The organism is Burkholderia ubonensis (assembly GCF_001718695.1).
Taxonomy (GTDB): domain Bacteria; phylum Pseudomonadota; class Gammaproteobacteria; order Burkholderiales; family Burkholderiaceae; genus Burkholderia; species Burkholderia ubonensis_B.
The window spans coordinates 1,197,808-1,311,688 of record NZ_CP013420.1 but is presented as its reverse complement, the minus strand read 5'-3'; the positions used below and the strand labels follow the sequence as shown (position 1 = coordinate 1,311,688).

Sequence of the window (113,881 nt, the reverse complement as noted above, 5' to 3'; positions counted from 1 at the left end):
GGTCCTCGAAGCCCATATCGAGCAGTGGGAAAAGGCCCACGCCGACGTCGCACGCGCGTATGCGGATCTGCTCGAGCGCCAGAACGCGAAGACCGCCGGTAAGGCCGGCTCGAAGGCATTGTCGAGCCAGGAGCAAGCAAACCTGAAGAACGCGCCGCAGCAGCTGAAGGGCATCGAAGCCGAGCTCGAGAAGGCGCGCAAGAAGATCGCGGACGCCCGCGCAGGGAAGTGAAATGGCCTACCTCCAGGCCCAGCAGATCGTCGCGCGCGCCTGCGCGATCGCGAAGGCGCCGGGATGGCTGTCGCAGGGCGGCATCTATCTGAACATGGTCCTGGAGGACCTCTGGCTGCATCGTGACCTGAAGATCAACCGGGTCACCGAATTCATTAACGTGCAGGCCAACAACTACGGTCCGTTCATGTTGCCGCTCAATTACCTGCGCCCGTACGACCTGTTTTTCCAGCAGAACAACCTGCCGTACTTCCTGCACCCGATTTCGCCAGAAGAGTGGGACCAGGAATTCAAGGATCCGTCGATCGCGAACTATCCGTACGAGTTCATGACGCTGCTGTACGACGAAACAACTGCGCAGGCGAAGCAGTCGGCCGGGCAGCTCTTCATCTATCCGCAATCGTCCGGGCAGATCACCTTGACGCACCGTTATATGGTGAAGCAGCCGGACATTGCCGCGCCGGAAACGTCGTCGATCATTCCGTGGTTCCCGGATCAGCAGTACCTCATCAAGGCAACGGCCGTCGAGCTGATGGGGGAGACGGACGATACCCGTCAGGAATCGTGGCGCGCGCAGTGCGAGGCAATGCTGCGCACCCACCTGATCATGGAAGGCGACGAGCAGCAGGTGGTCAAGTCGGTGCGGCTCGATCCGCGGCGCTTCCACACGAACCGCACGCTGAAGCCGACGAAGATCACGGATTGAGAGGCGCGACATGGCGATCCGCAATGCGAAGCCGGTCCGCTTCACCCCGAAGGGGCTATGCGATGCGTTCGACGCAACGGACGCGTTCCCGGGCGCCTGCCAGCTGCTGACCAATCTCGTATTCGACCAGGGCAACCCGGAAATCGTCGTGGCACGCCCGGGCGTCGGCAGCGCTGCTACGTCGTTCGGCAGCTTCACCACGCCGACGTTCGTGTCGGTGTTCATTGTCATCGGAACGATCGCGTATGGAATGGTGTCGACCGCGCGCAATCCGGGGTTCGACGAGCCGTTCGCATACAACCTGCTGACGAATTCGTTTGTCACGATCACTGGCGTCACGGCGGGGAACGTCCCGTCGTCGCCCTCGACCAGCGGGCCGTGGACACCCCCTACGATGGCGGTCGTCAGCACAAAGATCCTCGTGACTCACCCGGGATTCAGCGGGGTGGGGTCGAACTTCTTCGGGGTTCTCGACATCTCGAACCCGGCCGCGCCGGCTTGGTCGTCGGCGAACCTGGCCACGAACCCCCTCACGGGAGTGCCGACGTCGGTCGCGAACTTCAACAACCGCGCCTGGTTCGCCGTCGGGAACACGCTCAATTTCAGCGATACGCTCGCGCCGACCACGCGTACGAACGCGACGCAGGCGGTAACCGTCGGCGATACGACACCGGTCACTGCGCAGTCGGGCCTGCCAATCCAGACCACGTCGGGCGGCGTGATCGGGGCGCTGGTGGTGTTCAAGCAATCCCAGGTCTGGCAGGTGACGGGCGATCCGACCACGAACAATCTGGCGCTCAATTACATCTCGCTCACGACCGGGTGCATCGCGCCGCGCAGCGTCGTGCAGGGACCGTTCGGGATCTTCTTCGCAGGCCCCGATGCGCCTTACATCCTGAACTTTCTCGGCATGCTGGTGCCGCTGTCGAGTCGGCCGGGAACGGATTTCCCCGCCGATCTCCAGGTGCCGTTCCAGAACGCCACCCAGCCGTCGCGCATCAGTGCTTCGTTCTCGGGGAACATCTACCGGGTCTGCGTACCGACGTTGATCCAGGGGCAGGCGCAGACGAACGACTACTGGTACGACATCCGCCGGAAGCGTTGGACTGGTCCGCACAGCTTTCCGTACGACTGCGCCGCTCAGTACGGGAACGTCTTCGTGCTGTCGAGTGCCGCGCGCGGTGCCGCGCTGTTCATCAGTACGACGATCCCCACCTCGAGCAGCTCCTACGCGGACGCCGGCGTCGCGCTGACCGCGCATCTGCGCTCCGCCAGCTTCCCGAAGACTGGCCACATGCAACAGATCCAGGTGGTCGAGTCGACGATCGAGCTTTCGTCGACCGGCAACGGCGTGAATTTCAATCTCACGGCCCTGGACGATCAGGACAGCACGCTCGGCACGACGTTCGTGACGACGCAGCCGAGCGGATCGGTTTGGGGGGCCTTCACGTGGGGGCTGGCGAACTGGTCGAGCGACACGTCCATTCCGCACGTGTACACGATCCCGTGGCCGATCGCTCTCGTCTTCCAGAAGATGGCCATCGACGTGCTGGTGACACCGGTCAACGAGATCCAGATCGGAACCTTCTTCGCCCGGTACCAGGACGCCGGCTATACGAACCAGAGGTGAGCTATGCCCATTATCGGCAACCTGCCTAACAACCTGCAGAACGGGACGACCGCCGACGCGTCGCAGGTGATGGCCGACTTCAATTTCATCGTGAATCAGGTCAATGCGAACGCGAACCCTACCGGTACGTTGACCGCGCCGAGCGGCACGACGATGGCATTTCAGCAGGCGTCCGCGCCGCTCGGTTGGACGGCACAGACGAACGCGATCTACCTCGACGCGTTCATGCGTAGCGTGACGCCCTCCGCGTTCTCGGGGTCGGGCGGCACGGTCGGTGCGGGGAATCTGATTCTCGGGCCGATTTCCGGAGACGGACACGTGCTGTCTGTCGCCGAGATGCCGGCGCACGCACACACGGATTCGGGGCACGTGCACGGTACGACGGAGAACCCCCACACGCATCCGGGGCCGGGTGGCGCGTCGTTCTATACGAATGCGGCGAGCGGAGCGAACTATGGTGGCGGCGGGACATCGTTCGCAATTGCCGCGGCGACCGGCGGCGCGACCACGAGCCTGACGGTCAATTCCAGCACGGCGAACCTGCAGAACACCGGCGGTGGTGGGGCGCACAGCCACACGCTGACGGCGAACTGCAAATACGTCGACCAGATCGTGGCGGTGAAATCGTGAAGAAAAAGGAACCAGTTTGCCCACTGCTCGGCAAGCCGTGCGTCGGCGACGCATGCATGTTCTGGGTGCACATGCTCGGGCAGAACCCGCAGACCGGCCACTCGGTGGATCAGTGGGATTGCTCGGTGCGCTGGCTGCCGATGCTGCTCGTCGAGAACGCGCGGCAAGCGCGCGGCGCTCAGGCCGCGGTCGAGTCGATGCGAAACGAAGTGGTGGGCCGGCAGGACACGTTGAACAACCTGATTTCGCAGGCAGCACGGCGCCCGCAGCAGATCCGGGACGTCGAAACGCCGCCGTCGGACCAGATTTCCGACGGGCGGGAAACAAAACCACAATCTCACCAGTAAATCGGGGAAACCATGGGAAACCGGACTCTCACCGAAGACGACGTCAAGGCGATCGCCGAGCAGATCGAAAGCGGCATCACCCAGCGTTTCCAGCTCAACGTCGGCCGGGGTGTCCTCGGACTGGCGTGGCGCGTTTTCATGTACGCCCTGGTCGCGCTCGCCGCTTACGGCGCGGGCGGCGGCTTCAAGAAGTTCCTCTAGGAGATGGACATGCTCGAATCGATCAAATCCGCCATCGAGGCGCGTTTCCAGGCGCTGGCGAATGACGGCCGCGCCTTCGTCGACAAGGTCGAGGAAATCGTTGGCCTCGGCAACGCGGCGAAGGAACTCACTGACCTGGAGTCGAATTTGACGTCGATCGTCACCGACGTACTCGCCACCCCGGAGCAGAAGGTCGAGCAGATCCTGCATGCGGTGGGCAAGCTGTGAGCAGCTTCGACGACGCCTTCGCGTCCCTGATGGGCAACGAGGGCGGGTATTCGAACAACTCGGCCGACCCTGGCGGCGAAACGATGTGGGGCGTCACTGCTCGCGTCGCGCGTGCGCATGGGTACGGCGGTGATATGCGCCAGCTTCCGCAGGCTACGGCGAGGTTGATCGCGAAAACGGTCTACTGGGATCCGTACTACTGCGACCAGTTCGATCCGCGCGTGGCGTTCCAGGTCTTCGATGCCGCGTATAACGGCGGGCTACCGGTGACCTGGTTGCAGAAGGCTGCGGGCGTGGAAGTTGACGGCCGGATCGGACCGGTGACGATCGCCGCGGTGAACGCAGCGGACCCGCTGCGCATCGTCGCGCGGTTCCTCGCATACCGGCTGAAATATCTGGCCGACCTGCACAACTGGCCGTCGTTCAGCCACGGGTGGGCGAACCGCATCGCCAACAACCTTTTGAAGGGGGCCGCGTGATGGGATTCCTCGACCCGATTTCCGCAGTTTCCGACGTTGTCGGGAAGGTCATCGATCGCGTATGGCCGGATCCGGCGCAGGCGGCCGCAGCAAAGTTGCAGTTGCTCCAGCTGCAGCAGACGGGCGAGCTCGCGCAGATCACTGGCCAAATGCAGATCAACCAGGCCGAGGCGCAGAGCAGCGACCCGTTGCAGCACTGGCGTGGCGGCATGGGGTGGGTGTGCGTGACCGGGTACGCCTGGAACTTCGTACTCCGGCCGGCGATGAGCGACATCTCCGCGCTTTTCGGGCACCACATCGTCTTGACGGAAATGGATCTCACGCAACTCGCGACGATCACGATCGGCATGCTCGGGCTCGGCGGGATGCACGTCTATCAACAGGTCAAAGGCAAATGAACAACCTGATCCGAATCGGTGGTGGTATTGACACGGCCCCACTGCTGCTCGCGATTGCGCGGCAACCGGGGCTGTGGAATCGGCATACCGCGCGCACCGACCCGGAAGGCGGCCCGCACGCCGACGTGTCGGATATCTGGCTTCGGTACAACGACGAGAAGCCGTACAAGGCGGCCGGAGACTACACCGGGTTCAACGACGCCCATGACGCCGTCTTCTATCCGGAGTGGTACGCGCTACCGCAGGTTCGCCCGATCGTGTTTGGCCTGATGGCGCGCGTCGAGGGAACGCGGCTGGGCGGCATCCTCATCACGAAGGTCCCCGCCGGCAAGCGCGTCTTGCCGCACGCCGACGACAACTGGCACGTACGGCACTACAACACGAAGCTGTACGTCCCGCTGCAGTCGAACCCGAAGTGCTGGAACCGCGTCGAGAACGAGACGGTTGCGATGGCGCCGGGGGAGGTCTGGTACTTCGATAACACGAAGGAGCATGAAGTGGTCAACGAAGGCGACGACGATCGGATCACGCTGATCGTGTCGATCAGGTGCGAGAAATGACCATCAAGCACCACTTCTCCGCCGGCGGCGTGTACGCGCGCGAGCAGACGCTGCATGCCGGCGAGGAAGTGCAGAAGCACGTGCACGACTACGACCACCTCAGCTATCTGGCGCACGGCACCGCGATGCTCGACGTCGACGGGGAGCTGAGCGTGCTGCACGGTCCGTGCATGCTCGAAGTGAAGGCTGGCCGCGTGCATCGCATTACCGCGCTGACAAACCTGACATGGCTCTGTATCCACGCCGAAAGCGTGGCGGATCCGGAAACGTTGATGAAGGGGTAAGCCATGCCGTGGGGAGCAGTCGCTGGGGTAGTCGGGAGCGTCGCCGGCTCCGCAATTTCGGGAGCCATGTCGCCCAGCACGAGCGGGGGCGGCGCGTCCTATTACACCCCGACCGGGCTCGGCACCGCCGACACCACCTGGCAGAACCTGCTGTCGAACATCAACCAGATCTATAGCGGGAACGACCTGGGGCAATACGGTCTGCAGTCGCTGTATGGCGGTCTGAACGCGAACAACGCGTACGGCGGTGCATACCAGAATGCCGCGAACGTCGCCGGCAACCAGTACGGCTATCTCGGTTCCTTGATGAACTACGAGGGCACCCAGAACCTGAACACGCAGAACGATCTGCTTGGTGCCGGGAAGCAGGTGTTCGGCATGGGCCTTGATCCGCAGAGCGCGCTGTATGCTCGGACGCAGCAGCAGGTGCAGGATCAAGTCAACGCGAACAATTCGATGTACGGGCTCGGCTCGTCGGCAGCCGGTGCAGGAGTCGCGAACCAGGCCATGTCGAACTTCAACATCGACTGGCAGAACAACCAGCTGTCGCGCGCGCTTCAGGGTCTGCAGGGCTATACGGGAGCAGCCGGCACCGCTGGACGATACGGCGAGCTCGGCACGTCGCAGCTGCAGGCAGCGCCCGGGTACACACTGGCGGCCGGCTCAACGCCATACAACACTGCGCAGACGATCGCCGGCGTGCCGGGATCGTTGGCGAATACGTACGGTTCGTTCCTGAACTCGAACGTGTACGGCCCCGCCGAAGGGATCATGAGCGGAATCATCCCGTACATGAACTACGGCGCTGGCGCTCAGTCGGTGCCGTTCCAGAGCCAGGCGCAGGGCGCCGGCGCGCTGGGCAGCAGTGTGGCTCAGGGAATTTCGGGCCTTGGGAACGCCGTGCAAAACGCAGGCGGTTTCGGCAATTTCTTCAACGGCACCACGGGATCGTTCGGCGGGGGCGACTTCAGCGGCGCGTTCACGTCCAGTCCGTACTACTCGGGCGGCGGGAACCAGTACGGTTTCACGATGGGGTAAGCCATGGCCGGACTCGCGGGACTTCCTTACTTCCTCCAGTATCAGCAGGCTGCCGAGCAGCAAGCTGCGCAGCGTCAGCTGCGTGCGCTGCAGCTCGCTCAGTTTCAGCAGGAACAGCAGGACCGCCAGCGCAAACAGGCTGCGCTCGAGGCGGCCGGCAACGCTTTGCCGCAGCTTCTGGCTGGCCAGCCGGCGCAAATGCCGCCCCCGCCGCAGGCACCGAATCCGGGTCAGCCGTCGGTACCGACGCAACAGCCAGCGGCAGGCATGCTTCAACCCCCGCCGATGGCCGGAAACACGCCCCCGTTGCCGCCTGGGATGCCCGCAGGTATGTCGGGGAAGCCGCCCATCGCCCCGTTTCGGCCGCTGCCGACTGCGGGCTCGCCGGCGCAGGCGACACCTGCACAAATTCCAGCGCCGCCTTCGAATACCCCCGGCCCGATGCAGCAATCAGCCGGACCGCTTTCGCTCGATGGCGCGATCAAGGTTCTGAAGGATCAGGGCCTGTCCGGTGCCGACCTGATGGCCGGCCTGCAGCAACTGACGCCAATCCTCGACTCGCAGGCGAAGCAGCAGGCCGCGCAGATTCAGCAGCAGTTCCAGCATCAGCTGCAGATCGCACAGCTGCAGGAGCGCTATGACGCGCTGCGCCAACGCGCGGAAGACAATGCGCTGAACCGCGAAGACCGTCGGCAAGCCCGCGCCGAATCGAATCAGCTGCGTGCTGAATCGATCGCGCTTCGCCGGCAGGCGATCGCGATGGCAAACGGTGACGACGCGAAATTCTCGCCGGAAGACCTGAAGTTTCTGGCAGAACAGGCGCGCGCGGGCGATACGTCGGTCTACCAGAACCTCGGCCGTGGCGCACAGGGCGCGAAGAACATCATCGCGCTGCGTCGCGAGGTGATGCGTCAGGAGCGCGAAGCAGGCGGCACGGGGGCGGACATCGCCGCCGCCAATGCCGGGTTCCAGGGCGAGAAGGCAGCCGCCCGGACAGGCGCCACTCGCGCGGCGAACATCGGCATGGCCGTCGCCGAAGCACAGAAGACTTTCCCGCTCGTACGTGAAGCCTCGGCCGCGCTGCCGCGCACCGAGTTCCCTGGCGTGAACCGTGCGATGCAGGCTGCTCAAACGGGTACTGGCGATCCGCGCGTCGTTGCGCTCGGCACGGCGCTGAACACGTCGGTGAACGCCTACGCTCGTGCGATCAGTCCGACCGGTGTGCCGACGGTGTCCGACAAAGAGCACGCGCGCGAACTGCTGTCCACCGCCAGTACGCCTGAGCAGCTGAACGCGGTCCTTTCGATGATGGAAAAGGAGATGGCCGCGGCGCGCCAAGCCCCCGCCGAAGTCCAATCTCAGCAGAAAGCCCGCATTTCAGGGCGCGGTGAAGGCGCGCCGGCGGTCGGCACAGTTGAAGGCGGGTACCGGTTCAAGGGCGGCGACCCGTCGAAGCAAAGCAACTGGGAGAAGATGTAATGGCCGGCCCGTGGGAGAAATACGCGCAGGATACCGCCGCGTCCACGACGGGACCGTGGGACAAGTATGGCAGTTCGGCGCCGGTTGCGGCAGAGCCGCGCGGCCCTGTTGCGCCTCTCGATCGCTTGCCGCCTGATGAACCGACGCCGGCTCCGGCGTCGAAGCACGCCGATACCATAGCGGAGCGCCTGCTCGGATTGGGCAAGAGCGCGGTCGGGCTCGGTGAAGCCGGCCTGTCGGCTGCAACCGGCGCGCTGGCCGCGCCCGTAGGCGCCGCATACGGTATCGGCAAGACGCTCACGAGTGGCAAGTACGGCACGCAGCAGGGTATCGACGAAGGCGAACGCGCCGGCGCTGCGTTGGCCGACAAGCTGACGTACCAGCCGCGCACCGAGGCCGGCCGGGCCGACGTCGAGGCGCTCGGCAATTCTGGGCTGATGCACGCGCTGCAAGGGCTGCCGGTTGAATCACCGATGCTCGCTCGGATCCCGGAAGTGCCGCGCGGCGTGCTGGCGACTGGTGAAGGCGCGGCCGGCGCCGCCCGAGCTGGTGCGAACGCCGTCGGCCGCGGCGCCGTGCGCGCCGCTGCTCGCGCACTTCCGGAAGTCGATCCGGAGACACTACGGCTCGCGCGCGAAGCGCATGAGATGGGCTTCCGCTTCCGGCCGGACCAGATGTACGAGAACAAATTCGGGCGCATCGCCGGGCAGCTGTCGTCGGACGTGCCGTTCTCCGGCGAGACGTCGGGTGCGAATCAGCGCGTGTTCAACCAGCGCTTGATCCAGTCGATTGGGGGCGAAGGCGACAAGCTCACGCGCCAGGTGTACGCCAACGCGATGAAGAAGTCGGGGACCGAGATCGACGCGATCACGGCCGCGCACAGCATTCCGATCGACAACGCGTTCCTCAATCGCCTGCAGCGCGCGAAGGGCAACCAGCTGCCGGAAGTGCAGGGTGTCGTGCAGGGGTACATCAACGATCTGGAAGCGCTCGCCGGCCCGCGCCAGACGCTCGCAGGTGGTGGCGCGACGTCATCCGCCCGGCAACTCGATGGCGCGAAGCTGCGGCCGTTTCTGACGAAGCTGAAGTCGACGATCCGCAGCACGTCTAACGGGGACCTACGGCATGCGCTGAGCGACCTGCAGGGCGAAATCGAAGATTCGTTCCTGCCGCAGCTATCGCCAGACGAAGCCGCTCGGTACGCGGCTGCGCGCCGGCAGTATGCGATCGGGAAGACGATCGAGCCGCTCGTGGCGAAGTCGCCGGGCGGCAACATCAGCCCGAGGGCGCTGATGGGAGCGGTTACGTCGAACGCGTATGGCAAGCGCGCGATGGCGATGGGCCAGGGCGGGGAGCTGGGCAAGCTGGCGGACATTGGTTCGTTGTTCCTGCGCGAGCCGGGCACGTCGAACACGGCCGAACGCGGCATCGTGGCCGGCGTGCTTGGGGGTGCAGGCCTGGGAGTCAATCCGGCTGCCGCCGTGGCTCCGTGGGTCGCCGCGAACTTATATAACCGCGCCGGCCCCGCCGTAACCGAACAACTCCTTCAGCGACCGCCTACTCCATGAGAATCCTCGCGATTGACGTCGGTTCGAACTGCCTCGACTGGCTGATGCGGTGCCAGGAGTGGGGGCATCAGGTGCTCTGGTACGACAAGCCACGCCCGGACGGGACCGACCGTCATGCTGGCGAAGGGATTGTGCCGAAGATCCGCAATTACGACGAACTGCGACGGAAGTGGCTGGGGTGGGCCGACCTGATCTACACGCCCGACAACGTCAGCTATCTCGAGATGCTCGAGCCGTACCGTCGGATCGGATATCCGATTTACGGCTGCAATCTGGCGGCTGTCGAATGGGAGCTCGATCGCGAAGCCGGCCAGAAGGTCATGGAAGAGTGTGGGATGCGCATCATCCCCGGCAAGACCTTCCATGACTACGATTCTGCGATCGCCTACGTGAAGAAGCAGGGCAAGGCGTTCGTGTCGAAGCCGTCCGGCGACGGCGAGCGCGCGATGTCCTACGTCGCCGACAGTGCGGCCGACATGGTCTATATGCTCGGGCGCTGGAACAAGATCGACAAGTACCGGTCGGCGGCGCGCAAGGACGGCTTCATCCTGCAGGAGAAGATCAGCGGCATCGAGATGGCCGTGGGCGGATTCTTCGGTCCGGACGGCTGGTCGCGTGGCTGGGTCGAGAACTGGGAAAACAAGAAGCTGATGAACGGCGACTTGGGCGTCAACACTGGCGAGATGGGCACCACGGTGCGCGTCGTCCGACAGTCGAAGCTCGCCGATGAGGTGCTGAAGCCCGCTACCGAGCACCTGAAGCGGATCGGCTACGTCGGCTACGTCGACGTCAACTGCATGATCCCGACCGACGGTAAGGGCCCGTATCCGCTCGAATGGACGATGCGCGATGGCTGGCCGATCCGCCACAACCTGACCGCGCTGATCGAGGGTGACCCGGCGCAGTGGATGGCCGACAAGATCCAGGGCCGCGACACGCTGAAGATTCGCATGGACGAGGTCTGCATCTCGGTGCTCATGGCGCTGCCCGACTTCCCCTACTCAAAGATCACGAACAAGGAGCTGTGCGGCATCCCGATCTACGGCGCCGAGGACATGGAGCACCTGCACTTCTCCGAAGTCATGATGGGCACCGCGCCGCGAGAGGTGAACGGCAAGGTGGTCGACCTGCCGGGTCCTGTGACGGCCGGCGACTACGTGCTGATCGCGACGGGCACCGGCGAGACGATTACCGGCGCGCGCCGGTCGGCGTACAGCGCGATCAAGAAGGTGAAGATCCCGAACAGCCCGTTCTACCGGACGGATATCGGTGTCGGCCGACTGAAGAAGCAGCTGCCCGACCTGCAGCAGATGGGCTATGCAAAGGGCCTGAGCTACTGAAATGAGACGATCCATGCGCGCCGGTCTGATTTCCGAGGAATCGATCAAGACCGCCCTGACCGAAGCCAAGGGGGACATCTTCCTGGCTTCGTCCACGCTCGACTGCACCGCGCACGAGTTGGACGGATACATTCGTGCATCGGCCGAACTTCAGGGATTCGCCGCGGCGATCGAGAAGGTCAAGGTCGATCCGTCGTACTCTCGCATGAGCAGCGAGCAATTCGACGCCCGAGTATCGGATCTCACCCGCGCATACAAAGTGGTCGGCCTCGAGGAACTTCACGGTCTGGCGACGATGGACCACAAGGACAGTGCGGCGATGGCGAAGGTCAAGCTGCAGGCTGCGATCGCTCTGCGCGGTGGCGAACAGCGCGCCGTTGGTGATCGAGAGATCGAACATGCTCTATCCGAGCTCAACCAGCTGTATCACGCCAACGCCCCGCGCATCAAAGAGATTCGCCAGACCGTCGTCAAGCTTGAAGATGGTCGGGAAGCGACTCAACGAGTGATCGAACTTCAGCAAGATTAGCAATAGCCTGCAGGCGCTTTCGTTCGAGCAGGTCCCAATCGGGTTCATCGCTGCTATACACCTGCCACTTCGTCAAGGAGATGTGCCCGAGGCGCGCCATTTGCTTGATGGCGGCCTTGTGACCTTCCTCGCGTGCAACCTTCTTCGACTCAGTGCGTCCGGACCCGATCCAATCCCAAGCGGGTACCAATCCGGGCGCGTCAGGTGCCAACCGCGGGCGCAGTTCCCATTCCTCGACTGGCTTCAGACTCTTGCGCATGTATGTCACGCGCTGGCGAGGAATGCCGGTCTCGACCTCGAGTTGCTCGTCCGTCAATCGTTGGCCGCGGCATGCGCTCCAAATCGCGCGAAGATCTTCGACGCGCGGTGTGCGCAGGTCAATGCATTCCTCGTGTACGCGCCAGGTGTGGGGGACCGGGATCACGGTGTACTCGGACGTATTGACGTGCGAGCGGGTCAGCCGGTCCATCGTCATCGGGCATTCCACGAATACGAGGACGTCCGCCGGCCCGGCCCGGTCGGAATACGTGTAGCGATCCAGCAGCACGCCACCCCTGTCTCGCCACTTCCCCAACTGTCCATCGCTCGCACGGTCCCACCATGCCCACACGTAGACCGGGAGATCTGCGATCGACGCGCTCTTGAAGAACACGGGCTTGATCGTCGTGTATCCTCGATTCACGAGGATATGGGTGTAGCCGCCAAACGCTTTTCGGATCGATTGGCCGACGTCGGTGGTCGTGAAATACCGCACGGGCGATCCTCAAATCGGCTCGCGCTGCAGGCTGCGGACAAGCATGGCAGCGTCACGACGGACCTCGATCGGGATTCGCGGATTTGCGACCACATCTCGCACGAACTTCCCGAGGAGAATGACGGCCGAGACGTCATTTCGAATCGGCTCGACGCTACATGTCGGTTCGCCGCCACATTGCTTCATGTTCTTCATATGCCGTCCCCGCCGGTTGTGCCGGATCACTGTCCCAAATTGCAGTCAAAATGTCCGGGGGCATATGCGGGGGCACCAAGTAAATTCGAATTCGCACAATGCCACGTGCAGAAAGGCAAATCGCCTTTAATGTGGTTCTGGTCCCCGGCACCAAATATCTCCGCGAGACGCCGAACGTAGCCTGAGTGCCGATCTCCAGTGATCGCGTCCGTGCCCTTGCGGGGTTCCGGATTGCCGCGTGCGTGCAAGCGTCCAGCAGTTGCGGCCTGCCTTCGACATCGGCTCATCTCCAATTGGGACCCGCTGATCTCCGTCAGGTCTCGATCAAACTCCAAACACTCCTCGGGTCGCATGACCTGATAGCGCACGCAGTCGACCGACAATGGTGTCTTGTTGTCAGACCGGTACAGCACCTTCTGTTGCCGGCCGCGCGAGCCCAGCCTTCCAGCGGTTGTTTCAGGGCGAGCTCTCTTTGCCACGACTTTGCCTGGGTTCGGCACCGACATACGCCATTGTCTGAACGAGACGCATGAGCGAAGTGCGCCGATGCGGAAATTCATCGACGGAGCGGCCGTAGCTGGCCGGGCTCAGGAAGGTGATATGTGATTCAAGAAATCCGGCTCACCAAGCAATCGGAAAGTTTTTCCTGAAAGAATGTGAAAATCCGGTAATTTTCACGCGTGAACGTCAGATTGCCAATTCATTCGAAATAGGCCGGTATGCAAGGCGCGCTATCGTCTTGTTCAGAAAGGCATTTATAATCAGCCCTCGGCAGAAACCCCACCTGAATACCAACCAAGGGAATGCTGCATGGGCCACACCGCACTTTATAAGACGCTGCGTCTCGGCGACGCGCAATACAATCGTCTTGTCAAACTCGATACGCCGCTTGGGGTTGACTGGTTATTGCCGCTTTATGTAAAAGGAACGGCTCGACTCGGTCGCGATTACGAATTCGAGATTGATGCCGTTTCGCCACGCGGCAGCCAGATTGAGCTGAGTGCGCTACTCGCCAAGCCCGTCACGCTCTGGATCCAGCAGACGGACGGCTCGTACATGCCGATCCATGGCTACGTCCACCGTTTCAGCCGGCTGGGTGCGGATGGCCCGTTGACTTTTTACAAGCTGGCGTTCTCGTCCTGGCTTTACTTCTTGCGCCTGCGCCGCGACATGCGCGACTGGCAGGAGCAGAACGGCGAGCAGATACTGGTGGACGTCTTCAATGAGCACCCGCAAGCGCGGGGCGCGTTCCGCATCGATCTGCACAAGCCGCTGCCGTCCTATTCGAATCGCGTGCAGTGGGAATACGACCTGAATTTCGTCTATCGCAGCATGGAGGAGGTCGGCGTATTTCCGTACTTCGAGCAAGCCGAAAATGGCCGATCGCACACGATGGTTGTGACGGACGACGTTTATTTCGTCCCTCAACTGAAACAGCCGGTTGTCGAGTTCGGTCCCACCGAAATCAGTGGGGAACTGGATGGATTCGCGCAGTGGAAAGAGCAGCTTCAGATCGACAGTGCGCAACTGACGACGCGGTCGTTCGACTACAAGCGCCCCGATCTCCCTCGCCAGGTACAGGGCGTGACGGACGTGAACGGCGAGTTGCCGACCGATGGGGAAATCTACGACTACCCTGGCGCGTACATGTGGTCGGACCGCGAGCAGGGTGAGCGTCTTGCGCAGATTCGGCTTGAAGAGCGCAAATCGCGGATGAAGCGTTTTCACGGAATAGGCGGCTTGCGCTGCGCGATGCCGGGGCGGCGCTTCGAACTTCGCGGTCATCCGGTGCATGATGCGGGCAGCCAACCGGATCGCGAATTTGTTCTGCTCGGAGTCGACTGGCTGATCTGCAATAACCTGCCTGGTCTGGACGAGGCGGATCAGTTTCCCGACGGGCTGGCTGCAGAAGTTGCGCAAGCAAAGGCTGGCGCAACGGTCCGCCACGCAGACGGCAGCGAAGGTTTCTTTCAGGTGGTGGTGGAGGCGCAACCGCGCAACGTCCCGTTCCGTAGCCCGTTCGAACACAAGAAACCGGTCATGCAGTTGCAGAATGCAATCGTCGCCGGGCCGAGCGGGGAAGAGGTGTACACCGATTCACTGAACCGGGTGAAGGTGTGGTTCCACTGGAATCGCCGCAATGGCCAGGATGAACGCGCATCGTGTTGGGTACGCCCGACGTTCCTTGATGCAGGCTCCAATCGTGGGGGAATTCAGCCGCTGCGCAAGGGTGATGAAGTGGTGGTCGGTTTCATGGAAGGTGACTGTGACCGGCCCGTGATCATTGCGAGAATGTACGGGGGTGCTACGCAGCCGGTGTGGCACACGAACGGCTTGCTGTCGGGTCAGCGCTCGCGTGAATACGGCGGCACTGGCTACAACCAGCTCGTAATGGACGACTCGACGCAGCAGAATCGGGTGCACCTTTACTCGAGCAGCTATCAGTCCCACTTGCATCTGGGGTACCTGATCCAGCAGACCGACAATACGCGCGGCGCTTTCCTTGGAAGTGGGTTCGACCTTAAATCCGACGCCTACGGCGCCATTCGGGCGGGACAGGGCTTGTTCGTATCGACCCACCCGACCGCGACGAACCAGCCGTTGAACGTGACCGCAGCGTCCGAGCAGTTGGCCAGTGCGGAGACCGTTATCGATCTGACGTCGCAGGCGAGCTCGTCGAATCAGGCTGAAAGTTTGCAGGAAGGGCAGGACGCACTCAAGAAGTTCACCGACGCGACGCACTATAGCGTGAGCGGTGGGGCTGGCAGCGGCGGCCGGACCGGTGGCGGCGGCACGGGTAACGCGAACGGCTTTTCGACGCCGATCATGCTGATGGCGAGTCCTGCGGGTCTGGGGCTGTCGACTCAGGATTCAGCGCAACTGACGGCCAACCAGCAAGTCAATATCGTGAGCGGCAAGAGCACGCACGTGGCGGCCGGCAAATCGCTGATAGCGAGCGTGATGGAGAAGATCAGCCTGTTCGCGCAGAATGCAGGGATCAAGTTGTTTGCGGCGAAGGGCAAGGTGGAAATTCAGGCGCAGAGCGACGAGATGAAGCTCGCGGCGCTCAACGACGTGACGATCACGAGTTCGAACGGGAGAGTCGTGATTTCGGCAGAGAAGGAGATCTGGATCGGTGCGGGTGGATCGTACATAAAGATAACGCCTGATCTGATCGAGAACGGGACGAGCGGGCAGATTCTCGAGAAGTGTTCGAGCTGGGATAAGCCGGGGGCGTCGTCAATGCGCCTGCCTTCACCGATTGCGAGCGTGCCGAAGGGGTGTGCCTGGAAGACGGCTTCGGCGGCCGCAGATAGCGCTTCGAGCGTTGTGCTGGAGTAGTGAATATGGAAAACTCAGACGCGCTCGGTATGGACGACTCGCCGGAGGTCATCGCGATAGACGCGGCCGTCAGCAGCTTGCGCACATACTTCAGCAAGCGGCCGGAGATGCACTGCTATCTTGTCGTCGATCCGAGTCAGCGAGATTTCACGAATGACGACGAGGAAGCCCAGCGGTTCCGCCAATTGAAGCGTGCGATCGTGGAGGTGATGCACGATGCGTTTCCTGACAATCACCGGCCATATCTCGTTGAGTTGGACCTTAATACTCCGGAAGGGGCTGGAGCATTTGCGGAGAGTGTGAGGATTGCCTTCGAGGACCGTCGTCCTATGTCAATGGCCGAAGGACTGGGGCAGCGCGTCGGTGGGTGGCTCGCCAGTGACGCATCGTTGGACGAGGTCGCGGAGCATTGGGGCCGCCACGTTTTGCAGTACAACGAGGAAGGGCTGCCGTGTGTGCTGCGCTTCTACGACACGCGAGCCCTTAGTCTGATCTGGCCAGTGCTCTCCCAAGAACAACAGCAGACGCTACTAGGGCCCGTAAAGGTATGGCATGCGCTTGACGCGAGCGCTAAACCTCGCACGTACAGTGTGTTGGCCGGGTCACGTGCCGATCTGTCGTTGACGACCGAGCAGTGGCAGCAGATTCATCGTCACGGATCGGTCAATAGAGCGCTTGCGTTGTATGCCATGAAGGTTGATCGCCAACCGGAACCCTCCGAAATTGCTGCAGCAGTCGCTGCCGCGGAGCGTGCAGAGCACTATGGACTGTTCGACCGGGACGATCGCGTGGCATTTGTCGAGAGTGCTCTAGCATGGCACCCGCAGTTCGACCTACATCCGAAGGTGCTGCAGCTTTTGGGTGCTAGAGCGCCAGACAAGTTTTATACGGCAGCAGTTAGTGTATTGACGGAACAAGACATTGTAGAAATTAGAGACGGTGCTTGGTACGAGCGATTGAGCGCTTCGTCGCCCCGTTGATTGGTGTTGGCAAAATTGCCTGAATTCGATACGAAGAGAGCGTATGGCAGCAAATAACCAGAAATGTGCCAACTGTGAGAAGACGGGGTTGCCGATCTTGCCGGTGCGGTACGCAGTCTTGCCCAACACGATCAAGGCCAAGATGCCCGCCGGCATCGTCGGCGACCGTGTCACCAATGTTAGCCTCTCCGAGCATCAGTATGGTTTGCGGACCTTGCGCGACGGGTGGCTCTATCTTTTCTACGAAGTAGGTGCACGTGGTCCTAATTACTGGGAAGTGTACAAGGTGACTGAAGACGGTCGGTTATGGAAGCAGTCGCGACCGCTCCCGTCCGTTCCGACGACCCATCCGAACTGTGCATTGTGTGCCATAGCCGTACCGATGGATGTCATCGCGATCGAGCAGCCCGAACTCTGTACGGGCAAGGTCTATATCGCATTCTCGCAACTTGCATGGCATCCACGAACATTCGATAAATACGAGATTTACGCAGACTTGCGTGAACAACGCATGCAATGGATCGAGCCGTCAAAATGGATCGCTACCGGAAAGGATGGGACAGGTCACGCGGTCGTTGCAACTGAGTCGTCAGTTAACGATGTACTCGAGTACATGCCGGGCCTAGACGCAAAACAGTTGCGCCCGTTTGACGACAAGGAGCGCTTTACTGCAGACGATGGTAGCTATCGAGAAGATCTGCTTGCCCGTGAGGTGTCGCGTTATCCTTTGAACATCCGACAGGCATCGCCACTGTCGGCGAGCCAGTCGCTTGTGAAAATGATGGTCCACGTTGGACAAACGGATTCTGGTGGAGGCCGGGCTACTCCGTCGAACTATCCCCCAATGTTGTTCGCTTTGTGGGATGCGGTCGGCAACGTTCACGAACTGAACGGCTTTCGCAACGACCCGGTGTCCTGGCTCGACCGATACGGATCGCAGCAGGAAGTCGGCATGAAAGTGATGGCCCTGAATGACATCGACACGGCCAAACGTATCGTCGATTCGCGTACGAAACAGAGTCTCGCGAACCAGGAGGCCATGGCGAAAGAGGCGCATGCCATGACTCCGCTCGGCTCGGCGACAGCCCGAGCTGGTTTGGCGGCGCAACGCACCAGAGCACTGGCGGGCGCCGATGCTGCGCGTGCCAAGGAGGTCAATGCGTATTATGACGATCTCGACTGGATGGCTGCCAACAACATCCCGGGAAGCTATCAGACGCGTCTTATCCAGATTGGCCGATTTAGCCGCGCGGGCAGCGCGAGTTCAAGCGCGCCTTACCTTGGCAAGTACCGCGACGAAATCATGAACGAAGCGCGTGAATATGCGAAAGCGCAACCCGGCTTCCATGATCGGAATCTGGACGGAATGCAGAAGTTCGAATGGTCTCGATACGAAGCTCGACTTCAGCGCAAGCGCATCGAGGATTTCCGCAAGCCATACAAGAAATTGCAAGACGCGGTGTTTAAATTGCAGGAAACGCGTAGCGACGATGTCGGGAAATGGTTGCGGGCAAAACTTCTTGTGGACACGCTTGAGGACTATTACTGCGACGATCTTAGTGACAGCTTCGAGTTCGAGGTTGCGGTAGCAATGGCAATCGACGGGTTGGGGTCCACACCCAAAGGACTTACGATTCTCGATGATCTGGTGGGGCGTTGGAAGCCGACGGACAAGGAAAGCATAGTGTGGCGAGCGGTCGCCATGAATCATCCCGCAGGCCGCGAGGAACTTGGGAAATTGCTGGCGAGCGCGCTGGAGCACAAGGATAAGCCATTAGAGGACGATGGTGTCAAATATGTCGTAACGGCGGTGAAGTATATTGGAAAACTGACTGACTACTATAAGAAATATTCAAAGTTGGCGCTCGAAACAAACTCGGCGAAGATCTCATACTTGGGGGCAATGTACAAAGAGCAAGGGCGTGACGTTTTGCTCATGACTATCGGTGACCGTGTTTTCGACAAACTCCGAATCAATAAGTTGGGGGATTTTGTCGGGGAGAAGATTGTTCAGACGCTGTTTCTCCAGCGAGCGGGCTTACCGGTCGAGGATGCGCTGGCACTCGTCCGCAAGCAGGCGCTGTATGACAAAGTGAGCCGAAGCGAAATTTTGCAACGCTTTCGTACGGCGCGAACCGTGTTAGTGGCGTCGACAAAGGCGGGGCCGAACCCAACCACCGAGCTGTATGAAGTGTGGGAAAAGTTGAAGGCCGACAATGATGCGAACGCGATGAAGGAGCTTCGTCTGGGTCGTATTGCGGTGGTTGCTGCGCTATGTGAGCTGGTGAACTTCTGGCATCTGTTGTCGGAGGCCAAGGACGAAGATACCACCACCAAATTGATCAAGTCGGGCGCATCGCTCAGTGCGTCGATCATCACAATCACGATGACTCCGTACTACGGGACGCTGAAGAAGGCTGTTCGGACGATGAGTTGGAAGATGGTGGGGGGCTTTTTGTCCGGAGCTGGGGCATTTGCTGCAGCGTGGTTGGACTATGGGGCAACTCAAAAAAAGCTGAAGAGTGGCCAGTATGACGTAATGTGGGTTTTGGTCGCCAAAACGTTGCTGGGCGTCGCCTCCGGCACGGCCTTCGTCATCGACGCCATCAGTACTGCTGCACCGTTATTCAAGAAGTTGGCTGCCCGCTCAGGGAATAGAGTGGTCATCATGGCGGTCGAGACTGTTGCCTCGCGGGTGGCAATGGTTGCATCGCTCCGAGTGGTAAGCATGCTGATTACGTGGGAGGCGACGATTGCGGTGTTTGCACTTCAAGCGCTTGCCGATGTCCTGACCCCGAACGAGTTGGAATCGTGGTGTTCTCGCTGTGCATTTGGCACCGGGCAAGAGGCTATTCTTCGTGTGAAAGATCACAGTGTCGAAAAGTACGCGGATATGGTAGAGCAGGAAAAAGCCTTCGATAAGGCAATGACGGAGATGGCATGAGCTTAGAGCGTGAATACCCAGTTCAGGTATTGCGAGGCACGATCAGCAGGTTGAAGTGCCGACGGCGTCAGCAGGACTTTGTCTTGAATGATACCGAGCATGCTTATATGCAGGCAACGGCCGCAGGTGCTGCGTTGGCCGGCATGGGGGCATTTGCGATCGGATTGGTCCAATCGTCGGCGAATTCCGAGGAGGAAGCTGACTGGGTGGAATTTGAACTCGACGGCAAGCAGATCGAGGGATGGCTCTGGAAGATGCCGATGACAGATGGTGACGAGGTTGAAATTGTTGCGGAACCGAGGCCGCGTGACCGGTACTTTGCGTATTCGGTCCGGAGAGTCGGGGACGATACGGTTGCGGTGTACCCGCATGCGACGAGGGGCAGGACTGCCCTTTATCGATGGCTGATGAAGATCATGCTGTGGTTTTTTGTGCCGATCTACGCCCTAATGTGCTTCATGCTGTCACGTGATGCAGGTGGTATCGACAGGACGACTCTCGTGATAGTGCTCGGCGGGGCAGGTGCCTTTTCTCTATTGATATTCTGGATCTTATTTTATCGCGCTTATCTGAAGATGAAGCGCTTTGCCAAATTGGCTGAAGTCATTTTCTCGTGCTACGGCTGGAGCGACGTACGTAGGATTAATCTGGTGCGTTCGTCGAAGCAGATGAGGTCGGAGAATCCGGATCTCGAATATGGTATTCACTATTTTCGCTATCGTTCGTAAGGTATTCTACGATGATGAATTTCATCCGCGTCGGTGATGATACAGACCACGGCGGCAAGGTGATCACGGGTTCATCGACGATGCGTTTCGACGGCCGTTTCGTTGCTCGCAAGGGGGACGAGGTAACCTGCCCCCAACACCCAGACGTCAAACCGAATTTGATCGAAGAGGGCGATGAATCAATGACGGATAACGGTGTTCCGATTGCCCGGCACGGTCACCGGGCGACCTGCGGGTGTCACCTGATTTCGAGCCTTACCTGAGCGGCACGCGCTACCGAGTGACTTGATCTTCACGGTTTGGTGATAGAGAAATCAGGCGAGCATGACTGTGCCTGGTCGTGGCGCACAACGTCGAATTTCGCCGCCAGTGTTCGCCGACATCACGACAAGCTGAACAAAGCTGGTCGCCGGCGCATGCACAGCGAAGAAGTGGTCCATCACGCCGATGAACGCGTTCAAGCTGATGGCCGCAAACGCTTGTTCGTCGATCGTCAACGTCACTTCCAGACCGCGTACGAAGCTCGGCATCGGTTTTCCTGGAAGCCAGAGTTGTTTGGCCCGATGGCTCAGGTTCGTCAGTCCATCGAGCAGTTTTGCGTGCCCCGCTGAATGAGCAGTGAATTGGCGGAGCAGGCGTTTCAGCTCGGCAAGCCCGGTGCGAGTCAATTCGATCGAGTGTGGGGCAAACTGCGTGATGAGCCGCCAAGCCGCGTCGCCTTGGCTCGACAATCGCGCGACTTCGGTCGGGGCGTCCAGCATAACGATGCGTGAAACCATCGTTCCCTGCTCGTTCACCAGATCACCATTTTCGGCGCCGGCCCGCATCGTGTGCGGGAAACTGCCATTCGAACAGGTAACGTCGGCCGTTATTTGTTCGATTCCGGTGTCGGTTGCCGGTCGGCCGTCGGGGCCGACCAAGCTGACCGCAGTTTCCTTCTTTCCCGATGGCGAGGCCGCGTTATGGTGCGCGAGAATCCAATAGGGGCCGGCCGGCTTGGCGGAACTGCCGTGCATGAGCGACACGAACGGATGGATGATGCTCGCTCTGGAGCTAGCCGTCGTGGCACGGACCGAGTCGACAGACCAAACTTCAACACCCGCAACGTCCGTATTCTGGGATTGCACGGGATACGTGTTCGTGATCGGATTCCGCTTGAGTGGTAGCGACGTAAGCCGAAACAGGTTGACGATCGGCGTGCAAAAGAGCTTCAGATTGTCCGCCGACAGATTTTTTAGTTGCTGTGCCGTCCACGACTCTGAATGAACGCCGCAAATGGCGAGATGCAAAGTGAGCTGCTGGCTGGAGCCCGCCGTATGCGCGAGCGCGGCGAGATCGAGGTCAACGAAATCGAATTTCTTCGGAAACGCAAAATATTCGCTCAGTAGCCGCAGCGCGGGCGGGCCGTCGTCTTCGTCGACAAGCTTCTCGGCCTGATCGTCGCCGGCGGCGCCGAGCGGCGGTGTGGCCAGCGTTGACCAGCGACGTTCGGCGTTTTCGACGAAGGCGGCCGCCGTGCGCATCGTCATCGTATCCATTGCCGCACCGACGATTTCGCGAGGGCCGTTGACATGGATGCGCAACGGGCTTGGAACGGCTTCGAAGCGAAAGTCGGGGCGCGCAGCCTCAAAGGTGATGGAGAGCAGACCGGTTGTGCCGGTGGGCAGCACGACGTTGGAGGGAACTGCGGTTGCAGACGCGTAGCGCGCCGCCGAGATTCGCACGGGAGCTAACGTTACGTCATATACGGTTCGGAACAGGCAGTCGTCCGTTTTGCTCGCCAGTTCCGTGCCGCGGGCAATAAGCGACGGCTCAGTGAGCTTGTCGAACATGTCTGAGACATCGAACTGGGCAATTGCGCACGCGGGAATGGTTCGAAGAAACTGGGGATACAGCATCCCGAGGAGCGCCTCGGCGAATTCCGGATAGTTGTCGTCGAGCCGGCTGCCTATATCCGCGGCGAGGAGAGCGAACGACTGCAGCATCCGTTCAACGTGGGGATCCTCGGAGTGGTCCCCGGAAATCCCGAGGCGAACGGCAATTTTGGGATAGCGCGTTGCAAAGATTGCAACTGATCGGCGCAGTAGTGAAAGTTCTCGTTCGTAATGCGGAAGCAGATGATCCATCGCGCGAAATTATGAACCGGCCGGACAGTAAAACGCCATGTCTCCGTCTGATGCTATTGCGCTGAACAGTGTCGGGCGCGCCAACGATTGACGTCGCTATGATAACCGCTTAACCGAACGAAACCCGCCGATTACGTCGATTGCCTCGGAGCCTTGCTGGACACGGCGATCAGCGCGCCCCGAACATTTGTACTGCAGACAACGCATTTTTGTCGCATATACCCGTTCAACGAGACGAATCGCGCCCAATGCCGGGTCCCGGTCGAGTCTTGCGAAATGCAGCGTAAAAGCATGGGCTGGTTTGTCTGGATTCGACCTGCCGAGGGTTGAAGAAAAAACACCGGCTCGTGCGAATATGGTCACGTAACCCGTATCAGTCCGCGCAACCTGATTCGTCAGCGGGCACTCGATTGCGGAACGCGCGCAGATTGACGCCACGGCCCGCATGGGGCAGCCCGCGCAGATGGCGGATTCAATTTGCCCGAACGCAAGATGGCGAGCTGAACGGGCCAGAGTTTCATAGATGGGCCGCTCAGCGCGTAGCGCCGTTCAAACTCGACGGGTAACAGGTCGTCCGCGAGACCGTGTTGACGATCGGGCTTATAAAACACGTCCGTGGCGACCATTGCACGCCCTTCGCGCTTCCTGCCGCTCGCATCGCCCGCCCACCACGCACATCGTTTGGCATCGTCGCACACGCACTTCGCCACCCGCTATCCCCCATTCGCACCGCCAACCCCCCCCGCTAACCCATTTCCCTCCCCCCAAAACACCCTCGATTCTGCACAGCACCTTTGCAACGCCGGTCACTAACAGCGGAAAAACGGCTCATTACACTGCGCCCGTCGCATCGCGGGGAAGCATCGATGCGACGCGAATTCGCAGCGCGTAAGCAAAGCGACCGGAAAACGAATGACTTGGGGGGTAAATCATCATGAACAAGCGTTGGGGGATCATCGTGCCCGCCGCATTGCTTGCCACGGCCGCGCATGCGCAAAGCAGCGTTACGCTGTACGGCAAGATCGAGGACGGCATCAACTACACGAGCAACGCACGCGGCCACGGGACCGTGCAGTTGCAAAGCGGCTACGACTACGGCAGCCGCTGGGGCATCAAGGGCACCGAAGACCTCGGCGGCGGCTATCAGGCCATCTTCCAGCTCGAGAGCGGCTTCGACGTCAACACCGGCAAGATGAGCCAGGGCGGCCGCGAATTCGGCCGCCAGGCGTTCGTCGGCATCGCGTCGGACCGTTACGGCACCTTGACGTTCGGCCGCCAGTATGACCCGAGCGTCGACATCTTCTCGCCGCTCACGGCCAACGGCAACTGGACCGGCTATCTGTTCGCGCACCCGTTCGACAACGACAACACCGACTACTCGTTCCGCGTCAATAACGCCGTCAAGTACGTGTCGCCGGTGTGGCACGGCATCACCGCGGAAGCGATGTACGGGTTCAGCAACCAGCCCGGCTTTGCGAACAACCGTCTGTACGGCGCCGCGCTGCAATACCAGCAGGGCGGGCTGACGGTCGGCGCGTCATACCTGAAGATCAACAACGCACACAACGGCGATTCGAACGGCGCGATCACCGGCGACAACACGTTCGACGCGTCGTCGCAACAGAACATCGGCATCGGCGTGAACTATGCGTTCGCGAACGCGCTGATCGGCTTCACGTACTCGCACGTCGACGTCTACGACCCGACCGCCAACGCATACTTCACCGGCACGACGCAGCCGGCCGGCGGCAGCTGGAACGCGTGGAAATTCGACAACTTCGAAGTGAACGGCCTCTATCACTTCACGCCCGCGCTGTACCTCGGCGCGGCCTACACGTACACGCAGGCGCGCGTGTCGTCGACGGTCGGCTCGTTCAATCCGAAGTGGCACCAGCTGAGCACGAAGCTCAACTACGACATGTCGAAGCGCACGTCGGTGTTCGTCGAAGGCGTCTACCAGCATGCGATGAACGCCCACACCGGCACCGACTTCGACTACGCGTACGTTCCGGGCGCAGCCGACATCTCGTCGGGCCCGAACCAGTACGTCGTGCGCGTCGCGCTGCTGCATCACTTCTGACCGACCGCTCACCCGCGGACACCGCCCGGCAAACAGCCGGGCGGCGTGCAGCCGGCGGCTGCATCGGCCAGGCTCCGGCGCCGCAACCGGTGCAGCGAATGCAGGCTCGTGTGATACTGGGCGCCGCCCGCCGCGCCGCTCGCATGTGCTTCACGCGGCCATGCGCAGCGGGCGATCGCCTTCCACGCACCTTGTCCGCTGCCCGAGCTCCGTCATGACGCACCCGACCTACCACTATTACGAACCCTCGCAAGGCCACGGCCTGCCGCACGATCCGCTGAACGCAATCGTGGGCCCGCGCCCGATCGGCTGGATTTCCTCTCGCGGCAGCGACGGCACGGTCAATCTCGCACCGTACAGCTTCTTCAACGCGTTCAACTATCATCCGCCGATCATCGGCTTTTCGAGCACCACGGCGAAGGACAGCCTGCGCAACGTGCGGGAAACCGGCGAGTTCGTCTGGAACCTCGCGACGCGCGATCTCGCCGAGCGGATGAACCGGACCTGCGCCGCGGTGCCGTACGGCGTGAACGAATTCGAACTCGGCGGGCTGACCGCGATTGCGTCGCGTCTCGTCGACGTGCCGCGCGTCGCGGAAAGCGGCGTCAACTTCGAATGCAAGGTCACCGACGTGGTCCCGCTGCGCGATCACCGCGGCGGCGAGACGTCGGCCACGCTGGTGCTCGGTGAAGTCGTCGCCGTCCACATTCGCGACGATCTGCTGAAGGACGGCATCTTCGACACGTTCGGCGCGGGCATCATCCTGCGCGCGGGCGGGCCGACCGCCTACGTGCACGTCACGCCGGACAGCCGTTTCGACCTCGCGCGTCCGGACGCGTGACCAAGGCGGCCTGAGCCGTCCGGCGCGCGGCCGCCCGCACCCGCAACGCCCCGCCTGACTCGACGAGCGCGCGGGGCGGTTCGCTCGATGCGTGCCGGCACGACCGCCTGCGTCGAATCGCGGATCGACATCGCGACGCGCCGTTCATCCGGCCGGTGCAGCGAGCGACGCGCTTCGAGCCGCACGGCCCGCCTCGCTCCGGCCGAAATCGCACAGCCGCGGGATGCAGGCTGACCTACGATGGAAGCATCGCATCCGTCGTCCGTCGAACCATGTGCACCCACTACCGTGCTCCCGGCGAAGACCCGGGCATCAGCGAGTTGCGAATCGGCATCGGCGACCTGTTTCGCCGCGATCCGTGGGAGCCCGACGTGTATCCGGACTACGCGGCGCCGATCGTGTGCGCCGACGGCGACGGCGTCGCGGCCGTGAAGGCGGTGTTCGGCTTCTGGCCGAAGTTCATGCAGCCGGAGCGCGTCGACGACGACGGCCGGAAACAGAAGAAGCTCGACACGATGAACGCGCGCGCCGAGACGGTCGGGACGTCGCGGCTGTACGGCAACGCATGGCGCGACGGCCAGCGCTGCCTGATCCCGGCGCGCTGGGTCTGCGAGCCGTGCTATGAGACGGGCCGCAACGTCTGGCACCGGATCGGCCTCGCCGGCTGGCAGGCGTACTGTGTCGCCGGCATCTGGCGGCGCTATGCGCGCGACGACGGCCAGCCGGTGATCGGCATGGCGATGCTGACGGTCAATGCCGACGGTCACCCGGTGTTCGCGCGGATGCACCGGCCCGGCGACGAGAAGCGGGGCGTCGTGATCCTGCGCGGCGGCGACTACGACGAATGGCTGCATGCGCGCGACGTCGAAGCCGTGCGGCTCATGCTGGCGCTGCTGCCCGCCGACGAGATGGACGCCGCGCCGGAACCGCCTCTGCCGCCGCCCGCCGGCGCTTGATCTTTCATCTTTCATACGGATCGCTGACGGTCCGGAAAGGCTGATACGCGCGGCGTGCGCGCACCATCCCGACCGCACCGAGCGCCTCGGGTAATCACCTATATCGTCCTAGTTGTATATACAACAATATCCGCTGACCAATGTCGGCGCCCGTCGTTCGAACGGCGGACGGAAGCCGGAGAAGCAGAAGCACTTCGAGAAATTGAAACAGGGCGGCCCGACCCGGCGATCGTGTCGGCGACACCCTCCGTGATCCTCAGCATTCTGGAGATTTTCCGTGTCGACGAATTCCAGCGAAAGAGCCGGCGGTCTGATCGAGGTGCGCTCGATCGATTTCATCCCCGACGCCGAGCGCCACGGCGGGCTGCTCAGCCAGTTCACGCTCTGGCTGTCCGCCAACATGCAGATCACGGCGATCGTGACGGGCGCACTGGCGGTCGTGCTCGGCGGCGACGTGTTCTGGTCCCTGGTCGCGCTGCTGCTCGGGCAGCTGATCGGCGGCGCGGTGATGGCGCTGCACGGCGCGCAGGGGCCGCAGCTCGGCCTGCCGCAGATGATCTCGAGCCGCGTGCAGTTCGGCGTGTATGGCGCGATGATCCCGATCGTGCTCGTGTGCCTGATGTACGTCGGCTTTTCCGCGAGCGGCTCGGTGCTGGCGGGGCAGGCGGTCGCGCAGCTGCTGCACGTCGACGACGCGACCGGCATCCTGCTGTTCGCCGCCGTGATCGTCTGCCTGACCGTGTGCGGCTATCGGGCGATCCACTTCGTCGGCCGCATCGCGAGCGTGATCGGCATCGTCGCGTTCGTGTACATGTTCGCGCAGCTGTTCGCGAATCACGACATCGGCGCGCTGCTCGCGAACCGGCATTTCTCGCTCGCGAGCTTCCTGCTGTCGATGTCGTTGTCCGCGTCGTGGCAGATCGCGTTCGGGCCGTACGTCGCCGACTATTCGCGCTATCTGCCGCGCTCGACGTCGTCGGTGCGCACGTTCCTCGCGGTGGGCCTCGGGTCGGTGCTCGGCGCGCAGGCGGCGATGGTGTTCGGCGTGTTCGCCGCGGCGCTGGCCGGCAGCCGGTTCGCGCATCACGAGGTCGCCTATATCGTCGGGCTCGGCTCGACGGGCGCCGTCGCGGCGCTGCTGTACCTCAGCATCGCGTTCGGCAAGGTGACCGTGACGGCGCTCAACGCGTACGGCAGCTTCATGTCGATGGCGACGATCGTCAGCGGCTTTCGCGGCAAGGGCGCGGTGTCGTCGAAGAGCCGCCTCGCGTACATCTTCGGGATGATCTGCGTGTCGACGCTGCTCGCGCTCGCGGGCCGCCACTCGTTCCTGAAGGAATTCACCGCGTTCATCCTGTTCCTGCTCGCGTTCTTCACGCCGTGGAGCGCGATCAACCTCGTCGACTACTACTGCTTCACGAAGTCGCGCTACGACGTGCCCGCGCTGTCCGATCCGGACGGCCGCTACGGGCGCTGGAACGCGATGGCGATCACGATCTACGTGGTCGGCGTGCTCGTGCAGCTGCCGTTCATGTCGACGCACATCTACACGGGCCCGCTGGTCGATGCGCTGGGCGGCACCGACATCTCGTGGATCCTCGGGCTGCTGGTGCCTGCCGTGCTGTATTACATCGGTGCGCGCGCGTCGCGGCGCAGCATCCCGGAGCATCTGATCCTGCCGCTCGAACACGGCGGAATTCCGCACTGACGTCACGCGCCCCGCGCAGCGTTCGCGCCGCCGCATCGCGCGGCGCCGCACCCACGGCCCGGTGCGCGCGTGCCTACGCGCCGAGCCGTTCCGCGAGCGAATGGCGCTGCATGCAGCGCTCCATCGCGTCGAGAAACGCCTGCTCGGCCGCGTTCATCCTGCGCTCGCGATGCCACAGCAGGAATACGTCGACGTCGATCAGCCCGTCGTCGGGCGGCAGGCGCCACAGGCGCTGCTGCGCGACGTCGTCGCGCACGATGTGCTCGGGCAGGCAGCCGATCCCGTAGCCGGCGAAGATCAGCCGCCGCACTTCATCGAGGCTCGGCGACGACGCGACGATGCGTCCGGTGAAGCCTTTCTGATCGCGGAACACGGTGAGCGGCGACAGGCTGTCGCCGATCTGGTCGCTGGTGAACGACACGAAGTTCTCCGCGAGCAGGTCTTCCATCCGCAACTGCGTCTGCCCGAACAGCCGGTGATGGCGGCCGCAATAGATCGCATAGCGCTGGCGCAGGAAGCAGCGCATCTGCAGCTTGTCGTGCGGCGTGCGGCACAGGCCGAGCCCGGCGGTGGCCGTCTTCTGCAGCAGCGACGACAGGATGTCCGACGAACGCATCACGTCGATCTGCAGGTCGATGCGCGGATACGCGCGATGGAATTCGGCGAGGAATTCGTCGTAGACGGGCGACTCGATGCGGCTCACCGTCAATAGCCGGATCGACCCGGTGAGGTCGGCGGTGCTGTCGTCGAGCTCCGTGTCGAGGCGCGACACGCCGCCGTAGATGTCGCTCGCGATCCGGTACACGGCTTCGCCTGCCGCGGTCGGCGCGAAGTGCGCGCCGCGCCGCTCGATCAGCTTGCGGCCGAGCGCGTCCTCGAGCCGCCGCAGCGCCTGGCTGACGGCCGGCTGCGTGACATGCAGGCGCGCGGCCGCACGGCTCACGCTGCGCTCCTGCATGATCACCAGGTAAGTGCGCAACAGGTTCCAGTCGAGGCGGTCGTTGACGAAGCGGGCGAGGTCGGCGCGCATCGGGGCTCCAGGCTGAACGTCGGAACGTTGGAATGGGTATTAGCCAGATTTATACGCGAAATAATAATTTGAAATTGGACTAATGATATGTGGCCGCCGATAAAGGAGGCGTGCCGCACCCGGCGGCACGGGGCCGCGACAGACGGCCGGCCATCACGATATTGCGCGTGCCGCGGCGCGCGTCAGGAGCCCCGCATGAGCCAGTCCCTTCCTAGCGCGCGTCAGCCGGCGCGTGCCGCGACCGCGGCGTTCGTCGGCACGACGATCGAGTGGTACGACTTCTATATCTACGCGACCGCCGCCGCGCTCGTGTTCGGTCAGCTCTATTTCCCGTCGCACGACCCGTTCGTCAGCACGATGGCGTCGTTCGCGACGTTTGCCGTGGGCTTCTTCGCGCGTCCGCTCGGCGGCATCGTGTTCGGCCATCTCGGCGACCGCGTCGGCCGCAAGACGGCGCTGATGACGACCTTGATGATGATGGGCGTCGCGACCGTATGCGTCGGGCTGCTGCCCGACTATTCGAAGGTCGGCGTGCTCGCGCCGGTGCTGCTGGTGGCGCTGCGCGTCGTGCAGGGCATCGCGGTCGGCGGCGAATGGGGCGGCGCGGTGCTGCTCGCCGGCGAGCACGCGCCGGAAGGCAAGCGCACGTTCTTCGCGTCGTTCGCGCAGCTCGGCAGCGCGAGCGGCCTGATCCTGTCGATGCTCGCGTTTCGCGCGGTCACGTCGATGGACAAGGCCGACTTCCTCGCGTGGGGCTGGCGCCTGCCGTTCCTTGCGAGCGCGGTGCTGCTGGCGGTCGGCTTCGTGATCCGGCTGGGCGTGAACGAGTCGCCGGAATTCGCGCGCGTGAAAGAGGCGAACCGCACGGTGAAGCTGCCGGTCGCCGAAGTGTTCCGCTCCGCGTCCGGGCTCGTGCTGCTCTGCATCGGCGCGAACACGATCGGGATCGCGGGCGTCTACTTCACCAACACGTTCATGATCGCGTACACGACGCAGTACGTCGGCGTGTCGCGCTCGCTGATCCTCGACAGCCTGTTCGCGGTCGCGATCATCCAGTTCGTCGCGCAGCCGGCCGCCGCGTGGCTCGCCGAGCGCATCGGCAGCGCGCGGTTCCTGAAGATCGCCGCGCTGCTCGCGATGCTGTCGCCGTACCCGATGTTCATGCTGGTGCAGGGCGGCACGTCCGCGTCGCTGATCGCCGGCATCGCGCTCGCGGTCGTCTGCATGGCCGGCTTCTATTCGGTGATCGCCGGCTTCGTGAGCGACGTGTTTCCGGCCCACGTGCGCTATTCGGCGATCTCGCTCGCGTACCAGGTGTGCGGCGCGCTCGCCGGCGGCCTGACGCCGCTCGTCGGCACCTGGCTGGCGCATCGCTTCACCGGCCAGTGGTGGCCGCTCGCGGTGTTCTACACGGGCCTCGCCGGCATCTCGCTGCTCTGCATCGTCGCGCTCGACGCACGGCGCGCGTCCCGGCCGGCTGCCGCCGAGGCGCTCGGCTCGCGCTGAATCCCGACGCTTCGATCAGCCGCGCCGCGTGTGGGCGAACGCTGCCGGTACGCGACCGTCGCAGGGCGTGCGCGGCGGGATCGGCAGCGTGCGGAAATCGATACCCCCGACGAACGAATTCATTGGAGTGCACATGAACGACTTGCTGGAAGTCGACGGCCATCGCCTGTGGCAAAGCCTCGCCGACATGGCGCGCATCGGCGCGACGCCGCGCGGCGGCGTGCGCCGCCTCGCGCTGACGGACGACGACCGCCGCGCGCGCGACCTGTTCGCGCAATGGTGCCGCGATGCGGGGATGACGGTGCGGGTCGATGCGATCGGCAACCTGTTCGCGCGGCGCGACGGCGCCGATGCGCAGGCCGCGCCGGTGCTGATCGGCAGCCATCTCGACACGCAGCCCGAGGGCGGGCGCTTCGACGGCGTGTACGGCGTGCTCGCGGCGCTCGAAGTCGTACGTGCGCTGAACGACGCGCGCATCGCGACCGACAAGCCGCTCGAGATCGTGTCGTGGACCAACGAGGAAGGTGCGCGTTTCGCTCCGGCGATGCTCGGCTCCGCCGTGTTCACCGGCGCGCTGCCGCTCGACGACGCGCTCGCGCGGCAGGATGCCGACGGCATCGCGCTCGGCGCCGCGCTCGACGCCTGCGGCTATCGCGGCACGCACGCGCCCGGCGGCGCGGTCGATGCGTATTTCGAAGCGCATATCGAACAAGGCCCGGTGCTCGAGGCGAACGGCACGACGATCGGCATCGTCACCGGCGGCCAGGCGATCCGCTGGCTCGATGTGCGCGTGACGGGCGTGGCCGCGCATGCGGGCACGACGCCGATGGCGTATCGCCGGGACGCGTATTTCGCGTGCGCGCAGATCGCGCTGGAGCTGGAGCGGATCGTCGCCGGCTACGCGCCGCGCGCGCTCGCGACGATCGGGCAGATCGGCATCCGCCACGCGTCGCGCAACACGATCGCCGGTGACGTGACGTTCACCGTCGACCTGCGCCATCACGACGATGCGTGCGTCGACGCGATCGAGCAGGCGTTGCGCGAAGCGTGCGCGCGCGTGGCCGCGGCGCGCGACGTGCAGGTGGCGCTCGACACGTGCTGGCGCAGCCCGGCGACGCCGTTCGATGCGGCGTGCGTCGATCTCGTCGCGCGGGCGGCGCACGCGTTCGGCTATGCGAGCGAGCGCATCGTCAGCGGCGCTGGCCATGACGCGATCGTGCTCGCGCGCCGCGTGCCGACCGCGATGGTGTTCATTCCGTGCGTCGGCGGGCTGTCGCACAACGAGGCCGAGGACGCGCTGCCCGACGACGTGACGCGCGGCGCGAACGTGCTGCTCAACGCGGTGCTCGCGCGCGCCGGTGTCGCGACGCACGCGGCGGCCGCCGCGTTCGACGCGTGACGAGACGAACCGACGAGGACAACGATGAAAACCTTCTTCCATCCCGAACAGTTGCTGCACCATCCGCGCACCTACCTGTCGCGCGGCAGGATGCGCGAGCCGCAGGAGGTGCCCGAGCGTGCGGCGCGCCTCGTCGCGGCGGTGCGCGCGCTCGACTTCGACGTGTGCGAGCCGGCCGACCGCGGCACCGCGCCGATCGCGGCCGTGCACGACATGAACTACCTGCGCTTTCTTGAGGAAGCGCACCGCGACTGGAAGCGGATGCCCGACGACTGGGGCGACGAAGTGATGTCGAACGTATTCGTGCGCGACCCGAACCCGCTGCGCGGGATACTCGCGAAAGCCGCGCGCTATCTGGCCGACGGCAGTTGCCCGATCGGCGCGCACACGTGGCGCGCGGCGTACTGGTCGGCGCAGAGTGCGCTCGCGGCGGCCGCGCACGTCAACGACGGCGCGCGCGACGCGTACGCGCTGTGCCGTCCGCCCGGTCATCATGCACGGCGCGACGCGGCCGGCGGCTTCTGCTACCTGAACAACGCGGCGATCGCCGCGCAGGCGCTGCTCGGCCGCCATCGCCGCGTGGCGGTGCTCGATACCGACATGCATCACGGGCAGGGCGTGCAGGAGATCTTCTACGATCGCGACGACGTGCTGTACGTGTCGATCCACGGCGACCCGACCAACTTCTACCCGGTCGTCGCCGGTTACGAGGACGAGACGGGCGCGGCGGCCGGCGACGGCTACAACCTGAACCTGCCGATGCCGCACGGCGCGCCGGAGTCGGCGTTCTTCGAGCGGCTCGACGATGCGTTGCGCGCGCTCGCGCGTTTCGAGCCCGATGCGCTCGTGCTCGCGCTCGGCTTCGACATCTACAAGGACGACCCGCAGTCGCAGGTGGCCGTCACGACCGACGGGTTCGGGCGGCTCGGCGGCGCGCTCGGTGCGCTCGCATTACCGACGGTGATCGTGCAGGAAGGCGGCTATCACCTCGAGAGCCTCGACGCCAACGCGCGCGCGTTCTTCAGCGGGTTCGCCGCTGCACGCTGAGCGTCGCGGGCGCGGCCGCCGCGCGCATGCCGCTGACGATGAAGAGCGCATCGGCATCCCGGTGCGGGCCGGTCGCCCGTTGCCGGTCGCCGGTAACCGGTTGTCGCGCCGCGTGCCGGCGTAATGCGGATCGCGCGGCGTTTACGAATTCGCGGCAACCGGTGCGCGCCGGCGTTGCGCCCGCTGCAGCGCGACCAGCGCGAGGCCGGCCGCGGCGATCAGCGCGCCGACGAGCGGCACGGCCGGGTAGCCGAAGCCGGCCGACAGCGCGGCGCCGCCGGCTGCCGCGCCGAGCGCGTTGCCGAGGTTGAACGCGCCGATGTTGACGGCCGACGCGAGGCCCGGCGCTTCGTGGGCCGCGCGCATCACGCGCATCTGCAGCGGCGGCACCACCGCGAACGTCGCGATGCCCCACACCAGCAGCGTGAGCGCGGCGCCGACGTGCGTGCGGGCGAGCAGCGGAAAGGCGGCCATCGTCGCGATCAGCAGCACCAGGAAGCCGATCAACGTGCCGTCGAGCGAGCGGTCGGCGAGCCGGCCGCCGGCGATGTTGCCGATCGAGAAGCCGACGCCGATCAGCACCAGCATCGCCGTCACGAAGGCGGGCGTTGCGCCGCTCACGTGCGCGAGCGTCGGCGCGACGTACGTGTAGAGCGTGAACATCGCGCCGGCGCCGAGCACCGTCGTCGCGAGCGCACCGAGCACGACGGGACGCGTGAGCACCGCCAGCTCCGCACGCAGGTCCGGCATCTTGCCGGCGTCGCCCTTCGGCAGCGCCGCGAACAGGCCGGCGATCGCGATCACGCCGAGCGCCGCGGTGGCCGCGAACGACATCCGCCAGCCGATCATCTGCCCGAGCCAGGTCGCGGCCGGCACGCCGCCGACGTTGGCGATGGTCAGACCCATGAACATCGTCGCGACCGCGCTGGCCTGCCGCTCGCGCGGCACCAGGCTGGCCGCGACCACCGAGCCGAGCCCGAAGAACGCGCCGTGGTTCAGGCTCGTGACGAGCCGCGCGAGCAACAGCGTCGTATAGCCCGGCGCGACGGCCGACAGCAGGTTGCCGAGGGTGAAGATCGACATCAGCGCGATCAGCGCCGAGCGGCGCGACCAGCGCGCGAGCAGCAGCGTCATCAGCGGTGCGCCGGCCATCACGCCGATCGCATACGCGCTGATCAGCATGCCGGCCTGCGGAATCGACACGTGCACGCCGTCGGCGATCACCGGCAGCAGGCCCATCGGCGCGAATTCTGTCGTGCCGATGCCGAACGCGCCGGCGGCGAGCGCCAGCAGCGGCAGCGCGGTGCCGTGGGCCGCGCGGGAGGGAGAAGTGGAGTTGGGGTTCACGCGATGCCTTCCTGTCAGCGTTGCGCAACGGCAGCGGGCCGTCGCGGACAGCCTGCAGTGTGCCCACATTGTTCTGATGAAAAAAGCCGCATGCGCACGAAATAATCTTGATTCGATGTCAAGAATGCGTGAGGCGGGCGGCGTGCCCGCGCGCTGCGACGGCCGCGTCGGCGGGCCTCGAGCAAAAAAAGCCCCGGTCACAGGGGGACCGTGACCGGGGCGAAAAGGCATCCTCTCTTTGGCACGAGGAATGGATGCGCGCGAAGTATATTTCGCGGCATTGCGATTCGAAATGACGTTAAACGGCTGTTTTTGGCGTCAATTTAAAAATACCGACACGGTAATGTTGTGCGTTATGTATTTGAAAGGATTTTCGTCGGGGTGCTGAAGTGTTTAGTGCGCGATGGCCGCGAAGCCGGTCGCGGCGGCAGGCTGGCGGCCTGCCGTCCGAACGAGCGCCGACGAGTGCGGCTGCCGTGCGCGCTTGCGCTCAGTCCGCCCGGTCGACCACTGCGTGCACGGCTTCGAGAAACCGCGCGACGACGGGAGACGCCGGCACGGCCGCGCCGTCGAACACGAACTCGATGTCGAAGCGGCTCGCCAGCTCGTCGAGCGCGACGAGCCGGACCGTGTGCGGACACGTCGGCGCCGCGCTCTCCGGCACGAACGCGCAGCCCATCCCGGCCGCGACGAGCCCGATCAGCGTCGGGACGTCGCTGCCGACCTGCGCGATCCGCGGCGTGAAGCCCGCCCGCCGGCACCGTTCGATCAGGAACCGGTGATGCGCGGCGGACCGTTGCGGATCGAACCAGACGAACGGCGCATCGGCGAGCTCGGCCAGCCGGGCCGGCGCGCGCACGCGGCGGCCCGGCGTGGACGGCATCGCGAGCACGAACCGGTCGCTCAGCAGCCGCACGCCCGCGAGCTGCGGCGCTTCGTCCCGGCGCCACGCCATGATCCCGCCGTCGAGCTCGCCGCGCGCGATCGCGGCCGCCTGTTCGGCCGACAGCATCGGCGCGATCGACAGCTTCACGTGCGGGCATGCATCCCGGAACGCCTTGAGCACGTTCGACACCACCGGCAGCGGGAAATAGTTCGGCAGCACGCCGAGCCGCAGCTCGCCGAGTTCGCCGGCCGCGCTGCGCAGCGCGCGTTCGCGGCTGTCGCGCAGGTCGGCGAGCAGACGCGTCGCATCCCGCAGAAAGCTCGCGCCGGCCGCCGTGAGCGCGACGCCGGTCGCGCGGCGGACCAGCAGCGGGGTGCCGATCGCGTCCTCGAGCTCGCGGATCTGCCGGGACAGCGCGGGCTGCACGATCCCGACCGCGCGGGCGCCCGCCATCACGCTGCCGGCTTCCGCGACCGCGACGAAGTAGCGGAGATGGCGTAATTCGACTTGTCGCATGCGGCTCCTGTCCGTCGATGAAGATATGCCTGCCAAGCATAGCAGCCGGCATCCGATGGTATTGGAAAGCATGGCGCGCGCGACGTAGCATGGACGGCGTCATTTCACCCGTGCGCGCCTCATTTCCATGCCGCTTCATATCCAGACCCCCTATCTTCGATCGCAGGCCGCATCCGGCCGGCTCGGCAAGGACGTGCTGCTCAAGATCGAGGCGATGCAGCCGTGCGGCTCGTTCAAGCTGCGCGGCGTCGGCGTGGTCTGCGACGCGCGGCGTGCCGCCGGCGCCCGGCGGTTCGTGTCGTCGTCGGGCGGCAACGCGGGCATCGCGGTCGCGTATGCGGGCCGCGAACTCGGCGTGCCCGTGCTCGTGGTGGTGCCGGAAAGCACGTCTGCGCGCGCACGCGAGCTGATCCGCGTCGAAGGCGCGGAGCTGGTCGTGCACGGTGCGTCCTGGGTGGAGGCGAATGCGTTCGCGCAGTCCGTGCTCGGCCCGCACGACGCGTTCGTGCACCCGTTCGACGATCCGGTGCTGTGGCATGGTCACGCGACGATGATCGACGAGATGGCGGCGGCGGGGCCGAGGCCCGACGCGGTCGTGCTGGCGGTCGGCGGCGGCGGGCTGCTGTGCGGCGTGCTCGAGGGGCTCGCGCGCAACGGCTGGCGCGACGTGCCGGTCGTCGCGGTTCAGACCGAAGGCGCGGACAGCTATGCGCGCTCGGTCGCGCTGGGGCGGCCCGTCGAATTGCCGGAAATCACCAGCGTCGCGACGTCGCTCGGCGCGAAGCGGCCGTGCGACGCCGCGCTCGAGTGGGCGACGCGGCACGCGATCGAAACCGTCGTCGTGTCCGATGCGGCGGCGGTGGCCGCGTCGCTGCGGTTCCTCGACGAACACCGGATCGTGGTGGAGCCGGCGTGCGGCGCCGCGCTGGCCGCGCTCGATACGGCAACGCCCGCGTTGGCCGCCGCGTCGCGCATCGCGGTGATCGTCTGCGGCGGGGTGACGGCGACCATCGAGCAACTGCAGTCGTGGAGCACTACGTTGCGATGAGGTGTGGCCGTCCGTGACGCTCGGCCGGTGAATGACGGCGATCGAGCCCGATGCGTGACGGCGGCGCGAACGGACGGTGGTGGCTTGTCGGTGTGACTTCGTGGTGTCTGTCGCGCGGGTTCGGCGGGGCTGGCTCGCGATTCGCGTTGCCGTGAGCGGATGCGAGCGCGGCGCGTGAGGTGGTCGGCCGCAGCGGCGCAGATCGCTATGCGACGACGAGGACGAGGGCGTGTCGTACCCGCCGTCGGCCGCATGCACGAGCGGCGCGCTCGCGATCGGTTCCGCACACGGCGGGCGAAGCGCCGACGCATCGAAGCACTGTGTCGCGCGAAACGTCCACCGTTCCGTCGCTACGTGCGCATGGCACGCGTGGACGAGGGGCGCGTGGTCAGTTGGCCGGCGCTGCGCTGACCGCGGTCGGCGCGAACGATGCTATGGGATCGGCGGTGGGTGCGGACGCCGACGTATTGCTTGCGGAGGCCGCAGCGGCGTGCGTGGTTGCCGTTGCCGTGGGACCGGACATTGCCAAAGCTGCGCTCGAAGCGACCGGCGTGCCGCGCGTGCCGGTGGGTGCCGACGCGGAAACCGCTTCCGACGCAGCGGCATGAGGCGGCGCAGACGAAGCCGTGGAAGCGAGGACGGGAGCCGAAGCGAGTGCTGCGGCCGTAGCCGATGCAGAAGCCGCAGCATGGGCCGCAGCCGAAGCAGCTGAACCGGCTGCCGAAATCGAAGCAGTCTCGAGTGCTTGCGGTGAAGCCGGAGAGAGCGTCGCGGCCGGAGCGGACGCCGAAGCCGAAGCAGGTGCAGCGGTCGAAACAGCGGCTGGCAGCGACGCAGTAGCTGAAGCCGGGCCGAGGGCTGAAACAGGACCGGACGCCGAGGCCGGTGCGGGTGCCGAAGCAGGAACAGCTGTCGACCCCGAAGCAGGTGAAGGCGAAGCAGGTGCCGAGGCCGGAGCGTGTGTCGAAACTGGACCGTGGGCCGAAACCGGAGCGGATGTCGAAGAGGCTGCTGGCGCGGAGGCCGCTGCGGGTGCCGAAGCGGGTGCCGGAGCCGAAGCAGGTCCGGAGGCCGGGGCAGGCGCCGAAGCGGCACCAGCGGCCGAAGCCCGAGCCGCAGCCGAACCAGTCGCCGAACCCGCTCCTCCACCCGGCGTCGCCCCGCGCATCGCACTCGGCGCGACCACGGCCGACCCAGCCGCCGCCCCCACCGGCCCCCCCGAACCCGGCGCGACCCCCGTCCCCGAAAGCGGCACCGGCGCGGCCGGCGGCGTCGGTACGACCGGCGTCGTCATCTTGATCGGTTCGCCCTGAGGCGTCGGCGCGGGCTCGGGCAGCGGCGCGACGTGCTCCTTCTCCGCGGCCTTGACGGTCGCGCGGTCGCGGCGGGCCGGATCGACCTTGAGGAAATGGTCGACGAGATTGAAGAAGCGCTCGTAGAACACGCCGGCCGGAATCGTCTCGCTCGCGGTCTTCACGAGCGCGTCGTCGCTCGAGCCGATCGGCAGCGACAGCGAGCCGAACACGCTGAGGCCGACGCTCGCCGACGTGTTGGACTTCTTGAGCGTGTAGCGGTCCTGCACCGCGTTCACGTACGCGATGCTGGACGTGCCGTCCGCGTTCGCGTCCGCGCACACGACGTGGAACTCGATCACGACGTGCATGTCGTTGCTGGGCTGGAAATTCTTGCTGCCGTCGATCGCGTCGGAACGGGACGACGATGCGACATAGCCCTGGCTCAGCAGCGCGCGCCGCGCGGCTTCGCAGGTCGCATCGGATTTCGCGTGAAACGTGTGCGAGTACGGGCTGCTCGTCACGTCGAACTGCTCCTGCTGATAGATCGGCTTGGGCGGCGACGAGCACGCCGCCAGCACGGTCGCAGCCGCGAGCGCGCACGAAACGGGGAACAGGCGAATTCGGTTGTGCATGGCGTCTTTCAAAAGGCTCGGCCGGTTGCCGCGCCGGGACTGCGCGCGCAGTGCGCGAAGGTCGGATGGTTGCCGGGCGCGCATGCGCGCGGCCGGCAGAAGCTGTCAGGCAGGCGCGAGGCAATCTCGCGAGGCCGGGGCGCTATTATAGTTTCGTTTGACGTCGCGTTTGCGTCAGCCGTCGCGCGCGACGGCAAGCAAGCGCGACGTCAGCGGATGCTGCTCGCCGCGCCGCGAGCGGATCGCGTGGATCTCCTCGGTCACGTCGCCGGCGCGCCCCAGCCGCCGCACCCCCCTCAATAGCGACGCATCGTTCGCGCCCAGTTCGCTCAACGGAAACACGCCGAGGCCGCGCGCCGCGAACACCGCCATCAGCGCGCTGTCCTCGAATTCGCCGGCGATGCGCGGCACGATGCGTTCCGATTCCAGCCAGCGGTCGAGCCGGTCGCGCAGCGCGGAATGCGCGGTCGGCAGCAACAGCGGCAGCTCGGCGAGGCACTGCGGAAAGCGCTGGCGCGCGGCCTGCGTGACGAGCGCCGCGGGGCCGTACCAGTCGACCGGCGACGCGACGAGCCGCTCGCTCGTCACCCGCAGGTTCGCGTTGGGCGGCGCGCCCTGGCCGGCGAGCACCAGGTCGAGATGATGCAGCGCGAGCTCCGCGAGCAGCGCGTCGTGCTCGCCCTCATGGCACAGGAGGCGCAGCGCGGGCGTGCCGAGCACCGGCGCGAGTATCGCGTGCGCGGCCAGCTTCGAGATGCCGTCCGACAGCCCGACCGCGAGCCGCACCGTCGGCTGGCTCGCGGCGGCGCGCACCTCGTCGGGAATCCGCCGTCCGAGCTCGAAGATCGCCTCCGCGCGCGCGAACGCCGCGCGGCCGGCGTCGGTCATCGCGACGCCGCGTCCCGCCGGCCCGAGCAGCTGATGGCCGAGCGACTTCTCCAGCTCGCGCACCTGCGCGCTGATCGTCTGCACCGCCATGTCGAGCCGTTCGGCCGCGCGCGCGAAGCCGCCTTCCTTCACGACGACCCAGAAATAGTACAGATGTCGAAAATTCAGCATCGGATCGATATATCGGAAAAACCGAAACAAAGATCAGATTGTCGCTGATTTTTTCGAATTGTGCGGATGCCGATAATCGGGGTTTTCCACCTTCGTTTCCCGAACCTCATGGACTATCTGCTGACGCTTGCCGCCGATCCCGCCGTATGGGCCGCGCTCCTGACGCTCGTCGTGATGGAAGTCGTGCTCGGCATCGACAACCTGATCTTCATCTCGATCCTCAGCAACAAGCTGCCCGAAGCGCAGCGCGCCCGCACGCAGCGGCTCGGCATCGGCCTTGCGCTCGTGATGCGGCTCGCGCTGCTCGGCACCGTCGCGTGGATCGCGCGCCTGACCGAGCCGGTGTTCTCGCTGTTCGACCATGCGTTCTCGTGGCGCGACATGATCCTGCTGGCGGGCGGCCTGTTCCTCGTCTGGAAGGCGACCACCGAGATCCATCATCACGTGTCGCGCGACGGCGGCGACGCCGGCGCGTCGAACGGCACGCCCGGCCTGACGATGTGGGCGGCGGTCGGCCAGATCCTGATGCTCGACATCGTGTTCTCGATCGACAGCATCGTGACCGCGATCGGCATGACCGAGCACATCCCGATCATGTTCGTCGCCGTGATCGCCGCCGTGACCGTGATGCTGTTCGCCGCGCAGCCGCTCGCGCGCTTCATCGACCGCAACCCGACGATCGTGATGCTCGCGCTGTCGTTCCTCGTCGTGATCGGCATGACGCTGATCGCCGAAGGCTTCGGCTCGCACGTGCCGAAGGGCTACATCTACGCGGCAATGGCGTTCTCGGCGTTCGTCGAGGGCATGAACATGCTGGCGCGGCGCGCGAAGGCGAAGCGTGCGGCGCGGGCCGAGCGTCACTGAGCGTAGCTGCGCGTCACCGAACGAGCCGGCGGGCGGGCGACGCCCGCCGCCGATGCGCAATCCAGTCCCGAAGGAGCAGCCTGATGAAATGCCCTGTCTGCAAGACGCCGGACCTGCTGATGGCCGAGCGCCAGTCGATCGAGATCGACTATTGCCCGACGTGCCGCGGCGTGTGGCTCGATCGCGGCGAACTCGACAAGCTGATCGCGCGCGAAACCGGCGAGGTACGGCCCGATGTACGGAACGATGTACGGAACGACGCACGGGCTAACGCACCGGCTGACGGGCGGCCCGATCGCCACGCGCCGCGCGGCCGAGACGGGGGCTGGCCGCGCGACGCGCGCGCCGACGACGACCGCCATCGGCACGGCGGCCAGCGGCGCAAGCGGTCGGTGTTCGACATCTTCGATTTCGATTGAACGCGGCTGCGCGGGCGTGGGCCGCCGCATGTGAAAAATCCCCGTCCGGGACCATGCCCGGCGGGGATTTCATCGCATGTCGTCGTCGGCCGGTTTTCGCGCGCTTACGCGCCGTCGACCGTCACGTCGATACGGCGCGGACGCGCTTCTTCGCGGCGCGGGATCGTCAGCGTCAGCACGCCGTCGCGCAGGTTCGCGACGATGTTCGACGTATCGAGATCCGGGCTCAGCGTGAACGCGCGCGCGAAACGCGGCGCACGCAGTTCGGCGTGCCGGACCCGCAGCTCGGTGGGCAGGTCGATGTGCACCTGCGCATCGATCGACAGCGTGTTGTCATGCACCTTCACGTCGAGGTTTTCGCGCGGCACGCCGGGCAGGTCCGCGCGCAGCGTGACGCCGCGGCGGTCCTCGACGATGTCGACGGCCGGCGCGATCGCGGGCCGGCGCGCGCCTTCGGCAGCGGCGGCGGCCGGCTGTGCGGCGTCGGTTGGACGTTCGGTCAGGGTCTGGCTCGTGTTCATGTCGGTCTCCTGAAGTTCACTGAACGGTGATGGCACGCGGCTTCGATTCCTCGCGCCGGCCGATGCGGACCAGCAGGCAGCCGTTCTCGTAGCGCGCGCTCACGTTGTCCGGATCGGCGTTGCGCGGCAGCTCGACGACGCGGCGGAACGCGCCGTGGAAGCGCTCCTGCGCATACGTGCGCACGTCGTCGCCGTCGTTGCGCGGCGCCGGCTTGCGTTCGCCGCCGATCGTCAGCAGATCCTTGTCGATCGACACGTCGAAGTCCGCCGCGGCCATGCCCGGGGCGAACGCGACGATCTCGATCGCATCGTCGGTCGCGCCGATGTTGAGCGCGGGGAACGCGGTGGGCCGCACCGCTCGGATGCCGGTCGGCAGTTCGCCGAACAGGCTCGCCATCTGCCGCTGCAGGCGCGTGAATTCGTCGAACAGATCGTTGCCGAAATACATACCGCTCATGATGGTCCTCCTGAACGTGAAGCGCGGAATACGCGCCGACGCAGCCCCGTCGACGCGCACGGTGCGCGTGGTGGGCATTGCCTGATGACGCTTAGTTAGTGGCCGGCGAGCGGCATTTCAAGAGGGTGGATTGCAGCGGTGGCGGCGGCGTGTCGCGACGCGTCGCCGTGGCTCACGTTCGACGCCGCCCTCGACCGCCGCCACCGTCGCGACCGCGACGCATCCCGCTACAACCCCGCCGCCGCCGCGATCAGCGTCGCCTCCAGCGCGAGCGTCGAGCGCGACGCGGCGGCGGGGCGGTCGATCACGTATTCGAGCTCGCCGAGCGCGGGCAGCCCCGCGTCGAGCCGCGCGAGGCCGGCCGGGATCACGTAGCCCGCGAACGCACTGACGCCGAGCCCCGCGCTGGCGGCCGCGCGCAGCACCGCGACGCTGCTGCTCACCACTGCGATCCGGTACGGCCGGCCGATCGCGTCGAGCGTTTCGAGCACGCGGCGCCGCGACACGCTCGGCTCCGGATGCAGCGCGAGCGGCAGCACCGTCTCGTGGCCGGTGATCCGCGATTCGGGGCCGGTGCACCAGTACAGCGGCTCGCTGCGGATCACGCGGCCGCGCCGGCTGCCGGCGATCCGCTTCGCGAATACGAGGTCGTGCCGGCCTTCGTCGAGCGCGTCGAACAGGTCGCCGGACAGCCCGGTCGCGATCGCCAGCTCGACGTCCGGGTTGCGCTGCACGAAGCTCGCGAGCGCGGCGGTCAGGTGCGCCGACGCGAAATCCTCCGACATCGCGAGCCGCACCTTGCCCGACAGCGGCGGCCCGCACACCGACGTGACGGCCTCGTCCATCAGCTCGAGGATGCGCACCGCGTAGCGCAACAGCGCGTCGCCGTGCTGCGACAGGCGCACGTTGCGGGTGTCGCGCTCGAACAGCGGCCGGTCGAGCAGCTCCTCGAGGCGGCGGATGTGCTGGCTGACGGTGGACTGCGACAGGCTCACGCGCTCGGACGCGGCGGTGAAGCTGCCGGACTGGGCGACGGCGACGAAGCTGCGCAGCAGCTCGGGCGGTAACGGACGCATTGCTAAACCCACTGAATCGGTTTCGACAACTTCATAAATGGCCGGATTTTGCGGCGCTAGTATCGGCTCACGCCCCACGCCGGCGGCTGCTTCGGGCAGTCTACGGCATCCGGGCGCGGACCCGAAGCCGCATCATCCCATCGACCGCCCGAGAATGCGCTCGCACGACGAGCCGCCGGGGCCGCGGCGCACCGCCGCGGGAGACACCTGGAAGGAGACGAGACTCATGATCATCTACGGAACCGCGCTGCTTGCGTTCTGCCATCTGGCCGGGCTGTTCCTCGGCGACCTGCTGGGCGCCGCGATCGGCGTGAAGACCAACGTCGGCGGCGTCGGCATCGCGATGCTGCTGCTGATCGGCCTGCGCCTTTACCTGCACCGCCGCGGCTGGCTGCCGAAGGAGACCGAGGCGGGCGTCGGCTTCTGGGGCGCGATGTACATCCCGGTCGTCGTCGCGATGGCCGCGAACCAGAACGTCGTCGCCGCGCTGAAGGGCGGGCCGGTCGCGCTGCTGGCCGCCGTCGGCGCGGTCGTGATCTGCGCGGGCTGCATCGCGGTGCTCGCGCGCACCGGCCGCGACGACACGGCGTTCGCCGTCGTCCCGCAATTCGACCAGCAATGACGGAGGCCGCGATGCTGCAGATGCTCGAAAAAACCGTCGCCCATAACGGCCTCGTCGCGTCGTTCGCGCTCGTCGGCCTGGTCATGTGGATCGCGTCGATCGCGTCGCACAAGCTCACGTTCGGCCGCGTGCACGGCTCGGCGATCGCGATCCTGATCGGCCTCGCGCTCGCGTATGCCGGCGGTGCGTTCACCGGCGGCGCGAAGGGCATCGCCGACGTGCCGCTGTTCGCCGGCGTCGGCCTGATGGGCGGCGCGATGCTGCGCGATTTCGCGATCGTCGCGACCGCGTTCGAAGTGCAGCCGGCCGAGGCGCGGAAGGCCGGAATGGTCGGCGTGCTGTCGCTGTTGCTCGGCACCGTGCTGCCGTTCATCGTCGGCGCGTGCGTCGCCCGCGCGTTCGGCTACACGGATGCGGTCAGCATGACGACGATCGGCGCGGGCGCCGTCACCTACATCGTCGGGCCGGTCACCGGCGCCGCGATCGGCGCGAGCTCCGACGTGATCGCGCTCAGCATCGCGACCGGGCTCGTGAAGGCGATCATCGTGATGGTCGGCACGCCGCTCGCGGCCGGTTTCATGGGGCTGAAGACGCCGCGCTCCGCGATGATCTTCGGCGGCCTCGCCGGCACCGTGAGCGGCGTGAGCGCGGGCCTCGCCGCGACCGACCGCCGGCTCGTGCCGTACGGCGCGCTGGTCGCGACGTTCCACACCGGCATCGGCTGCCTGCTCGGGCCGTCGGTGCTGTTCTTCGCGACGCGCGCGCTGGTCGGTGCGTGACCATCCATCGCGGCGGCCTCTGGGTCGCATTGGACATCATCATCAATCGACGGCGGCGGCCGGCTTAGAATGCCGCTGAACCGAATCACGAGCAGGCTTGGCAGGAGAACTCTATGACGGGATGGAATCACGCGCGACTCGCGCGCGATGCACGCGTCGCGGCCGGCGCGCACCTCGCGCGGGGCAAGCGGGTCGACGCGCGCGACGCCGTGGCATTGCTGGAAGCGGTCCTGCGGCCGGGCGACCGGGTCTGCCTCGAAGGCGACAACCAGAAGCAGGCCGACCTGCTCGCGACGGCGCTCGCCGACGTCGACAGCGCGAAGGTGCACGACCTGCACATGGTGCAGTCGGGCGTCGTGCTGCCCGAGCATCTCGACGTGTTCGAGCGGGGCATCGCGAAGCGCCTCGATTTCGCCTATTCGGGTCCGCAGTCGCAGCGGATCGCGAAGCTGCTGTTCGGCGGCAAGATCGCGCTCGGCGCGGTGCACACCTATCTCGAACTGTTCGCGCGCTACTTCATCGACCTCACGCCGCAGGTCGCGCTGATCGCCGCGGTCAGCGCCGACGCCGACGGCAACCTGTACACGGGCCCGAACACCGAGGACACGCCGACCGTCGTCGAGGCCACGGCATTCAAGGACGGCATCGTGATCGCGCAGGTCGACCGCATCGTCGACAAGGTGCCGCGCGTGGACATCCCGGGCGACCGCGTGCATTTCGTCGTCGAGGCCGGGCGGCCGTTCTACGTCGAGCCGCTGTTCACGCGCGACCCGGCCGCGATCACCGAGACCCAGATCTTGACCGCGATGCTCGCATTGAAGGGGATCTACCAGCCGTACGGCATCAAGCGCCTGAACCACGGGATCGGCTTCAACACCGCGGCGATCGAGCTGCTGCTGCCGACCTACGGCGAGAAGCTCGGGCTGAAGGGCAAGGTCGGCACGCACTGGGCGCTCAATCCGCACCCGACGCTGATTCCCGCGATCGAATCGGGCTGGGTCGAGCAGATCCACTGTTTCGGCTCAGAAGTCGGGATGGACGACTACATCCGCGCGCGCTCCGACGTGTGGTTCACGGGCCCCGACGGCTCGCTGCGCTCGAATCGCGCGTTTTGCCAGACGGCCGGCCTCTACGCGTGCGACATGTTCATCGGCTCGACGCTGCAGATCGACCTGTCCGGCCATTCGTCGACGGTCACGGCCGAGCGCATCGCCGGCTTCGGCGGCGCGCCGAACATGGGCAGCGACGCGCGCGGCCGGCGCCATCCGAGCGAGCCGTGGCTGAAGGCCGGCGAGGAGGCCGACCCCGACACGCCGGCGGCGCTGCGGCGCGGCCGCAAGCTCGTCGTGCAGATCGGCGAGACCTTCGGCGACAAGAACGTGCCGATGTTCGTCGAGAAGCTCGATGCGCTGAAGCTCGCCGACAAGCTGCAGCTCGACCTCGCGCCGATCATGGTGTACGGCGACGACGTCACGCACATCGTCACCGAGGAGGGGATCGCGAACCTGCTGATGTGCCGCGACAAGGACGAGCGCGAGCAGGCGATTCGCGGCGTCGCGGGCTATACGGAAGTCGGCCGCGGCCGCGACCGGAAGACGGTCGAGCGGCTGCGCGAGCGCGGCGTGATCCGGCGCCCGGAAGATCTCGGCATCGATCCGCTCGATGCGGACCGCCGCTGGCTCGCCGCGCGCTCGATCAAGGATCTCGTGCACTGGTCGGGCGGGCTGTACGCGCCGCCGGCGCGGTTCCGCAACTGGTAAGGAAGAGGGCAATGGAACAGTTGAACTATCGCTTCACCGCGCGTGCGCGCGCGAAGGGCGAACTGGCCACGGCGCTCGTCGGCGTGGTCGCGTCCGGCAATCTCGAAGTGCTGGTCGAACGGGTGCTGCCGGGCAACGCGTGCGAGATCGACATCCGCACCGCGGCGGTCGGCTTCGGCGCGGTCTGGCAGGCGGTGGTGTCCGATTTCGTCGAGCGGCGCGCGCCGGGCGGCCTGAAGCTGTCGATCAACGACGGCGGCGCGCGGCCCGACATGGTGTCGCTGCGGCTCGCGCAGGCCGTGCGGGCGATCGAAGGGGAGGCGGCATGAGCGACGTGATCCACGACGCACCCGCGTTCGTCGCGAACGCGTCGAGCTGGTACGAGGCGTCCGCGCGGCAGCGCCTCGACGGCCTGCTCGACGCGGGCAGCTTCACCGAATTCCTCGGGCCGGCCGAGCGCGTGACGAGCCCGCATCTGCCGCTGTTCGACCTGCCGCAGCAGTTCGACGACGGGATGGTCGTCGGGCGCGGCCTGCTCGACGGCAAGCCGGTGCTGGTCGCCGCGCAGGAGGGCCGCTTCATGGGCGGCGCGTTCGGCGAAGTGCACGGCGCGAAGCTCACGGGCCTGCTGCGCGCCGCGCGCGAGCTGGGCACGGCGGCGCCGGTGCTGATCCTGTTCGACACGGGCGGCGTGCGGCTGCAGGAAGCGAACGCGGGCGAGCTCGCGATCGCCGAGATCATGCGCGCGCTGGTCGACGCGCGCGCGGCCGGCGTGCCGGTGATCGGGCTGATCGGCGGGCGCGCGGGCTGCTACGGCGGCGGCGGGCTGCTCGCCGCGTGCTGCTCGGCGCTGGCGGTGTCGGAGCAGGGCCGCATCAGCGTGTCCGGGCCGGAAGTGATCGAGACCCATCGCGGTGTCGAGGAATTCGACGCGAAGGACCGCGCGCTGATCTGGCGCACGATGGGCGGCAAGCACCGGCGGCTGATCGGCGGCGCGGACCGCTACGTCGCCGATACGCCCGACGCGTTCCGCGCGGCCGCGCTCGAGCTGATCGGCCGCGCGCCGGCGTTCGACGCGGCGATGCTGCGCGCGGAGCAGGCGCGGCTCGAAGCGCGGGTCGCGCGATTCGGCGCGTGCGCCGATGCGCTCGACGTGTGGCGCACGCTCGGCGCGAGCGCGCCGGAGGACATTCCCGGCATGCCGGATGCCGCGTTCGCCGCGCTTGCCGACCAACTCCAGGAGCCCTCGCATGACGCTCGATGAAGTCCTCATGTCGCTGTTTCCGCACGGTCACGCGATCGTGCGCGACGGCGGCCTGCTGTCCGGCCACGCGGAGCTGGCCGGCACGCGCGTCGACGTGATCGGCGTGGCCGACCGGCTGCCGTTCGGCATCGACGAGGCGCTGCGGCTCGCGTCGCACGTGCTCGCCACGCTGGAGCGCGGCGGCGCGACGCCGATCCTCGTGCTGGTCGACAGCGACAGCCAGCGGATGAGCAAGCGCGACGAGCTGCTGGGCCTGAACGAAGGCCTGTCGCATCTCGCGAAGTGCCTGATGCACGCCGACCTCGCCGGGCACCGGACGATCGGCCTGCTATACGGCCACACGGCCGCCGGCGCGTTCATCGCGACCGCGCTCGCGACGCGCGTGCTGCTCGCGGTGCCGGGCGCCGACCCGGAAGTGATGGACCTGCCGTCGATGGCGCGCGTGACGAAGCTGCCGCTCGACGTGCTCAAGGAGAAGGCGCGCTCGACGCCGGTGTTCGCGCCGGGGCTCGACAACCTCGTGAAGATGGGCGCGGTCGACGCGGTGCTCGATCCGGCCCGCGGGCTCGATGCGCAAGTCGCCGAATGGCTCGACCGGCCGGCCGACCGCGTCGACCGGCGCGCCGCGCGCGGCCGTCCGGTCGCGGCGGACGTCGCGCAGCGCGTCCATGAGCTCGCTCGTGCCGCGCAGTGACGCGCCGCTGCGGCGCCACACCCTCGTCACGCTGACGGCGGCGGGGTGGGCGGCGCTGTTCGCGCGCGACGCGGCGCTCGCCGCCGACGCGCCCGTGTGCCGATGGGCGGAGCGCGGCTGGCCGCTCGTCGTGCGTCGCGCGCTGCCCGGTGAAATCGACGGCAGCGACGTGCCGCTCGGCATCCCGCTGCCGCCGTCGGCGGGCAAGCGGCGCATCGCGGTCAGCGTCGGCGTGGATGCGCTTGCATCGGTCGGCGCGCCGCCGGCAATTGCGGCGGTGCTCGGCGCCGCGCCCGCCGCGTGGCGGCAGCCGCTGCTCGACCTGGAGGCGCTCGGCGCGCGCTGCGGCGTGCCGGGGCGTGTATTCGGCAGCCTCGCGTGGCAGGCGCTGACGGGCGAGCCTTACCTGACCGGCGCATCGGATCTCGACGTGTTCTTCCCGCTGCCGGGCGCCGCGCACGCCGCGACGCTGCTCGACGGACTCGCTGCGATCGACGCGCGCGCGCCGATGCGCGTCGACGGCGAGCTGCTGCGCGACGACGGCGCGGGCGTCAACTGGCGCGAGCTGCATGCCGGCTTGCCGGACGTCGCGATCAAGACGGCCGGCGGCGTTACGCTCGGTCCGGCCGTCGCCTTCCTCGCCGGGAGCGTGCAATGAGCGCCGTGGCGCTGCCGGCGGCGCCATCCGATGCCGAGCGCATCGCGGCGCTCGCCGAGCGCAGCCTGCTGCTCGAGATCGAGACCTATCCGAAACCGGGGCTCGTCAGCCACGTCGATGCCGGCAGCCATGCGGACATGGACGCGTCGACCTTCGCGCGCAGCGCGGCCGTGCTGCGGCCGTATTTCGCGGAACTGGCCGACGCGGGCGCGCGCGACGCGGAGATGGCCGCGCTGCGCAAGATCGGCCTGCGCGCCGAGCACGCGATGCTCGCCGCGACGGGCGGCGTCAACACCCATCGCGGCGCGATCTTCGGGCTCGGGCTGCTGTGCGCGGCGGCGGGCCGTCGCGGCCGGCCGGGCGCCGCGCCGCAGGGCCTGACGCTCGGCGCGTCGGCCGCGCGCCGCTGGGGCGCCGACATCGTCGGCGGGCCGCGACTGCCCGGCAGCCACGGCGAACGCGCGAGCCGCCACTACGGCGTCGGCGGCGCGCGCGGCGAAGCGGCCGGCGGGTTCGACAGCGTGTATCGCGTCGGGCTGCCCGCGCTGCGCCGCGCGGCGCGCGACGTGCCGGACGATCCGGAGGCGGCGCGCGTCGACGCGTGCTTCGCGCTGATCGCCGCGCTCGACGATACGAACCTGCTGCACCGGGGTGGACTGGCGGGCCTCGCGTTCGCGCGGGCGACCGCGCGCGCGTTCGTCGCGCGCGGCGGCGTGCGTGCGCCCGACTGGCGCGGCCGCGCGGCCGTTGCCGCGCATCGCGCGTTCGTCGCGCGGCGGCTGAGCCCGGGCGGCGCGGCCGACCTGCTCGCGATGAGCGTGTTCGTCGACGCGCTGGAGCGTGACGAGGCGGCGCGATGACGCTCGCGATCCTGTGTTCCGGGCAAGGCGGCCAGCGCGCGGACATGTTCGACCTGACCGGCGCCGCGCCGCAGGCCGATGCGTTGTTCGCGCACGCGGGCCGGCTGCTCGGCGCCGACCCGCGCACGTGGGTGCGCGACGCCGCCCCGTTTGCGCTGCACGAAAACCGCGCGGCGCAGATCCTGTGCACGCTGCAGGCGCTCGCCGCGGCCGCGCTGCTCGAAGCCGCGTGGCCGCGCCGGCGCTGCGTCGCGGGCTACAGCGTCGGCGAAGTCGCGTCGTGGAGCGTCGCGGGCCTGATCGATCCGCACGATGCGCTCGATCTCGCCGATGCGCGCGCCCGCGCGATGGACGCCGCGAGCGGCGGCGACGAACGGATGGCGTTCGTGCGCGGCCTGCCGCGCGCCCATCTCGCGCGCTTGTGCGCGGACCACGGCGCGGCGATCGCGATCGCCAACCCGGGCGACGCGTTCGTGATCGCCGGCCGGCGCGACGACGTCGACGCGGCGGCCGCGGACGCGTCGCGCGACGGCGCGCTGCGCGTGGCGCCGGTAGGCGTGCGCATCGCGTCGCATACGCCGCGGCTCGCGGCGGCGGTGCCGGCGTTTCGCGCGTCGCTGGCCGCGGTGCGCGTGCGGCGGCCGCTGCCCGGTGCGCGACTGTTTGCGGGCATCGACGGCACGTCGGTGCTCGACGCCGCCGGCGGGCTCGACAAGCTCGCGCGCCAGATCGCCGAGCCGGTCGAATGGGCGGCCTGTCTCGCCGCTTGCGTGGAGGCCGGCGCGACGGCCTTTCTCGAGCTTGGCCCGGGCCGCGCGCTCGCCGAGATGGCGGCCGGCGCGTATCCGGCGCTGCCGGCGCGCAGCCTCGCCGATTTCCGTTCGATCGACGGCGCGACGCGCTGGCTCGCGCGCGTCGCGGCAGGCTGAGCGTGCCTGCGCGCGCCCGCTCACGGCGGGCCGTGTTGCGCCGGCGCAGCAGCGTTGCAGCGCGCGCTTGCCACGCGTATTGGCGTCGCTACAATGGCGCCCGCCATGAGACCCGCCGCTTTCCTCGTCGCCGCGCTGTGCTGCGCGGCGACCGCCCACGCCACCCCGATTCCGTCCGACGCCGCGTCGGTCGGCGCGTATTTTTCGTATGACGACGCCGCGGCCGACGCGACCGTCGACCTGATCCGGCACGCGCAGCGCCGCGTGCTGCTGGCCGGTTACGCGTACGTGCCGCCTGCGGTGGCCGGCGCGCTGCACGACGCGCGCGGGCGCGGGCTCGAGGTGCGGGTCGTGCTGGTGCGCACGGCGCGCGCCGGCAAGTACAGCGGCGCGGGCTTCCTGAAGGACGCGGGCATCGACGTCGCGATCGACATGCGGCGCGACGCGCCGGCGCCGCGGTTCGTGATCGCCGACGACAGCGTCGCGCTGGCGACGCTGTCCGACGGTGCGCCGGCGCAGGCCGAAACGGTGAACGTGTTCGAGCGCGCGCCTGAACTCGCGCAATCCTACGCGCAATCGTTCTGGCGCCTGTACCGGCGCGCGGGCGGGCTCTGACGCGCCGACGCCGCCGTCGCCGTCGTCGCGCGCAATCCCCATCGGCGCGCTTGAATTGGCGGATCGCATGCACCATGCTCATTGACGTAACGTCGGCGTGATCGCGGCGCATGCGCGATCGGGCGCCGGCGAACGGAAGGGGCGGATCGCGATGGATCGTTTTCTCGATCGCGCCGATGCGGGCCGCCAGCTCGCCGACGCATTGCACGAGTACGCGGGCGGCACCGACGTCGTGGTGCTCGCTCTGCCGCGCGGCGGCGTGCCGGTCGCGTTTCCGGTCGCCCGCGCGCTGGATGCGCCGCTCGACGTGCTGGTCGTGCGCAAGCTCGGCGTGCCGTACGACCCCGAGCTCGCGATGGGCGCGATCGCGACCGGCGGCGCGATCTATCTGCAGCGCTCGGTGATCGGGTCGATGGACGTGTCGGACGCGCAGCTCGCCGACGTGATCGCGCGCGAAACCGTCGAGCTGCAGCGCCGCGAGGCGCTGTACCGCGGCGCGTGGCCGCCGGTGCCGGTGGAAGGGCGCACGGTGATCGTCGTCGACGACGGCATCGCGACCGGCGCATCGATGCGCGTCGCGCTGCAGGCGCTGCGCGAGCGCCGCCCGGCCCGCGTGGTGGCCGCGGCGCCGGTCGCGCCGGCCGGCGTGCAGCGCAAATTCGACGATCTGGCCGACGCGTTCGTCGTGGTGTCGCGCCCGCTGTCGTTCTTCGGGATCAGCCAGTTCTACGCGCATTTCGAGCAGACGAGCGACGACGAGGTGCGCGTACTGCTCGACGCGGCGCGCCGCGCGCCGGACGACGGGGCGGCGCCGGCTTGATGTCGGCTTGGCGCCCGCTCAGTGCCGCGCCGCGCGACGCGTCTCGGCCTGCGCGAACACGGCCTGCAGCGCCGGATGCACGTCGTCGAGCCAGCGCGCGCCCGTGAACAGCCCGTAGTGATCGCATCCGTCGACGTCGAGCCGATGCCGCTCGCCCGGCGCGAGACCGCGGCAGAGCGCATGCGCGGCGTGCGTCTGCCCGGCGCCGGTGACCGCGTCGCGGGTGCCTTCGACCGTCAGCAGCGTCGTGGCGCGCAGCGCGGCCGGGTCGACGGGGACGTCGTGCACGCGCCAGGTGCGCTGCGCGAGGCACGCGCGCTGGAACACGATGTCGACGGTATCCAGAAAGTATTCGGCGGGCATGTCGAGCAGCGCGGTGTATTCGTGCAGCGCGCGCCGCGCGTCCGTCATCGCGCGTACATCCAGGCGCCACGCCGCCTGCGTGTAGCGGTCGAGCAGCGACAGGTAGCGGTGCGGGTAGACGATCGCGATCTCGGCCTGCTGCAGGTAGGTCGGAAATACGTGCCGGCCATGCCCGGCGAACCCGGCCGGCACGACGTCGATCAGACGGCGGCGGCACCAGTCGAGCGAGTGCGACGCGGCCGCGATGCCGAGCGTGCTCGGATTGCGCCGCGCGTCGAGCGGCCCGCCGACCAGCGTGACGCTCGCCGGCGGCGCGAGCCCGCGCTGCGCGCGCAGCGCGAGTGCGCCCAGCGCCGGGAACGTGGCCTGGCAGACGGCGACGACGTGCAGCGGCCGGCCGTCGTGCGCGAGCGCGTCGACGAACGCATCGAGCATCGCCACGTATTCGTCGAGGCCGAAGCGGCCCGCGGCGGGCGGCACGTCGCGCGCGTTGGCCCAGTCGGTGATGCACACGTCGCCGTCGTCGAGCAGCGCCTCGACGGTCTCCCGCATCATCACGGCCGCATGGCCGGCGAGCGGCGCGCACAGCAGCACGGCGCGCGCCGCCTGCCGCTCGTGCGAAAAGCGGCGCAGGCCGCAGAACGGCGTCTGGGCGACGACGCGCTCGGCGACGTCGCCCGACCCGATCGCGAATGGCGGCGGTTCGGCCGGCGGGCCGAGCAGGGGCTCGAACAAGTCGGCGTAGCAGGAGGACGCGGCGTGCGGCAGCGTCGCGGCCGGCCACGCGTCGAATGCGTCCCGGGTGGCCGCGCGCCACGCGCGCAGCCATTGCCGCTGCTGTTCGACGACGGCGTACCACATGGGAGACCTTGACGCGGAAGGGGCGTGAATCTGCATTATGGTCATTCCGGACGCGCCGCGGGTGTCCGATGCGTGACCGGGTGACGCGCATCAATCGCGCGAGGGGCCGCGCGTCGCTAGGCGGCCGCCTGCGTCGCTGCTACAGTCGATGGCCCTGGTTTGTCACTTGGAGCGTTTGCGATGAAGCTGATCGGCATGCTGGATTCCCCCTTCGTGCGACGCGCCGCAATCTCGGCGAAGCTGCTCGACCTGCCGTTCGAACACCAGTCGGTGTCGGTGTTCCGGCAATTCGACACGTTCAAGACGATCAACCCGGTCGTCAAGGCGCCGACGCTCGTCACCGACGACGGCGCGACGCTGGTCGATTCGTCCCTGATCGTCGACTATTTCGACCACCTCGTCGCGCCGGAGCGGCGCCTGCTGCCCGAGGCGCCCGACGCGCGGCTGCGCGCGCTCGTGCCGGTCGGCTTCGCGCTGGCGGCGGCCGAGAAGACGGTGCAGGTCGTCTACGAGCACGGCCTGCGTCCGGCCGACAAGCAGCACCAGCCGTGGCTCGACCGCGTGCTCGGCCAGCTCGACGCGGCATACGGCGAGCTCGAAAAGCAGGTCGCGAGCGTGGACGGCTGGCTCGGCGGCGCACGCGTGATGCAGGCCGACGTGACGGTCGCGGTCGCGTGGCGCTTCACGCAGTTCATGGCGGCCGACTATCCGGCGCTGGCCCGCATCGATCCGGCCCGTTTCCCGGCGCTCGCCGCGCATTCGGCGCGGGCCGAGCAGCTTCCCGCCTTCGTCGAAACGCCGCTCGATTGAGCGCGGCGGCGCATCGCGCCGATATGCGAGCGAGCGCGGGGAACGCTCTGCGATCCGCTTGAGCCGCGCCGTGTCGCTTCGTGCTTCGTGCTTCGCGGTGCGGGCGTCCCGCACGGCCCGACGGCGCAGTTCGCCGATGGCCGTGCGATAGCCCCACGCACGTTGGTCCGACCCACGGCGCGGCTACCCGGCGCGTTCGCGCAACCCCGACACAGCCGCCCCCACAGGCCCCCGGACGACGCCGTCAGCCGCACCAGCCAAGGGCGTGGCCGATTGTTCACCGGCGGCAACAAGTGACTTCGCAAATGTGCCGTTTATCGGGATCAGGGTGATCCCTAGAATTCACTCCATCGGATATCGCGTTGCCTGATGGAGCTGACGATGAAAGCCCTGATCGAATCGAGCCTGTACCACCCGTCGGTCGTGCTGCCGCTTGCCGCGCTGACGCAGCTGATGGTCGAGCGCGATTTCAATCTCGGGCAGGTCGGCCTGATCGTCGCGGCGCGCGGCGCGCAGGCGGCGGTGTCGCGCTCGCGCGCGCTGATCTTTTGCCGCGAATGCGAAGCGCACGCCTGAACGCCGCTTCGGCGAACGAATAAAGGAACGCCCGGCCGGCAGGCGCCGGTCGGGCGAATCGGAGTAGATCTGGCCCCGGCTATTGCCGGGGTTTTTATTGGGCGCTCATTGGGCGCTTGTTGAGCACTCAGGCGCGTGCGGCCGACACGACGCCGTAGATTTCGGCTTCGTCCTCGTCGCGCAGCTGGCGCGCGAGCTGATGCGCTTCGCGGCGCGTCGCGACGGCCGGCGGCGAGCCCTTGAGCGGCTGGCGTGCGGTTTCGGCGAGCGCCAGCACCGACACGATGCCGATCACCGCGGCGCCCATCATGTAGTACGCGGGCATCATCAGGTTGCCGGTCGTGTCGACGAGCCACGCGGTCACGAGCGGCGTCGTGCCGCCGAACAGCGACACCGACACGTTGAAGCCGATCGCGAGCGCGCCGTAGCGGATTTCGGTCGGGAACAGCGCCGGCAGCGCCGACGGCATCACGCCGGTGAAGCACGACAGCAGCACGCCGAGCATCAGCAGGCCGCCGAACACGGCCGCCGTGGTGCCCGTGTGGATCAGCATCATCGACGGGATCGACAGCGCGAGCAGGCCGACGCAGCCGGCGAGCATCACGGGCTTGCGGCCGACCTTGTCGGACAGGCGGCCGGCGGCGAGCGTCATCGGCATCATCAGCACCATCACGAGCAGCACCAGCACCAGGCTGTGCGATTCGTCGAAATGCAGCGTCGACGACATGAAGCTCGGCAGGTACGACAGCACCATGTAGTCGGTCACGTTGAAGATCAGCACGAGGCCGACGCACAGCAGCAGCGCGCGCCAGTTGGCGAACAGCGTCTCGCGGAAGCGCGCCTTCGGCACGGCCTTGTCCTGCGCTTCGCGGGCCTCGGCCTGGCGCTTGAACGCGGGCGTCTCCTCGAGCTTCATCCGGATGTAGAGGCCGATCAGGCCGAGCGGGCCCGCGATCAGGAACGGCACGCGCCAGCCCCACGACAGCAGCGCTTCCTGCGACAGCGACGCCGTCAGCAGCGCGACGACGCCAGCGCCCAGCACGTAGCCGATCAGCGTGCCGAACTCGAGGAAGCTGCCCATGAAGCCGCGGCGCTTGTCGGTCGAGAATTCGGCGATGAAGGTTGCTGCGCCGCCGTATTCGCCGCCGGTCGAGAAGCCTTGCACGAGGCGGGCGACGAGCAGCAGCACGGGCGCCATGATGCCGATCGACGCGTAGCTCGGGATCAGGCCGATCGCGAAGGTGCCGACGGCCATCATGATCATCGTCATCGCGAGCACGCGCTGGCGGCCGATGCGGTCGCCGAGCGGGCCGAACACCATGCCGCCGAGCGGGCGCACGAGGAACGCCGCGGCGAACGTGCCGAAGGTCGCGAGCAGCTGCGCGGACGGGCTGCTGGACGGGAAGAACACCTTGCCGAGCGTGACGGCGATGTAGCTGTAGACGCCGAAGTCGAACCATTCCATCGCATTGCCGATGGCCATCGCGCTGACGGCGCGCTTGAGGAGGCCCTGGTCGACGACGGTAATGTCGTCGGCGGCGAGCGGGGCGCCGTCGGACGGCGGGGTGGAAGCAGCAGCGGTCGGGCTGACGTGTGTTGCGGTCAAGGTCATGCACTCCTTTGACTGCGCCGGACGCGGGCGTCCGACACGGTTTGCCGGCGAGCGCGGTGTCGCACGCGGCGCGTCGGGGCAGGCCGTTAAGCGCTTACTGCGGAAGGGGCTGCTTCGACGCGGGCCCGGCGGGCCGTTGCGACATGGCGCTCATGAAGAAGGAGCCGCGTGATGCGTGCGGCAGACGCCCGGTAAGGGCGGCGAAACGAGAAAAACAGGCCCGACGGGCGCGCTTTCCTGTGGATGCAATTCCGAGCGAAGCGCCGGCCCGCAGCATGCGGACGGACTTCTCTCAAAATCGAAATGACAGAGATTGAATGTTGAAACAGGCGACATGATAGCACGATGACGGATGATCGTGCAAATTGCCGCGAAACGCCCGTGTGGCGGGGCTCGCTCGGGTATGATCGGCGGCGCGCGGCGGGGCCGACGCGCGGCGGGGCCGAAACGACCCCGCCAGAAGGGCCAAACGACGGGGATCCGGGATGTCTGAACTGATGAAAGTCGCGGCGCTGTTCGCCGCCACCGCGCTGGCCGAAATCGTCGGCTGCTACCTGCCATGGCTCGTACTGAAGGCGGGGCGGCCGGTGTGGCTGCTGGCGCCCGCGGCGGTGTCGCTCGCGCTGTTCGCGTGGCTGCTGACGCTGCATCCGAGTGCGGCGGGGCGCACCTATGCGGCGTACGGCGGCGTGTATATCGCGGTTGCGCTCGTGTGGCTGCGCGCGGTCGACGGCGTCGCGCTGACCCGCTGGGACGCGGCCGGCGCGGCGCTCGCGCTGGCCGGGATGGCCGTCATCGCGCTGCAGCCGCGCGCGTGAGCTCGCGGCTGCGACGCGCTGGTTGGGTTACGACGCGTCGCCGGCCGCAGGCGTGCGGCGCCACACGCAGGTGCCCTTGACCGACTTGTCGAGGCCGTCGAGCTGCGCCTGGTGCGCGGCGAGCTCGTCGTCGCTCGCGGCCAGCACCGGCAGGTCGAGCGACGCGAGCGACACGCGCTGGCCGTTCGCCGCGCCGCCGTCGGCCGCGTCGTCGTCGAGCATGTCGATGACGAGGCTGTCCTGGCCGCGCGTCATTGCGAGGTACACCTCGGCGAGCAGCTCCGAGTCGAGCAATGCGCCGTGCAGCGTCCGGTGCGCGTTGCTGATGCCGAAGCGGTCGCACAGCGCGTCGAGCGAGTTGCGCTTGCCGGGGAACATCTGCTTGGCCTGCACGAGCGTGTCGATCACGCCCGCGCAATGCTCGGTGAACGGCGGCAGGTCGAGCCGCGCGAATTCGGCGTCGAGAAAGCCGAGGTCGAACGGCGCGTTGTGGATGATCAGCTCGGCGCCCTTGACGAAGTCGCGGATCTGGTCGACGACTTCCGCGAACTTCGGCTTGTCGCTGAGGAATTCGGTCGTGAGGCCGTGCACCGCCAGCGCGCCCGGATCGCTGTCGCGCTCGGGGTTCACGTAGAAGTGCAGGTTGTTGCCGGTGAGCCGCCGGTTCAGCAGCTCGACGCAGCCGATTTCGATGAGGCGGTCGCCCGCGCGGGCGTTCAGGCCGGTGGTTTCGGTATCGAGAATGATCTGGCGCATGTCGGAAAAATCAGCAGAAACGGGGGGCGGTCAGGCCGCGAGCGATTCGACGCCGCGATTCGCGAGCGCGTCCGCGCGCTCGTTCTCCGGGTGGCCGGCGTGGCCCTTGACCCAGCGCCATTCGACCTGGTGCTGCGCGACGAGCGCGTCGAGCCGCTTCCAGAGATCGGCGTTCTTCACGGGCGTCTTCGCCGCGGTGACCCAGCCTTTCTTCTTCCAGCCGTGGATCCACTCGCTGATGCCTTTCTGCACGTATTGCGAATCGGTGTGCACGACCACGCGGCATTCGCGCTTCAGCGCTTCGAGCGAGGCGATCACGGCCATCAGCTCCATGCGGTTGTTGGTCGTGTTCGGCTCGCCGCCGAACATTTCCTTTTCGCGGTCGCCGCAGCGCAAGAGCGCGCCCCAGCCGCCCGGGCCGGGGTTGCCCTTGCAGGCGCCGTCTGTATAGATGTCGATGGTATCGGTAGTCATGACTGTTCTTGATGGGTGGTCGGGGAGGCCGCCGGCGTGAGGCCCGGCGCGAGCACGGGCTTTTTCACCTTGATCGGGCCGACGAGCCGCATGCCGCGCACGCGCTTGACGGCCGTCACCATGTAGACGGCGCCGAAGATCGGCCACCAGCGGTCGCCCGCGGCTTCCATGAAGCCGTAGCGGGCGAGCCATTGGTCGGAGGCGAGCGGCGGCCGGTAGCAGCCGAAGCGGCCGCGTTCGAGGTCGAAGCCGAGCAGCTTGATCCAGTCCTTCAGCCGGATGAACGCGATCTGGTCGCGCGCGGCCGGCACGAACGGCCGGTTCGCCATCTTGCCGAACGACTGCCGCATCCCCCACAGGCTGAGCGAATTGAAGCCGGTGATCACGAGCCGGCCTTCCGGCATCAGCACGCGCTCGGCCTCGCGCAGCAGGCGGTGCGGATCGGACGTGAACTCGAGCGTATGCGGCATCACGATCAGGTCGACGCTCTGCGACTCGAACGGCAGGTCGAGCAGGTCGCACCACGTGGTGCTGCGGTCCGCCGGCGCATGTTCGGGCGCGTGCGCCTCGCGCGCCCACGGGTACTGGTAGGGCGCGCTCGCGCCGCTCGCCGGATCGAGCACGAGGCCGCGATACGGCATGCGGTTCTCGCGCAGCGCGTCGAGCTGCGGCAGCCCGAGCTGCAGCGCGTGGAACCCGAACACGTCGGACACGACGCGGTCGAGCTGCGCCTGCTCCCAGCCCAGCACGTAGCGGCCGGGAGGCGAGTCGGTCCAGGCGGGCCAGTCTATAATTTGTCGATCAGACATAGCGATGATTGCGCGCCCATGAACGAGCTGGAATACATGCCGGTACCGGCATTCGAGGACAACTACATCTGGCTCGTGTCGGACGGCAGCGAAGCGATCGCCGTCGATCCGGGCGAAGCCGCTCCGGTGCGCCGGGCTCTCTCCGAAAGAGGCTGGCGGTTGACCGCTATTTTACTCACCCACCACCATGCCGACCATGTCGGTGGTGTCACCGACCTGATCGACGGCCAGCCGGACGATGCGCCGCTTGCCGTTTACGGCCCGGCCGGCGAGGAAATCGGCGTCGTCACGCACCCGCTGCGCGGCGGCGACCGGGTGACGCTCGGCGCGCCCGCGCTGGCGTTCGACGTGCTCGACGTGCCCGGGCATACGCGCGGCCATATCGCGTATTTCCAGCAGGCAGGCAAAGGCCAGGCAGGCAAAGGCGCGGCCGGCCAAGGCGCCGCGGCGCCGCACGTGTTCTGCGGCGACACGCTGTTCTCGTGCGGCTGCGGCCGCCTGTTCGAGGGCACGCCCGCGCAGATGCTCGCGTCGCTCGACGCGCTCGCGGCGCTGCCGGGCGACACGCGCGTGCACTGCGCGCACGAGTACACGCTGTCGAACATCCGCTTCGCGCTCGCGTGCGAGCCGGGCAACGCGGCGCTCGCGGCGTGGCGCGACGAGGCGGCGGCCCGGCGGGCGCGCGGCGTGCCGACGCTGCCGACCACGATCGCGCACGAGCGCGCGGTGAATCCGTTCCTGCGCGCGGACAGCGCGGAGATCCACGCGACGCTCGAAGCGCAGCTGCATGAATCGGTTCCGGATCGCCTGACTGCGTTCAGGCTGCTGCGGGAGTGGAAAAACCGGTTCCGATGACAGTTTTCCGGAGGACTCCAAAGCTCATCCGGAGTCTGTAAAATTTGCTCCAAATGTCGGATTTCGCTGAGTTTTCGGTGTTTTTATTGACGTGAAGCACGCACTTCCGTAGTATCGCCTGCAATTTTCAGCTGTCGGAAGCCGAGATTTTCATGCGACTTTTATTGAGCGCGATGCTGGTCCTGCTGCTCGCCGCGTGCGCGAGCCAGGGACCTGTCGCCAATTCCGCCGCCGATGCCGAGGCGACGTCCACCTACCTGCGCAAGTCCGCCACCGCCAAGGAAACCGTCGACGTCGACAAGCAGTCGGTCGGCGATCTGACCAGCGCCGACTCCGATCTGTGGGCGCGCATCCGCCGCGGTTTCCAGATGCCCGACCTGCAGACCGACCTCGTCGACATGCAGACCACCTGGTATACGCAGCGCCCGGATTACGTGCAGCGCATGACCGAGCGTTCGCAGAAGTACCTGTATCACATCGTCGAGGAGCTCGAGTCGCGCCACATGCCGACCGAGCTCGCGCTGCTGCCGTTCATCGAGTCGGCCTACAACCCGCAGGCGCTGTCGGTCGCGAAGGCGGCGGGCATGTGGCAGTTCATGCCGGGCACCGGCCGCACGTACAACCTGAAGCGGAACATGTGGCAGGACGAGCGGCGCGACGTGCTCGCGTCGACGAGCGCGGCGCTCGACTACCTGTCGCGCCTGCATGACATGTTCGGCGACTGGTATCTCGCGCTGGCCGCGTACAACTGGGGCGAGGGCAACGTGCAGCGGGCGATCGCGCGCAACCAGGCGGCCGGCCTGCCGACCGACTACCTGAGCCTGCGGATGCCGAACGAGACGCGCAACTACGTGCCGAAGCTGCAGGCGGTCAAGAACATCATCGCGAATCCGCAGCAGTACGGCCTCGCGCTGCCGGACATCCCGAACCACCCGTATTTCGTGACGGTCACGACATCGCGCGACATCGACGTGACGGTCGCCGCGAAGCTCGCGAACCTGCCGCTCGACGAATTCAAGTCGCTCAACCCGTCGTTCGCGAAGCCGGTGATCCTCGGCGCGACCGAGCCGCAGATCCTGCTGCCGTTCGACAACGCGTCGGCGTTCGAGAAGAGCCTGAAGTCGTACGGCGGCCAGCTGTCGTCGTGGACCACCTATACGGTCACCGAGCGCGCGCGTCCGGCGGCGATCGCCGAGAAGATCGGCGTCGACGCGGATACGCTGATGTCGGTGAACAAGATTCCCGCCGGCATGCGCCTGAAGCCGGGCTCGACGATCGTCGTGCCGCGCGGCGACGACGATGACGAGGACATCAGCGCGGACGTCGCCGAAAACGGCGTGCTGGCGATGGAGCCCGACGTGCCCGACACGCGCAAGATGCTGATCCGCGTGCGCCGCAAGCAGTCGATGGCGGCGATCGCGAGCCGCTACGGCGTGTCGGTCGGCCAGCTGAAGGCGTGGAACCGCACGCATCGCGATCTCGCGATGCCGGGCCAGACGCTCGTGCTGCACGTGCCGGTCGGCCGCTCGGTGCCGGCGGAGCCGGGGCCCGAGAAGATCGCGACGTCGGTCGGCGGCGCGCACGTCGAGCGCGCGAGCCTGTCCACCGGCGGCAAGGCCGTGCGCGGCGCGAAGCGCGGCGCCGCGAAGCCGGCGGCAAAGGCGAAGGCCGCGCCGAAGGCGGCCGCGGCCCACAAGGGCAAGAAGAAGTAAGCACGCGCGCGGGCAGTCGCCCGCGCGGCCCGGATGCCGTATCATCCGACGAAACGCCGTCACCGAGGTGACGGCGTTTTCGTTTGTGCGCGGCGTGTGGCCGCGCGACATGAAAAAGGACGAAGGGAGAGGCCATGTCGTCGGTGCAGGTGAGGGTGCTCGGGCTGTTCGCGCTCGGGTATTTCGTGTCCTATGTGTTTCGCGGCGTCAATCTCGGCTTCGCGCCGTTCGTCACGCACGACCTCGGGCTGTCGGCCGCCGATCTCGGCCTGCTCACCAGTCTCTACTTCCTCGGCTTCGCCGGCGCGCAGATTCCGGCCGGCGTGCTGCTCGACCATTTCGGCTCGCGCCGCGTGGCGGCCGGCATGCTGCTGTTCGCGGCAGCGGGCGCCGCGGTGTTCGGCGCCGCGCACGGGCTCGGCGCGATGATGGTCGGCCGGCTGCTGATCGGTGTCGGCGTATCGGTATGCCTCGGCGCGGCGTTCAAGGCGCTCGCCGAGCATTTCCCGATCGGCCGGCTGCCGCTGGTCAACGGGCTCGTGATGGCGGTCGGCGGGTTCGGCGGCGTGGTGGTCGGCTCGCCGCTCACCTGGCTGCTCGGCTGGACGAGCTGGCGCGCGGTGTGCGCCGGGCTCGCGGTGATGACGCTCGCGGTCGCGGCCGCGATCTGGCTCGGTGCGCCCAATCCGAAGCAGGGCCGCCATCAGGGCGGGCTCGTCAGCCAGTTCAAGGGCACCTGGCACATTCTGTCGAGCCGCGCGTTCTGGAAGATCGGGTCGTTCTCGATCGTCACGCAAGGCGTGTTCTACGCGATGCAGTCGCTGTGGGTCGGGCCGTATTTGCGCGACGTTGCCGGGTTCGATGCGCAGCACGCGGCGCGCCTCGTGTCGGTGCTCGGCTTCGCGATGATGGCCGGCTGCGTCGGGTTCGGCGCCGCCGCGCGGGCGCTGGAGCGGCGCGGCGTGTCCGTCCATGCGTTCTGCGGCGTCGGCATGGCGCTGTTCGTCGCGACGCAGATTGCGATCGTCGTGCGCGCGCCGCTGCCGGCGGCGGCGCTGTGGGCCGCGTACGGGATGTTCGGCGGGGTCGGAATCCTGACCTACGCGGTGATGGCCGGCCACTTCCCGGCGCACCTGATCGGCCGCGCGAACACGACGCTCACGCTCGTGATCTTCGTGCTGATCTTCGCGTTCCAGATCGGCGTCGGCGCGGTGCTGTCGCACTGGCCGGCGGTCGATGGCCGCTATCCGGCTGCCGCGCATCTCGCCGCGTGGAGCGTGCTGCTCGTGCTGCAGATCGCAAGCGCGGTCTGGTACGTGTGGCCCGCACCGATGGCCGCCTCTGGTCAAGCGAGCCGATAGAGAGGTACGCTGGAGCGTGGCGCGGTTCCGCAATCGGGGCCGCAGCGCGCGTGACGGGCGCAGGAGGCCCGGGGCATTGAAAAAGAAAAAAGGCGCGTGATCGATTCGTCGAGCCGCATTGCGGATTGCCATGCCATGGAATCGGCGGCCCGCCGCATTGAAAACAGGTCCATTTTCACGCTATAATTTGAAAGTTTGTGCTGATCAACCTCGCACCCTAGCGCCTACCTCACTCATCCCGTTCATCCGCTGCACGCCGCCTGTCGGGCGATGCCGCGAGCCCTCGCGCGCTGCGCGCCGGTTTCGCGACTCGACACCGCCGGGTGCGTGATGCAAGCCGACGCGCGCGTCCACGCAGCGCGACGCTTGCGCGGCAGGGTAAACAGGTCGGCAGCAGGGTGTTCCCCAAGGAGCCTCCCGTGTTGCCGTCTTTTTCTCCCGCTTTGCTTGCACTCGCCGACGGCACGGTCTTTCGTGGTCATTCGATCGGTGCCGCTGGCCATACGATCGGCGAAGTCGTGTTCAACACCGCGATCACCGGCTATCAGGAAATCCTGACTGATCCGAGCTACGCGCGCCAGATCGTGACGCTCACCTATCCGCATATCGGCAACGTCGGCGTGAACGCCGAGGACGTCGAGGCGACGAAAGTCCATGCCGCCGGCCTGATCGTGCGCGACCTGCCCGATCTCGCGTCGAACTTCCGCATGGATCGCACGCTGGGCGACTACCTGCGCGACGAAGGCGTCGTCGCGATCGCCGGCATCGACACCCGCAAGCTGACCCGCATCCTGCGCGACAAGGGCGCGCAAAACGGCTGCATCCTCGCCGGCTCGACCGACGAGGCGAAGGCGATCGAGCTCGCACGCTCGTTCCCGGGCCTCGCCGGCATGGATCTCGCGAAGGTCGTGTCGACCGCCAAGCCGTTCGAATGGAAGCAGACCGAGTGGAAGCTCGGCAGCGGCTACGGGATGCAGGAGGCGCCGAAGTATCGCGTCGTCGCGTACGACTTCGGCGTCAAGTACAACATCCTGCGCATGCTCGCGGAGCGCGGCTGCCACGTGACGGTGCTGCCGGCGCAGGCGAGCGCGGCGGAAGCGCTCGCGCTGAATCCGGACGGCGTCTTCCTGTCGAACGGCCCCGGCGATCCGGAGCCGTGCGACTACGCGATCGCGGCCACGAAGGAATTCATCGAGCGCGGCGTGCCGACCTTCGGCATCTGCCTCGGCCACCAGATCATGGGACTCGCGGTCGGCGCGAAGACGCTCAAGATGAAGACGGGCCACCACGGCGCGAACCACCCGGTCAAGGATCTGGCCGACGGCCGCGTGGTGATCACGTCGCAGAATCACGGGTTCGCGGTCGACGCCGATTCGCTGCCGGCCAACGCGCGCGCCACGCACGTGTCGCTGTTCGACGGCACGCTGCAGGGCTTCGAGCTGACCGACAAGCCGGCGTTCTGCTTCCAGGGCCACCCGGAAGCGTCGCCGGGCCCGCACGACATCGGCTATCTGTTCGACCGCTTCACCGCGCTGATGGACGCGGCGAAGCAGCGCAGCGCTTAACTTTTGCCCAGGAGCGGGAGGCTCGCATCATGTTCGGTCATGCACTCGGCATCACGGATCTCTGGACCTACGTCATCGGCGTGGTCTTCATCATCCTGTTGCCGGGGCCGAACTCGATGTACGTGCTGTCGCTCGCGGCGCAGCGCGGCGTGCAGGCCGGCTATCGCGCGGCCTGCGGCGTGTTCGTCGGCGACGCGGTGCTGATGGTGCTGTCCGCTGCGGGCGTCGCGTCGCTGCTGAAGGCGAATCCGCTGCTGTTTTCGGTCGTCAAGTACGGCGGCGCCGCGTATCTGCTCTACATCGGCGCCGGGATGCTGCGCGGCGCGTGGCGCAGGCTGCGCGCGCCGGCCGGTGCGGTGGCCGACGCGCCGCGCGCGGTCGACGGCGACGAGCCGTTCCGCAAGGCGCTGGTCGTGAGCCTCCTGAACCCGAAGGCGATCCTGTTCTTCATCTCGTTTTTCATCCAGTTCGTCGATCCGGCGTTCCCGCATCCCGCGGTGCCGTTCGTCGTGCTCGGGGCGATCGCGCAGTGCGCGAGCTTCCTGTACCTGAGCACGCTGATCTTCGCGGGCGCGCGGCTCGCCGCGCATTTCCGCCGCCGCCGCAAGCTCGCGGCGGGCGCGGCGAGCAGCGTGGGCGGGCTGTTCATCGGCTTTTCGGTGAAGCTTGCGCTCGCGACCATGGGCTGAGCGCTGCAGGCCGCCCCACGACAACGATTACTTATTGAATTTTCAAGCCATGCCAAAACGCACAGACATCAACAGCATCCTCATCATCGGCGCCGGCCCGATCATCATCGGCCAGGCGTGCGAGTTCGACTACTCGGGCGCGCAGGCATGCAAGGCGTTGCGTGAGGAGGGCTACAAGGTCATCCTCGTCAACAGCAACCCGGCGACGATCATGACCGACCCGAACACGGCCGACGTCACCTACATCGAGCCGATCACGTGGGAAGTCGTCGCGCGCATCATCGAGAAGGAGCGCCCGGACGCGATCCTGCCGACGATGGGCGGCCAGACCGCGCTGAACTGCGCGCTCGACCTGCATCACCACGGCGTGCTCGAGAAGTTCGGCGTCGAGCTGATCGGCGCGTCGCCGGAAGCGATCGACAAGGCGGAAGACCGCCAGAAGTTCAAGGACGCGATGACCAAGATCGGTCTCGGCTCCGCGAAGTCGGGCGTCGCGCACTCGATGGAAGAGGCGACCCAGGTGCACGCCGAGATCATGGCGGCCACCGGCGGCAGCGGCTACCCGGTCGTGATCCGTCCGTCGTTCACGCTCGGCGGCTCGGGCGGCGGCATCGCATACAACCGTGAAGAGTTCGAAGAGATCTGCCGGCGCGGCCTCGACCTGTCGCCGACGCGCGAGCTGCTGATCGAAGAGTCGCTGCTCGGCTGGAAGGAATACGAGATGGAAGTCGTGCGCGACCGCGCCGACAACTGCATCATCGTCTGCTCGATCGAGAACCTCGACCCGATGGGCGTGCACACCGGCGATTCGATCACGGTCGCGCCGGCGCAGACGCTCACCGACAAGGAATACCAGATCCTGCGCAACGCATCGCTCGCGGTGCTGCGCGAGATCGGCGTCGACACCGGCGGCTCGAACGTGCAGTTCTCGATCAACCCGAAGGACGGCCGCATGGTCGTCATCGAGATGAACCCGCGCGTGTCGCGTTCGTCGGCGCTCGCGTCGAAGGCGACCGGCTTCCCGATCGCGAAGGTCGCGGCGAAGCTGGCCGTCGGCTACACGCTCGACGAGCTGAAGAACGAGATCACCGGCGGCCAGACGCCGGCGTCGTTCGAGCCGACGATCGACTACGTCGTCACGAAGATCCCGCGTTTCGCGTTCGAGAAGTTCCGCGAAGCGGATTCGCGCCTGACGACGCAGATGAAGTCGGTCGGCGAAGTGATGGCGATCGGCCGCACGTTCCAGGAGTCGTTCCAGAAGGCGCTGCGCGGCCTCGAGGTCGGCGTCGACGGTCTCGACGAGAAGTCGACCGACCGCGACGAGATCGCGATCGAGATCCACGAGCCGGGCCCGGACCGCATCTGGTACGTCGGCGACGCGTTCCGCATCGGCATGACGGCCGAGGAGATCTTCGCGGAAACCGCGATCGACCCGTGGTTCCTCGCGCAGATCGAGCAGATCATCCTGAAGGAAAAGGCGCTCGCGGGCCGCACGGTCGCGTCGCTGTCGTTCGACGAGCTGCGCTACCTGAAGCAGAGCGGCTTCTCCGACCGCCGTCTCGCGAAGCTGCTCGGCGCGACGCCGGCCGACGTGCGCGCGCGCCGTCTCGAGCTGAACGTGCGCCCGGTCTACAAGCGCGTCGACACCTGCGCGGCCGAGTTCGCGACGAAGACGGCCTACATGTACTCGACCTACGAGGAAGAGTGCGAGGCGCAGCCGACGAACAACAAGAAGATCATGGTGCTGGGCGGCGGCCCGAACCGGATCGGCCAGGGCATCGAGTTCGACTACTGCTGCGTGCACGCGGCGCTCGCGATGCGCGAGGACGGCTACGAGACCATCATGGTCAACTGCAACCCGGAAACGGTGTCGACCGACTACGACACGTCCGACCGCCTGTACTTCGAGCCGCTGACGCTCGAGGACGTGCTCGAGATCGTCGACAAGGAAAAGCCGGTCGGCGTGATCGTCCAGTACGGCGGCCAGACGCCGCTGAAGCTCGCGCTCGATCTCGAGGCGCATGGCGTGCCGATCGTCGGTACGTCGCCGGACATGATCGACGCGGCCGAAGACCGCGAACGCTTCCAGAAGCTGCTGCAGGACCTCGGCCTGCGCCAGCCGCCGAACCGCACCGCGCGCGCCGAAGACGAAGCGCTCGCGCTGGCTGCTGAAATCGGCTATCCGCTCGTCGTGCGCCCGTCGTACGTGCTGGGCGGCCGCGCGATGGAAATCGTCCACGAGCCGCGCGACCTCGAGCGCTACATGCGCGAGGCCGTGAAGGTATCGAACGATTCGCCGGTGCTGCTCGACCGCTTCCTGAACGACGCGATCGAGTGCGACGTCGACTGCATCTGCGACGGCGAAGCCGTGTTCATCGGCGGCGTGATGGAGCACATCGAGCAGGCGGGCGTCCACTCGGGCGACTCGGCATGCTCGCTGCCGCCGTACTCGCTGTCGAAGGCGACCGTCGCCGAGCTGAAGCGCCAGACGGCCGCGATGGCGAAGGCGCTGAACGTGGTCGGCCTGATGAACGTGCAGTTCGCGATCCAGCAAGTCCCGCAGGCTGACGGCTCGAAGGAAGACATCATCTACGTGCTGGAAGTGAACCCGCGCGCGTCGCGCACGGTGCCGTACGTGTCGAAGGCGACCAGCCTGCCGCTCGCGAAGATCGCGGCGCGCGCGATGGTCGGCCAGAAGCTCGCGCAGCAGGGCGTGACGAAGGAAGTCGAGCCGCCGTACTTCAGCGTGAAGGAAGCGGTGTTCCCGTTCGTGAAGTTCCCGACCGTCGACCCGGTGCTCGGGCCGGAAATGCGTTCGACCGGTGAAGTGATGGGCGTCGGCCAGACGTTCGGCGAGGCGCTGTTCAAGTCGCAGCTTGCGGCAGGCTCGCGCCTGCCGGAGTCGGGCACGGTGCTGCTGACCGTGATGGACGCGGACAAGCCGAAGGCGGTCGAAGTCGCGCGCATGCTGCACGACCTCGGCTACCCGATCGTCGCGACGAAGGGCACGGCCGCCGCGATCGAAGCGGCCGGCGTGCCGGTGAAGGTCGTCAACAAGGTGAAGGACGGCCGTCCGCACATCGTCGACATGATCAAGAACGGCGAAATCGCGCTCGTCTTCACGACGGTCGACGAGACCCGCCAGGCGATTGCCGATTCGCGTTCGATCCGGATGAGCGCGCAGGCGCACAAGGTCACTTACTACACGACGATGTCGGGCGCGCGCGCGGCCGTCGAAGGCCTGCGCTACCTGAAGAACCTGGAAGTCTATGATTTACAAGGTCTTCACGCTCGCCTAAACTAAGCGGTCAGTTACCTGTCGAAGCAACACGTGCCGCGATTAAGCGGCGTTCCCGGTGTATCGGGAATGCGCTTAATCGCGGTGATTTTTTTTATAGCCGTTTTATTGATTGAGCCGTTTATGAGCACCATTCCGTTGACAAAGCGTGGCGCAGACCAACTGCGCGATGAATTGCAGCGCCTCAAGTCCGTCGAGCGGCCGGCCGTGATCAATGCGATTGCGGAGGCGCGCGCGCAGGGCGACCTGTCCGAAAACGCCGAATACGACGCAGCCAAGGAAAAGCAGGGCTTCATCGAGGGCCGCATCGCGGAAATCGAATCGAAGCTGTCGGCCGCGCAGATCATCGATCCGTCCTCGCTGGATGCCGACGGCCGCGTGGTGTTCGCGGCGACGGTCGAGCTCGAGGATCTCGAATCGGGCGACACCGTCAAGTACCAGATCGTCGGCGACGACGAGGCGGATCTCGATCACGGCCTGATCTCGGTCAGCTCGCCGATCGCGCGCGCGCTGATCGGCAAGTCCGAAGGCGACGTCGCGGCCGTGCAGGCGCCGAGCGGCGTGCGCGAGTACGAAATCATCTCGGTCAGCTACATCTGACGCGGAGCGACACGATGCCGCATCGCGTGTTCCGTCTGCTGTCGGCCGTCTGGGTCGGCAGCCTGCTGACGATCGGGTATGCGGTCGCGCCCGTGCTGTTTCGTTCACTGGAGCGGATGACGGCCGGCTCGGTTGCCGCCCAGCTGTTCCGCATCGAGGCGGTCGTCGGCGTGGTGTGCGGCGTGCTGCTGCTCGTGCTGTCGAACCAGCAGGTGCGGCGCGGCTGCGACGAATACCGCCGCGTGCGCTGGATTCTCGCGGCGATGGTCGGCTGCGTGCTGATCGGGTATTTCGCGCTGCAGCCGTTCATGAACGCGCTGCGCGTGGCCGCGATGGACGCGGGCACCGATATCGCGAACTCGCCGTATGCGAGCCGGTTCGGGATGCTGCACGGCGTCTCGAGCCTGTTCTACCTGGTCGAGAGCGTGCTCGGGCTGATGCTGATCTGGCGCTTGCCGGCTCGCGACGCATAAGCGTCGCGAGCCGGGCGCCCGGGCGGGCTTATTTGTCCTGGAACGGCCGCTTGGTGCTCGCCTGGCGCTTTTTCGCGCGCTTGACGGTGCCGCCGGCGGTCACGCGCTCGTTGCCGCGCACCGTCACCTTTTGCGGCTTCGGACGGCGCACCGGGCTTGCGTTCGGCGACACCTTGACGACCTTCACGGTACGCGGCGCGCGGCCCTTCTTGTCGGCGGCGGCTTCGGCCGCGCTCGGCAGGGCGCCGCTGCGGCGGCCGCGAGCCGGCGCGGGCGCGGCTTCCTCGGGCTTCCAGATCACGAGCAGCTTGCCGATATGCTGGATCGGCGCGGCGTTCAGCCGGTCGCAGATTTCGTCGTAGATCGCGATGCGTTCATCGCGCTCGTCGCCGAACACGCGAATCTTGATCAGCTGGTGCGCGTCAAGGTGCACCTTGATTTCCTTCAGGACCGCGTCGGTGAGCCCCTCGGCGCCGATCAGCACGACGGGCTTGAGCGCATGGGCTTCGGAGCGCAGCGCGGAGCGCTCGGCGGGAGAAAGCGAAAGGGCTGGCATGGAATGTCGAATTCAAAAATAAGGGCGCGCAACACCGGCATCCGCCGTGTGAGCCGCGCGCCGAAACCACGTAAAATCGCGGCTTGGGCCTGATTGAGGCCGCAGCCGCGCGAAGAAGACGCGTATTATCCGCCAAAAGCGCGGCTTCACGAAGCAAATGGCAGTAATCTCTCTCTCGAATGGCAAAGAACCGCTTCAACCAGCACTGGCTGCACGACCACATCAACGACCCGTACGTCAAAATGGCGCAACGGGAGGGCTATCGCGCGCGCGCCGCTTACAAGCTGAAGGAAATCGACGAACAGGACAAGCTGATTCGTCCCGGCCAGGTGATCGTCGATCTCGGCGCGGCGCCCGGCAGCTGGAGCCAGTACGCGCGCAACAAGCTCGCGCAGGGCAAGAAACGCGACGCGGTGCGCGAAGGCGGGATCGACGGCACGATCGTCGCGCTCGACATGCTGCCGATGGAGCCGATCGCCGACGTGCACTTCATCCAGGGCGACTTTCGCGAGGACGAGGTGCTGCATCAACTGGAGGCCGTCCTCGAAGGCCGGCCGGTTGACCTTGTAATTTCCGACATGGCCCCCAACCTGTCAGGGGTCGCCTCCGCGGACGCGGCGCGCATCGAGCACGTGTGCGATCTCGCGCTCGAATTCTCGCAGAATCATCTGAAGCCGGATGGCGCGCTGCTGGTGAAGTGCTTCCACGGCAGCGGCTACAGCCAGATTGTCGAGAAATTCAAGCAGCAGTTTAAGATTGTCGCGCCGCGCAAGCCCAAGGCGTCCCGCGACAAATCGTCCGAAACGTTCATCTTGGGGCGGCACCTGAAGCATCCGCGCTGACGCGGAGCCGGGGAGCCGCAAACGGGCTCCGGCCCTTGCCGGACAAGCCGTTCGCTATCGCGACGGTTGTCAATGCTTATGGCAGGGGTGGTCGGACTGGATTAGAATGCCTGAGGGGCGCCGCAAGGAAAATGTAGGCGCTCGTCTACGAGTGAAGGAGTGGTGCTTTGAACAACAATATGTTTTCGAAGGCAGCAGTGTGGCTGGTGATCGCACTGGTGCTGTTTACGGTGTTCAAGCAGTTCGACAAGCCCCGCGTCCAGGAAGGCGTGTCCTATTCGCAGTTCATGGACGACGCCAAGAACGGCAAGGTCAAGACTGTCGTCGTGCAGGGGCGCAACCTCACCGTCACTCCGGCTGATGGCCAGAAATACCAGATCGTGTCGCCCGGCGACATCTGGATGGTCGGCGATCTGATGAAGTATGGCGTGCAGGTCAGCGGCAAGGCCGACGACGAGCCGAACGCGCTGATGTCCGCGCTGTACTACCTCGGGCCGACGATCCTGATCATCGGTTTCTGGTTCTACATGATGCGGCAGATGCAGGGCGGCGGCAAAGGCGGCGCGTTCTCGTTCGGCAAATCGCGTGCGCGGCTGATCGACGAAAACAACAACGCGGTCAACTTCTCCGACGTCGCGGGCTGCGACGAAGCGAAGGAAGAAGTGTCCGAGCTCGTCGACTTCCTGCGCGATCCGCAGAAATTCCAGAAGCTTGGCGGCCGCATTCCGCGCGGCGTGCTGCTGGTCGGCCCTCCGGGCACCGGCAAGACGCTGCTCGCCCGCGCGATCGCGGGTGAAGCGAAGGTGCCGTTCTTCAGCATCTCGGGCTCCGACTTCGTCGAAATGTTCGTCGGCGTCGGCGCGGCCCGCGTGCGCGACATGTTCGAGCAGGCGAAGAAGCATGCGCCGTGCATCGTGTTCATCGACGAAATCGACGCGGTCGGCCGTCATCGCGGCGCCGGCATGGGCGGCGGCAACGACGAGCGCGAGCAGACGCTGAACCAGATGCTCGTCGAGATGGACGGCTTCGAAGCGAATTCGGGCGTGATCGTGATCGCCGCGACCAACCGGTCCGACGTGCTCGACAAGGCGCTGCTGCGTCCGGGCCGTTTCGACCGCCAGGTCTATGTCGGCCTGCCGGACATCCGCGGCCGCGAGCAGATCATGCGCGTCCACCTGCGCAAGGTGCCGATCGCGAACGACGTCGACGCGGCAGTGATCGCGCGCGGCACGCCGGGCTTCTCGGGCGCCGATCTCGCGAACCTCGTCAACGAGGCGGCGCTGTTCGCCGCGCGTCGCGGCAAGCGCATCGTCGAGATGCAGGACTTCGAGGACGCGAAGGACAAGATCTTCATGGGTCCGGAGCGCAAGTCCGCGGTGATCCGCGAGGAAGCGAAGCGCGCGACCGCGTACCACGAGTCGGGCCATGCGGTGATCGCGAAGCTGCTGCCGAAGGCCGATCCGGTGCACAAGGTCACGATCATTCCGCGCGGCCGTGCGCTGGGCGTCACGTGGCAACTGCCGGAGCACGACAACGAGACGTATTCGAAGGACTACCTGCTGGACCGCCTCGCGATCCTGTTCGGTGGGCGCGTGGCCGAGGAGCTCTTCATGAACCTCGTCAGCACCGGCGCATCGGACGACTTCAACAAGGCGACGCAGACGGCGCGCGCGATGGTGGCCCGGTTCGGCATGACCGACGCGCTCGGCCCGATGGTCTATGCCGACGACGAGAGCGATGTGCAAGCCCGTTCGGCCGCGGCTTCACGCGGACGATTTCGGAAGCGACGCAGCAGAAGGTCGATGCGGAAATCCGCCGCGTGCTGGATGACCAGTACAGCCTCGCTCGCCGCCTGCTGGAGGAGAACCGCGACAAGGTCGAGGCGATGACCGCCGCGCTGATGGAGTGGGAGACGATCGACGCCGATCAGATCAACGACATCATGGAAGGCCGTCCGCCGCGCTCGCCGAAGAGCTCGCCGACCGTCGGCGGGGATGCATCATCGGGCGGCACCGGCGCCGAGGTCAAGCCGGGCAACGCGCCGGCGCCCGCGTCGCCGGCCTGATTCCCGCTGTCGTACCGTTGACGGGCTGGTGTGGCTTTCACACCGGCCCGTTTTGCATTCATTCCACGTTTGTCGCTCGTGTCCGATCCCGTCTCTCCGTCATTCATTCCGGCGCACCTGCAGTGCGGCCGCTTCACGCTGACGTTCGAACGCCCGCTCGTGATGGGCATCCTCAACGCGACGCCCGACTCGTTCTCCGACGGCGGCCGTTTCCTCGCCCATGACGATGCGTTGCGCCAGGCCGAGCGGATGCTCGCGGAGGGCGCCGACATTCTCGACATCGGCGGCGAATCGACCCGCCCGGGCGCGCCGCCGGTGCCGCTCGACGAGGAGCTCGCGCGCGTGATTCCGCTGGTCGACGCATTGCGCCCGCTGAACGTGCCGCTGTCGGTCGATACGTACAAGCCGGCCGTGATGCGCGCGGCGCTGGCCGCCGGCGCGGACCTGATCAACGATATTTGGGGCTTTCGCCAGGCCGGCGCGATCGAGGCCGTGCGCGACGGCCACTGCGGCCTGTGCGCGATGCACATGCTCGGCGAGCCGCGGACGATGCAGGTGCACGAGCCTGACTATCGGGACGTGGTCGCCGACGTGCGCGATTTCCTCGCCGAGCGTGCGCAAGCGTTGATGGACGCCGGCGTCGCGGCGGAACGCATCTGCGTCGACCCCGGTTTCGGGTTCGGCAAGGCGGTGATCGAACACAACTATGCGCTGCTCGCCGCGCTGCCCGATACGACGCCCGCGCGGCCCGACGGCCGGCCTTACCCGATTCTCGCGGGGATGTCGCGCAAGTCGATGCTCGGCGCGGTGATCGGCGGCAAGCCGCCGGCCGGGCGCGTCGCGGCGAGCGTCGCGGCCGCGGTGTGCGCGGTGGAGCGGGGCGCCGCGATCGTGCGGGTGCACGACGTGGCCGCGACGGTCGATGCATTGAAAGTTTGGAACGCCGTGCGCGAAGCCGCGCGGCAACGATAAGTCAGAGTTCAGGAAAGACGAAGGAGGAAGGTTCGCATGGGACGTCGATACTTCGGTACGGACGGCATCCGCGGCACCGTCGGCGAAGCGCCGATCACGCCCGATTTCGTGTTGCGGCTCGGCTACGCGGCGGGCAAGGTGCTGGCCGGCTCGGCTGACGTCGCGGCGGGCGCGCGCCCGACCGTGCTGATCGGCAAGGACACGCGCGTATCGGGCTACATGCTCGAGGCGGCGCTGGAGGCGGGCTTCTCCGCGGCCGGTGTCGACGTGATGCTGGCCGGCCCGATGCCGACGCCGGGCGTCGCGTACCTGACGCGCGCGCTGCGCCTGTCGGCGGGCGTCGTGATCAGCGCGTCGCACAATCCGTATCACGACAACGGCATCAAGTTCTTTTCCGCGGACGGCAACAAGCTGCCCGACGAAACCGAAGCCGCGATCGAGGCGTGGCTCGGCAAGCCGCTCGAGTGCGCGCCGTCGGACGGGCTCGGCAAGGCGCGCCGCCTCGACGATGCGGCCGGCCGCTACATCGAGTTCTGCAAGAGCACGTTCCCCGCGGCGTTCGACCTGCGCGGGATGAAGCTCGTCGTCGACTGCGCGCACGGCGCCGCGTACCAGGTCGCGCCGCACGTGTTCCACGAACTGGGCGCGGACGTGATCCCGATCGGCGTCGCGCCGAACGGCTTCAACATCAACGACGGCGTCGGCGCGACCGCGCCCGATGCGCTGGTGCGCGCGGTGCGGGCGAATCACGCGGATCTCGGCATCGCGCTCGACGGCGACGCGGACCGCCTGCAGGTCGTCGACTCGACCGGGCGGCTGTTCAACGGCGACGAGCTGCTGTACGTGCTGGTCAAGGACCGGATCGCAACTAACGGCCGAGTCGAAGGGGCGGTGGGAACGCTGATGACGAATCTCGCCGTCGAAGTCGCGCTGCAACGCGAGGGCGTGCAGTTCGTGCGTGCGGCGGTCGGCGACCGCTACGTGCTCGAGCGGCTGCGCGAGCACGGCTGGCAGCTCGGCGCGGAAGGGTCGGGTCATATCCTGTCGCTCGACCGGCATACGACCGGCGACGGCATCGTGTCGGCGCTGCTGGTGCTCGCGGCGCTCAAGCGCAGCGGCCGCACGCTTGCGCAGATGCTCGACGGCGTCACGCTGTTCCCGCAGAAGCTGATCAACGTGCGGATGAAGCCCGGCGCGGACTGGAAGGGCAATGCGTCGATCCGGGCCGCGATCGACGGCGCGGAACAGGCGCTGGCCGGCAGCGGCCGCGTGCTGATCCGTGCATCGGGCACCGAGCCCGTGCTGCGCGTGATGGTCGAGGCGGAGCAGGCGGCGGACGCGAGCCGTCACGCCGAGGCGATCGCCGACGCGGTGCGCGAAGCGACGAGCTGAGCGAGGCGGGCGGCCGGCACGCGTGACGATTCGATCGCGCATGCCGGCTGAACGATGGCCGAGCTACCGTGAGCGTCGTCAATTCGTCAGACGCAAAGGTTTGCGCTAATAAATAGAGGACGCTCTCGATGGCGTCCTTCGTACTCGATGAAGTCTTCTGCGCCCAACCGGAAGACGAGCGCGCACCGGGCGGTGCGCGATGCGGGAAGCGGCGCGCCCTGCGCCGCACACTGCCCGAAACGGGGCGCGGCCACTCCGCGCAACGGGCAATTCTTGCCGCTTTTCCCAGCGCGCCGCGCGCGTACACGGGCTCGCGCTTCACCGAATATCACCTTTCAAGTAGTCATGTTACTGTCACGCCAGTTTCATTGATTGTCACAGTACTGTCATGAGGAGCCCCTAACCTTCGCGGTGCCGTAGTCATCCGCTCACACACTGGAGGTCTCATGAAATTGATGCAAACCGCGATTGCCGGCCTGGCTGGCGCACTCTTCGCTGTTGCTGCGCACGCCGCCGACATCACGGGCGCAGGCAGCACGTTCGCGATGCCGATCTACACGAAATGGGCTGCCGATTACCAGCAGGCCGGCGGCGCGAAGATCAACTACCAGGGCATCGGCTCGTCGGGCGGCCTGAAGCAGATCAATGCGAAGACGGTCGATTTTGCCGGTTCGGACGCGCCGCTGAAGGACGACGAACTCGCGAAGGACGGCCTGTTCCAGTTCCCGACGGTGGTCGGCGGCGTGGTGCCGGTCATCAACGTGCCGGGCGTGAAGGCAGGTGAACTGACGCTGTCGGGCCCGGTGCTCGGCGACATCTACCTCGGCAAGATCAAGAAGTGGAACGACCCGGCGATCGCCGCGCTGAACCCGAAGGTCAAGCTGCCGGATACCGACATCGCGGTCGTGCGCCGTGCGGACGGCTCGGGCACGAGCTTCATCTGGACGAACTACCTGTCGAAGGTCAACGACGAGTGGAAGTCGAAGGTCGGCGAAGGCACGACGGTCAACTGGCCGACCGGCACGGGCGGCAAGGGCAACGACGGCGTCGCGGCATTCGTGCAGCGTCTGCCGGGCGCGATCGGCTACGTCGAGTGGGCGTACGCGAAGAAGAACAGCATGGTCTACACCGCGCTGAAGAACTCGACGGGCACGGTGGTCGAGCCGAAGACGGAAACCTTCAAGGCCGCTGCCGCCGGCGCGAACTGGTCGAAGTCGTTCTACCAGATCCTGACGAACCAGCCGGGCAAGGAAGCATGGCCGGTCGTCGGCGCGACGTTCGTGCTGCTGCACGCGAAGCAGGACAAGCCGGAGCAGGGCGCGGAAACGCTGAAGTTCTTCAGCTGGGCGTTCAAGAACGGCGAGAAGGCGGCTGACAGCCTCGACTACATCTCGCTGCCGCCGGCGGTCGAAGCGGAAATCCGCAAGCAGTGGAAGGTCAAGGTGACGGATACGGCGGGCAAGCCGATCGCCACGGAGTAAGCGTCACAGCGGTTCGCTGCCCGGCCGCGCAGGCCGGGCAGTGTTCGTGCGGTAAGGCCGGGCGTCAAGGCGCCCGGCATTCAGAAGCAGGCGCCCATGTCTGATATTCCATACGTGTCCTCCCGGTCCGCCGGCAATGCGCAGCAGCACGCGCCCGGCCGCCTCGGCGACATCCTGTTCGGCGGCCTCGCCCGGCTCGCCGCCATCGTCACCCTGCTGCTCCTCGGCGGCATCATCGTCTCGCTGATCATCGCGTCGATGCCGACCATCCAGAAGTTCGGCCTCGGCTTCCTGTGGCAGTCCGAATGGGATCCCAATTCGGATGTCTACGGCGCGCTCGTGCCGATCTACGGCACCCTCGTCACGTCGGTCATCGCGCTGGTGATCGCGGTGCCCGTCAGCTTCGGCATCGCGCTGTTCCTCACCGAGCTGTCGCCGGTCTGGCTGCGCCGTCCGCTCGGCATCGCCATCGAGCTGCTCGCCGCGATCCCGTCGATCGTCTACGGGATGTGGGGGCTGCTCGTGTTCGCGCCGATCTTCGCCACCTATTTCCAGAAACCGGTCGGCCGCCTGTTCGACGGCGTGCCGGTGCTCGGCGCGCTGTTCGCCGGCCCGCCGATCGGCATCGGCATTCTTGCCGCCGGCGTGATCCTCGCGATCATGATCATCCCGTACATCGCGTCGGTGATGCGCGACGTGTTCGAGGTCACGCCCGTGCTGCTGAAGGAATCGGCGTACGGGATCGGCTGCACGACCTGGGAAGTGATGTGGAAGATCGTGCTGCCCTATACGAAGACCGGCGTGATCGGCGGCGTGATGCTCGGCCTCGGCCGCGCGCTCGGCGAAACGATGGCCGTGACGTTCGTGATCGGCAACACGAACCTGCTCGACAACGTGTCGCTGTTCTCGCCCGGCAACAGCATCACGTCGGCGCTCGCGAACGAGTTCGCCGAAGCGTCGCCCGGCCTGCATACGGCCGCGCTGATGGAGCTGGGCCTGATCCTGTTCGTGATCACCTTCATCGTGCTGGCCATCTCCAAACTGCTGCTGCTGCGTCTCGAGAAAGGAGAGGGCAAGAAATGAGCGAGCCCGTACTGAACTTCCCCGGCCCGGACGGCGCCGTGCTCGACGCGATGCGCAGCCGGCTCCAGCGCAAGCGCAAGATCGTCAACGCGATCGCGCTCACCGCGTCGCTCGGCGCGATGGCGTTCGGCCTGATGTGGCTCGTGTGGATCCTCTACACGACGCTGCACCTCGGCGTCGGCGGCCTGTCGGTGCAAATGTTCACCGAATCGACCCCGCCGCCGAACACCGCGGGCGGCGGCCTCGCGAACGCGATCGTCGGCAGCCTGCTGCTGGTCGGTTTCGGCACGCTGGTCGGCACGCCGATCGGCATCCTGGCGGGCGTCTACCTCGCCGAATACGGCAGGACCAACCCGCTCGCGAGCACGATCCGCTTCATCAACGACATCCTGCTGTCGGCGCCGTCGATCGTCGTGGGCCTGTTCGTCTACGCGCTCGTCGTCGCGAAGTCGGGCCGCTTCTCCGGCTGGGCCGGCGTGATCGCGCTCGCGCTGCTGCAGATCCCGATCGTGATCCGCACGACCGAGAACATGCTGAAGCTCGTGCCGAACGCGCTGCGCGAAGCGGCCTTCGCGCTCGGCACGCCGAAGTGGCGGATGGTGCTGAAGATCACGCTGCGCGCGTCGGTGGGCGGCATCATCACGGGCGTGCTGCTCGCGGTCGCGCGGATTGCCGGCGAAACGGCGCCGCTGCTGTTCACCGCGCTGTCGAACCAGTTCTTCTCGTGGGACATGAGCCAGCCGATGGCGAACCTGCCGGTCACGATCTTCAAGTTCGCGATGAGCCCGTTCGCGGAATGGCAGTCGCTCGCATGGGCGGGCGTGTTCCTGATCACCCTCGGCGTGCTCGGACTCAACGTCCTCGCGCGCTCGATCTTCTCGAAACAGTAACGGCGGAGCAATCCGATGAACATGGCAGAAAGCCACCTGAATCCCATCGAACGTGTCGCCGCGCCGGCCGGGACGCACGGCGCGACGGACGGCCGTCCGCTCGCGCCGCTGAACGCGAAGATCGAGGTCAACAATCTCAACTTCTTCTACAACAAGTTCCACGCGCTGAAGAACATCAACCTGCGCATTCCCGAAGGGAAGGTGACGGCGTTCATCGGCCCGTCGGGCTGCGGCAAGTCGACGCTGCTGCGCACGTTCAACAAGATGTACGCGCTCTATCCGGAGCAGCGCGCCGAAGGCGAGATCCTGATGGACGGCGAGAACCTGCTGACCACCAAGCGCGACATCTCGCTGTTGCGCGCGCGGATCGGCATGGTGTTCCAGAAACCGACCCCGTTTCCGATGTCGATCTATGACAACATCGCATTCGGCGTGAAAATGTTCGAGAAGCTCACGCGCTCGGAAATGGACGACCGCGTCGAATGGGCGCTGACGAAGGCCGCGCTGTGGAACGAAGTGAAGGACAAGCTGGGCCAGAGCGGCTACGGCCTGTCCGGCGGCCAGCAGCAGCGTCTGTGCATCGCGCGCGGCATCGCGATCCGTCCGGAAGTGCTGCTGCTCGACGAGCCGTGCTCGGCGCTCGACCCGATCTCGACGGGCCGCATCGAAGAGCTGATCGCGGAGCTGAAGAGCGACTATACGGTCGTGATCGTCACGCACAACATGCAGCAGGCGGCGCGCTGCTCGGACTACACGGCCTACATGTACCTGGGCGAGCTGATCGAATTCGGCGAGACCGAGAAGATCTTCATCAAGCCGGTACGCAAGGAAACGGAAGACTACATCACCGGCCGCTTCGGTTGATGACGGAGAACAACAGCCATGTCGGATAAACATTTGTCGAGCCAGTTCGACGCCGATCTCAATGCCGTGTCGTCGAAGGTGCTGGAGATGGGCGGGCTCGTCGAGGCGCAGATCACGGGCGCGATGCACGCGCTGAACGAATTCGACCGCGCTGCGGCCGAGAAGGTGATCGCGAACGAAGAGATCCTGAACACGATGGAAGTCGAGATCGACCAGGAGTGCGGCAACATCATCGCGCGCCGCCAGCCGGCCGCGCGCGACCTGCGCCTCCTGATGTCGATCTCGAAAACGATCACGAACCTCGAGCGCGCCGGCGACGAGGCGGAGAAGATCGCGAAACGCGTGCGCCGCCTGATCGACGAGCCGGCCGCGCGCGCGGTCAACATCGCCGAGATCAAGGTGTCGGGTGAGATGGCCGTGACGATCCTGCGCCGCGCGCTCGACGCGTTCGCGCGGCTCGACACGGTCGCCGCCGCGCAGATCGTCAAGGACGACAAGGAGATCGACCAGGAATTCCGCGCGTTCGTGCGCAAGCTCGTGTCGTACATGCAGGAAGATCCGCGCACGATCTCGGTCGGCCTCGAATACCTGTTCATCGCGAAGGCGATCGAACGGATCGGCGACCACGCGAAGAACCTCGCCGAATTCATCATCTACATCGTGAAGGGCACCGACGTGCGGCACCAGCCGCGCGACACGCTCGATCGCGAAGCCAACAGCTAACACGTCAAGGTACAAGGCGAACAACGAGGTGCCGATGCCCAGCAACATTCTCGTCATCGAAGACGAACCCGCGATATCCGAGCTGATCTCGGTGAATCTCCAGCATGCCGGACACTGCCCGATCCGCGCGTACAACGCGGAGCAGGCGGCGAACCTGATCAGCGACGTGCTGCCCGATCTCGTGCTGCTCGACTGGATGCTGCCGGGCAAGTCCGGCATCGCGTTCGCGCGCGACCTGCGCAACAACGAGCGCACCAAGCACATCCCGATCATCATGCTGACCGCGCGCGGCGACGAGCAGGACAAGGTGCTCGGCCTCGAGATCGGCGCGGACGACTACGTGACCAAGCCGTTCTCGCCGAAGGAGCTGATGGCGCGCATCAAGGCGGTGCTGCGCCGCCGCGCGCCGCAGCTGACCGAGGACGTCGTGTCGATCAACGGGCTGCGTCTCGACCCGGCCACGCACCGGGTCGCCGCGCACGCGGACGGCAGCGAGATCAAGCTCGATCTCGGCCCGACCGAGTTCCGCCTGCTGCACTTCTTCATGACCCACCCGGAGCGCGTGCACAGCCGCACGCAGCTGCTCGACCAGGTGTGGGGCGACCACGTGTTCGTCGAGGAACGCACCGTCGACGTGCATATCAAGCGATTGCGTGCGGCCCTCAAGCCGGCGGGTTGCGACGCGATGATCGAAACGGTCCGCGGCAGCGGCTACCGGCTCGCGAAGCACGCGTGAAGCACGTGGGCGGCGCATCGTGCGTCGCGCAGGCATTTCAACTTTTCGGACGCTGAATCATGAACATCATCTGGGCGCGCTTTCTGGTGTCGCTCGTGTTGCTCGTGCTGATCAGCGTACTGGTCGGCTTCTTCGCCGGCCCGACGGCCGCGCTCGTGTTCGCGGCCGTGATGCTGGCCGCACAGGGTTTTTTCAGCACGTTTCATACGCAGCGCCTGTGGCGGCTGCTCGACGCGCCGGTATACGGCGAAGTGCCGAGCGCGCCCGGCATCTGGGGCGAGATCTACTACCGGCTGCACAAGCTCGCGAAGCAGTGGCATGCGCAGGTGCGGCAGGTCGAGCAGCAGCATTCGCGCTTCATCCAGGCAATCCAGGCGTCGCCGAACGGCGTCGCGATGCTCGACGAGCACGACACGATCGAATGGTGCAACGCGATCGCCGAAGTGCATTTCGGCCTCGATGCGAAGCGCGACCTGCGCCAGCACGTCACGAATCTCGTCAGGCATCCGGATTTCGTCCGCTACCTGAATTCGCAGCATTACGAGGAGATGCTCGTGATGCACGGGATGGGCGACGCGCGGCAGAACGTGCTCGCGGTGCAGGTGTTCCCGTACGGCGAGAACCGCAAGCTGCTGCTGACGCAGGACATCACCGAGCTCGAGCGCACCGACGCGATGCGGCGCGACTTCGTCGCGAACGTGTCGCACGAGCTGAAGACGCCGCTCACCGTGCTGTCGGGCTTCCTCGAGACGATGCGCGAACTGCCGCTGAACGAGGAAGACCGTGCCCGCTACCTCGACCTGATGGAGCAGCAGGCGTCGCGGATGCGGCACATCGTCACCGACCTGCTGGTGCTCGCGAAGCTCGAAGGCGACGGCAAGCCGGCCGCCGACCGCGCGATCGACATGCGCTCCGTGTTCGACCATCTGAAGGAAGACGCGCAGTCGCTGTCGAACGGGCATCACGACATCTCGTTCACGCTCGACGACACGCTTGCGGTCGCCGGTGCGCAGACGGAGATCTTCAGCGCGTTCGCGAACCTCGTGATCAACGCGATCCGCTATACGCCGGAGGGCGGCAAGATCGTCGTGTCGTGGCGGCGCGAAGGCGCGCAGGCGGTGTTCTCGGTGACCGACAGCGGGTTCGGCATACCGGCGGCCGACCTGCCGCGGCTGACCGAACGCTTCTACCGCGTCGACCGCAGCCGGTCGCGCGACACGGGCGGCACCGGCCTCGGGCTCGCGATCGTCAAGCATGTGCTGCAGCGGCACGACGCGCACCTGTACATCCAGAGCGAGGAAGGACGCGGCAGCACGTTCACCGCGCGGTTCCCGGCGTCGCGCGTGATCGCGATCCGGCCCGCGGCGTTCGAGGCGTGAGCGTGTAACGCGCGCGCCGGGCGCTGCATCGGCGCGCGGCCCGGAATGAAAAAAGCACAACCCGCGGGTTGTGCTTTTTCGTTTGCTGCGCGGCGCGCGAGCGCGCGCACGGCGTCGCTACGAGCAGAACTTCGCGAGCAGGCCGAGCTGCGCGTTGCGCGTCGTCTTGCCCGCGCGGCGTCGGCGATAGTGGCCGTCGCTTTGCATCAGCCATGCCGACTGGTTGTCGCCGAGAAACACCGACAGGCCTTCCGCGATCACGCGGCGCTTGAGCTTGCGCTCGCGGATCGGGAACGCGACCTCGACGCGGCGGAACAGGTTGCGGTCCATCCAGTCCGCGCTCGACAGGTACACGTCTTCCGCGCCGTTCGCGTGGAAATAGTAGATGCGGTGATGCTCGAGGAAGCGGCCGACGATCGAGCGCACCGTGATGTTGTCCGACAGCCCCGGCACGCCCGGCTTCAGCGCGCAGACGCCGCGCACGATCAGGTCGACCTTCACGCCCGCCTGCGACGCTTCGTACAGCGCGGCGATCACCGACGGCTCGAGCAGCGCGTTCATCTTCGCGACGATGCGTGCGCGCTTGCCGGCGCGCGCGTTCTCGGTTTCGGCGCGGATGCCGTCGATGATGCGCGGATGCAGCGTGAACGGCGACTGCCACAGCTCGTGCAGCGTCAGCTCGCCGCCGATGCCGGTCAGCTGCTGGAACACGTGATGCACGTCCTCGCAGATCTTCTGGTCGGCCGTCATCAGCCCGAAGTCGGAATAGAGGCGCGCGGTGCGCGGATGGTAGTTGCCGGTGCCGAGGTGCACGTAGCGGCGCAGCGACGCCTTGCCGCCCTGCACGACGCGCCGCACGATCAGCATCATCTTCGCGTGGCACTTGTGCCCGACGACGCCGTACACGACGTGCGCGCCGACGGCTTCGAGCTGCGACGCCCAGTTGATGTTGGTTTCCTCGTCGAAGCGCGCGAGCAGCTCGACGACGACGGTCACTTCCTTGCCGTTGCGCGCGGCTTCCATCAGCGCGTCCATCAGCGGCGAATCGGTGCCGGTGCGGTAGATCGTCTGCTTGATCGCGACGACGCTCGGGTCCTGCGCCGCCTGCTGCAGCAGCTCGAGCACGGGCTGGAAGCTCTCGTACGGGTGATGCAGCAGGATGTCGCCGTCGTCGATCGCGTCGAACATCGACGGCGCATTCGCGATTCCCGGCGGGATCGACGCGGTGAACGGCGCGAATTTCAGGTCCGGCCGGTCGACGAGATCGGGGATCTGCATCAGCCGCACGAGGTTCACCGAGCCGATCACCCGATAGCAATCCTTCTCGCCGAGCCCGCCTTCCTCGAGCAGGCGCCGCACGATGTGCGGCGGCGTGTCGGCGGACACCTCGAGGCGCACCGCGTTGCCGAGGTGGCGCGCGGGCAGTTCGCCCTGCAGCGCGACGCGCAGGTTCGTGATTTCGTCTTCGTCGACGAACAGCTCACTGTTGCGCGTGATGCGGAACTGGTTGCAGCTCTTCACGACGAGCTGCGGGAACAGCTCGCCGACGAAGCGCTGCATGAACGAGCTCAGCAGCACGAAGCCGTGCTCGAATCCGGACAGCGGCTGCGGCATGCGCACGACGCGCGGCAGCGCGCGCGGCGCCTGCACGATGCCGAGCACGGCCTGGCGGCCGAACGCGTCGCGGCCCTCGAGCTCGACGACGAAGTTCAGGCTCTTGTTCAGCACGCGCGGAAACGGGTGCGCGGGATCGAGGCCGATCGGCGTCAGCACCGGCAGCAGCTCGTCGAAGAAGTAGCGCCGCGCCCACTCGGTCTGCTCGTCGTTCCACGAATCGCTGCTGTGGAAGTAGATGCCTTCCTGCTCGAGCGCCGGCAGCACAGTTTCGTGCAGCATCGTGTACTGCCGGTGCACGAGCCGCTGCGCGCGCTCGACGACGAGGTCGTAAGCGTGTTGCAGCGACATGCCGTCGGGCGTGAGCGCGCCGGGATTGTCGCGGATCTGCTCCTGCAGGCCGGCCATCCGCACTTCGAAGAATTCGTCCAGGTTGCTGCTCGTGATGCAGACGAAGCGCAGGCGCTCCAGCAGCGGGACATGCGGGTCGGCCGCCTGTGCGAGCACGCGCTCGTTGAATCCCAGGATGCCGAGTTCACGATTGAGAAGCGGGTAGCGGGCGGACATCGGCAGAGTAGGGGGCTGATCGGGCAACGACTCGAAAGGACGCTCGGAAACTCTCACGGTGCGATGACGTGCTGATGACACGGGTCGTTAGGTATCGGCAAATTCTACGCCGGAAACCTTTCGTCTCATAAATGTTTCACCTATATACAATGCTGCGGGGCGCATGCCCGGCGAACGTGACACCGGCACGCGTTCCACGCTTAAAATGTCGCCTTTGAATCACTGCATCGCGGCGGCGGTTGCCGCCGGTGCATGCGCACGGAGCCCCTTCTGATGGTTACGACCCCCCACTTGCTGGCTGCCGTGGATCTCGGCTCGAACAGCTTCCGGCTGATCGTCGGGCGCATCGAGGAGACGCCGGCGGGCAGCCAGATCTATCCTGTCGACGCGCTGCGCGAGCCGGTGCGGCTCGCAGCGGGCCTGTCGAGCGACAAGATGCTCGATCGCGCGTCGCAGGAGCGTGGCTGGGAGGCCCTCAAGCGATTCGGCGAACGGCTGCGCGATTTCCATCCGGATCACGTGCGTGCGGTCGCGACCAACACGCTGCGCGTCGCGAAGAACGCGGGCGAATTTCTCGTCGAGGCCGAAGCGGCGCTCGGCTTCCCGATCGAGGTGATCGCGGGCCGCGAAGAGGCGCGCCTGATCTATGCGGGCGCCGCGCATTCGGTGCCGGCGAGCGCCGGCAAGCGGCTCGTCGTCGACATCGGCGGCGGCTCGACCGAATTCATCATCGGCTCGCACTACACGCCGCTCGTGATGGAAAGCCTGTACATCGGCTGCGTGAGCCACAGCCGCGCGTTCTTCCCGGCCGGCAACGTCGACGAATACACGATGCGGCAGGCCGAGCTCGCCGCGAAGCGCGAGATCCAGATCATCTCGGGCGAGTACAAGAAGGCGGGGTGGGACCAGGCGATCGGCTCGTCGGGCACCGCGCGCGCGCTCGCGGAGCTCGTCGAGGCGAACGGCTTCAACGATCCCGGCGTGTCGCACGGGATTTCGCGCGGCGGGCTGGAGCGCCTGAAGCGCGCGCTGATCAAGTCCGAGAACGTCAACCGGCTGAAGCTCGTCGCGCTGAAGCCCGACCGCGTGCCGGTGCTCGCGGGCGGGCTGGCGATCATGCTCGCGGTGTTCGAGGAGCTCGGCATCGACTACGTCGACACGACCGACGGCGCGCTGCGCCTCGGCGTGCTGTACGACCTGCTCGGCCGCGCGCAGCACGAGGACATGCGCGCGGTGACCGTCGAGGGCTTCACGCGCCGCTACGGCGTGGATCGCGCGCAGGCCGAGCGGATCGCCGCGCTGGCGGTGCGCTTCTACGACCAGCTCGAGGACGAGCCGGACGACGAGCGCCGCGAGGAAAGCCGGATGTTCCTCGGCTGGGCGGCGGCGCTGCACGAGATCGGCCTGTCGATTTCGCACAGCGCGTATCACAAGCATTCCGCTTACATCGCGAGCAACGCGGACATGCCGGGTTTCTCGCGCACCGACCAGGCGCGGCTCGCCGCGCTCGTGCTCGGCCATGCGGGCAAGCTCGGCAAGCTGTCGCAGGCGCGCGAGGTCGAATGGCCGCTGCTGTTCTGCCTGCGGCTGGCCGCGCTGCTGTGCCGGCGCCGCACGGATGCGGGGCTGCCGGACATTTCGGTCACCCAGATGAAGAAGGGCGGCTACGAAGTGCGCCTGCCGGGCGCGTGGGTCGAGCAGAATCCGCTGACCGACTACAGCCTCAGCCAGGAGGCGGCGGAATGGGAGAAGGTCGGCATCCCGTATCGCGTCGTCTATACCGGCGCTTGATGCGTTCGGCGTTCGCGCGTGGGCGGGCGGCGCGTTTGCGCGCGCCCGGATTCTGCGCGACTCGCTCAGTCAGAGCACACGATCGCCGTCAGGAACGGGAACGCCTGCTTGACGGTCGCGTCGCTGCCCGCCTTGCGCACGGCCGCCTCGACCGAGCTCTTCATGCCCTTGACCACGACCCCGTATGCCCATTCGCCGATCGGCGTGCCGCTGCCCTGGCGGAAGATCGGGTCGTTCGCCTGGTAGCCGAGCACGACGTAGACGCCGAAGCCGTAGGCGGTCAGTTCGTGCTCGGTGTGGAACGCGTTGACCGAATTCGACTCGACGTGCATCGGCTCCCGCTCGATATCGCCGGCGGCGAGCAGCGGCGCGACGAACTTGTGGCCGTTGGAATGACAGTCGAGCGCATCGTCGAGCGATTTGCCGGGTGCGGCGTTGCACGATGCGGCGAACGCGAGCAGCGCGCCGAAGAGGGCGGTTTTGAAAATTGGGTCGTTCATGCGCGGTTGCGAGTTTGATCACGGATATTATCGCGTGGTGTCGCAAGATTCGTGCGTGGGCTGGCGCCGGTGAAAACCGGTCGCTACTGCGCAAAAAGAAAAAGGGGTTACACGCTTTTGGCATGTAACCCCTTGATTCCTTTGGTCGGAGCGATAGGATTCGAACCTACGACCCTCTGATCCCAAATCAGATGCGCTACCAGGCTGCGCTACGCTCCGACGAGCCAAAGATTCTATCGTTGAATAGCGTGCCAGGTCAATCGCACGATGCATGTTCGAGTGCCGTGGTGGTGCAAACCCGTCACGCACCGCGGAGAAAACCATGATGAACCTGATCCTGTGGCGCCACGCCGAGGCCGAAGACTACGCGGCGAGCGACCTCGCGCGCCAGCTGACCGCGCGCGGGCGCAAGGAGGCGCAGGCGATGGCGAAATGGCTGCGCGGCCGGCTGGAAGCCGGCAGCGTGATCCTCGCGAGCCCGGCGGCGCGCACCGTGCAGACGGTCGAGGCGCTGACCGACCAGTACCGGACCGTCGACGCGCTCGCGCCCGGCGCGGACGTCGACGACGTGCTCGCGGCGGCCGGCTGGCCCGACGGCATCGCGCCGACGGTGGTGATCGTCGGCCACCAGCCGACGCTCGGCAGCGTCGCCGCGCAGCTGGTGGCCGGCAGTGACGACAGCTGGAGCATCAAGAAAGGCGGCATCGTATGGCTCGCGAGCCGCACGCGCAACGGCAACCGGCAGGCGGTGCTGCGCGCCGTCTTGACGCCGGATCTGGTTTGAAGGGTTTGATCATACGTTTTCGCAAGCTTTCTGCTAAAGTCAGTTCGGCGACACGTCACTGAACGGACACGGACTTGCCACGTAACGGTCACAGCCGGTTACTAAATTGGCGGGCATGTCGTCTTATTCCTTACGATCAGGAAAGCCTAATGCGAGAACTGCCGACGCCTACGCTCCCCTTTGCCTCGCTGCCCCTCGACTCGGCGCGGCGCCACCTGCCGCGCGCCGCTGAAACCGTCACGGCGGAGTTCCGCCTGCGCGCCGCTTGGGCGCGCACGGAAGACGAGCTGCGCGAGGCCCAGCGCCTGCGCTACAGCGTGTTCGCCGAAGAGATGGGCGCGCAGGTCAGCGGTCCCGCCGGTCTCGACGTGGATCCTTTCGACGCCTATTGCGACCACCTGCTGGTTCGCGACCTCGACACCCTGAAGGTCGTCGGCACGTATCGCGTGCTGCCGCCGCACGAGGCCGCCCGTGTCGGCCGCCTGTACGCGGAAGGGGAATTCGACCTGTCGCGCCTGACGCACCTGCGCGGCAAGATGGTCGAGGTCGGCCGCTCGTGCGTGCATAGCGACTATCGCAGCGGCGCGGTCATCATGGCGCTCTGGGGCGGCCTCGGCGCGTACATGATGCAGAACGGCTATGAGACGATGCTCGGCTGCGCGAGCGTGTCGATGGCCGACGGCGGCCACTACGCGGCGAACCTGTACCAGTCGCTGCCGGCCAGCGCACTGACCGATCCCGAATATCGCGCGTTCCCGCACACGGCGCTGCCGGTCGACGAGCTGCAGACCGGCGTCGCCGTTGCGCCGCCGCCGCTGATCAAGGGCTACCTGCGGCTCGGCGCGAAGATCTGCGGCGCACCCGCCTGGGATCCGGACTTCAACTGCGCGGATTTCCTGACGCTGTTCCGCCTGTCCGACATAAACGCGCGCTACGCCCGCCACTTCCTGGGCTGAGCATCGATCGGACGTGCGCCCGCGCGGGGTGCGCACACATGAACGCCGCCGGCGGCAGACCGCACGGCGGCGTTCGTTCGTTTGTCCGCTTGTCCTTTCAGCGCAAGTGACGGCGAATCCGGCTCCCCATTGTTTTGCGCGACACAGCCCACCCTCCGTGCCCAAACGGCACGGTGCAGGACGACCTCGCTTCCGCGCAGGTCGAGACGGGAAGGGCGGCGGGACGGCTTAGTGCTTGCGCCGCCAGTCGAGCAGGTGGTGCTCCGCCATCCAGTGGTGGATCATGCCCTCGCCGCCGTGAGTGCGCTTGTATTCGCGCGCCTCGAAGTACGACAGGGCGACCAGCACCATCAGGCCGATGAACAGGCCGATCAGGCCGGCGATTTCCTCAGACGACATGGCAGCCTCCTTTCAACGGCACAGCGCCATCAGTACATAGTAGGACATGCGCGTCGCCACTTCGAAGGCGGAAATCCGTTAGACTCGCCCGACCCGAGCGCGCCGCAGGCGCGCGTTCCTTTCCGGAGCAAGACCTGATGACCCGTTTCGTGCTGGCCGTGCTGGCCGCATCGATCCTCGCCGGCTGCGCGAGCGACCCCCGCCAGGCCCGCCGCGGCCACCCGCCGCAGGACCCGGCCGATTATCACGGCGTGCCGACCGACATGACGCCGCCGTCGATGCTGGCCGAGCCGCCGTCCGCGACGCAGTAACGCCTATGCGGCGGATGTCGGCGCCGCCCGCGCGTCGCCGCCGATCCGCGCCGACAAGCCGGGCAGGTAGCGCGCGAGCGTCGCGCCGCGCGCGGCCATGAACAGCAGCAGCGCGAGCCAGAGCCCGTGATTGCCGAACGGGCCGACGAGGGTGAGCGCGGCGGCGGCGAACACCGCGAACGACACGACCATTGCGCGCAGCAGCGCACGGGTCTGCGTCGCGCCGATGAACACGCCGTCGAGCAGGAATCCCCACACGGACACGACGGGCGAGAGCGCGGCCCACGGCAGATAGCGATCCGCGACCGCGCGGATTGCCGCCTGGTCGGTCAGGCGCGCGACGATCCAGCCGCCCGCCGTCCAGTAGACGAGCGTGAACGCCAGCGCGCCGAGCGCGGACCAGAACAGCGTGACGCGGACCGCCTGCCGGAACGCCGCGCGATCGCGCGCACCGGCCGCCGCGCCGACGAGCGCTTCGGCCGCATGCGCGAAGCCGTCGAGGCCGTACGCCATGAAGGTCTGGAAGTTGAGCAGCAGTGCGTTCGCCGCCAGCGTCGCGTCGCCCTGTTGCGCACCGAGGTGCGCGAACCAGCCGAACGCGGTCAGCAGGCACAGCGTGCGGATGAAGATGTCGCGATTCAATGCGATGAGGCGCACGAGCGCGGCGCGGTCGATGAGCGCACGCGCGGCGAGCGGCGGCAGGCCGCGCGGCCGCAGCCGCCACAGCATCCACGCGCCGAGCGCGAAGCCGCACGCGTCCGCGGTGGCGGTCGCGGCGCCGATGCCGGCGATGCCCCAGTCGAAGCCGTACACGTACAGCAGCACCGCGCCGATGTTCACCGCGTTGATGAACACCTGCGCGACGAGCGCGAGCCGGACCCGCTGCACCCCGAGCAGGTAGCCGAGCACGACGTAGTTCGCGAGCGCGAACGGGGCGCTCCAGATCCGCGCGTGGCCGTACGTCAGCGCCGTGGCGCGCACCGCGTCGCTGCCGCCCAGCGCGGTGAGCGCAATCGACAGCAGCGGCGCCTGCAGCGCCAGCACCGCGGCGCCGAGCGCGAACGCGGCGATCAGTGCGCGCAGCAGGTTCAGCCGGATGCCGTTGTCGTCGCGCGCGCCGTGCGCCTGCGCGACGAGGCCCGTCGTGCCCATCCGCAGGAAGCCGAAGCCCCAGAACACGAAATTGAAGACCAGCCCGCCGAGCGTGACGCCGCCGAGATACTGCGCGCCGTCGAGGTGGCCGGCAACGGCCGTGTCGACCGCGCCGAGAATCGGCTGGGTCAGGTTCGCGAGGACGATCGGGAAAGCGAGCGCGAGCAAGCGCCGATGCGACACATCGGTCGGGTGTGCGCCGGCCGCGGGCGACAAGGCGGAGTCGGGCATGGCGAACGCGTCAGGCGCGTTCCTGCACGCAGATCCACGGCGAGACGACGACCGCCCACAGTTCCGGATTGCGCGCCGCGTAGTCCTGCGCGGTGTCCGCCTCCATGCGGGCGACGTGGCCGGCGGCGAGCCAGCGGGTGACCTGTTCCTTGTCGTCGCTGGCGATCGCCTCGGCGACGCTCACGAGATCGAGATCGCGGGCGACGGCAAGCAGCTTGCCCTGCGCGAAGAAACGCTCCAGATCGCACCAGTCGATCTTCGCGGTTTCGCCGAGGAGTTTGACGTAGAGCGGGCTATGCGATGCGCCCGCAGCGGATTCGTGTTCGGAGGACATCGGTGTTCGGGAGAAAGGCTGCGTGGCGCCACTATAAACCATCCGGGCTATCGGGCGACCGGCTGGCCGTCGCGGCACGGCCGTGCTGCTGGCGTGCGTTGCATGGCGAGGGATGCGCGAGCGTGTCGTCGCCAACATCGCCGGGGTTCGGCGGCGCGATGAACGCCTTCACGATGTCGGTAGCTGTCCCGCCCTGGGGCACGCCGACCATGACCGCGGGCCGATGCGGTAACCGCCGGTCGCGATTGCTTCGTCGTCGCGGCCGACGAAGCGCACGGCGCGCACGGAGCCGTTCGCGCGACGGTTAGAAACCTTCCTCAGTTCGCCGAGCGCGGTGCGTGTCACGTTGCCGTGGGATGTTTGTTGAGTCGGCGCGAGCCGTCCGCCGTCGCTCACGCGGCAATCGCGGCGCGGCTGGAACCCTCGTGCTGAAGTGGCTGAGCGGCCTTTTTGGGCGGTCGGCTGCACGCGGTATCGCGGGTCGCGTCGAGGTCTGCCGAAGCAACCGTCGGCGCGCTTACATCATTGATTCACGCGACCGAAACCACAATGGCGACTGTGGATAGGGAATGTTCGGACTCGTGCGACGGGGCAGTTCAGTGCACGATTTCTCAATGACGCATAAGATCACGACAAAACAGTGATGTGACCAAGGATATGCTTCTGATAGCTGCGGGGTTCAGCCTGATCGGAATCGGGGCGCTGGTGATGTTTGCGAGCCGTGTCGATCCGTTGTCCGGCCGTTTCATCGGTCGTCTGCGCAAGCGCTGACACAACCTTTCGGATTGCCCTCGCGACGACATGCGATGCATGCCGGCATCTCATGTCGTCCGTCGGCGGCCCGCGCGTTCAGCGCGCGGGCAGGTAGCGTGCGGGGTCGATCGAACGGCCGCCGTAGCGCAGTTCGAAATGCAGCGCGACGCGATCGCTGTCGGTGTTGCCCATCTCGGCGATCGTCTGCCCTTGCGTCACCGACTGGCCTTCCTTCACGAGCAGTGCGCGATTGTGCGCGTACGCGGTCAGGTAATCCGCGTTGTGCTTGAGGATGATCAGGTTGCCGTAGCCGCGCAGCCCGTTCCCCGCGTAGACGACGACACCCGGCGCCGCCGCGTTCACCGCCGTGCCCGCCGAGTTGGCGATGTCGATTCCCTTGGACTTCGCGCCGTCGAAGGTGCGCACCACGTTGCCGGCGGCCGGCCAGATCAGCGCGATGCTGGTGGCCGGCTTCACGGGCGATTGGACCGGTGCGGACGGCGCCGGGCGGCTGCGTCCCGCGCTGCCGGTGCCGACGCTCGCCGACGACGTTGTCGCGGTCGTCGTGCCGGGCGGCGGCGCGACGCGCAACACCTGGCCGACTTCGATCGCATCCGGGTTCGAGATCTGGTTCCAGCGCGCGATGCTTTGCACCGACTGGCGGTTGTCGCGCGCGATCTTGTAGAGCGTGTCGCCGCGCTCGACGCGGTAGAACCCGGGGCCGACCGGCGCGGAGCCGCAGGCGGCGAGCAGGGCGGCGAACGACGCCGCGATGAATCGCTTCGTGGTTGTTCCGAACATTGAACCTCGCAAAACCCTGCCGCGCGCGGGCGCGGCAGGTGACACAAAACGTCAGATTTTAACGGGTTCGATCGGCCCGCCGCAGTTTCTGGCCGTAGTCGGCCGGCATGGCCGGCCCGGCGCCGGCGATGTCAGCCGGCGTGCGGCAGCACGCGAATGCGCAGCGTGGCCGTTTCGGTCGCGCCGGGCGCGAGCATGCGCAGCCCGAGCCCGTTGTGGATGGCGTCGGGCAGGCCGAGCCACGGCTCGACACAGTAGAAGTCCGATTCCGGCTTCTCCGTCCAGGTCGTGACCGCGTACCACGGGATCGAGCCCGGCACGTCGAGCGCGATCTCGATCGTGCGGCGGCGGCCCGGCATCACGATCCGCACGGGGACGGACGGCGCGCCGTCGAGGCAGTGGAAGCGGTCGAGGATCTCCGGATCTCCGAGGCTGTAGGACGATTGGCCCGGCTCCGCCGCGCTGATCGAGCCGTCGGCCAGTTGCATGCGGCGTTGCGTCGGCGGCAGTTCGAGCGTCGTCTGGGCGCGCTCCGCGTGCGGCAGCGCGAAGTAGAAGTGATGGCCCGCGTAGTACGGCAGCGGCGCGTCGCCGCGGTTGGTCGTCGTCAGCGCGACGTCGAGCGTGTGCGAATCGACGAGGCGGTAGGTCGCTTCGAAACGGAAGTCGAACGGGTAGCCCGCCTTGAGCGCGTCGTTCGCGTCGAGCGTCATCGCGAGCGCCGTGCCGTCGGCGGACGGCTGCGCCGCGAACGGCAGGTCACGCGCGAAGCCGTGCATCGGCAGGTCGCGGACCACGCCCGACGCGTCGCGCCAGCGGCCGAGTTCGCCGTCGACGCGGTGCCGGCCGAGAAACGGGAACAGCAGCGGATTGCCGCCGCGCACGCGCGCGAGCTGGCTCCAGTCCGCGGTGTCCGGCCAGAAGATGACGGGTTCGCCGTCGACGTGCCACGACAGCAGCCGTCCGCCGAATTGCGGGGCGATCCGGACGAGCGAGTTGCCGGCGTGGAGTTCGTGAATCTCGTGTTGCTGGAAGATCGGCATGGAGAATCGGGAGTGGACGGGGTTGGAAGACGGGCTGCCGCACGGCGGCGCGCTCCATTATCGGCCGCGCGGGCGTCGGGGAAAACCCTTCTGGGGAAATTGCGAGCTTTGCAATGCGTCAAGCGTCCGGATAATGGCCTGCACCGGTCATGTTGCCGGGTCATGACACTTCGAGGAGGGGCCATGGATCTGGCAATGGCAATGGGTATCGCCCTGTTTGGGATGTTCACCGGCAGCACGGTGCTGTTTTTCTACCAGCTCGGCCGCTGACGGCAAAATCTGCCGAATTTCGTCAGCCCGCCATTCAGATGGCGGGCTTTTTGCTTTCTGATTGCTTACGAATTGCAAGCGTTTGTATGCATCGCAGCAATATCCTGCCAAATGCCTTGGCGCAGTAATGTGTGCTCGGCATAATCGGGGCCGCGCTTCCGGGCGGCCCACCGCGTCGTCCGGAATTCCTTTCCGCTTTTGATCTGTTTTTAGAGGACCGACGCGTGAGTCTCTCGTTTCTGGCATTCCTGAGCGTCCTGCAGGGCGTGACCGAACTCTTTCCCGTCAGCAGTCTCGGCCATACGTTGCTCGTGCCGGCGTTGTTCGGCATGCATATCGACAAGCACGCGCCGCAGTTGCTGCCGTTTCTCGTCGCGCTGCACCTCGGCACCGCGCTGGCGCTGCTGTGGTATTTCCGTACGCGCTGGATCGAGCTGATCCGCGGCTTCTTCGCGTCGCTCGGCGGGCGCAAGAACGATGAGGGGCACCTGATGTGGGCGCTCATCATCGGCACGATTCCGACGGGGCTCGTCGGCCTGCTGCTCGAGAAGCGCATCGAGCGCGTGTTTCACGATCTGCGGATCGTCGCGATCGCGCTGATCGTCAACGGCGCGCTGCTGTGGATCGGCGATCGCATCCAGCGCAGTCGCGCGCATCAGGCGCCCGAGAAGCTGACGTTCAAGCAGGCGTTTTTCGTGGGGCTTGCGCAGGTGGGCGCGCTGATTCCGGGTTTTTCGCGCAGCGGCCTGACGATGATCGCCGGCAACGCGGCGGGGCTGACCGCGGAGAAGGCGGCGGAATTCTCGTTCCTGCTCGGCACGCCGATCATTTTCGCTGCGGGCGTGCTCGAGCTGCCGAAGCTGTTTCATGCACGCGACCAGCTTGCCGACGCGCTGCTCGGCGGCGTGCTGACGGCGGTTGCGGCCTACCTGAGCGTGCGTTTCCTGATGCGCTATTTCGAAGGGCGCGGGCGGCTGGCGTCGTTCGGCATGTATTGCGCGATCGCGGGGGTGTTCTGTCTCGGCTGGTTCATGTTCCATCCGCAGCCGGTTTGATGGTTGCTGCACCGGTCTGGCGTGATGTGTCGCGATGATCGGGTATAATTTCGGGCTCGGCTTCATGCCGGGCCCGTTTCGTTTCGGGGCTTCGAGTGGGTGGTTCTGGTATGGCTCGAAGCGCCTGTGCGTTGCATGCGGCCTGGGTTGTGTTTGTGTCGCCGTGTCTTTTCTCTCGACCGCCCTTAGCTCAGTTGGATAGAGCAACGGCCTTCTAAGCCGTAGGTCACACGTTCGAATCGTGTAGGGCGGGCCAATGAAATCAATAAGTTAAGTGGTGTGTTGGCGCGGATATGCAGGCTCTTGCATTTTCGTGTAGGTGTCGTGTAGGCATTTCTGGTCTATCTCGATCCATTCCGATCTCAGTCGTTCACTCGGTTCAGCGACGTCCACTATGTGGCCGGAGCCGGGAGCGGCCTTCTCAGTGTCGTCGCGCAGATTGGGGGGGGCACAAACTATCTGCGATCGCCCAGAAGCACTATTGGCGCGGGCCGCGCGATTCGCTTCGTATAGACCGAGTGTGGATGCTGGAACAGCCGGATACTGGTATCTAGGTCGATGCGGATTGAATGCCTGTAGGTGTTGCCTGCACTGAGCATCGTCGGTCATCAGCGCACGTCGCGATAGAATTGGGTCGTCACGGCGACAGCCGATGGCACCGACAACTACCGCGCGACACGGGTTATGGCCAACAGGATGTTGCAACAAGAAAGCATTGCTGCCGGATGGCGGTTTTATGCCGTCGAGTTGCGGACAAGAGGTGCATGAATGTCTCTCTTCCGCAACTTCATTTCACTGAGTGATGTAATCGGTGTTGTCGCGAACAGCATTGCCGTCGATGACATCAATCTCGACTCGAGGGCGCACTGTGCCGGGTTCGATGACGACGCGGGTGCCTTCGAAAACAGATTCGAGACCGCGTCGAAGAGGCGACTCTATCAAACGTCCCGGGCCGCTGAACGACTCGGAGCAGCCATCGCGAATACAGCGAATGGCCAACGTCTACGCTGGTTTGATGTGACGTTGGGCAACGGAGATATGTACTGGCAAAGCGCGGCGGCTTGCAACGAGGGACTGACGTTGCTTGCAGATATGGCGAAGTGGGTGCGCGCAGCTGAAGAAGCGCAGCGCAGGCATGCCCGCCTCGCTGGATCGAGATGGGCGGAGCCGGCACAGGAACCAGCGCGTTTTCTCGACCTGCCGACCTTGCCTCGCATACGGCTCATCGGTTTCGATCCCGACGAACTCGTCGATTTTCTTCTGGACCAGCAAATCCCGAATTCCCTGGTAGTGCCGCTACCCGGAGTCTCGTCTGTCGTACCTAATAGCCGCTCACTTCTGGGCGTATCCGCTGGTGTAATGGCCGATCCAATTGTCGCCGGCGACGAGTCGATGGCGCCGTCAGCGTTGAAGAGCGGGAAAGGGACGAGGGCGAAGAGCGCTGGTCCACGGTCTCCAATGAAGATGCCCGAGAACCGCGACTACCTGTCGACAGAGGAATTTGCTGCGGTGATGGGGGTTCAGCCGAACACCATCCTTAAAGCCCGTCACAAGCTCGGGCACTATTGTGGAATCCGTGCACTCAAGTTGCCGGAAAGCCGCTTACTCCGTTGGCCAGCGGCGGATATTAAGGCTGTGCTAGCTACAAGAGTGCCGTCCCCTGCAAGCACGGATAAAGACAAATGGCGTAGTGAGTAGATCTAGACAGCTGTGTATAAGGTGACCAACGGAGCACCAGTATTGGAAGAATACTGGTCTGCGAACGGTGTGGAAAAGCGGAAAGCTCCCTGAGTTAATGGTCGCCGTGCGTTTCGAGAGGACACTCGAGAGAGCACGGAGTATTGTGGGGTGCAAGTTAAGCATTGACCTGCAAGCGCTGCTGTTCATACACAGCTAACTTCTAATAGCACATGAATAACGAAAACGATTGCCCCGGATATAGGGAAGAATACACTGCTGAGTCTGCACCGCCTGCTTCTGCGGCGGTTGCAAGTGAACTTGACGACGTGGAACTGGTGGATAGTGCTTCTTCTCCGGCAGCGGCGAACGGGCAAGAGCCGGTCGAACGCCGGAGCCGGGCCAAGTTTCCCGAATTCGAACCCGAAGATGAGACGTTTCCATGGCAGGTACTGCCAGAGACCATTCGAGGTGCCGTTATCGAGATTTGCAGGAACGATAAGGTTGCTGTGCCGATTGCCGTACAGGCCGTCATATCGGCCGTATCTCTCTCATGTCAGGACCTGATCTGGATAGATCGTGGCATTGGCGAGAAATCGGTGTGCTCGCTCTATATGTTGTCTGTTACAGATACTGGGGCGCGAAAGTCGCGGGCAGACGGCACCGTAACATCCGCCATCGAAGTCTACGACAGGGAGAAACGCGCCGAATACACTGCACGAATTGAAGAGGGGGCGTATCTATCGAAGGAGAGGCGGCGAACTATCGCGGAACTGGAGAAGGATTCTCGCGCGTGGCGGCGGCAGATACGCACGCTGACCATTCGCGGGCAGAAGGATGACAACAATACAGTCGAGGGCGCCAAGGCAGAACTCGAAGAAGTTGAGCATAGGCTTGCAGAGCTCCGCCGGGAAGAATCTGGATACCGTGAGCCTCGCCTGCAGCGAGTGCTCTATTCCAAGATCCCGATTCGTCAGCTGGAGCAAAGCCTGGCTGAGAACTGGCCATCTGCCGGTCTGTTTTCAGATGAAGCCGCTGGTATCCTGAATGCCCGTGGCGAATCAGACATGTCGAGTCTCGACAAACTTTGGGAAGGCAAGGCTATCGATGTTGTCGGACGTACTGCCCGGGAAAGCTTCTTTATCGAAGACCCGCGTCTCACTATGTCGCTAATGGTGCAGCCGATCGTATTTGACCGCTTCCTCGAGCGGAAGGGGGAATTGGCGAAGGGGATCGGCTTCATGTCGCGCGTTCTACTTTCGAGGCCAGACACACCATACGGAAAAAGGACGGTTGATACTTCGGTGCCAAGATTGACTGAGTGGACCGAGTTGTTCAACAACCGCGTTCGCGCACTTCTTTCTCACGGCCATTCCGACATCGCTCTGCGTTCTCGGGGGCGGAAAACGCTCTATTTCTCGCAGACGGCGCAACAGGCATGGGAGAAGGATTTCAACGAGATGGAACGGGCGACGGCAGATGATGGGAAGCTGGTCTATGAGCGGGAGTTCGTCAACCGCTATGGTGAGCACGTCGCGCGTCTTGCTGCGCTATTTCATTTCTTCGAGCGCGGGAAGCCGGACAGCGCGAGCAGGCCCGACGATGCAGCCGAAAGGGAAATACCCGAGGCGACGGTGACTTCGGCGATCAGGGTGGTGGAGTGGTATCTGAACGAATTCAAGAGGGTGTTCAATCCTGAAGTGGCAATGCGCGAGATGGCGCGCTATGTTCTCAAGCGATTGAAGCAGATGCTGGATGAGAAGAACGGCGGGCAGCTTCGGGAGCCTTTGGGAATAGGCCTAGATCACACGAATTGCCGAATTCCTTATCACGAGCTGCGTGCGCGTTGTCCGCGTTACGGCTTGAAGAAGACGGAGAAATTTGATCAAGTCGTCAAGTGGCTGGAGGGGCGTGGAAACATTGCGATTAGGGAAAAGAATGCTCGACAGGCCGGGGCGGGAAAGCAGGAGCCGAAGTCTGTCGAGATCAAATACACCTTCAAGGATTGGCGCGGAGGCGGGAAAAAATACGCATTTCATTTCGACCTCTAATGGTCGGGTGGCCCGTGGGACGGTTGGGTGGGCCATCCCTGAGGAAGGCATGGCAAGACCATGACACGTGCGCTGAACTTTTCGGCCCAAAATAAAAAAATAAGATGCGCGCATGTGAAAATATCGCCTTTTTCGCCTTTTCGAGCGGAAAAGGCGGTTTTTTTGACGGACGACGGGTAGATATTGTTTGACAAACACAGCTGGGCGGACTCACTTAGTCGTACGGTGAGCTATCCCTTCAACCCTTGACTAGGTCGGTGGCGGAACGCCTGCATCCACGTTCGGTGCAAAACGCTAACTTGGCGACGTTGAATAGTGCTTCGAAACCAATGGTTCCGGGTATTCCGGTCAATCCACGCATGTACTCCGGCTGTCTCTGCTGACTCTCTATTGCGGATCAATCGTTGTTAGTCCGTAAAGTTAATGGCCAATGGCAAGCTGGCGTCAGAGACTATTGCATATCCGTGTTGGCCTATATCCATCGCTGCTTCTCTTCTTCGATCCTCCGTCAATAGAGGAGGGATCCTGCTATCTTCTTTCCCTATAGCCTTTCTTCGGGAATCATCCCTACCCGCGTGCCGGGCACCCCTCCTGGGAGTGCCCCTATGTCGTTCCCATCGACCGTTCAAGTTACCGTAAAAAAATACTGACCCTGTCCATGATACGACGAGTAAGCCGGTCAGTATCCGCGCGTCTCTCGTCAGTGTGGCAAATTGGTCTGAAAATGAATCAGGTATTGAGGGAAGAGCGATGATTAAGGATGGGATGGTGGATAATGAATACGGCGACGAGGATGTGTGGTCAATGGAGCCCTATGAGGCTCTGATGTTCGCGGAGCAAGATGGCGACGTGGTTGCTACTCGGATAGCCAACGAGACCTCGATAGCGAGCGACGTGAGCTATATCACGAGCGTCGTGAAAAGACTTCTGATAACCAAGCGGTCGCTATTGAGGCTGATACCAGTTGCAGCGATTCATCCGAGAAGGCCGAACACAAAGGTCGTCGAGGCGACGAGTGGTGGAGAATGCTTTCTCAGATGCCTTCAAATGGACCTGGAGCGTATCATCGACAGGTATCCTGACATTGGGAGGTTCAATCGCTATTTCGGTATCTTCTACGACGCAGTCATGCGCGATGTGCCCCTGGCCAATGACTCAATGCCACTCGCTACTGCGGCAAGGTCGGAATGGTTGCCTTTTGGAGATAGGGATTTTTTCTCCGACGATGTGCTTGAGTTATTCGTCAAGTATTCGAATCAGGCGATAGAGCGAATTCGACAAGAGGGGGGCGATGAAGCATTTCAGAATTGGTTGCTCAGAATTCAGAGGCAGCCCAGGGAGAATGAAGAACGCCTTCTATCTTTGATTGACGCCTGCCTGAGTGTCAACCACCACCTCCTCGTACTAAGATTCGATCTCGGGTACAGTCAATTCTATTGTGATCGTACCTTGGCTGGTGAGCAGGCAGTTTCATACGAGGAGATGCGGGAGCATAGAGTGGCGCTCCGTCGCTTCCTTAAACGGCATTTGAAGAATCGCCTGCCAGCGGGAGCGTGCAAAGGACTGGCATTCGCAATCAAGATGGAGTTCGGTCTCGACAAGCAGCATCACTTCCACGTTATCGTGATCCTCAATGGCAACGTCGTTCGCAAGGACGTTGGTATCACAGAGATGATCTGCAACTACTGGAAATCGGAGATCACGAAGGGAAAAGGCGGGGCTTGCAACTGTAATCAACGAACCTATCAAAAAAGAGGGATTGGTTCGATTAGACGTGGCGAGCATGAGAAGCTGAAAGTGCTGAGAGAGACTGTAGTGCCTTACATTGCGAAGGCAGACTTCTACGGGAAGATGGCGAAGCCGGATTCACACCGGACGTTTTGGCCGAGTCATCCACCAAAGATAGAGGCGATTCCGAAGGGGAGGAAGAGAATGGCAATCAACAGGGTCGAGCTACAATAACCGGGGACTGCGCCGATGCGGAGGGCGCTACGTTGCGCCCTTCCGCCAATTATTGCTCGATGAGGTATTGCTTTCGAGCTTCTTTATCCGCGGGGATCCAGCCAGGTGGCTTGCCATGACCCGTCCACGTCGCGTCTGTATCGGGGTGCCGATATTTTGGCTTGCCGGGTGTGCCTTTTGATGCTTTGGATGCTGATGCTTTACTCACCTTGCCAGAGCGGGCAAATGTTAGCTCGGTCGGCGCAATGCCATGCTTCGCGATAAGCTCGTTGAGTTGGGCGACGATTGCACTTCTCTCCTGCCTGCGCTGAGCCTCCGCGGCTTTTCGCGCTTCTTCCAACTGCCGTTCGAGCTCCTCGACCTTGGCGTCCAGTTCTGCACTCGTTGTCATCTGATCTATCGATTGAATGTTGAATGGAAAGAGGATGATATTCTAATGTAAAAAGATTCCGCGTGGGACGTAGTTGCGAGCCGCTTACGGAGGAGGTGGATTGGAGTTGATCTTATTGCACTCCACAACTCGATAGAACGTTGCAGAGTGCGGCATTGCTGCTTTCAGATCATCATCGCCGGCTTTCATGCGAAAAAAGGACGCTCTGGAAATTTGAGTTGAACGGTGTAGCCAATGCTGTCCCGACATTTGCGAGAGTAAGCACGTGCGCCTTTCGGTACAGAGTCGCAGCGGAAATTTGGGGTGAAGTCTCGTTCATAGGCCGCTCTCATCATCGGGTAGGACGATTGTTGTCCCTGCGTCGCGAAGGATGACGGCCAGATGATTCGAGTCAAGCCGACGCCGAAGGAATGGACACTGACGACGGGAAGGTTATTCGCCCATACGAGCGCTAGCAAGTCGCTGCGGTAGGAATTTGTTTGAAGCGAACTTGATGTTCATAGAGCGCTCTAATGTCGACCGCAGTCAACTTGTTGCGGGCGCAACGCCGACTATCGGCGTTCAATATGTTCGGGGTGACGTGGAGGTGCGATGCGTATCAGGATGGCGACGGCGCTTGATGCGCGTGGTCAAGAATGGGAGGCGGAGACTTACTCGAAAGGCAAGGGCGTCGAGCCGTTGCGGTGCCTGAATTGTTCCGCAGGAGTCACTTTCCAGAGCGCATATACGTGTGAGCGGCACAACAAGAGTATCAAGGTCGATGCGTATTTTCGTCTCCTGAAAGAGCATGAACACGCCGATAGTTGCCCCCATGCAATCGAAGGAAAAATCAAGAAGGTCGTCACGCCATCGGAAGGGCTGATCGAGGCGTTGCAAGAGGGGAAGTATCGTCTCCGTTTGATGATGATTGCTGAGGCGCTATCGGCGGCGGGAAAGCCCGCCACATCGTCACCGGCCGGTGCGGCTCGTGGAGGCGGAGCGGTTTATCAGCGCAAGTCTGGAAAGTTGCCCGCCTACATCAATTCCGCAAAGAACGTGCTACTGCTTCGAGCCGCGTGCGACGATGACCAGAACATCGCGGAGTACCTGGATCTGGTATTCGAGGGGAATACCGTGGTGCCGTGGTCATCGTTCTACTTCGAGGCGGAACGGTACATGGAAGCGTATCGGGCAGTGTTGCTTCAAACAGTCAAGCATCCGATCGCGCTGCACGGTGTGGTTGAATCGAAGCGGAGTCCGATCGTCAACGGGCGACCGAAAGGCGTAATAAATCTCCATATTCCGAAGTATGGAGATGATGCCGGCGACGAGTCGCACGGCATAAGCGTTGAGGCTAGCATGTTGATGTCCACGCAGAACTGACCCACCGGGGATGCGGCTATTTTCTTGGACTGATTTACGTTGCTAACCCGAGGCTTTCACGGTACTCGATGGGGCTGAGATAGCCAAGGGAGCCCTTGATCCGTTTCTCGTTGTACCAGCGAACGTAGGCGTCCAGTACCTCAACGAACTCCGCGATGGTCGTCGAACGCCAGTCTCCTGTATAGAACATCTCAGTCTTTAGCCTGCCGAAGAATCCCTCACAGGCCGCGTTGTCCGGTGAACAGGCTTTACGCGACATGGAGGGGATCAGCTTAGCCTTCGCAACCCGCGATAGCCAGCCAGGCCAACGGTAGTGGCCACCCCGATCGGAATGCACGATCGGCGTCTCGTCGTCCTCGGTCACGGTCTCAATAGCCGCATCTAGCATGGAATTCACGAGCTCTGCGTCGGGGCTTGTGCCAATCGACCAGCTGACTACCATCCCATCGAAGCAGTCGATCATGGGCGATAGATATACCTTCCCCGCAGGAATCTGGAACTCGGAAATATCCGTCACCCACTTTTCGTTGGGGGCGTTCGCGTGGAAATCGCGATTGATGATGTTATCTGGGGCAGGGCTGATTTCCCCGATATAAGAGCGATATCGGCGCCGCTTGGGCCTTGCTGCGTGGAGGCCGCCTTGTTTCATGAGGCGACGCACGACTTTCTCCGATAGAAACACTCGTTGCCTGCTAAGCGCTGCTTGCACCCGACGATAGCCGTAGGATCGGTGATTGTCCTCGAAGATCTCTGCAACGGTACGACGGACATCTGCATATTTGTCGGCAACCCGTATGGGCGATCGATGATAAAAATAGGAGCTGCGCGCCAGGTCCAACCGCTCAAGCAGCTCAGTCAAACCGTATTCTTCTCTCAGGGCGTCAACCAGCTTCGTCTTCTCCCGATTGCTCAGGAGTGGCAGGTCGACGCCCAGGTCTTTTTTTACGAGTTCATTCGCCTTCTTCAACAGGTCGTGTTCAAGCTTCAGATTGCGAATGTCGCGCCGGAGCTCTTCGACCTGCCGCTCCAGTTCGTCCCGATCCGTCTCTGATGGTGATCCCTTGTCGCGCTTCATGGATGCAGGGGCCCCTCGGCCGAGTAACTGGTTTTTCCAGTTGTACAGCGACACCCTGTCGACGTCCAGCTTTTGCGCCACCGCCTGTGCACTTCCTTCCCGTGTGCACAGTTCGTACACCGCGAGCTGCCTGGTCGCCAATGACACGGCCGGTCGGCCTGCCTTGCCAACCACGCGTTTCCTGGTTTCCGGATAGCGCTCGCGAACCCACGCCGTCAGTATCTGGCGACAGGGATAGCCTAATGCCCTGAGGGTGAAGCTGAAGCTGCGCCCGTGATTGACGTAATGCTCAAGTGCCAGGTTCTTCTGTTCTTCTGAGTACTTTGGCTTTACGCGAACATACTCTTTCTGCAGATCGCCACTCTTCTCGAATTCCTCGCACCACGCCTTGAGAGAATTCTTCGTCGGGTAACCCAACTGGCGGATTGTCGCCTTGACGCGCTTTCCGAGTTTCAGGTACAGCTCGACCGCCCGAACGCGGTCTTCGTATGAATACATGGACTACCTCCAAAGTAGTCCAAGATTTTGTCCGCATCCCCGGTGGGTCAAGATTCGGTGAAAATCAACAGCTAGCATCTGGACCGATCACGTGGATTGGTTCGACGGCGTCGAGAAGGATTCAGAGGTCGTCGTGCTCGGTGTGTGGAAGACGAAGCCCGGAAAGCGTGAGCAGGCCGGTGAGCGAGGGAAATATCGTTTTTCCGACTTCACGAAACACAAGCTGAACCTGACGCTCTCACTGAAGGCACAGATTGCTCGTGTGTCGTCGTGCAGTAAGCCGAGTTGACATGAGGCAACGTGGCTCTGTGGCACAATCCGTCCGGGGTTGTACCAATCGAGAGCCTTTGTGCCGATGAGGAATCGCGCAGCACGAGTGCAGTGATCCCACGGGGAGGAGGAAGCGGGATGGATGGCGAAAAAAAAGTAACAATCGCAAGCGAAGCGGATGCGTTCGAACTCCTGCAATCTGCGGTAAGAAATGAGATAGGCGAGACTCCCCTACAGATTTCTTTCGAGGGTTGGCCTAAAATTGAAATTCGGCTGGTGGGCGAAGGCTACCACAGCACCATCACGCCTGACATTGCCGAAGGGATCGTCGAACTCCAGCGAGCGATCAATCGTGCCTATTCACGGCTCGCGCACGGCGCAACGGCTCGAAAACTTGCCGACGATGAAAAGGACCAGATCCGCCTGAAGGCGAAAGTTGAGGAAGGCAGTTCGCTTATTACTGCCGATCTCGGAAACTTCGCCGAGGCTCTAGCACGAGAGTTGGTTGCCAAAATGACGCCTGAGATGCTCGTGATTTCGGTTGTGGGTACCGCTGTGGTTGCTGGCGCGACCATCGCATACAAGTCGTTCCTGAAACATCGTAGCGAGGACAAGAAGGTTTCTGTCGAGATGGCGAACAAGCTCGCGATGAGCCAGGAAGAGACAAAGCGTCTGGAGGTCGTTACGCAAGCGCTGGCGCGAAACAATGATTTGAAGACGCTACAGGCTGACTTTGACGAGGTCCGCAACGGCTTTTTGCGAGGCGTTGGTGATGCCAAGTCGATGGCTGTCAATGACTTAGCGATCACGCACGACGATGCTAAGGTGGTCGCGATGGCTGCTCGCACGCCGTCTGAAGAAGCGCAGTTGAATGGTACCTACCACGTCATCGCGACAGATTTGAGTACACCTGACGTTGTTCGTCTGCGCATCAAACGCGTCCAGGACGGAATGGAATTTCACGCCACGTTCCAAGATAACAGCTTGGATCAAGCGCAGATCCTCCAGTTACAGCAGGCGGAATGGGGTCGCACAACGGTGTTCTTGAGCATTAACGCGACGATCCGCCGCGGAGAAGTCACGAAAGCGGCGGTGATCTCCGTTACGCCGCAGCCGGCCGCTGCGAACGATACTACTGCACTGTGAATGCACTCGTGCGTCAGCGACCTGTGAACTAGTCGTATAGCGCCAGCTAGCTCTTGGCGGCCGGTAGTGATTCGCCGGTCTTTTTTTGCCAGGAGCCGCCGGTGATCGGACACGCGAAGATGCACGACGAGTCGTCGAATCGGCGTTACTCGCAATCAAACCGATCTATCGCCCCGGTGTTGCACTTTCTGCGAAGCTCCGTATTCGTTGTGCTGGGCTGTCGTAACGTAATGGCTTACACGGTATGTCGGCGAGCCTCATGGAGATGTGGTGTAGATCCGGCTGCGCGCTTTGTTCTTCTTTCCAGGCAAGAGCGAGAAATGCGAATTCGTTGAGCGTTCCAACGACGCTTCGGTTGGCGGTCTTCGCAATCTTGCATTCGCGCATGTGCTGCATCTCGGCATCGACTATCGCGGCGTCCCATCCATGCGCTTGCAACACGGTTGCCAGTGCTTCCGGAAAACGAGCAGGCAGGGTCGCTGCTGGCGCGAGCGGCATGAGGATCGGCAAGAGCGTGCGTTCGTTGACGCAAAGGGCCACTTGAGGGCGCCAGAACAGCGCCGTGGCGTACCAATGGCCCAACATGGGCGCCGGCGTACTTTCCGGGTCGGAGATCGGATGGCGACCTAGGCGATCGAGTAGCTTGCGGGTACAGTGGAGGTGAAACATCGTGTCGAGACGTCGAGCCAGTGCATAGTCAGTGTCCTTCGGGCCACCAGGGTTTGGCAGCTTCCCGGATCAGGTAGTCATCGAGATTCTTGTCTTCAAGCCACTTTGGCCGCTTACCACGACCAGTCCAAGAATTCCCGCTGTTGGGATCGTAGTACATGGCGGGTGCCTTCTGACGCTTAGGTTTGACTAAGCCGGCGGCGCGCAGCAATTCAGTCTCGGTGATGTCGTATTCCTTGACGTATGCTGCAATTTGCTCGAGGGCGACATGTTTCTCTTTATGCTTGGCTTCTGCGAGCAGCAGATTAAGTTGGCCAAGTTGCTTTTGTAGATCTCGAATAGATTGATTGTTCATTTGCGTATGGTGGTGATCGATTTGCAGAAGTTGCTTCATTCGTGGAGACGCCCGGCAAGTCGAAATGATTGAGTTGAGCGAAGGTGATGCATAGCGCCATCCGAGAAATTTATTCGACTTTCTGCGGACATGGAGGGTAAGCTGCTTGCGCAGCAGATCCCGATCGCGCTTCACGGTGTTTCTTCTCTATTCGTTTTGAAATTCAATAACCTTGCCACCATGTCCGTTCTGCTTCACTGTTCCAGATCATAGCGCGGCGCTCGGGGCGGTCACCGGCTGACCAGCTTGCCAGTTTCTCGGTCATAGACCTTATCGAGTATTGTGCCGTTCAAGATACTTTGTACTGCTTCATCAATAATCGGTAAAGGGACTAGGAACCATTCGCGAGGTTTGACTGGTTTGCCGAAGCGATCGAGGATTTCCAGGTCGATCTGGGCGCTTGCGAAAATCTTGTGGATCAAGCTTTCTACTTTGGTTCGATCGACACCGGCGAGCTTGTAGGTGGTTACGACTTCCACTTTACCGAGCAGGTACGTCGCATCATTCTCGGCATCCGCGATTCTCGTTTCGACCTTGCCGCTCGTCACGCCAATCTTGTGAATGACCTGGCGGTACGGGGCGATGCGCGGATCGTTGGACAACGAGCGCAGCACGTAGATCGTACCGCTCTGCACGTCGTCGTCTTGCCATTCGCCGCTGAAAAGTGATCCCACCTCTTTCTTGCGCAGACGACGCGGTGCGTCGTCGCGGTAGAGCGCCTTCTGGAACGAACGCTGCAACAGATCGCTTTCGGTCTCGTTGTCGTAGATGACACGAAGCCGCGCATCCGGTCGGTCGGTGACGGACGTTTTGATTTCGTCGCCCATGTCAGCGATGTAGGCAATCTGCCCGTTCAGGATGTAGAAGTCACCTTGTTGAATGCTTTCTAGTTTGATTTCAGCATCGTGAGCAAACGGCAACGCTTCCCAGGTGCCGTCCTTCAGCCCCGCCTTGGCCTCGTCGAACAGAGGCTTGAACTTCTCGAAATCGACGCACGGCGTACGTTCGGCGGTTTGCTCGGCCGCCGCCTTTTCCGCAGCGGATCGGACGTGCCGGAGCACCGTAATGTCGTCGTCATCTTTTGCGTCGACCCCAAGTTCCGCGAGCAGATCATCGTCGCCAAGTTGGTTGAGATCTGCCTCGGTCTCGGTCGCCGACTGGGCAAGCAGACCTTGGGTGTCCCAGGGTGCCAGCAACGCCAGTGCGGCCGTGTTGCGACGTAGTTGATCCAGGCGAACAGCGTAAAGGCGCTCGAAAATGTCGAAACCTTCGCCGTGGCGAGGCGCGTAGCCGTGCTGCTCGACGAAGCGCTGGATTTCCTCGAAACCGGCGATGATGCGCTCCTCTTGGGCCGTACGACCACCAGTGACCTCAATTTCGACCGAGATGCCCAACTGTTCAAGCAGGTCGTCGTCGGACACATCGTTCGGTACCGGGCTTTTTTTACGCGTTGCCATTGCCTTCCTTCCTCTTCTCGGCCGCCTTGTAGCGGGCAAGAACCGCGATGCCCTCGGCCATGCGCTTCTCCCACGGATCGGCGGCGTTGATGTCCGGCAGACGATTGCGATCACGCTTGAACTCAACGGCCCGTTTCGCCAGTTCGCGCGCCTCTTCGATAGGGATGTTGATCTTGCGCGCCGCGATCACGGCTTGCACCTGCTTCAAGGTTTTCTCGTCCATCGCCTTCGCAAGAATCGCGTAGGCGGTGTCGAACGGGTTGATCCGGTCGATCAGGTCGATGTCCAGTTCCGTGACGCTCATCGCAAACTGCTTCACCCCTTCAATGAGGGCAAGGTTTGCTTTGGGCGTACCGTCGTCGACCCCACCGGTTGCTTCGTCGGTAATCAGCATTTTGACCTGCTTGGCCTTTTGCGTGAAAGCCAGCGCTGCGACCGCGTATTGGCGCACGGCCTCCTGATCGTCCTCTTCTAGGTGCGGATACTTCTCGCGCACGATCTTGCCCATCTGAAGGATCGTGAGTTCTTCAGGGATCGTGTTGTCGTGGTCGAACAACCCGCGCTCGAGCGTTTTGCTGTTCTGCACGAACGAGGCGAGCACTTCGTTGATGTCCTCGCGACAGATGCGCGCCGCTTCCTCGGACTTCGGTTCGACCAGACCCTTGACCTCGACGTGCACGCGCCCGTCGTCGTGGTTCACACCGACGTTGAGTTGACCATCTTTGTAACCCTCGCGGCCGTAGTCGAAACCAGGCTGCTCGCCGGCATTCTTGGGCGTGAACGCGAAGCGCGGCGCCAGGACTTGCTCCATGAGCAGGCTTGCGGCGATCGCTTTCAACGTGTCGTTGATCGCATCGGCCACCATGTCCTCGGACGCGTCCGGTTCAGCGATCAGATTCGTGAAGTGCGCGCTTTCCTTGCCCGGCGCGTCGCGGGTGGCGCGACCGATGATCTGAACGATCTCCGTCAGGCTGTTGCGATAGCCAATGGTCAGCGCGTGCTCGCACCAGATCCAGTCGAAGCCTTCCTTCGCCATGCCGAGCGCGATGATGATGTCGACGTGATCGCGATTGTTCTTCTGCTTCGGGTCTTTCAGCGCCGACAGAACAGCGGAGCGCCCATCCCCGTCATCCACCAGGTCGGCAACCTTGATCACGCGGCCCTCGGGCAACTCGACAAGATGAAAGCCGGTTTGGGGATCGGTACCTTTCCAGGTGCCGAGACCGTCCATGATCCCCTCAACCTCTTTGTGCTTTTGCTTCAGGCTTTCGCGCGAGTTGACGTTCGGGATGTGCACGATCGTCTTCAACGACGGATCAAGTACCCGCATGACCGCATCGAGGTACTGGCCGGTGTAGAAGTAGTAGCCGATGTCGAGTGATTTCAGATACTCGTAGCCGTTCAGCTGCTCGTAATAGGTGTACGTCACCGTATCGAAGCGCGCTTCGTCGTCCGGTGTCAGCACGGCTTCGGCATCGCCACGGAAGTAGGAGCCGGTCATCGCGACCATGTGCACCTTGTTCCGCTGAATCAACTCGGTCAACTGCCGGCCCAGGATGTTGTCCTGGTCGCTGCTAACGTGGTGGAACTCATCCACCGCGATCAAACGATGGTCGAACGCGGCTGGCCCAAGTTCTTGGTAGGCAAACCGGAACGTGGCGTGCGTGCAGACCAGTACTTTGTCGTCGCTGGCAAGGAACTCGCCGACGGCCTTAACCTTGGACGGAGCCACCTTTACGTCGTCCGCACCAGGCGCGTTGCACAAGTTCCACTGCGGTTTCACCACCCAATCGGTGAAGAAGCCGTACTGGGACAGTGGTTCGTCGGCAAAACTGCCACCGATCGAGCGCTCGGGCACCACGATCAGGGCTTGCTTGATGCCCTGGTTCGTCAACTTGTCGAGCGCGATGAACATCAACGCGCGCGACTTGCCGGAAGCCGGCGGCGACTTGATCAACAGGTATTGTTCGCCCCGTCTTGCGTAGGCGCGTTCCTGCATGGGACGCATACCCAATGCGTTCGATTTGCTGGACGCCCCCGTTCGATCCGTCTTGATCGAGACGGTTGGGATGGAATAACGCTTGGTCTCTTCGTTGCACATTACGCGGTTTTCCGTGCTCGAATGGTTTTCTTGGCCGGCTTCGCTTTCGCCGCTGTCATCTTCGTATATAGGTCGAACAGTTTTTCCAGTCGTTCGGTGTCGTTGCGGAACCTGCGCCCGATGTAAATGCGTTCGAGCACTTCGTCGTTGCGCTCGTGAGCGCGACGCAAATTCTCCGGCATGGCATCGGGATCGTAAAGGTCAGCGATCGTCGCCGGGAAGTGCGCTTCACGAGCAAGCAGGATGTCCTCGGCGCATCTTGTCAGGTCGGCTTTATTTTGCTCCGTGAGTGTCGGCACGGGGAACGTGTTCCAGCCGATTGTATTGGAATATCTAAAATCTGTTCGCATTCTTGAGCACACTGTCCCTATCCATACCCAATGTAACTTTGATGCGATCAGCGCGAGATTCCATAATGGAGCGTCGTAAAGTGCAAAAGCAAGATTGCTAATGATCGTGTTCGCGGACACAAAGGAAACCGGTAGATATTCTCTGGATTCGGATGAGACAGTTGCGACAACAATTGCAGTGTCCTTAGCAGTCCCGGCTATTTGCACGAATCGATATGGCTTTTTTGCAAACTGCCTTGTGGAATCGGCGTTAGATTGACTTCGACATTCGGCGACCAGCTTCAACCGATCTGCGATGAAGCGACTTTCGATCGCGCTGTCCTTTTCATCGTCTCGAATCCACAAACAATATCGCTGCTTACCCTTGATGAGTTCATCGGATCCCATGAAGAGTCTGAGATACGGTCGTACCGCCTCGTCTGTCATCAGATTGGTTGCGAGGTTGCGATCCAGAAGTAAGTGCCCGCCATCCCGAGGCATGTTGCCGAATGACATTGGGGATTGCTCTCCGATAGGAGAGCTTGCCTTTATCACGTAGGCCAGGCTATTGGGGACCAGGTACGGGCCGATTACGGAGCTATCCTTCACCAAGTCATCTTGATAGAGCCTTTTTGAACCCGTTGAATGTTTTCCAAGCCCGATTACGACGACGGTCACGCCAGCATTTTTGCTGGCCAGATTTGCCCACTTAAAAGACGTATGCGCAAATCTAATTTCAAAACCGCGATCAAAGGCGGCGGGCCATATTTCAATCGCCTGTTGTCCTTGGCAAATGCTGTTCGTTGCTACGAACGCGCCGACAGCATTTGGCACGCTATCTGCGTATTCAAAAAACTTCGCGAACCAGCCCGTTACATAGTCTGTGTTCTTCGCAAGATTCGGATGCTTGACCCAAGCCCTCGCCAGATCACCCTTCTGCTCATCCGTTTGCCATTTACTGCCTTTATATGGCGGATTGCCACAGATATACGTTTCGCCACCTTCGTTCTCGAAGTCGATTTCCGGCTGATCAAGTGGGGTCTCGAAGAGGTCATCCGAGACGACCTTTACGCCCGTTCCGGTGGGCGGGCAGAGCGCCAACCAATCGAGTCGAAGTGCGTTGCCATTCGTGATCCAGTTCTCGGATTCGAGCGGTAGGAAGTCCTGCACGGCCTGCATCTGGCCGCGATACAGCACGTCGCACTGATATTCGGCGATGATAAGCGCGAGACGTGCAATCTCGGCGGGGAAACTACGAAGCTCGATCCCACGAAAGTTGGTCAATGGGATGGCTGATCGTAGATCAGGCTCCTCACGGCGGCGATTGACTTCGGCCTCGATCTCGCGCATCTGCTTGTACGCGATGACCAGGAAGTTACCCGAACCGCACGCTGGATCGAACACGCGAATGCGTGCCATGCGCTTGCGCAGGTTCAGCAACTTCGCTTTGTTGTCGCTTGCGGCTTCCAGTTGCGCGCGGAGGTCGTCGAGGAACAGCGGGTTGAGCACTTTCAGGATGTTCGGCACGCTCGTGTAGTGCATACCGAGTGAGCCACGTTCCTCGTCGTCGGCGACCGCTTGGATCATCGAACCGAAGATGTCCGGATTGATTTCGTGCCAGTCCAGTTGGCCGGCGTGCAGCAAGTAGGTTCGGGCCATGCGCGTGAAGCGCGGTACGTTGTTGCTGCCGCCGAACAACCCGCCGTTCACGTACGGGAAGACGTCAGCCCACCCGGGGATTTTTGCCTTCACACGGGCACTGCTGTCCTTGGTCGGCACGTTCATCGCCTGGAAAATCGTGCTGATCACTTCATGGGTATTGCCCGACGCCGCATCGCTCATACGATCGACGGTCTTCGTGAACAGCCCTCGACCATCAAAAATCCCGGTGTCTTCGGCGAAGAAACAGAAGATGAGGCGCGCCATGAAGTGATTCATGTCCTGCCGACGTTCATCCGTCGCCCAATCTGAATTTTCCTTCAGAAGTTCTAGGTAGAGCTTATTTAGGCGGCCAGTTGCTCGAACGTCGACCGCACTATCCTTGATTTCCCTGATTGTCGAGATGCCGGCGAGGGGCAGGAAGAAGCCGAAGTGGCTGGCGAACTTTGCGTATTCACTGGCAATTGTCTCGCCACTGACCAGCTCTTCTGCTTCGAGGGTGTCGCCGTCCGTCGCCAGGATGAATTTAACCTTGCTCCTCGTTGTTTCGGGGCTCGCGCGTAGGGCGTTCAACGTCGCGTTGACCTGACCGGTCGCACAGGTCGCGAGGTGGATGTTGTTGCGTTGCAGGACCCCGCCAGGAACATCTGATTTGTTGGTGTCACCCTTGCGGAGGCGGGCGATCGTGGTGTCTTTGTTCCCGAAGGCGGCGAGGAAGGCGTACGGAAACTCTTCCGCGTCAAATGGTGCTTCGGCCAACTGGGAGACGGCGGCTTCGATTTCGACTGCGTTCATGTGTGCGGCAAATAGGGGTGTGCCCGAGATTATGCCAAGGCTTGGGGAAATCTTGGATAGAACCAGGGGTATGCTGCCCTATTTAAACTTATGAACCGTACTGATTGAGATGGTCGGCTACGAGTCAGGGCGTATCAGGTGCTCGCGGTGAGGAGCATTCGCATGCTATCAAACGGGTCGCAGCAGCCAGACAGTGCCTCGGGAACGGGGCGACGGCGGATTCGAGGCTGGGGACATGCGGAGTGATCAGCGCATGGATTAGAGCAAGAGGCCGGGGTCGTGTGCCCACCACGCTTGCGGGGCGAAGCGACCGCATTCCGGACAGCGGGACCGATAGACGAAGTTCATCGGTTCTTTGCCGAACGGTGACTCCCCGACTATCTTGATAGCTCGCGCTATTTCAATGCGTTTCCAAATCGAAAGGTGGTCCCCATGGGCGCTCCAACGGTAGAGGCGCTGTCGG

The 113,881-nt window shown here is 64.9% G+C and carries 107 protein-coding genes, 2 tRNA genes and 1 pseudogene (1 of these 110 cut by a window edge); 78 read left to right on the top strand and 32 right to left on the bottom strand.

Annotated elements, in window-relative coordinates; genetic code table 11:
* The 16 genes from WJ35_RS05870 to WJ35_RS05795 form a co-directional block, all read left to right on the top strand.
* Positions 1-232, top strand: partial view of a hypothetical protein gene (locus WJ35_RS05870; protein WP_155121873.1) — the 3' portion only. Its footprint begins 158 nt before the window's first position; 232 of the gene's 390 nt are visible here — the last part of the coding sequence; its start codon lies beyond the left edge, outside the window; its stop codon occupies positions 230-232.
* A gap of 1 nt (position 233) precedes the next feature.
* Complete coding sequence (locus WJ35_RS05865) at positions 234-938, top strand: hypothetical protein (protein ID WP_059695356.1); 705 nt, start codon at positions 234-236, stop codon at positions 936-938.
* Positions 939-948: 10 nt separating this feature from the next.
* A complete protein-coding gene (locus WJ35_RS05860; protein ID WP_069238893.1) occupies positions 949-2,568 on the top strand; it encodes a hypothetical protein in 1,620 nt (539 codons plus the stop codon).
* 3 nt (positions 2,569-2,571) lie between these two features.
* Positions 2,572-3,198, top strand: coding sequence for a hypothetical protein (locus tag WJ35_RS05855; RefSeq protein ID WP_059734024.1), 627 nt, complete (start codon positions 2,572-2,574; stop codon positions 3,196-3,198).
* Positions 3,195-3,545, top strand: a complete 351-nt coding sequence (locus tag WJ35_RS05850; protein ID WP_069238892.1) for a hypothetical protein — start codon at positions 3,195-3,197, stop codon at positions 3,543-3,545. Before WJ35_RS05855 ends, WJ35_RS05850 begins: the two co-directional genes overlap by 4 nt.
* A gap of 12 nt (positions 3,546-3,557) precedes the next feature.
* A complete protein-coding gene (locus tag WJ35_RS05845) occupies positions 3,558-3,746 on the top strand; it encodes a hypothetical protein (protein ID WP_048806072.1) in 189 nt (62 codons plus the stop codon).
* Positions 3,747-3,755: 9 nt separating this feature from the next.
* Positions 3,756-3,974, top strand: a complete 219-nt coding sequence (locus WJ35_RS05840) for a hypothetical protein (RefSeq protein ID WP_155121872.1) — start codon at positions 3,756-3,758, stop codon at positions 3,972-3,974.
* Positions 3,971-4,453 carry a glycoside hydrolase family 108 protein gene (locus tag WJ35_RS05835; RefSeq protein ID WP_059734029.1) on the top strand — a complete coding sequence of 161 codons (483 nt, stop codon included), beginning with the start codon at positions 3,971-3,973 and terminating at the stop codon, positions 4,451-4,453. Before WJ35_RS05840 ends, WJ35_RS05835 begins: the two co-directional genes overlap by 4 nt.
* The gene (locus WJ35_RS05830) at positions 4,453-4,851 is read left to right on the top strand and encodes a 3TM-type holin (protein WP_059459753.1); all 399 of its coding nucleotides are present in this window, start codon (positions 4,453-4,455) and stop codon (positions 4,849-4,851) included. Before WJ35_RS05835 ends, WJ35_RS05830 begins: the two co-directional genes overlap by 1 nt.
* The gene (locus WJ35_RS05825) at positions 4,848-5,411 is read left to right on the top strand and encodes an aspartyl/asparaginyl beta-hydroxylase domain-containing protein (RefSeq protein ID WP_069238891.1); all 564 of its coding nucleotides are present in this window, start codon (positions 4,848-4,850) and stop codon (positions 5,409-5,411) included. The genes WJ35_RS05830 and WJ35_RS05825 overlap by 4 nt, the downstream gene beginning before the upstream one ends.
* Positions 5,408-5,695, top strand: a complete 288-nt coding sequence (locus WJ35_RS05820; RefSeq protein ID WP_059459755.1) for a cupin domain-containing protein — start codon at positions 5,408-5,410, stop codon at positions 5,693-5,695. Before WJ35_RS05825 ends, WJ35_RS05820 begins: the two co-directional genes overlap by 4 nt.
* A gap of 66 nt (positions 5,696-5,761) precedes the next feature.
* Complete coding sequence (locus WJ35_RS05815) at positions 5,762-6,733, top strand: hypothetical protein (protein WP_059734035.1); 972 nt, start codon at positions 5,762-5,764, stop codon at positions 6,731-6,733.
* Between the two features lie 3 nt (positions 6,734-6,736).
* Complete coding sequence (locus WJ35_RS05810) at positions 6,737-8,212, top strand: hypothetical protein (protein WP_155121871.1); 1,476 nt, start codon at positions 6,737-6,739, stop codon at positions 8,210-8,212.
* Complete coding sequence (locus WJ35_RS05805; RefSeq protein ID WP_155121870.1) at positions 8,212-9,780, top strand: hypothetical protein; 1,569 nt, start codon at positions 8,212-8,214, stop codon at positions 9,778-9,780. The genes WJ35_RS05810 and WJ35_RS05805 overlap by 1 nt, the downstream gene beginning before the upstream one ends.
* Positions 9,777-11,120: a phosphoribosylglycinamide synthetase C domain-containing protein gene (locus WJ35_RS05800; RefSeq protein WP_059734037.1), complete on the top strand. Its 1,344-nt coding sequence runs from the start codon at positions 9,777-9,779 to the stop codon at positions 11,118-11,120. The genes WJ35_RS05805 and WJ35_RS05800 overlap by 4 nt, the downstream gene beginning before the upstream one ends.
* Before the next feature lie 13 nt (positions 11,121-11,133).
* A complete protein-coding gene (locus WJ35_RS05795; RefSeq protein WP_069238888.1) occupies positions 11,134-11,649 on the top strand; it encodes a hypothetical protein in 516 nt (171 codons plus the stop codon).
* Here the strand turns inward: WJ35_RS05795 and WJ35_RS05790 are convergent.
* Together WJ35_RS05790 and WJ35_RS31060 are read right to left on the bottom strand one after the other, a co-directional pair.
* On the bottom strand, positions 11,591-12,403 hold the full coding sequence (locus tag WJ35_RS05790; protein WP_069238887.1) for a hypothetical protein: 813 nt from the start codon (positions 12,401-12,403) through the stop codon (positions 11,591-11,593). The genes WJ35_RS05795 and WJ35_RS05790 overlap by 59 nt on opposite strands.
* A 9-nt stretch (positions 12,404-12,412) precedes the next feature.
* Positions 12,413-12,598 carry a hypothetical protein gene (locus tag WJ35_RS31060; protein ID WP_059734040.1) on the bottom strand — a complete coding sequence of 62 codons (186 nt, stop codon included), beginning with the start codon at positions 12,596-12,598 and terminating at the stop codon, positions 12,413-12,415.
* 810 nt (positions 12,599-13,408) lie between these two features.
* Between WJ35_RS31060 and WJ35_RS05785 the strand changes: the two genes are divergently transcribed.
* The 5 genes from WJ35_RS05785 to WJ35_RS05765 are packed head-to-tail and all read left to right on the top strand — an operon-like array spanning position 13,409 to position 20,855.
* On the top strand, positions 13,409-15,940 hold the full coding sequence (locus WJ35_RS05785; protein ID WP_069238886.1) for a type VI secretion system Vgr family protein: 2,532 nt from the start codon (positions 13,409-13,411) through the stop codon (positions 15,938-15,940).
* Between the two features lie 5 nt (positions 15,941-15,945).
* Positions 15,946-16,920 (top strand): DUF4123 domain-containing protein, encoded by a 975-nt coding sequence (locus WJ35_RS05780; protein ID WP_041493804.1) that lies wholly within the window; start codon positions 15,946-15,948, stop codon positions 16,918-16,920.
* 43 nt (positions 16,921-16,963) lie between these two features.
* Positions 16,964-19,864: a T6SS effector BTH_I2691 family protein gene (locus WJ35_RS05775; RefSeq protein ID WP_014722783.1), complete on the top strand. Its 2,901-nt coding sequence runs from the start codon at positions 16,964-16,966 to the stop codon at positions 19,862-19,864.
* Positions 19,861-20,592, top strand: coding sequence for a putative type VI secretion system effector (locus WJ35_RS05770; RefSeq protein WP_011884203.1), 732 nt, complete (start codon positions 19,861-19,863; stop codon positions 20,590-20,592). Before WJ35_RS05775 ends, WJ35_RS05770 begins: the two co-directional genes overlap by 4 nt.
* 11 nt (positions 20,593-20,603) lie before the next feature.
* Positions 20,604-20,855 (top strand): PAAR domain-containing protein, encoded by a 252-nt coding sequence (locus WJ35_RS05765; protein ID WP_011884205.1) that lies wholly within the window; start codon positions 20,604-20,606, stop codon positions 20,853-20,855.
* 51 nt (positions 20,856-20,906) lie between these two features.
* On the opposite strand, the gene tssF is transcribed toward WJ35_RS05765, so the two are convergent.
* The gene (tssF, locus tag WJ35_RS05760) at positions 20,907-22,718 is read right to left on the bottom strand and encodes a type VI secretion system baseplate subunit TssF (protein WP_045579288.1); all 1,812 of its coding nucleotides are present in this window, start codon (positions 22,716-22,718) and stop codon (positions 20,907-20,909) included.
* 934 nt (positions 22,719-23,652) lie between these two features.
* On the opposite strand from tssF, the gene WJ35_RS05755 reads away from it, so the two are divergent.
* From WJ35_RS05755 to WJ35_RS05740, 4 genes are all read left to right on the top strand, one after another.
* Positions 23,653-24,798 (top strand): porin, encoded by a 1,146-nt coding sequence (locus tag WJ35_RS05755; RefSeq protein WP_069238885.1) that lies wholly within the window; start codon positions 23,653-23,655, stop codon positions 24,796-24,798.
* A 214-nt stretch (positions 24,799-25,012) separates the two neighbouring features.
* A complete protein-coding gene (locus tag WJ35_RS05750; RefSeq protein ID WP_014722788.1) occupies positions 25,013-25,639 on the top strand; it encodes a flavin reductase family protein in 627 nt (208 codons plus the stop codon).
* A gap of 272 nt (positions 25,640-25,911) precedes the next feature.
* Positions 25,912-26,595 carry an SOS response-associated peptidase family protein gene (locus WJ35_RS05745; protein WP_069238884.1) on the top strand — a complete coding sequence of 228 codons (684 nt, stop codon included), beginning with the start codon at positions 25,912-25,914 and terminating at the stop codon, positions 26,593-26,595.
* 277 nt (positions 26,596-26,872) lie between these two features.
* A complete protein-coding gene (locus tag WJ35_RS05740) occupies positions 26,873-28,303 on the top strand; it encodes a purine-cytosine permease family protein (protein ID WP_069238883.1) in 1,431 nt (476 codons plus the stop codon).
* Between the two features lie 73 nt (positions 28,304-28,376).
* Here the strand turns inward: WJ35_RS05740 and WJ35_RS05735 are convergent, their stop codons facing one another.
* Positions 28,377-29,333, bottom strand: coding sequence for a LysR family transcriptional regulator (locus tag WJ35_RS05735; RefSeq protein ID WP_011884220.1), 957 nt, complete (start codon positions 29,331-29,333; stop codon positions 28,377-28,379).
* A 195-nt stretch (positions 29,334-29,528) separates the two neighbouring features.
* Here WJ35_RS05735 and WJ35_RS05730 point away from each other — a divergent pair, with 195 nt between their 5' ends.
* From WJ35_RS05730 to WJ35_RS05720, 3 genes are all read left to right on the top strand, one after another.
* Positions 29,529-30,839: an MFS transporter gene (locus tag WJ35_RS05730; protein WP_069238882.1), complete on the top strand. Its 1,311-nt coding sequence runs from the start codon at positions 29,529-29,531 to the stop codon at positions 30,837-30,839.
* A 133-nt stretch (positions 30,840-30,972) separates the two neighbouring features.
* A complete protein-coding gene (locus WJ35_RS05725) occupies positions 30,973-32,238 on the top strand; it encodes a Zn-dependent hydrolase (RefSeq protein WP_069238881.1) in 1,266 nt (421 codons plus the stop codon).
* Between the two features lie 24 nt (positions 32,239-32,262).
* Positions 32,263-33,285: a histone deacetylase family protein gene (locus tag WJ35_RS05720; protein ID WP_059462917.1), complete on the top strand. Its 1,023-nt coding sequence runs from the start codon at positions 32,263-32,265 to the stop codon at positions 33,283-33,285.
* Positions 33,286-33,426: 141 nt separating this feature from the next.
* Here WJ35_RS05720 and WJ35_RS05715 read toward each other — a convergent pair whose 3' ends face one another.
* Positions 33,427-34,632: an MFS transporter gene (locus tag WJ35_RS05715; protein WP_014722793.1), complete on the bottom strand. Its 1,206-nt coding sequence runs from the start codon at positions 34,630-34,632 to the stop codon at positions 33,427-33,429.
* A gap of 490 nt (positions 34,633-35,122) precedes the next feature.
* On the bottom strand, positions 35,123-36,034 hold the full coding sequence (locus tag WJ35_RS05710; protein ID WP_069238880.1) for a LysR family transcriptional regulator: 912 nt from the start codon (positions 36,032-36,034) through the stop codon (positions 35,123-35,125).
* Positions 36,035-36,161: 127 nt separating this feature from the next.
* Between WJ35_RS05710 and WJ35_RS05705 the strand changes: the two genes are divergently transcribed.
* Entirely contained in the window at positions 36,162-37,082 is a 921-nt protein-coding gene (locus tag WJ35_RS05705) for a pyridoxal-phosphate dependent enzyme (RefSeq protein ID WP_069238879.1), read from the top strand.
* 388 nt (positions 37,083-37,470) lie between these two features.
* Here the strand turns inward: WJ35_RS05705 and WJ35_RS29620 are convergent, their stop codons facing one another.
* Together WJ35_RS29620 and WJ35_RS05700 are read right to left on the bottom strand one after the other, a co-directional pair.
* Complete coding sequence (locus tag WJ35_RS29620; RefSeq protein ID WP_420480901.1) at positions 37,471-39,093, bottom strand: DUF2242 domain-containing protein; 1,623 nt, start codon at positions 39,091-39,093, stop codon at positions 37,471-37,473.
* Positions 39,094-39,183: 90 nt separating this feature from the next.
* Complete coding sequence (locus WJ35_RS05700; protein WP_060153535.1) at positions 39,184-40,068, bottom strand: LysR family transcriptional regulator; 885 nt, start codon at positions 40,066-40,068, stop codon at positions 39,184-39,186.
* 108 nt (positions 40,069-40,176) lie between these two features.
* Here WJ35_RS05700 and WJ35_RS05695 point away from each other — a divergent pair, with 108 nt between their 5' ends.
* Entirely contained in the window at positions 40,177-40,932 is a 756-nt protein-coding gene (locus tag WJ35_RS05695) for a TerC family protein (protein ID WP_069238878.1), read from the top strand.
* Positions 40,933-41,015: 83 nt separating this feature from the next.
* Entirely contained in the window at positions 41,016-41,351 is a 336-nt protein-coding gene (locus tag WJ35_RS05690; RefSeq protein WP_069238877.1) for a zf-TFIIB domain-containing protein, read from the top strand.
* A gap of 104 nt (positions 41,352-41,455) precedes the next feature.
* Here WJ35_RS05690 and WJ35_RS05685 read toward each other — a convergent pair whose 3' ends face one another.
* The 3 genes from WJ35_RS05685 to WJ35_RS05675 all read right to left on the bottom strand — a co-directional run bounded on the left by WJ35_RS05685 (position 41,456) and on the right by WJ35_RS05675 (position 43,405).
* Positions 41,456-41,872 (bottom strand): Hsp20/alpha crystallin family protein, encoded by a 417-nt coding sequence (locus tag WJ35_RS05685; RefSeq protein WP_069238876.1) that lies wholly within the window; start codon positions 41,870-41,872, stop codon positions 41,456-41,458.
* Positions 41,873-41,888: 16 nt separating this feature from the next.
* Positions 41,889-42,329, bottom strand: a complete 441-nt coding sequence (locus WJ35_RS05680; protein ID WP_069238875.1) for an Hsp20/alpha crystallin family protein — start codon at positions 42,327-42,329, stop codon at positions 41,889-41,891.
* A 227-nt stretch (positions 42,330-42,556) separates the two neighbouring features.
* Positions 42,557-43,405 (bottom strand): LysR substrate-binding domain-containing protein, encoded by an 849-nt coding sequence (locus WJ35_RS05675; RefSeq protein ID WP_069238874.1) that lies wholly within the window; start codon positions 43,403-43,405, stop codon positions 42,557-42,559.
* Between the two features lie 226 nt (positions 43,406-43,631).
* On the opposite strand from WJ35_RS05675, the gene madL reads away from it, so the two are divergent.
* The 11 genes from madL (at position 43,632) to WJ35_RS05620 (ending at position 52,406) form a co-directional block, all read left to right on the top strand.
* Complete coding sequence (gene madL, locus WJ35_RS05670; protein WP_010092696.1) at positions 43,632-44,027, top strand: malonate transporter subunit MadL; 396 nt, start codon at positions 43,632-43,634, stop codon at positions 44,025-44,027.
* 11 nt (positions 44,028-44,038) lie between these two features.
* Positions 44,039-44,806, top strand: a complete 768-nt coding sequence (gene madM / locus WJ35_RS05665; RefSeq protein ID WP_060231067.1) for a malonate transporter subunit MadM — start codon at positions 44,039-44,041, stop codon at positions 44,804-44,806.
* Positions 44,807-44,919: 113 nt separating this feature from the next.
* Positions 44,920-46,566 (top strand): malonate decarboxylase subunit alpha, encoded by a 1,647-nt coding sequence (gene mdcA / locus WJ35_RS05660; RefSeq protein WP_060230946.1) that lies wholly within the window; start codon positions 44,920-44,922, stop codon positions 46,564-46,566.
* Between the two features lie 11 nt (positions 46,567-46,577).
* Positions 46,578-46,895, top strand: a complete 318-nt coding sequence (mdcC, locus tag WJ35_RS05655; protein ID WP_059537541.1) for a malonate decarboxylase acyl carrier protein — start codon at positions 46,578-46,580, stop codon at positions 46,893-46,895.
* Entirely contained in the window at positions 46,892-47,830 is a 939-nt protein-coding gene (locus WJ35_RS05650) for a biotin-independent malonate decarboxylase subunit beta (protein ID WP_069238873.1), read from the top strand. The genes mdcC and WJ35_RS05650 overlap by 4 nt, the downstream gene beginning before the upstream one ends.
* Entirely contained in the window at positions 47,817-48,524 is a 708-nt protein-coding gene (gene mdcE, locus WJ35_RS05645; protein WP_059647246.1) for a biotin-independent malonate decarboxylase subunit gamma, read from the top strand. The genes WJ35_RS05650 and mdcE overlap by 14 nt, the downstream gene beginning before the upstream one ends.
* Positions 48,499-49,182 (top strand): malonate decarboxylase holo-[acyl-carrier-protein] synthase, encoded by a 684-nt coding sequence (gene mdcG, locus WJ35_RS05640; RefSeq protein ID WP_415876952.1) that lies wholly within the window; start codon positions 48,499-48,501, stop codon positions 49,180-49,182. Before mdcE ends, mdcG begins: the two co-directional genes overlap by 26 nt.
* Complete coding sequence (gene mdcB, locus WJ35_RS05635; RefSeq protein WP_069238872.1) at positions 49,179-50,042, top strand: triphosphoribosyl-dephospho-CoA synthase MdcB; 864 nt, start codon at positions 49,179-49,181, stop codon at positions 50,040-50,042. Before mdcG ends, mdcB begins: the two co-directional genes overlap by 4 nt.
* Positions 50,039-50,971 (top strand): malonate decarboxylase subunit epsilon, encoded by a 933-nt coding sequence (gene mdcH, locus WJ35_RS05630; protein WP_060230954.1) that lies wholly within the window; start codon positions 50,039-50,041, stop codon positions 50,969-50,971. The genes mdcB and mdcH overlap by 4 nt, the downstream gene beginning before the upstream one ends.
* A gap of 93 nt (positions 50,972-51,064) precedes the next feature.
* Positions 51,065-51,586: a hypothetical protein gene (locus tag WJ35_RS05625; protein WP_060230958.1), complete on the top strand. Its 522-nt coding sequence runs from the start codon at positions 51,065-51,067 to the stop codon at positions 51,584-51,586.
* A gap of 151 nt (positions 51,587-51,737) precedes the next feature.
* Positions 51,738-52,406, top strand: coding sequence for a phosphoribosyltransferase (locus tag WJ35_RS05620; protein ID WP_060231072.1), 669 nt, complete (start codon positions 51,738-51,740; stop codon positions 52,404-52,406).
* 18 nt (positions 52,407-52,424) lie between these two features.
* On the opposite strand, the gene WJ35_RS05615 is transcribed toward WJ35_RS05620, so the two are convergent.
* Positions 52,425-53,630: a polyhydroxyalkanoate depolymerase gene (locus tag WJ35_RS05615; protein WP_069238871.1), complete on the bottom strand. Its 1,206-nt coding sequence runs from the start codon at positions 53,628-53,630 to the stop codon at positions 52,425-52,427.
* A gap of 180 nt (positions 53,631-53,810) precedes the next feature.
* Here WJ35_RS05615 and WJ35_RS05610 point away from each other — a divergent pair, with 180 nt between their 5' ends.
* A complete protein-coding gene (locus WJ35_RS05610) occupies positions 53,811-54,440 on the top strand; it encodes a glutathione S-transferase (protein ID WP_069238870.1) in 630 nt (209 codons plus the stop codon).
* A 369-nt stretch (positions 54,441-54,809) separates the two neighbouring features.
* A complete protein-coding gene (locus WJ35_RS05605; protein ID WP_069238869.1) occupies positions 54,810-55,016 on the top strand; it encodes a hypothetical protein in 207 nt (68 codons plus the stop codon).
* Positions 55,017-55,143: 127 nt separating this feature from the next.
* Here WJ35_RS05605 and proP read toward each other — a convergent pair whose 3' ends face one another.
* Positions 55,144-56,628, bottom strand: coding sequence for a glycine betaine/L-proline transporter ProP (proP, locus tag WJ35_RS05600; protein WP_069238868.1), 1,485 nt, complete (start codon positions 56,626-56,628; stop codon positions 55,144-55,146).
* Between the two features lie 485 nt (positions 56,629-57,113).
* On the opposite strand from proP, the gene WJ35_RS05595 reads away from it, so the two are divergent.
* Positions 57,114-57,446 (top strand): YnfA family protein, encoded by a 333-nt coding sequence (locus tag WJ35_RS05595; protein WP_029226596.1) that lies wholly within the window; start codon positions 57,114-57,116, stop codon positions 57,444-57,446.
* A 27-nt stretch (positions 57,447-57,473) separates the two neighbouring features.
* On the opposite strand, the gene dnaQ is transcribed toward WJ35_RS05595, so the two are convergent.
* The 3 genes from dnaQ to WJ35_RS05580 are packed head-to-tail and all read right to left on the bottom strand — an operon-like array spanning position 57,474 to position 59,485.
* A complete protein-coding gene (gene dnaQ, locus WJ35_RS05590) occupies positions 57,474-58,202 on the bottom strand; it encodes a DNA polymerase III subunit epsilon (protein WP_010092681.1) in 729 nt (242 codons plus the stop codon).
* A 30-nt stretch (positions 58,203-58,232) separates the two neighbouring features.
* Positions 58,233-58,676 carry a ribonuclease HI gene (rnhA, locus tag WJ35_RS05585; protein ID WP_060230968.1) on the bottom strand — a complete coding sequence of 148 codons (444 nt, stop codon included), beginning with the start codon at positions 58,674-58,676 and terminating at the stop codon, positions 58,233-58,235.
* On the bottom strand, positions 58,673-59,485 hold the full coding sequence (locus WJ35_RS05580; RefSeq protein WP_059960717.1) for a class I SAM-dependent methyltransferase: 813 nt from the start codon (positions 59,483-59,485) through the stop codon (positions 58,673-58,675). Before WJ35_RS05580 ends, rnhA begins: the two co-directional genes overlap by 4 nt.
* Positions 59,486-59,503: 18 nt before the next feature.
* Here WJ35_RS05580 and gloB point away from each other — a divergent pair, with 18 nt between their 5' ends.
* The 8 genes from gloB to WJ35_RS05540 all read left to right on the top strand — a co-directional run bounded on the left by gloB (position 59,504) and on the right by WJ35_RS05540 (position 70,038).
* A complete protein-coding gene (gloB, locus tag WJ35_RS05575; RefSeq protein WP_069238867.1) occupies positions 59,504-60,340 on the top strand; it encodes a hydroxyacylglutathione hydrolase in 837 nt (278 codons plus the stop codon).
* Positions 60,341-60,492: 152 nt separating this feature from the next.
* Positions 60,493-62,052, top strand: a complete 1,560-nt coding sequence (locus WJ35_RS05570) for a transglycosylase SLT domain-containing protein (protein ID WP_060230973.1) — start codon at positions 60,493-60,495, stop codon at positions 62,050-62,052.
* A 134-nt stretch (positions 62,053-62,186) separates the two neighbouring features.
* Positions 62,187-63,413, top strand: coding sequence for an MFS transporter (locus tag WJ35_RS05565; RefSeq protein WP_060230976.1), 1,227 nt, complete (start codon positions 62,187-62,189; stop codon positions 63,411-63,413).
* Between the two features lie 419 nt (positions 63,414-63,832).
* Positions 63,833-64,978: a glutamine-hydrolyzing carbamoyl-phosphate synthase small subunit gene (gene carA, locus WJ35_RS05560; protein WP_010092675.1), complete on the top strand. Its 1,146-nt coding sequence runs from the start codon at positions 63,833-63,835 to the stop codon at positions 64,976-64,978.
* 29 nt (positions 64,979-65,007) lie between these two features.
* Entirely contained in the window at positions 65,008-65,667 is a 660-nt protein-coding gene (leuE, locus tag WJ35_RS05555) for a leucine efflux protein LeuE (RefSeq protein ID WP_059537503.1), read from the top strand.
* Between the two features lie 49 nt (positions 65,668-65,716).
* The gene (gene carB / locus WJ35_RS05550) at positions 65,717-68,971 is read left to right on the top strand and encodes a carbamoyl-phosphate synthase large subunit (protein ID WP_060230979.1); all 3,255 of its coding nucleotides are present in this window, start codon (positions 65,717-65,719) and stop codon (positions 68,969-68,971) included.
* A 117-nt stretch (positions 68,972-69,088) separates the two neighbouring features.
* On the top strand, positions 69,089-69,565 hold the full coding sequence (greA, locus tag WJ35_RS05545) for a transcription elongation factor GreA (RefSeq protein ID WP_010092671.1): 477 nt from the start codon (positions 69,089-69,091) through the stop codon (positions 69,563-69,565).
* Positions 69,566-69,579: 14 nt separating this feature from the next.
* Complete coding sequence (locus WJ35_RS05540) at positions 69,580-70,038, top strand: DUF4149 domain-containing protein (protein WP_010092670.1); 459 nt, start codon at positions 69,580-69,582, stop codon at positions 70,036-70,038.
* Between the two features lie 28 nt (positions 70,039-70,066).
* On the opposite strand, the gene WJ35_RS05535 is transcribed toward WJ35_RS05540, so the two are convergent.
* Positions 70,067-70,594, bottom strand: coding sequence for a YhbY family RNA-binding protein (locus tag WJ35_RS05535; protein WP_010092669.1), 528 nt, complete (start codon positions 70,592-70,594; stop codon positions 70,067-70,069).
* A 179-nt stretch (positions 70,595-70,773) separates the two neighbouring features.
* Between WJ35_RS05535 and WJ35_RS05530 the strand changes: the two genes are divergently transcribed.
* The 11 genes and pseudogenes from WJ35_RS05530 to phoR all read left to right on the top strand — a co-directional run bounded on the left by WJ35_RS05530 (position 70,774) and on the right by phoR (position 83,021).
* A complete protein-coding gene (locus tag WJ35_RS05530) occupies positions 70,774-71,436 on the top strand; it encodes an RlmE family RNA methyltransferase (RefSeq protein ID WP_010092668.1) in 663 nt (220 codons plus the stop codon).
* 167 nt (positions 71,437-71,603) lie between these two features.
* Positions 71,604-73,501, top strand: a pseudogene (gene ftsH, locus WJ35_RS05525) (ATP-dependent zinc metalloprotease FtsH).
* Between the two features lie 78 nt (positions 73,502-73,579).
* Positions 73,580-74,473, top strand: coding sequence for a dihydropteroate synthase (gene folP, locus WJ35_RS05520; protein WP_069239408.1), 894 nt, complete (start codon positions 73,580-73,582; stop codon positions 74,471-74,473).
* Positions 74,474-74,509: 36 nt separating this feature from the next.
* Entirely contained in the window at positions 74,510-75,865 is a 1,356-nt protein-coding gene (gene glmM / locus WJ35_RS05515) for a phosphoglucosamine mutase (protein ID WP_069238866.1), read from the top strand.
* A gap of 446 nt (positions 75,866-76,311) precedes the next feature.
* Positions 76,312-77,346, top strand: a complete 1,035-nt coding sequence (gene pstS / locus WJ35_RS05510) for a phosphate ABC transporter substrate-binding protein PstS (protein ID WP_029226592.1) — start codon at positions 76,312-76,314, stop codon at positions 77,344-77,346.
* Between the two features lie 96 nt (positions 77,347-77,442).
* Positions 77,443-78,429 carry a phosphate ABC transporter permease PstC gene (pstC, locus tag WJ35_RS05505; protein WP_059491392.1) on the top strand — a complete coding sequence of 329 codons (987 nt, stop codon included), beginning with the start codon at positions 77,443-77,445 and terminating at the stop codon, positions 78,427-78,429.
* A complete protein-coding gene (gene pstA / locus WJ35_RS05500; RefSeq protein WP_060230984.1) occupies positions 78,426-79,319 on the top strand; it encodes a phosphate ABC transporter permease PstA in 894 nt (297 codons plus the stop codon). Before pstC ends, pstA begins: the two co-directional genes overlap by 4 nt.
* A 15-nt stretch (positions 79,320-79,334) precedes the next feature.
* On the top strand, positions 79,335-80,183 hold the full coding sequence (gene pstB / locus WJ35_RS05495; RefSeq protein WP_010092661.1) for a phosphate ABC transporter ATP-binding protein PstB: 849 nt from the start codon (positions 79,335-79,337) through the stop codon (positions 80,181-80,183).
* A gap of 18 nt (positions 80,184-80,201) precedes the next feature.
* Positions 80,202-80,906 carry a phosphate signaling complex protein PhoU gene (phoU, locus tag WJ35_RS05490; protein WP_010092660.1) on the top strand — a complete coding sequence of 235 codons (705 nt, stop codon included), beginning with the start codon at positions 80,202-80,204 and terminating at the stop codon, positions 80,904-80,906.
* A gap of 34 nt (positions 80,907-80,940) precedes the next feature.
* Positions 80,941-81,642 carry a phosphate regulon transcriptional regulator PhoB gene (gene phoB / locus WJ35_RS05485; protein WP_010092659.1) on the top strand — a complete coding sequence of 234 codons (702 nt, stop codon included), beginning with the start codon at positions 80,941-80,943 and terminating at the stop codon, positions 81,640-81,642.
* 59 nt (positions 81,643-81,701) lie between these two features.
* A complete protein-coding gene (gene phoR / locus WJ35_RS05480) occupies positions 81,702-83,021 on the top strand; it encodes a phosphate regulon sensor histidine kinase PhoR (protein WP_069238865.1) in 1,320 nt (439 codons plus the stop codon).
* A gap of 117 nt (positions 83,022-83,138) precedes the next feature.
* Here phoR and ppk1 read toward each other — a convergent pair whose 3' ends face one another.
* Positions 83,139-85,202, bottom strand: coding sequence for a polyphosphate kinase 1 (ppk1, locus tag WJ35_RS05475; protein WP_060230990.1), 2,064 nt, complete (start codon positions 85,200-85,202; stop codon positions 83,139-83,141).
* Between the two features lie 273 nt (positions 85,203-85,475).
* On the opposite strand from ppk1, the gene ppx reads away from it, so the two are divergent.
* A complete protein-coding gene (ppx, locus tag WJ35_RS05470; RefSeq protein WP_059537697.1) occupies positions 85,476-86,993 on the top strand; it encodes an exopolyphosphatase in 1,518 nt (505 codons plus the stop codon).
* 65 nt (positions 86,994-87,058) lie between these two features.
* On the opposite strand, the gene WJ35_RS05465 is transcribed toward ppx, so the two are convergent.
* Entirely contained in the window at positions 87,059-87,493 is a 435-nt protein-coding gene (locus WJ35_RS05465; protein WP_069238864.1) for a hypothetical protein, read from the bottom strand.
* 142 nt (positions 87,494-87,635) lie between these two features.
* A tRNA-Pro gene (locus WJ35_RS05460) sits at positions 87,636-87,712 on the bottom strand.
* Positions 87,713-87,815: 103 nt separating this feature from the next.
* Here WJ35_RS05460 and sixA point away from each other — a divergent pair.
* Together sixA and WJ35_RS05450 are read left to right on the top strand one after the other, a co-directional pair.
* Entirely contained in the window at positions 87,816-88,277 is a 462-nt protein-coding gene (sixA, locus tag WJ35_RS05455) for a phosphohistidine phosphatase SixA (RefSeq protein WP_060231031.1), read from the top strand.
* Between the two features lie 149 nt (positions 88,278-88,426).
* Positions 88,427-89,233: a GNAT family N-acetyltransferase gene (locus WJ35_RS05450; RefSeq protein ID WP_010092640.1), complete on the top strand. Its 807-nt coding sequence runs from the start codon at positions 88,427-88,429 to the stop codon at positions 89,231-89,233.
* A 228-nt stretch (positions 89,234-89,461) separates the two neighbouring features.
* Here the strand turns inward: WJ35_RS05450 and WJ35_RS31765 are convergent, their stop codons facing one another.
* On the bottom strand, positions 89,462-89,632 hold the full coding sequence (locus WJ35_RS31765; protein WP_174963998.1) for a hypothetical protein: 171 nt from the start codon (positions 89,630-89,632) through the stop codon (positions 89,462-89,464).
* A 137-nt stretch (positions 89,633-89,769) separates the two neighbouring features.
* On the opposite strand from WJ35_RS31765, the gene WJ35_RS31760 reads away from it, so the two are divergent.
* On the top strand, positions 89,770-89,943 hold the full coding sequence (locus WJ35_RS31760; RefSeq protein ID WP_010092638.1) for a hypothetical protein: 174 nt from the start codon (positions 89,770-89,772) through the stop codon (positions 89,941-89,943).
* Positions 89,944-89,946: 3 nt separating this feature from the next.
* On the opposite strand, the gene WJ35_RS05445 is transcribed toward WJ35_RS31760, so the two are convergent.
* Both WJ35_RS05445 and WJ35_RS05440 read right to left on the bottom strand, forming a co-directional pair.
* Positions 89,947-91,326 (bottom strand): MATE family efflux transporter, encoded by a 1,380-nt coding sequence (locus WJ35_RS05445; RefSeq protein WP_060231034.1) that lies wholly within the window; start codon positions 91,324-91,326, stop codon positions 89,947-89,949.
* Between the two features lie 10 nt (positions 91,327-91,336).
* Complete coding sequence (locus WJ35_RS05440; RefSeq protein ID WP_059491409.1) at positions 91,337-91,660, bottom strand: DUF2288 domain-containing protein; 324 nt, start codon at positions 91,658-91,660, stop codon at positions 91,337-91,339.
* 645 nt (positions 91,661-92,305) lie between these two features.
* Here WJ35_RS05440 and WJ35_RS32510 point away from each other — a divergent pair.
* The gene (locus WJ35_RS32510; RefSeq protein WP_257785822.1) at positions 92,306-92,431 is read left to right on the top strand and encodes a hypothetical protein; all 126 of its coding nucleotides are present in this window, start codon (positions 92,306-92,308) and stop codon (positions 92,429-92,431) included.
* 78 nt (positions 92,432-92,509) lie between these two features.
* Here WJ35_RS32510 and WJ35_RS05435 read toward each other — a convergent pair whose 3' ends face one another.
* Positions 92,510-93,214, bottom strand: a complete 705-nt coding sequence (locus WJ35_RS05435; RefSeq protein WP_069238863.1) for a peptidoglycan DD-metalloendopeptidase family protein — start codon at positions 93,212-93,214, stop codon at positions 92,510-92,512.
* A gap of 131 nt (positions 93,215-93,345) precedes the next feature.
* A complete protein-coding gene (locus WJ35_RS05430; RefSeq protein ID WP_069238862.1) occupies positions 93,346-94,257 on the bottom strand; it encodes an aldose epimerase in 912 nt (303 codons plus the stop codon).
* A gap of 162 nt (positions 94,258-94,419) precedes the next feature.
* On the opposite strand from WJ35_RS05430, the gene WJ35_RS31755 reads away from it, so the two are divergent.
* The 6 genes from WJ35_RS31755 to WJ35_RS05410 all read left to right on the top strand — a co-directional run bounded on the left by WJ35_RS31755 (position 94,420) and on the right by WJ35_RS05410 (position 101,272).
* A complete protein-coding gene (locus WJ35_RS31755) occupies positions 94,420-94,527 on the top strand; it encodes a UDP pyrophosphate phosphatase (RefSeq protein WP_190972317.1) in 108 nt (35 codons plus the stop codon).
* Between the two features lie 224 nt (positions 94,528-94,751).
* Positions 94,752-95,582, top strand: coding sequence for an undecaprenyl-diphosphate phosphatase (locus tag WJ35_RS05425; protein ID WP_060231046.1), 831 nt, complete (start codon positions 94,752-94,754; stop codon positions 95,580-95,582).
* A gap of 179 nt (positions 95,583-95,761) precedes the next feature.
* Positions 95,762-95,838 (top strand) — tRNA-Arg (locus WJ35_RS05420).
* 512 nt (positions 95,839-96,350) lie between these two features.
* On the top strand, positions 96,351-97,280 hold the full coding sequence (locus WJ35_RS31055; RefSeq protein ID WP_155121868.1) for a hypothetical protein: 930 nt from the start codon (positions 96,351-96,353) through the stop codon (positions 97,278-97,280).
* Positions 97,281-97,492: 212 nt separating this feature from the next.
* Complete coding sequence (locus tag WJ35_RS05415; protein ID WP_080484249.1) at positions 97,493-99,310, top strand: YfjI family protein; 1,818 nt, start codon at positions 97,493-97,495, stop codon at positions 99,308-99,310.
* A gap of 750 nt (positions 99,311-100,060) precedes the next feature.
* Positions 100,061-101,272: an inovirus-type Gp2 protein gene (locus tag WJ35_RS05410; protein ID WP_069238860.1), complete on the top strand. Its 1,212-nt coding sequence runs from the start codon at positions 100,061-100,063 to the stop codon at positions 101,270-101,272.
* A 49-nt stretch (positions 101,273-101,321) separates the two neighbouring features.
* Here the strand turns inward: WJ35_RS05410 and WJ35_RS29600 are convergent, their stop codons facing one another.
* Complete coding sequence (locus WJ35_RS29600) at positions 101,322-101,663, bottom strand: H-NS histone family protein (RefSeq protein WP_080484248.1); 342 nt, start codon at positions 101,661-101,663, stop codon at positions 101,322-101,324.
* Positions 101,664-102,254: 591 nt separating this feature from the next.
* Between WJ35_RS29600 and WJ35_RS05400 the strand changes: the two genes are divergently transcribed.
* Positions 102,255-103,025 carry a hypothetical protein gene (locus tag WJ35_RS05400; protein WP_069238858.1) on the top strand — a complete coding sequence of 257 codons (771 nt, stop codon included), beginning with the start codon at positions 102,255-102,257 and terminating at the stop codon, positions 103,023-103,025.
* 34 nt (positions 103,026-103,059) lie between these two features.
* Here WJ35_RS05400 and WJ35_RS05395 read toward each other — a convergent pair whose 3' ends face one another.
* The gene (locus WJ35_RS05395) at positions 103,060-104,598 is read right to left on the bottom strand and encodes an IS3-like element ISBmu11 family transposase (protein ID WP_059889310.1); all 1,539 of its coding nucleotides are present in this window, start codon (positions 104,596-104,598) and stop codon (positions 103,060-103,062) included.
* Positions 104,599-104,689: 91 nt separating this feature from the next.
* Here WJ35_RS05395 and WJ35_RS31050 point away from each other — a divergent pair, with 91 nt between their 5' ends.
* On the top strand, positions 104,690-104,887 hold the full coding sequence (locus WJ35_RS31050; RefSeq protein WP_069246205.1) for a hypothetical protein: 198 nt from the start codon (positions 104,690-104,692) through the stop codon (positions 104,885-104,887).
* A gap of 119 nt (positions 104,888-105,006) precedes the next feature.
* A complete protein-coding gene (locus WJ35_RS05390; RefSeq protein WP_155121867.1) occupies positions 105,007-106,014 on the top strand; it encodes a hypothetical protein in 1,008 nt (335 codons plus the stop codon).
* Positions 106,015-106,179: 165 nt separating this feature from the next.
* On the opposite strand, the gene WJ35_RS29595 is transcribed toward WJ35_RS05390, so the two are convergent.
* The 5 genes from WJ35_RS29595 to WJ35_RS05370 form a co-directional block, all read right to left on the bottom strand.
* A complete protein-coding gene (locus WJ35_RS29595; protein ID WP_080484247.1) occupies positions 106,180-106,683 on the bottom strand; it encodes a DUF6933 domain-containing protein in 504 nt (167 codons plus the stop codon).
* A 28-nt stretch (positions 106,684-106,711) separates the two neighbouring features.
* Complete coding sequence (locus tag WJ35_RS05385; protein WP_069239407.1) at positions 106,712-107,038, bottom strand: H-NS family nucleoid-associated regulatory protein; 327 nt, start codon at positions 107,036-107,038, stop codon at positions 106,712-106,714.
* Between the two features lie 269 nt (positions 107,039-107,307).
* Entirely contained in the window at positions 107,308-108,534 is a 1,227-nt protein-coding gene (locus WJ35_RS05380; protein ID WP_059474365.1) for a GIY-YIG nuclease family protein, read from the bottom strand.
* The gene (locus WJ35_RS05375; RefSeq protein WP_059474366.1) at positions 108,521-110,635 is read right to left on the bottom strand and encodes a DEAD/DEAH box helicase; all 2,115 of its coding nucleotides are present in this window, start codon (positions 110,633-110,635) and stop codon (positions 108,521-108,523) included. The genes WJ35_RS05380 and WJ35_RS05375 overlap by 14 nt, the downstream gene beginning before the upstream one ends.
* Positions 110,635-113,418, bottom strand: coding sequence for a class I SAM-dependent DNA methyltransferase (locus WJ35_RS05370; RefSeq protein ID WP_059474367.1), 2,784 nt, complete (start codon positions 113,416-113,418; stop codon positions 110,635-110,637). Before WJ35_RS05370 ends, WJ35_RS05375 begins: the two co-directional genes overlap by 1 nt.
* Positions 113,419-113,881 lie beyond the last annotated feature (463 nt).

Bases quoted from the DNA above. Each gene is read 5' to 3' on its own strand.
- WJ35_RS05860 (WP_069238893.1), top strand. From the start codon at position 949: ATGGCGATCCGCAATGCGAAGCCGGTCCGCTTCACCCCGAAGGGGCTA.
- WJ35_RS05690 (WP_069238877.1), top strand. From the start codon at position 41,016: ATGAAATGCCCTGTCTGCAAGACGCCGGACCTGCTGATGGCCGAGCGC.
- WJ35_RS05440 (WP_059491409.1), bottom strand. From the start codon at position 91,660: ATGTCCTCCGAACACGAATCCGCTGCGGGCGCATCGCATAGCCCGCTC.
- WJ35_RS05695 (WP_069238878.1), top strand. From the start codon at position 40,177: ATGGACTATCTGCTGACGCTTGCCGCCGATCCCGCCGTATGGGCCGCG.
- WJ35_RS29595 (WP_080484247.1), bottom strand. From the start codon at position 106,683: ATGTTTCACCTCCACTGTACCCGCAAGCTACTCGATCGCCTAGGTCGC.
- WJ35_RS05415 (WP_080484249.1), top strand. From the start codon at position 97,493: ATGAATAACGAAAACGATTGCCCCGGATATAGGGAAGAATACACTGCT.
- dnaQ (WP_010092681.1), bottom strand. From the start codon at position 58,202: ATGCGCCAGATCATTCTCGATACCGAAACCACCGGCCTGAACGCCCGC.
- WJ35_RS05805 (WP_155121870.1), top strand. From the start codon at position 8,212: ATGGCCGGCCCGTGGGAGAAATACGCGCAGGATACCGCCGCGTCCACG.
- WJ35_RS05615 (WP_069238871.1), bottom strand. From the start codon at position 53,630: ATGTGGTACGCCGTCGTCGAACAGCAGCGGCAATGGCTGCGCGCGTGG.
- WJ35_RS05820 (WP_059459755.1), top strand. From the start codon at position 5,408: ATGACCATCAAGCACCACTTCTCCGCCGGCGGCGTGTACGCGCGCGAG.
- WJ35_RS05370 (WP_059474367.1), bottom strand. From the start codon at position 113,418: ATGAACGCAGTCGAAATCGAAGCCGCCGTCTCCCAGTTGGCCGAAGCA.
- mdcG (WP_415876952.1), top strand. From the start codon at position 48,499: ATGAGCTCGCTCGTGCCGCGCAGTGACGCGCCGCTGCGGCGCCACACC.
- mdcB (WP_069238872.1), top strand. From the start codon at position 49,179: ATGAGCGCCGTGGCGCTGCCGGCGGCGCCATCCGATGCCGAGCGCATC.
- WJ35_RS05375 (WP_059474366.1), bottom strand. From the start codon at position 110,635: ATGTGCAACGAAGAGACCAAGCGTTATTCCATCCCAACCGTCTCGATC.
- WJ35_RS05565 (WP_060230976.1), top strand. From the start codon at position 62,187: ATGTCGTCGGTGCAGGTGAGGGTGCTCGGGCTGTTCGCGCTCGGGTAT.
- WJ35_RS05450 (WP_010092640.1), top strand. From the start codon at position 88,427: ATGCGAGAACTGCCGACGCCTACGCTCCCCTTTGCCTCGCTGCCCCTC.
- tssF (WP_045579288.1), bottom strand. From the start codon at position 22,718: ATGGATCATCTGCTTCCGCATTACGAACGAGAACTTTCACTACTGCGC.
- WJ35_RS05730 (WP_069238882.1), top strand. From the start codon at position 29,529: ATGAGCCAGTCCCTTCCTAGCGCGCGTCAGCCGGCGCGTGCCGCGACC.
- WJ35_RS31760 (WP_010092638.1), top strand. From the start codon at position 89,770: ATGACCCGTTTCGTGCTGGCCGTGCTGGCCGCATCGATCCTCGCCGGC.
- glmM (WP_069238866.1), top strand. From the start codon at position 74,510: ATGGGACGTCGATACTTCGGTACGGACGGCATCCGCGGCACCGTCGGC.
- phoB (WP_010092659.1), top strand. From the start codon at position 80,941: ATGCCCAGCAACATTCTCGTCATCGAAGACGAACCCGCGATATCCGAG.
- WJ35_RS05650 (WP_069238873.1), top strand. From the start codon at position 46,892: ATGAGCGACGTGATCCACGACGCACCCGCGTTCGTCGCGAACGCGTCG.
- WJ35_RS05430 (WP_069238862.1), bottom strand. From the start codon at position 94,257: ATGCCGATCTTCCAGCAACACGAGATTCACGAACTCCACGCCGGCAAC.
- WJ35_RS05685 (WP_069238876.1), bottom strand. From the start codon at position 41,872: ATGAACACGAGCCAGACCCTGACCGAACGTCCAACCGACGCCGCACAG.
- WJ35_RS05675 (WP_069238874.1), bottom strand. From the start codon at position 43,405: ATGCGTCCGTTACCGCCCGAGCTGCTGCGCAGCTTCGTCGCCGTCGCC.
- WJ35_RS31755 (WP_190972317.1), top strand. From the start codon at position 94,420: ATGACACTTCGAGGAGGGGCCATGGATCTGGCAATGGCAATGGGTATC.
- WJ35_RS05445 (WP_060231034.1), bottom strand. From the start codon at position 91,326: ATGCCCGACTCCGCCTTGTCGCCCGCGGCCGGCGCACACCCGACCGAT.
- WJ35_RS05765 (WP_011884205.1), top strand. From the start codon at position 20,604: ATGATGAATTTCATCCGCGTCGGTGATGATACAGACCACGGCGGCAAG.
- ppk1 (WP_060230990.1), bottom strand. From the start codon at position 85,202: ATGTCCGCCCGCTACCCGCTTCTCAATCGTGAACTCGGCATCCTGGGA.
- WJ35_RS05570 (WP_060230973.1), top strand. From the start codon at position 60,493: ATGCGACTTTTATTGAGCGCGATGCTGGTCCTGCTGCTCGCCGCGTGC.
- pstA (WP_060230984.1), top strand. From the start codon at position 78,426: ATGAGCGAGCCCGTACTGAACTTCCCCGGCCCGGACGGCGCCGTGCTC.
- madM (WP_060231067.1), top strand. From the start codon at position 44,039: ATGCTGCAGATGCTCGAAAAAACCGTCGCCCATAACGGCCTCGTCGCG.
- WJ35_RS05865 (WP_059695356.1), top strand. From the start codon at position 234: ATGGCCTACCTCCAGGCCCAGCAGATCGTCGCGCGCGCCTGCGCGATC.
- WJ35_RS29600 (WP_080484248.1), bottom strand. From the start codon at position 101,663: ATGACAACGAGTGCAGAACTGGACGCCAAGGTCGAGGAGCTCGAACGG.
- mdcH (WP_060230954.1), top strand. From the start codon at position 50,039: ATGACGCTCGCGATCCTGTGTTCCGGGCAAGGCGGCCAGCGCGCGGAC.
- leuE (WP_059537503.1), top strand. From the start codon at position 65,008: ATGTTCGGTCATGCACTCGGCATCACGGATCTCTGGACCTACGTCATC.
- WJ35_RS05725 (WP_069238881.1), top strand. From the start codon at position 30,973: ATGAACGACTTGCTGGAAGTCGACGGCCATCGCCTGTGGCAAAGCCTC.
- WJ35_RS05595 (WP_029226596.1), top strand. From the start codon at position 57,114: ATGTCTGAACTGATGAAAGTCGCGGCGCTGTTCGCCGCCACCGCGCTG.
- WJ35_RS05705 (WP_069238879.1), top strand. From the start codon at position 36,162: ATGCCGCTTCATATCCAGACCCCCTATCTTCGATCGCAGGCCGCATCC.
- carB (WP_060230979.1), top strand. From the start codon at position 65,717: ATGCCAAAACGCACAGACATCAACAGCATCCTCATCATCGGCGCCGGC.
- WJ35_RS05680 (WP_069238875.1), bottom strand. From the start codon at position 42,329: ATGAGCGGTATGTATTTCGGCAACGATCTGTTCGACGAATTCACGCGC.
- WJ35_RS05830 (WP_059459753.1), top strand. From the start codon at position 4,453: ATGGGATTCCTCGACCCGATTTCCGCAGTTTCCGACGTTGTCGGGAAG.
- rnhA (WP_060230968.1), bottom strand. From the start codon at position 58,676: ATGACTACCGATACCATCGACATCTATACAGACGGCGCCTGCAAGGGC.
- WJ35_RS05395 (WP_059889310.1), bottom strand. From the start codon at position 104,598: ATGTATTCATACGAAGACCGCGTTCGGGCGGTCGAGCTGTACCTGAAA.
- phoU (WP_010092660.1), top strand. From the start codon at position 80,202: ATGTCGGATAAACATTTGTCGAGCCAGTTCGACGCCGATCTCAATGCC.
- WJ35_RS05795 (WP_069238888.1), top strand. From the start codon at position 11,134: ATGCGCGCCGGTCTGATTTCCGAGGAATCGATCAAGACCGCCCTGACC.
- WJ35_RS05435 (WP_069238863.1), bottom strand. From the start codon at position 93,214: ATGTTCGGAACAACCACGAAGCGATTCATCGCGGCGTCGTTCGCCGCC.
- WJ35_RS05855 (WP_059734024.1), top strand. From the start codon at position 2,572: ATGCCCATTATCGGCAACCTGCCTAACAACCTGCAGAACGGGACGACC.
- WJ35_RS05465 (WP_069238864.1), bottom strand. From the start codon at position 87,493: ATGAACGACCCAATTTTCAAAACCGCCCTCTTCGGCGCGCTGCTCGCG.
- WJ35_RS31765 (WP_174963998.1), bottom strand. From the start codon at position 89,632: ATGTCGTCTGAGGAAATCGCCGGCCTGATCGGCCTGTTCATCGGCCTG.
- gloB (WP_069238867.1), top strand. From the start codon at position 59,504: ATGAACGAGCTGGAATACATGCCGGTACCGGCATTCGAGGACAACTAC.
- WJ35_RS31060 (WP_059734040.1), bottom strand. From the start codon at position 12,598: ATGAAGAACATGAAGCAATGTGGCGGCGAACCGACATGTAGCGTCGAG.
- WJ35_RS05385 (WP_069239407.1), bottom strand. From the start codon at position 107,038: ATGAACAATCAATCTATTCGAGATCTACAAAAGCAACTTGGCCAACTT.
- pstC (WP_059491392.1), top strand. From the start codon at position 77,443: ATGTCTGATATTCCATACGTGTCCTCCCGGTCCGCCGGCAATGCGCAG.
- pstS (WP_029226592.1), top strand. From the start codon at position 76,312: ATGAAATTGATGCAAACCGCGATTGCCGGCCTGGCTGGCGCACTCTTC.
- ppx (WP_059537697.1), top strand. From the start codon at position 85,476: ATGGTTACGACCCCCCACTTGCTGGCTGCCGTGGATCTCGGCTCGAAC.
- WJ35_RS05620 (WP_060231072.1), top strand. From the start codon at position 51,738: ATGGATCGTTTTCTCGATCGCGCCGATGCGGGCCGCCAGCTCGCCGAC.
- WJ35_RS05530 (WP_010092668.1), top strand. From the start codon at position 70,774: ATGGCAAAGAACCGCTTCAACCAGCACTGGCTGCACGACCACATCAAC.
- mdcA (WP_060230946.1), top strand. From the start codon at position 44,920: ATGACGGGATGGAATCACGCGCGACTCGCGCGCGATGCACGCGTCGCG.
- WJ35_RS05700 (WP_060153535.1), bottom strand. From the start codon at position 40,068: ATGCTGAATTTTCGACATCTGTACTATTTCTGGGTCGTCGTGAAGGAA.
- WJ35_RS05840 (WP_155121872.1), top strand. From the start codon at position 3,756: ATGCTCGAATCGATCAAATCCGCCATCGAGGCGCGTTTCCAGGCGCTG.
- WJ35_RS05800 (WP_059734037.1), top strand. From the start codon at position 9,777: ATGAGAATCCTCGCGATTGACGTCGGTTCGAACTGCCTCGACTGGCTG.
- WJ35_RS05380 (WP_059474365.1), bottom strand. From the start codon at position 108,534: ATGGCAACGCGTAAAAAAAGCCCGGTACCGAACGATGTGTCCGACGAC.
- pstB (WP_010092661.1), top strand. From the start codon at position 79,335: ATGAACATGGCAGAAAGCCACCTGAATCCCATCGAACGTGTCGCCGCG.
- WJ35_RS05580 (WP_059960717.1), bottom strand. From the start codon at position 59,485: ATGTCTGATCGACAAATTATAGACTGGCCCGCCTGGACCGACTCGCCT.
- WJ35_RS05710 (WP_069238880.1), bottom strand. From the start codon at position 36,034: ATGCGACAAGTCGAATTACGCCATCTCCGCTACTTCGTCGCGGTCGCG.
- WJ35_RS29620 (WP_420480901.1), bottom strand. From the start codon at position 39,093: ATGCGCGCCCGGCAACCATCCGACCTTCGCGCACTGCGCGCGCAGTCC.
- WJ35_RS05780 (WP_041493804.1), top strand. From the start codon at position 15,946: ATGGAAAACTCAGACGCGCTCGGTATGGACGACTCGCCGGAGGTCATC.
- WJ35_RS05390 (WP_155121867.1), top strand. From the start codon at position 105,007: ATGGATGGCGAAAAAAAAGTAACAATCGCAAGCGAAGCGGATGCGTTC.
- WJ35_RS05720 (WP_059462917.1), top strand. From the start codon at position 32,263: ATGAAAACCTTCTTCCATCCCGAACAGTTGCTGCACCATCCGCGCACC.
- WJ35_RS05810 (WP_155121871.1), top strand. From the start codon at position 6,737: ATGGCCGGACTCGCGGGACTTCCTTACTTCCTCCAGTATCAGCAGGCT.
- proP (WP_069238868.1), bottom strand. From the start codon at position 56,628: ATGACCTTGACCGCAACACACGTCAGCCCGACCGCTGCTGCTTCCACC.
- WJ35_RS05410 (WP_069238860.1), top strand. From the start codon at position 100,061: ATGATTAAGGATGGGATGGTGGATAATGAATACGGCGACGAGGATGTG.
- WJ35_RS05535 (WP_010092669.1), bottom strand. From the start codon at position 70,594: ATGCCAGCCCTTTCGCTTTCTCCCGCCGAGCGCTCCGCGCTGCGCTCC.
- WJ35_RS05755 (WP_069238885.1), top strand. From the start codon at position 23,653: ATGAACAAGCGTTGGGGGATCATCGTGCCCGCCGCATTGCTTGCCACG.
- greA (WP_010092671.1), top strand. From the start codon at position 69,089: ATGAGCACCATTCCGTTGACAAAGCGTGGCGCAGACCAACTGCGCGAT.
- WJ35_RS05770 (WP_011884203.1), top strand. From the start codon at position 19,861: ATGAGCTTAGAGCGTGAATACCCAGTTCAGGTATTGCGAGGCACGATC.
- WJ35_RS05785 (WP_069238886.1), top strand. From the start codon at position 13,409: ATGGGCCACACCGCACTTTATAAGACGCTGCGTCTCGGCGACGCGCAA.
- mdcC (WP_059537541.1), top strand. From the start codon at position 46,578: ATGGAACAGTTGAACTATCGCTTCACCGCGCGTGCGCGCGCGAAGGGC.
- WJ35_RS31055 (WP_155121868.1), top strand. From the start codon at position 96,351: ATGTCTCTCTTCCGCAACTTCATTTCACTGAGTGATGTAATCGGTGTT.
- WJ35_RS05735 (WP_011884220.1), bottom strand. From the start codon at position 29,333: ATGCGCGCCGACCTCGCCCGCTTCGTCAACGACCGCCTCGACTGGAAC.
- WJ35_RS05750 (WP_014722788.1), top strand. From the start codon at position 25,013: ATGACGCACCCGACCTACCACTATTACGAACCCTCGCAAGGCCACGGC.
- WJ35_RS05610 (WP_069238870.1), top strand. From the start codon at position 53,811: ATGAAGCTGATCGGCATGCTGGATTCCCCCTTCGTGCGACGCGCCGCA.
- WJ35_RS05815 (WP_059734035.1), top strand. From the start codon at position 5,762: ATGTCGCCCAGCACGAGCGGGGGCGGCGCGTCCTATTACACCCCGACC.
- sixA (WP_060231031.1), top strand. From the start codon at position 87,816: ATGATGAACCTGATCCTGTGGCGCCACGCCGAGGCCGAAGACTACGCG.
- WJ35_RS05605 (WP_069238869.1), top strand. From the start codon at position 54,810: ATGGAGCTGACGATGAAAGCCCTGATCGAATCGAGCCTGTACCACCCG.
- phoR (WP_069238865.1), top strand. From the start codon at position 81,702: ATGAACATCATCTGGGCGCGCTTTCTGGTGTCGCTCGTGTTGCTCGTG.
- WJ35_RS05745 (WP_069238884.1), top strand. From the start codon at position 25,912: ATGTGCACCCACTACCGTGCTCCCGGCGAAGACCCGGGCATCAGCGAG.
- WJ35_RS05625 (WP_060230958.1), top strand. From the start codon at position 51,065: ATGGCGCCCGCCATGAGACCCGCCGCTTTCCTCGTCGCCGCGCTGTGC.
- WJ35_RS05540 (WP_010092670.1), top strand. From the start codon at position 69,580: ATGCCGCATCGCGTGTTCCGTCTGCTGTCGGCCGTCTGGGTCGGCAGC.
- mdcE (WP_059647246.1), top strand. From the start codon at position 47,817: ATGACGCTCGATGAAGTCCTCATGTCGCTGTTTCCGCACGGTCACGCG.
- madL (WP_010092696.1), top strand. From the start codon at position 43,632: ATGATCATCTACGGAACCGCGCTGCTTGCGTTCTGCCATCTGGCCGGG.
- WJ35_RS05775 (WP_014722783.1), top strand. From the start codon at position 16,964: ATGGCAGCAAATAACCAGAAATGTGCCAACTGTGAGAAGACGGGGTTG.
- WJ35_RS05845 (WP_048806072.1), top strand. From the start codon at position 3,558: ATGGGAAACCGGACTCTCACCGAAGACGACGTCAAGGCGATCGCCGAG.
- WJ35_RS05400 (WP_069238858.1), top strand. From the start codon at position 102,255: ATGCGTATCAGGATGGCGACGGCGCTTGATGCGCGTGGTCAAGAATGG.
- WJ35_RS05825 (WP_069238891.1), top strand. From the start codon at position 4,848: ATGAACAACCTGATCCGAATCGGTGGTGGTATTGACACGGCCCCACTG.